Raw genomic sequence first — 115343 nt, forward strand, 5'->3', positions numbered from 1 at the left:
CTCGGTCCGGTACCGGCGGGCGATGATCCTGCTGGCCTCGGCCGGAGGAAACACCGTCCCGGTGATCGCCCGTCTGGTGGCAGCTGATGAGGACACCGTCCGCGATGTGATCCATCGGTTCAACGAGATGGGGCTGGCCTGCCTGGACCCTCGGTGGGCGGGAGGCCGTCCCCGCCTGCTCAGTGACGACGAAGAAGACTTCGTCGCCGCGACGGCCATCACCCGCCCGGCCCGGCTCGGGCAGCCCTTCACCCGCTGGTCCATCCGCAAACTCGCCATCTACCTGCGGGCTCTTCCCGGCCAGGCCATCCAGGTCGGCCGGGAGGCGTTACGCGTCCTGCTGAGGCGGCGCGGGATCACCTTCCAGCGCACCAAAACCTGGAAGGAATCCCCAGACCCCGACTTCGACGCCAAGCTGGACCGGATCGAGTACGCCCTGACCCAGCGGCCGGAGCGAACCTTCGCCTTCGACGAGTTCGGGCCGCTGGGCATCCGCCCCGCCCACGGATCGGGCTGGGCACCACAAGGACGGCCCGCACGGCTGCCGGCGACCTACCACCGCACCCACGGGATCACCTACTTCCACGGCTGCTACTCCGTCGGCGACGACACCTTGTGGGGCGTCAACCGGCGCCGCAAGGGCATCGATCACACCTGGGCCGCGTTGCGATCGATCCGCGCGGCACGCCCCGACGGGGCTCCGATCTACGTGATCCTGGACAACCTGTCGGCGCACAAGAACTGGCGCATCCGCACCTGGGCGAAGAAGAACAAGGTCGAGTTGTGTTTCACCCCGACCTACGCCTCCTGGGCCAATCCCATCGAGGCCCACTTCGGACCTCTGCGCCAGTTCACCATCGCAGGCTCCGACCACCCCAACCACACCGTCCAGACCCGGGCTCTGCATGCCTACCTGCGCTGGCGCAACGCCAACGCCCGCCACCCCGACGTCCTGGCCGCCCAACGTCGCGAACGCGCTCGCATCCGCAGTGAGAAACGCGTCCGCTGGGGTGGCCGACCCTTGCCACTCGCAATCTGATCAAGGCACCAGAACCCGGCGATCGTTTCCGGTCACAGCAATAGCAGGCGCTCCGTAGTGTTCCCCCGGTACGACGACAAGGGAGCATGAATGCAGCGCACGATCCGCCGGACCCTTATGACGCTCGCGGCCACAGTGGGCCTCGTGGCCGGGACCCTGACACCGGCCAACGCCGCGACCAGCTTGGTTTCCATGACGATGTCCGGTAAGACCATCGCCACCGTCTGGTACAACGCCGGCACTCACAACATGTCGAAGGGCCGCAATTCCTTCACCCTCAGGGCGGAGAAGGGCATCTACAACGCCCGGGTTTTCTGGGAGTTCTGGAGCACCAGCGACATCGAGGACTACGAGAACGTCTGGCCCACCAGCACCAGCGCGGCGGAGCGGAGCTTCAGCGCTTGGAACAGGGCGCAGTCGCCGGCCATGCCGATCTACTACTACCTCTGTGTGAGGCCCAAGGTGACGGACTCCGAGACTTGCACCCGATCCAATCCAAAACAGGACTGGGCCTGGTGACATGCCGCCGGCGGCTCTCCGGCCGGTTCGAGTAGTGGCGCGGAACATCCGCCAGGAGACGGGCGACCCGTGGTCGCGCCTTCGGGCGCTTCCACGGGTCTCCTTCGTTCATACAGCGGGACGACGCCCGAACCGCCGCCGCGAACGCACAAACGCCCCGCGCTCTCTGGAGAGCCTCGCTTCGCCATGAACTTCGCGTGGAGGCAGCCTGGTCTTCGGCGTATACGGGAAATGTATTGCCGGTCAATAGCCTGGCGGGCGTCCGCACTTCTCGAGAGCACGGAGATCTGCATGAAACGCACGACGCGCCTTCTGGCCGCGCTGATCATGGGCATCGGTATGGCCGTCCATGTGGTGGCACCCGCCCAGGCAGGTGTCTTCGATGGAGACGTCACCAATTGGCTTCCTTCGAATTACACCGTGAAAATCGCCACCTTCTCCGGCCCCAACCGGACGGAGAGATGCGCCGCGACGAACGGGACGACCTACAGTTGCCGCACCTTCTGGCTGCCCTACGGCAAGGCCGATGACCAGATCAACGGCCAGAACTGGGACACCGACGCGCTGATGGTGGAATCGAGCTACCGGATCTACGGCATCAACGGTTCGTACCAGACGGTGGCGGCTTTCCGCTGGTACAAGATCTCGAGCGGGGACAACCGGACGTGCGAGATGGCGGGCAGCGCACCCGCCTGCTACTACCGCTAGATCCACTTCACCAGCCGTGGACGTACGAGGCTGTGCGAGCATGACCGATATGGCGATCTTCGTGCAGGAATCCGGCCCGGCTAACGCGCCGGCGGTGGTGCTTCTCCACGGTGTGGGGACCAGCGGCTGGATGTGGGCCAGCCAGGTCGCCGCGCTGGCCACCGACATGCGGGTCCTGGTGCCCGATCTGCCGGGGCACGGGCGGAGCAACGCCCAGCCGTGGATCTCGATCGCCGACACCGCGCGCCAGGTGGCCGAGGTGATCGCCTCGCGGGTGCCGGCGGCCGAGGCTCACGTCGTGGGGCTCTCGCTGGGTGGCTATATGGGGGCCTGTCTGGCCGCGACCTCGTCCGACGTGGTGACCGGGGCGGTCGTGAGCGGGGTGAACATTCTGCCGTTCCCCAACCCGGGGCGGATGCGGCTCATGGGCGCGCTGATCGCGCCGGTCATGAAATGGGGGCCGGTGCTGCGGGCCAATGCCCGTGCGCTCAACGTTCCCGCGGACGACATGGACGGCTATCAGACCGCCGCGCGGGCCACCACGCGGCAGGCGTTCCGCGCGGTCAGCGGTGAAGCACTCGGTTTTCGGCTTCCCGCCCAGGCCGGGAGCTCTCCGTGCCCGATCCTGGCGGTGGCCGGGGAGAACGAGCACGATCTCATCAAACGCTCCCTGGCCGGCATCGCGGCCGCGTTTCCGAAGGGCGAGGCGCGTCTGGTTCCCGGGGTGGGGCACGGGTGGAACGGGGAGAAGCCGGGGCTGTTCACGGCCATGGTCCGGGCCAGGGTCACGGGAGATCGGCTGTCCGGAGAACTCGTTTCTGTCTAGATGAGTGAGTCCAAGGCGTAGCTGCGGAGATAGGGCGAGGGTGCCCACGCTCGGGTTGTGACGACCAAGTTAGACACCCTCGCAACCGCACTGTACGTGAAGGTCGATGACCTGCTGAAGGCCTCACCAGGCCTGGCACCATGGCGACCGAAGACGGGAATCGCCCCCACTCTCAGCGACGCCGAGCTGGTGACCCTGGCGGTCATGTCGGCGTTGCTGGGCTTCGTCTCCGAACGGCGCTGGTTGCGCTACGCCCACGCCGAACTCGGTGGGATGTTCCCCTACCTGCCCGGCCAGTCGGGCTACGGCAAACGCCTGCGCAAGGCATCAGGGCTGGTCCTGCACGTCATCCGGGCGCTGGCCGCCGACACCATGCTGTGGAGCGACGATGTGTGGGTGGCCGACTCCACCCCGGTGGAATGCGGTCGCTCCCGCGACACCGCCCGGCGCAGCGACCTGGCTGGATGGGCCGAGTACGGCTACTACGCCAGCCACTCGCGCTACTTCTGGGGACTGAGGCTTCATCTGGTCTGCACCCTGGGCGGGCTGCCGGTGATGTTCGCCCTGGCCGGCGCCAAGGCCGATGAACGGCAGACCTTGCTGGGCATGCTCGACGCCGCTCCCGACGTCGTGGCCGGGCGTCCCGGCCAGTCGATCATCGCCGACCGCCAGTACTACGGCCGGGACTTCGAGCGGGCGCTGACCGAACGTGAACTCCGGCTCCTGCGTCCGGCCCGCCAGGGCGAACCCGAGCGGGCCGGAGCACGGCTGTTCAAACCCCTGCGCCAGACCATCGAATCGATCAACCAGACCTTCAAGAGCCAGCTCGACCTGGAACGCCACGGCGGCCGCGCCCCCGCCGGGGTCATCATCCGCGTGCTGTCAAGGATCCTCGCGCTGACCGCGGTGATCTGGCACAACGACAAGACCGAAGAGCCGATCAAACGCTCACTGATCGCCTACGACCACTGAACGCGACCAGATCCCTTGGACTCATTCATCTAGGCGAGTGCGGGCGTGCCCGCTGGAGCCGGGCGCTTCGACCGGCTCCAGGGGCGCGTCAGGTTGTCGTCAGGAGCGGGTCCATCTCTGGTTGCCGCCGCCGTGACAGGTGTAGATGTGCAGCCTGGAGCCGTTGGCGGTGCCGGAGCCCACCACGTCCAGGCACTTGTTGGCGCCGATGGCGGTGATGGTGCCGTCGGAGTTGAGGCGCCACTTCTGGTTGTTCTGGCCGTTGCAGTCCCAGATGCTCACCGCGGTTCCGTTGGCCGTGCCGGCGCCGCTCACGTCGAGGCACTTGTTGCCGTAGACCCGCAGTTCGCTCGCGGAGGTGGTGGCCCACTGCTGGTTGGTGCGGCCGTTGCAGTCCCAGATCTGGACGACCGCGCCGTTGGACTGGGAGGCGCCGCTGATGTCCAGGCACCGGCCTGACGCCACCCCGCGCAGGGGGGCGGAGCCGGTCGAGGGCGTCGGGGAGGGCGAGGGGGAAGGCGACGGCGAGGGCGTCACCGTGGTCAGTTCCTTGATGCGGATGTTGCGGTACTGCACCACGTCGGGGGAGCCGTGGTTCTGGATGCCGATGTACCCCTGCGTGAGCGAGCGGTTCGCGTCGGTGTTGGTGAAGTCGTTGATCTTGGCGCCGTTCAGCCAGACCTGCAGCCGCTCGCCCTCCACCAGCAGTTCATAGGTGTTCCACTGGCCCGGGGGGTTCAGGGCCGCGTCGCGGGCGGTGATGTCCGCGGCCTTGAAGCCGTAGATCGCGCCCGTCGTCTTGTCGGAGCTGTCGGTCGCGTCGATCTGCACCTCGTGGCCGGTGTTGAGCGCCGTCTGCGGGTCGCTGGTGGCCGGGAAGCCGACGACGACGCCGGAGTTGGAGTCGCCGTTCAGCTTCCAGTCGAGCTTGAGTGAGTAGGACCCGAACTGCTTGGTGCTGTACCACAGCATGCCCATGCCGCCCGAGGAGGTCAGCGTGGCCGAGCTGTTCGAGAACGATCCCGGACCTGCCTGCTGCCAGCCCGTCGTCGAGCCGTTGTAGAGAGCGGTGTATCCGGTCTCGGGGCGGCAGTCGGCGTTGGCGGCCTTGGCGGCGTACTTGATTCCGCCGAGCAGCAGGGTGCGGAAGTTGGAGTCGGAGTAGGACTCCTGGGTGTGTCCCAGGCCGGTGTAGAACGAGCGGCCCGCTGACTGGGGGTGGCACCAGGTGATCGGGTGGTCGCCCATGCCGCCGCCGCTGTAGGTGCTCTCGTCCAGGTTCTGCAGGACGCGCACGTTCGCTCGGGGGTTGGTGCGGTAGCTGTACCACTCGTCGGTACGCGACCAGGTCGTCCCCAGGTGGGAGGTCGCCGGGTGGGCCCGGTCCTCGTTCCGGACGGTGGCCTGCTGGATCGCGGGATGGCTGTTGAACCAGGCGCCCACCAGTTGCCCGTAGTAGGACCAGTTGTACTCGGTGTCTGCGGCCGCGTGCACGCCCACGTAACCGCCGCCGCCGTCCACGTATGACTGGAAGGCGGACTGCTGGGTGTCGTTGAGGACGTCACCGGTCGTGCTGAGGAACACCACCGCCTTGTACTGGGACAGGTTGGAGGTGTTGAAGGCGCTGGAGTCCTCGGTCGAGTCGACGGTGAAGTCGTTGGCCGAGCCGATGTCGCGGATCGCCTGGGTGCCGACGGCGATCGAGTCGTGCCGGAAGCCGGCCGTCTTGGAGAAGACCAGCACTTTGAAGGCGGCGGCCTGGGCGGGAACGGCCGGGACCAGGGTCGTGGCGGCCGCGGTGGTCACGGCCATCGCGGTCAACGCCAGGCGCCGCAGCGCCGATGTCCTCCGGTCGCCGCCCATGCGCCCGCGTGCGGCAGAGGTCAGATGTCGCAGCATTGGGTGTGTCCTTCCGTCGTGACGCCCGGCGCGACCGCGCCGGGCGTCACCTCAATGGTTTTGTGGTGGGGCGGAGGACCTCAGACGCGGGCCCACTTCTGGTTGGTGCCGCCGTTGCAGGTCCAGATGCGCGCCTTGGAGCCGTTGGCGGTGCCGTTCACCTCAAGGCACTTGTTCGCGCCGACGGCGGTCATGGTGCCGTCGGAGTTCAGGCGCCACTTCTGGTTGTTCTGGCCGTTGCAGTCCCAGATGAGCACCGCGGTGCCGTCGGCCGTGCCCGCGCCGCTCACGTCCAGGCACTTGTTGCCGTACACCCGCAGCTCGCTGGAGCTGTTGCTGGTCCACTGCTGGTTGGCTCCGCTGTTGCAGTCCCAGACCTGGGCCAGCGCTCCGTTGGTCGTCGACGCGCCGTTGACGTCCAGGCACCGGTTCGACGCGGTGCCCCGCAACGCGCCCGTCCAGCCGGTCGAAGGTGTGCCGGTGGTGAAGGTGATGGCGTCCAGGTCGAACAGGTAGCCCGAGCCGGTCGCGCCGCGGAAGACGAGGTACAGCGTGGTGGCCCCGGACGGCGCGCCGCTGAGGTTCGCCGAGACGTTGGCGAAGGTCTCCCAGCTTCCGGTGCTGGTGACGGTCGCCGTGCCCAGCAGCGTGCCCGTCGCCGAACCCGTCCGGACCTCGATCCGGCCGCCCGCACCCGCCGAGGAGACCCGAGCGGTGAAGCTCGTGGCGTTGCTCAGGTTGTAGGGCGTGTAGGAGATCCAGTCGCCGTCGTCGACGAAGCCCACCGTCTTGCCGCCCTCGGCGGTGGTGTGGTCGGCCGTCTGCACGCCCTGCTGGGCGCCGAAGTGCTCGCCCTGCCGGTGCCGCGGCTGCAGCGTGCGGGTGCTGGTCGAGGTCAGGCTGCCGTTGTCGGTGTAGGAGGCGGAGAAGACGCCGAAGATGTTCGCCGCCGAGTCGTGCTCGCCGTCGACCGGCACCACGATGGATCCGCTGCACCCGGTCCTGGAGGTGATCTGGTGGGCGTGGCTGTCATGGCCGAGCGAGTAGGTCACGGTCACCCGGGAGCAGTCGATCGTGCCGTCCTCCGGGTCGCTGACGTTGACCTGGAACGGCACCGTGTCGCCGAAGGAGAACAACTGGCCGTCGCCGGGGCTCGAGAGCGTGACCGAGGGGGCGGTGTTGCCGACCGTCACGTTCACGCTCGCGCTGCCGGTCAGACCCTGCGGGTCGCGGACGGTGAGCGTGGCGGTGTACGCGCCGTTGGCGGAGTAGGTCTTGCTCGGGTTGGCGGAGGTGGACGTGGTGCCGTCGCCGAAGGCCCACGAGTAGGTCAGCGAGCCGCCCTCGGGGTCGGAACTGCCCGACGAGGAGAAGTTCACCGTCAGCGGGGCCGCTCCGGAGGTCTTGTCGGAGGTGGCCCGCGCGATCGGGTTGCGGTTGGCCTGGCCGATGTACTCGATCCGGAAGAGGGCCTGGTTGTTGTTGCCGGTGCCGTAGTCCAGCACGTACAGCGCCCCGTCGGGGCCGAAGGCCATGTCCATCACCTGCGTCCCCGACCAGGGGAAGGAGGAGATCTCGCCGTAGCCACCTGAGGAGGTCACCTCGATGGCCTTGATCCAGCGGCGGCCGTACTCGCCGGCGAAGAAGCGGCCGTTGAGCGTCGAGGGGAACTTGACGGCGGAGTTCAGGTTCGCGTCGTACCGGTAGACCGGACCGCCCATCGGCGACTCGGAGCCGGAGCCGAACTCCGACGGCGAGCCGGAGTCACCGGCGTACCTGATCCACGCGGGCTTGGCCGCGGGCAGCGTGGTCAGGCCGGTGTTGCGGAAGGAGTTGTTGGTCGCGCCGCCGGAGCAGTTGTACTTGTTGCCGGTGCTGTTGCTGGAGAAGTTCCACTCGTTGTAGGTCTCGGTGCTGGAGTTGCTTCCCGTGCAGTACGGCCAGCCGTAGAAGCCGGGACCGGTGACCCGGTTGAACTCCACCTGGCCGCTCGGGCCCCGGCTGGAGTTGGTCGAGCCGGAGTCCGGCCCGTAGTCGCCCAGGTAGACGACGCCGGTCGCCTTGTCGACGCTCATCCGGAAGGGGTTGCGGAAGCCCATCGCGTAGATCTCCGGGCGGGTGCCCGACGTTCCCGGCGCGAACATGTTGCCGCTGGGGATCGTGTAGGAGCCGTCCGCCTGCGGGGTGATCCGCAGCAGCTTGCCGCGCAGGTCGTTGCTGTTGGCGGCGGAGCGCTGGGCGTCGTACTGCGGGTTGCGGTTGGTGCGCTCGTCGAGCGGGGAGTAGCCGCTGGACTCGAACGGGTTGGTGTCGTCGCCGGTGGTCAGATAGAGGTTGCCCTGGGCGTCGAAGTCGATGTCGCCGCCCACGTGACAGCACTGGCCCCGGTCGTTGGCGACCCGCAGGACCACCTTCTCGCTGGACGTGTTGAGCGTCTCGTCGGAGTTGAGGGTGAACCTGGACAGGTACAGTTCACCCTTCCACGCGTCGAACTGCGACTGGGAGCCGGTCGCGGGGGCGTCGCCGCTCGAGGTGCTCAGCCGGGGCGAGTAGTACAGCCAGATGTACCGGTTCGTGGCGAAGTTCGGGTCGACCGCCACCCCCTGGAGGCCTTCCTCGTCGTGGCTGTAGACGTTGAGCCGGGCGGCCACCTTCGTGTTGCCGTTGACGTCGGTCACGCGGACCGTGCCGTCGCGGGAGGTGTGGACGACCGATCGGTTCGGCAGTACGGCCAGCGACATCGCCTCCCCCAGCTCGTTACCGCCCGACGCGAGCGAGATCTGCTGGTAGTCGGAGGCGGAGATGGTCAGCGCGTTCGCCGGAGAGGCGTTGAGCGCGACGACTGCGGGCGTGATGAGCGCCATCGTGGTCAGCATTCTGAGCCACAGACGTCGGGACATGCGTGTTCCTTCCTGACATGGGAGATCAGTCAGGGCAAGGCGCGCGCCGCCACGCTGTTGCCGGGGTCATTCTGTGTGGCCAGAGGTGTGCCGCCTCGGGAACCCGCTACCCATTACGGTCGGACCGGCCCTGATCGTCAAGACTTAAGCCCGCTTATTCCCGCGCTCGCGCGTACCGGCGTCAGGTGAGGTTGCCGTGTCCACCTGTTGAGCTGGGGTTATGTCCGCCTGTCAGGCCGGTCAGCGTCGACGATCCGAATGAATCATTCATATGTGTCCGACTGATCGTCCACCCTGATGAGTCGTACTCTTACGGCTGGGTCGGCTCGGCCGGTGGGCACTCCCCCGCAAAGTGATCGTCAGATGAACATTCTGTGGCCACGGACCGTTGGCCTGCGGTTCAGTTGAAGCTCAAACACTCTTCCGGTCGGGGAACCACCGCCTTCGGGTGTATCGCAGGAGTTATGCATGAGCCTCTCTCGTCGTCGTTTGCTCGGAAGCACCGCCGTTGGGCTGGCTGTCGGCGGAGTGCTGCCCAGCCTCGCCACGACCCCGGCCTCGGCCGCTTCCTCCACCGGAACCGCCGGACGGCCGCTGCGGCCGTTCCCGCCGCTGAAGGATGACCCGAACGGGATCCTGGCCCTTCCCGAGGGCTTCTCGTACAAGATCGTCACCCGTGAGGGCGTGACGGACATGTCGTTCGGCCAGGGCAAGACGCCCGGCCTCCACGACGGCGCCGGCGTCGTCTCCAGCAAGCACGCGGGCTTCGCGATCATCCTGAACCACGAGCTGGGCCCGGGCTCGGCGAACGGTGTCCCGCTCGTCCCCGGCACCGTCTACGACCCGGGCGCGCCGCTGGCCGGCGGCTGCACCGTCGTCAACACCGGCCCCGACGGCGGCTTCCTCAGTCAGTGGGTGGGCATCTCCGGCACGGTCCGCAACTGCGCGGGCGGCGTGACGCCGTGGGGCACCTGGCTGACCTGCGAGGAGTCGTCCAACAAGGCCGGTAGCACCTGGTCGGGCGGTGGCCAGTCCGGCACCTACCAGAAGGACCACGGTTACGTCTTCGAGGTCTACCCGACCGGTTCCGAGACCCAGCTGCCCAAGCCGATCAAGGCGTTCGGCCGCTACGACCACGAGGCCCTCGCGGTCGAGCCCAAGCAGCGCCGCGTGTACCTCTCCGAGGACGCCAGCGGCCCGAACGGGCTGTTCTACCGCTGGACCGCGAGCCAGGGCAAGCTCGAGAAGGGCTTCGCCGAGCACCTCGGCGACACCGAGGGCACCCTCGAGGCCATGCAGATCCGCGCGGACGACGGCAGCATCATCACCGACGTCTCCTACATCACCTCCGCGCAGCTGGGCCGCCCGTTCAACGTGACGTGGATCGCGGTCCCCGATCGTGACGCGAAGACCGTGCCGACGCGCCAGCAGTTCGCCGAGGGCACCGTCACCCGGGGCAAGAAGTTCGAGGGCGTGTGGAGCAACGGCGACGGCTGCTACATCGTCAACAGCTTCGCCTTCGCCACCGCCGACCTGCCCCCGGACGCCGCCAAGCACGACGGCATGGTCTGGTTCTACGACTACAAGGACGAGACCATCACCCTGGTCACGTACTTCCCGCACAACCCGTTCGCCGAGGGCGAGGGCGTGCCGCCGAAGTACACCGACATGACCTTCGACGGCCCCGACAACGTCACCGTGACGCCGTGGGGCACGCTGGTCCTGGCCGAGGACGGCGTCCGCGCCTCCCACGTGCTCAGCTCGGTCCCCGGCGGCCCGACCTACGCGATCGCGCGCAACCAGCTCCAGATCGGCACCAGCAACGGCCAGCCGACCTACTCGGAGTTCACCGGGCCGACCTTCTCCCCTGACGGCAAGGTCCTCTTCGTGAACATCCAGACGCCGGGCATCCAGCTGGCCATCACCGGCCCCTGGCAGGACTACCTGCGTTAGGCGACGTGACGGCCCCGGGGCGAAGACGCCTCGGGGCCTCTGTTCCGGCGTCGCCTGGTCAGCCGGGAGACGACGAACCAGACCACGGCCACGACGACCAGCACGATGACGGCGTTGGTCGCGACGCCGGCGTAGCCCTCGACGACGGCCCAGTTCTCGCCCAGGAAATAGCCGGCCAGCACGAAGAGTGTGTTCCACACCAGGCTGCCGAGCGTCGTGAGCAGCAGGAACACCGGAAGCGGCATGCGTTCGACGCCGGCCGGGATGGAGATCAGGCTCCGGAACAGCGGGATCATGCGCCCGAAGAACACGGTCTTGCGGCCGTGCCGGGCGAACCAGGCCTGGGTTCTCTCGATGTCGGCCGGGTTGACCAGGGGCAGCTTGGCCGCCAGCCGCGTCAACCGCTCCTGGCCGAGGAGCGCGCCGAGGCCGTACAGGGCGGCGGCGCCCACGACCGACCCGAGGGTCGTCCACACGATGACCGCCCACAGGGAGAGGTCCCCCCGAGCCGCGGCGAAGCCGGCGAGGGGCAGGATGACCTCGCTGGGCAGAGGCGGGAAGAGGTTCTCCAGAGCGATGGCGATCCCGGCGCCGGGTGCCCCCAGCGTCTCCATCAGGCCGGTTACCCACCCGGCGAGGCCGCCGAGGTCGCTGCTCATGGAAAGATCCCCCTCGGATTGGCTCCGTCCACGCTAGAGAGGCGAAGATCAGCGTCCGATGAGGTGGGCGTTAACCGTCCGCTAACCTGGCCGCGCTCAGACGTAGTCGCCGGGGGCGACCACTCCGTGGCGGGTCTGCCGGATGACCGCCGCGACCATCGCTTCGGCGGCCGCCGACGCGTCGAGGCCCGGCGCGAGCCGGGCGACGAGCCGTTCGCCGTCGGCCTCGATCCGGGCGCCGCCCTGGCCGAGGGCCTGGTCGGCGACGGCCTGGACGGCGGGAAGGTCGACCCAGCACGAACGCGCACGCACCCATCCCGGCCCCCGCTCCACCGGCGCGATGCCGAAGGCGGCCGGATCGACGTCGCCCTCCGCGGCCGCGACGATGAGCTGCTCGACCCCGCCGAGGATGGCGGCGGTCTCGTCGGCGGTGGCCAGCCGGCCGTCGATGCCGAGGCCGCAGCCGAGCTTGCCGTCCAGGCGGTAGACGTCGAACTCGACGGGTGCGTCGAACGTCCGGTCGCCCGCGCCGGGTTCCAGGCCGGAGGCCGGCAGGATCGCGCGCGAGTGGCCGGTCGTGTTGTTGACGACCACGTCACGGTGGCACGGCATGCCCCGGGCCCGTTCGGCCCCGCGCATGGCCGCGTTGAGCTTCGCCGAGTCGTACCGGCCGTATTTGTAGGCGGCCAAGGCCGCCCAGTTCGTCTGGACGACCGTCTCCAGGAACGACGGCGACGCGGTGAACGGGATCCAGGTCTCCTGGGACACCGTGCCGACGTAGTCGCGCAGTTCTGGGGAGAAGCGGTTGCTGCACAGGCAGTTGAGCATGCATCCAGGGCTGCCGGTCCAGCGCGTCAGGAGCGAGGCGAAGGCCGCCATCACGACGGCCAGCGGCCGCACGCCCGTCTTCTCGGCGACGTCCGCCAGTGCCTGGGCTGCGGTCCGGGAGCCGAGCAGCATCTGGTGGTGGCCCTCGGCGTCGGGAAACCGGTGTGGCAGACCGAGGGAGCACAACGGCCTGTCGACCGTCTGGCGAACCCAGTATTTGATCGAGCCGTCCAGTTGCCGCTGACCGGTCGGGCTGTGTTCATAGGTGGCGCGGTCGGCCGGATGGTAGACGGCGGGCGGAAGCGGACGACCCGCCAGCAGGGCGGTCAGTTCACTGCGCAGCACCGTCATCGCCGACAGGTCGGCGGCCACATGCGACACGTGCAGCACGATCAGGAACGGGACTCCCGACCGGGTGACCACCCTCACCCTGATCGGCAGGTCGACGGCGGGATCGAAGGCCCGCCCGCCGGACGGGTGCCAGTCGTGTTCGGTGCCCGTCGCCTCGACGACCTCGGCGAGAAGCGTTCCTTCCGCGTGTACGACCTGCTCACCGCCCCGCAACACCGTCCGCAGCGCCTCGTGACGGCCGATCAGCTCGCCCAGGGCCGCGCCGACCGTGTCGATCGTGCTGCCCCGGGTCGCGCGCACCACCGCCGACAGGATGTCGGCGGGCCCGGGGAGGTCCGGCCTGATCCACTCCAGCACGTTCTTCTGGCCGACCGTGAGGGGCCAACGGCCGGATCGCGGTCCCGCGAAACGGATCTTGAGGTCGTCGCACGGAACGCTGTGGCCGAACGGCTGGTTCAATCCCACTCCCACGGCACTGAAGAAATTCGTCGACCGTATTGAGAGGCTTCTCCCGATATCGGTGGGAGCAGGGTAAGGAGCACGATTAAGGGCGTCAAGACGCCGTGTAACTTTCAGGTTCTCCTTTTCCCGCCGAAGGCGGCGCGGGGCTCATTCGGCCTGCTAGGCGCGCATGCACATCCGGAGGACCAAGCGCAATGGGCGCGTTTCCGGTGTTTGCCCGGTGGAAACGCCACCATGTATTTTCGGATGGCCGTTGCCATTCTTCTCGCCAAGGTCAGGAAATTCGACAAAAACCCGTTCGATTCACGCCTGGCGGTCTTTCCGGGTCACGTGCCGAGCGGGTAGGTCTCGACGGATTCGTACCGCAGGGGCGGGCCCAGGTGGCTGACGAACAGCTGCGCCTGGCCGGCGGTCCAGAAGTCTGATTCGAAGGCGCTCAGGGCCTCGGTCAGCGGCGCCAGGTCGGCGTGGGTCCGGGTTCTGGCGACGGTGAAGTGCGCGTGGTAGGTACGCCCGTCGGTGTCCCCCGCACCGGCCCGGCGCGCTCCCGCCGCGATCGAACCGGCCAGCCGCGACAGCCTTCCCGGTTCCCGCACCGCCAGCCACAGCGCGTTCGCCCTGCTTCGTCCGGTGAACGTGCCCGCCTTCCCCAGGGCCAGCGGGAGCGGCTCGTGGTGACGCGCGGCTCGGGCCAGCCTCTCCGTCAGTTCCGGCCGGGCTTGGTCGGGCACCTCGCCGAGGAACGCCAGGGTGATGTGCCAGTTGGCGGGCTCGACCCACGTCAGGTTCGGCCAAGCCTCCCGCAGGGGCGCCACGACCCGCTCGACTTCGGCCAGGACGGCGGGCGGCGGGATCAGGGCGACGAACATCCGGCTCATCCCCGCAGTATCCCGATTCCGGCGGGGTGCGGCAGGCGCGGAGTTCCGCCCTCCGTCGCCGGCCCGCCCTGCCCATTCGCGACTCCTCTGACCAAAACTCTGCGCGTGGCTGGGTCCCACTCCCAGGTGATGGATCAGTTGGGGCCCCAGCTCATCGGGCCACCTCGCTACCAAAGTTTCACTTTTGGTCATTTTGGCCGCGGCCCCGCCGAGTGACGGTTCATCTCTTTCGGCTATCCTCGCGAATGCCTTTATGTCGCCCTAAAAGCGGACATTGCTCCCTTGGCGGTCCGTCGGCGGCGTATCCCGGGCATCCCCTCGTACGAAAGGCGATCGGTGCGTTACCGTCTTGCGCCCCTTGCGGCTGCCGCAGTTCTCTCCCTTCCCTTAATCGCTCAGTCGGTTCCGGCTCAGGCCCAGGTCAAGCCGTGCCACGGCACCGGCACCAACGCCGCGGTCCAGAGCCCGATCCAGATCGACCGGTCGAAGTCGTGCCCGGGCTCCGGCCCCGCGATCGTGATCCACTACCCGGCCTCCGTCAACGGGACGCTCCTCTTCCAGGACAAGGCTCCCCTCGGCGAGACCAGCGAGCACGACGACGTGCGGTTCCTCATCGGCACCGGTGGCACCCAGCCGTACATCACCTACGGCGGCGAGCGTTACAACCTGAACAACGTGCACTTCCACGGGCACGCCGAGCACAAGTTCGCCGGCCAGGCGACCGCTCCGCTCGAGGCGCACTTCGTGCACACCAAGGCGACCGGCACCGGCTACGTCGTTTTCGGCGTGATGATCGACGCCAAGACCTTCCTGGGCCAGACCGAGCACGACAAGCTCATCAAGTCGCCCCCGGCCCTCGGCGCGTCGAAGCCCATCACGGGCATCCACCTGAACGACATGCTGCCCGCCAACCGCGCCACCTTCCGCTACACCGGCTCGCTCACCACCCCGGACGAGGTCGGCAACTACTTCCAGCCGGTCAACTGGGTCGTCTTCGACCAGCACGCGAAGGCGCACCGCCTCAACGTCCTCGGCTACCGGGCCCTGTGGGGCGCGGAGGGCAACTTCCGCGAACTGCAGGAGAACCACCCCGCCGCGAACATCTACTCGTACCACTAATCGCAGCGATTCCGAATACACGCCGGCCGGGGCTCACCTCGGCCGGCGTGGCCGGTTCACGAGCTTCTTCCAGGCTTTCTGTACGTCTCTCCGCAAGCCACCGATGAGCCAGAAAGCCTGAGGCGATCGAGCGCGGGCGCTCACCTGGATGCGAATCGACCGCGCATCGAGGGGGCGGCGTTGTATCAGTCGGCGCCATCGGCTGCACGCTCGACCAGTTCGGCAAGCCCGCCGCGTATCGAGGGTCGGTGTAGTACCAGTCGGCGCGCCGCCGCCCATCTCGGATGAGCTCATTCGACACCTGAAGTGGTGCCGCTCACGTAAAGGATCTGATGGCTAACCTGGAGAAATGAGGGGTGAGCTAGACCTTGTCCTGGAACTGTGCGATCTGGAACGTTTTGATGAGGCTCGCAGCCGACTGGACCACCTGATAGCGGAGTATCCAGACGATCCCCTTCCCATCTTTCTCCTGGCCCACGTCCATATCTGTGAGGGCAGTCCTCGCGCCGCCCGCGAGGCGATCGACCGGGCGATGATCATCACTCCGGAACTCCGGGCCCGCGAACTCGTCCAGGCCAGTCAGCTCTTCTGCCAGCTCGGTGACATCACCCAGGCGATCTCCTACGGCCGGCGCGCGATCGAGATCGATCCCGACCACCCGATGGCCCACCAGGCGCTGGCCGACGCGTACGCCGCCGACCCCGACCTCGACCTGATGCTCGTGGCCGACCACCACGCCGCGAAGGCGGCCGAGCTGGCGCCCGAGAATTCGGACACCGAGCCGCCGCCCGACGAGCTGGTGGAGAAGCGCACCTCCTGGAGCCTGGGGTGGATCGTGGCGGCGGTCGTCGTCACGTTGACCATGAGATGGCTGGGCCACCGGATCGAGGATCTGCTGGGGATCGACCGGCCTCAGGACCAGTCTCCGCTGGTGGGAATGCTGATCGTCCTCGCAGTGGCCGTGGCGGGAGTGTGGATCCACCGGGCGGTCAGGATCCGGCGCGGCGACGACAGGATCGATCACGCCATCCAGCGCTGGCGGGCCGTGTCCCGCGAACTCCAGGTCACGCTCCCCGCCAAGCGCGCCATCTCTGCCCTGAATCTCGCGGGCTGGCTCTGCTTCGTGCCGCTCCTCGTGACGGGGTGGCTCGGCTTCGGCGTGCTGGATGAGGGGGTGACGCCCAGTCCCGGGGCGGCGGCCCGCGCGGCCGTCGCCGTCGCCGTCTTGAGCCTGCTCCTGTGGCTGGCCCTGCGCTGGTGGCTCGGCCCCGGACAACCTCGGCGGTTCCTCACCTCGAGCCTGACGCTGTGCGTCTACCTGCTCATCACCAGCGGCCTCATGGCGACCTCCATCGCCATGGCGACCGCCGAGCTGACGAACGAACGCGCCTGGCTCACCGTCACCGTCCTCCACTTCGCCTGGATCGTGGCGGCCCTTGTGCCACTGATCATGGCGAGGGTCGCATGGGGCAGAGATCGCGCCCGTTGATGCATCGGGGCGTGAGTCACGAGAGCCGCCGGGCGAGCAGGGAACGGGTTCTGGTGATCAGGGCCAGCGCGCTCGCCAGTGCCGGTAGGCCCACCACCAGGGCGATCAGGAACGCCCACGGTATGGCGATCGTGGCCGGATCTCCCGTGCCCTGCGATGACATCGGGCGGCTCAGCGCCACTCCCGTGACCGCTCCGGCGGCCAGTCCCATGGCCGCGCCGAGGCCCGCGATGAAGAGGGCCTGACCGGCCACGACCGCCCGCAGTGTCCAGGGTGAGGCGCCGATGGCGATCATCGTCGCCCGTTCCGGGCGCATGTCGGCCGCCGCCAGGCGGGTCGCGGCCAGGGTGCCGCCGATCACGAGGATGAGGGCGGCGGGGAGCCAGGTCCAGATCCACAGTGGGCCGCTGCTGTCCCGGATGCCCATTTCGCTGCTGAACGAGACCCGGTTGGACACCTTGTAGAGGTCGCGCGGAAGGGTCGAGTCGGTGGGGAGCGGCTGCATCGTGTAGAGCGCGCGTTCGGCGGTGGTGAATCCGGCCTGCTCCATCAGTGATCGCGGCAGCAGCGCGCCGCCCTGGTGGTCGTCGGCGGGGGTGGCCACGACCGCGGGGACTTCAAGGCGGCGATCGGGGTGAGACGCGACGCTGGCCCGCAGGGTCAGTTTGCCGTCGCGAACGGAGGACGGGTCGAACACCACGGCCTTTCCGCTCGCCAGAGCCGCGGCCGCCGCCGGATCGTGGCGGCCCTGCAGGAGTGTGAGCAGGTCCTGACCGCCGATGGCGGCGGTCCGCGCGGTGCGGATGCCGTTCCAGCGTGTCGTGTAGCGCATGGCGTGGCGGCGTCCTTCGGCGTCGTACGCCTGGTAGCCGCCGGCCAGCGGCTCGCGCGGGAGCAGGCGGGCCGCCTCGCTCCGCAGCTTCGCCCAGGTCGGGTCTTTCATCGTGCCGCCCCAGATCGCCAGCATGCCGACCGGGCGGGCCGAGGTGTAGGAGTCGCGGTAGTCCTGCCACTGGCTCTCGGTGCCGATGCCCACCGCGACCGCCGAGGCGGTGACGGCCATCACCGCGGCCACGGCGCTGGCGGTGCGAGACCGGTTGCGCACCGCGTCGCGGACGGCGACCCGCAGCGGGACCCGCAGGCGTGGGGCGAGCAGCCCGGTGAACCAGATCAGCCACGGGGTCAGAATCACCAGCCCGAGCACGATCGGCACCGAGGCGACGAACGGCCACGCCATGGCGCTCTGCCGCCGCGCCACCACGCTCGCGGCCACCCCGGCCAGCACCAGCACGGCCCCGATCGCGGGCCAGATCAGAGCCCGCCCGCGCCGCGCGGTGGCGGCTACGGGCGCGCGTCCGGCCAGGACCGACGCGGTGTGCTGACGGCCCGCCTGCACGGCGGGTACGAGCGCCGCCACCAGCCCGGTCGCCAGCCCGAGGGCGGCCACGTCGAGAAGGGACGCCCAGGGGATGTCCGGCGGCCCGACAGTGCCCCCGAGGCGACCGAGGACCTGCACGGCCAGCAGCCCGCCCGCGATGCCCAGCGCGGTGGCCACAAGGGTGGCGAGACCGCCGAGGACCAGGCCGTCGGCCAGCACGATCAGCCGGAGGTGCCCGGCCGAACCGCCTTGGGCGGCGATCTCGGCCAGTTCGCGGCGGCGTCTGCGGAGACCGACGGCGAAGGCCGGCCCGGCGAGCAGCACGGTCACCAGTACGACCATGATCACCATGGCGCCGACGGCGATGGCGTTGGGGATGTTCCAGTCCTGAGCGGAGGTGCCTCCCCGGCCGAAAGGCAGAGCGCGGGCCGTGACGGACAGGCCCGCCTTGTTCAGCGAGGCCACATCGGTCCAGGAGACGGCCTTGGGGGTGTCGGCGAGCCATCCGGTGCCGAATTCCCTCGCGGACCACATCTCATCCGCCGGCGTCAGCGGGACGTCCGGGCCGACGACCTGCCGGATCGTCGGCTGATGCGGATGGTCGACCACACCGACCACCCGCAGCGGCGCGGCACCGACCGGGCGGAGGAGATCGCCGGGACGCAGACCGAACGCGGGCGTCACGGCGACCTCGCCGGCGTCGGGATACCGACCCTCGCTCAGGGGCAGCATCCCGCTGGTGAGAGGGTCGCGCAGATCGGTCACCACGGCCATGACCCGGCCGGTGTCGAGCCGGAGGTCGCCGACGCCGAAGGGAACCAGGCGGGTGCCCGGCCCGAGGACCGCCATGACCTCGGCCGTGCCGGCCGGTGGGCCGATCGCCACACCGGTGTTCCAGGAAGATCCGTCGGGGCCCTGCTGGAGCGACACCCCGTCGGGCACCCGCGTAAGGAGCGCGTCGGCGGTGCCGAGCCGGCCGGCCATTCCCTCCTGGGCGTTGACGCTGCTGGTGGCGTACATGACGAGCATGCCGGTGGTCACCAGGACGGGCAGGCCGATCATCACCATGATGAGGGCGCTACGGCCCTTCGCCCGCCATGCGCTCCGCCGGGAGATCCGCAGCGCGGCCACCACGGCGCTCATCGGGCGCTCACCATCGGCACGTCGGTCGCGTCGGCGACGACGCCGTCGCGCAGGAACACCACTCGGTCGGCCCAGGCCGCGTATCGGGGCTCGTGGGTCACGAGCAGCACCGACGCGCCCGCCTCGCAACGGGCGGCCAGAAGCCGGAGGATCTCGTCGCCCCCAGGGGTGTCGAGGGCGCCGGTCGGCTCGTCGGCCAGCAGCAGACGGCGCTCACCCACCAGAGCGCGGGCGATGGCTACCTGTTGACGCTGGCCGCCGGACAGTTCGTCGGGGAAGCGGTCGGCGAAGGACTCGGCGCCGATCTCGGTGAGCACGGCCATGGCCTCTTCGCGGGCCTTCCGCGACCGCACGCCGTCGAGTTCGCGGGGCAGCATGACGTTCTCGGCCGCCGTCAGTGAGGTGATCAGGTTCAGGTCCTGGAAGACGTAGCCGACGCTGCGGCGGCGTAACGCCGCCAGGTCGCGCACGGCGGCGAGGTCGTGGCCGTCGATGTGGACGGTGCCCGACGTCGGCCGGTCGAGCCCACCCGCGACGTTGAGCAGGGTCGACTTGCCCGACCCCGACGGACCCATGACCGCGACCAGCTCCCCCTCAGCGATCTGGAGGCTCACCCCCTTGAGGGCGTGGACGGCCGTCTCACCGTCTCCATGGACTCTGGTCACCCCGGCCAGCGCTAAGACGGTCATCGTGCCTCCTTGAGAACGGCCTCGCAGTGGTCGAGCCACCGTTGCTCGGCCTCGGCCTGGAAGATCATGGAATCGAGCACGAGCAGCTGGGCCGGCCCCCCGGTGACGTCACGCTTGGCCCGGGTCAGCTGCTGGAGAGTGCGCATCGTGGCGGTGCGCTGCCGGCGGACGACCTCGGCGACGTCGACCGCTTTGGCCGCGACGGCCATGGCCAGCTTGATGACCAGCTCGTCGCGCGGCCGGTCGGACGGGACCACCGGCGTGGTGAACCACCGCTCCATCTCGGCCCGACCGGCCTCGGTAATCGCGTAGACGACCCGGCCCTGGTCGTCGGACTCCCCCGCCTCGACCAGGCCGTCACGCTCCATGCGGGCAAGCGTCGTATAGACCTGGCCGACGTTCAGCGGCCAGGTCGCCCCTGTGGACGCCTCGAACTCCACCCGCAACTGGTAGCCATGACGAGGCCCCCTGCTGAGCAGAGCGAGCAACCCGTGCCTGATCGACATAGTTACTCAGTATGCATACCGAGTATGCACTCAGCAAATCGATCAACGCGAGCGACTACTTGCGGGCGACCACGGAGCATCCGATCGTCGAGACGGTCGTCAGGAAGAGAGCAACGAGTGACCGAACGCGGCGACGCCGTTGCGCAGTTCGCGAATCCCGGCCCGCCCCCGCACCGGATGCACGTTGTTGGTAAGCAGGACAACGGTCAGTCCACGCGCGACGTCCACCACCAGAGACGTCCCCGTGAATCCCGAATGGCCATACGCGTCGGCCAAGGGCCCGACGATCGCCGGATCACCGATCCGGAAACCCAGCCCCTGCCGGAAGGACGCCCCCGGCACCCTCTGATCCCGCATCATCTCCGCGACCGATTCAGCCGAAAGCACCCCGGCGCCACCCGCGCGCAGAATCTCCGCGAACCGCATCAGATCGCCGGCCGAAGAGAACAGCCCGGCATGCCCGGCGACCCCGCCAAGCGAGTGAGCCGTCTCGTCATGCACCTCGCCCCGCACCACAACCCCGGGAAGTCCCGACGTCAACGTGGTCTCGCCCCCTACGACCGCCCCGAGCTCCGAGGTCAGCGCGGTCACGACGCGCGCCTCACCCTGCGTGCCCGCCCCGCGTTCCGAGGTCGGCCCGGTCTCAGCAAGCGCCTCACCTCGCCCGACCCTGCCGCGGTCTGAAGTCAGTGTGGTCTCACCACACGCGCGTCCCACCGTCGACGCGGTCTCGTCAGAGACCTCGCCGGGCGCTCCGCGTTCCGGCTTGAACTCGGTCGCCGCGATCCTCGGCAGGAAAGTGGCAGGCGGCCGGAAAGAGGTGTCGCCAAGCCCCAACGGCCCCGTGATGATCCGTCGCACCAGCGAGTCCAGCGTCGAACCTGAAGCGATCTCGCACTCCCGCCCCAACGTGATCATCCCGACGTCGGAGTACACATACGCCGCCCCAGGCGGCGCGGTCGACTCCGCGGACAGCACGAAATCCCAACGCCCCTCCCCCGGCGGCACCCCATGAGGCCGCCGCCCCGGCGGCAGCCCGGCTGTATGTGTCAGGAGATGCCTGACGGTGATCGAGGGCCGCGCGCCGTAATAGGAGGGCAGCCACGTCGCAACCGGCTCGTCCAGCGCCAAGAGGCCCGTTTCGACCAGCGACAACGCCACCACCGTCGTGAACAGCTTCGTCAGCGACGCCAGATCGAAAACGCTGTCCTCCCGGACAGGAGGCCGCTCGGAGGCGAGTGTCCCGGAGGCGTCCGCGTATCGAACGAGTTCTCCGGCGGAAGCCACTGCCACCGGAACCCCGTCGACGGCGATCAGCGCCACCGCCGCCGAGGCCACCTCGGGCACCGCGGCGGCCAGGAGCCGGTCAAGCATGGTTGAGTGCGGAGTCCAGGCGGTTTCCTGACGCGACGAGGATGGCGCGGGCCCGGTCGGCGGGGACGGCGTGCTCGATCATGATGACCGCCGTCTTGAGTTCCAGGCCGGCGGCCTCCAGGACCGAGCGGGCCTCGTTGAGGCCGGTGCCGGTGATGTCGCTGACGATGCGGGCGGCGCGGTCGGCGAGCTTGGAGTTGGTCGGGGACATCTCGACCATGTGGTTGCCGTAGGTCCGGCCGCTGCGGACCATCGTGATGGTCGAGATCATGTTGAGCACGAGCTTCTGCGCGGTCCCGGCCTTCAGCCGGGTCGACCCGGTGATCACCTCGGGGCCCACGATGACCTCGAGCGCGTGATCGGCCGCGACCGACAGCGGGCCGCCGGCGTTGCACGACAGCCCGACGGACAGCGCGCCCCGGCGCCGGGCCTCGGTCACCGCGCCCACCACGTAGGGGGCGCGGCCGCTGGCGGAGATGCCCACCACGGAGTCGAGCGGGCCCACGTCGCCGACGGCCGCGGCGCCCGCCGCGGCGTCGTCTTCGGCGCCCTCGACCGATCTGACCAACGCCTCCTCGCCTCCGGCGATGATGCCGCACACCTGATCAGGTGATGTCCCGAACGTCGGAGGACATTCCGAGGCGTCGAGGACGGCCAGCCGGCCCGAGGTGCCGGCGCCGATGTAGACGAGGCGTCCGCCCCGGGCCATGCGCGCGGCGATGGCGTCGATGGCGGCTGAGATCGCGGGGACCACCGCGGCCACCGCACCGGGGACGGTCGCGTCGGCCGCGTTCATGCGGCGGGCGATCTCCTCGGTGGGGAGCTCGTCGATCCGGCGGTGCCGGGGATCGCTCTGTTCGGTGACCAGGCCGCCCAGCGACTGTGTCATGAGAACTCCTTACGGTAGAGCCAGAAGACCCGCTCGACCCGGGCGCCGACGGCCTTCGCGTAGAACGGGATCGGGCCCACCCAGGCGATCTCCGCGTGAGACAGCCCGGTGGCGGCCATGTCGGCGAGGCAGCGCCGCAGCAGCGCCCGGCCGACCCCCCGGCCGCGTGCCGCCGGAGCGGTGCCCATGGGGCCGAACCAGTGAGGGCGTGTCCCCCAGGCGGCGAATCCCACGATCTCTCCATCGACCTCGGCGTGATAGCACCCGGTGGCCTGTGAGGCCTCCCAGGCCCATGCTTCATTCCAGTTTTCCCGGACGAACCCGGCAACCCCCTCCCGATCATCCGAGACCGGGAGATCGTCGGAGAAATCCTGGGAAAGGTCGACGGTCATGTTGCAGGCCGTCTGATACCGCTCGTACCCGAGACTCTCGGCCAGACACAACGCCGGCGTGTAGCGCACGTCGATGCCGGGCCAGGCGTAGCAGGGCGGATTCCCGGCGAAGCGCATCTCCTTCGCCCCTTCTGAACGGGCCCACGTCTCGGCCTCGGCGACGAGGGCACGCCCGACCCCGCGCCGCCGGGCCGCCGGATCGACGGCGATCAGGTCGATATGCCCGACCTCACCGGACATCGAGGTGAACACGAGACCGTCCTTGAAGGCGAAGGACGTCCAGCGGCGGTCCTCCGGCGGCGCGACCAGGCGGTCGGCCAGCGCGAGGGCGACGTCGGCGTCGAGATGCAGAGCCTCGCCGAGGTTCACGCGAGCGCCTCCACCGGGATCACGCTGCGGCGTTGCGGGTGGTAGCAGGCGTGCGCCTGAGCACCGTCGGACACCAGGGCGGGCACCGCCGCCTCGCACTCCGCGGTGACGAAGGGACAGCGGCGGGCGAACAGGCAGCCGCTGTCGGCGTGGGACTCGTCGAGGGCCTCGGTCGGGACGACGCGGTCGGGGCCCGGCAGTTCCACCCCGTGCAGGACGGGGATCGCGGACAGCAGCGCCTGCGTGTAGGGGTGCACCGGGCCGGAGATCACGCTCTCGGTCGGGCCGCTCTCGACGACCATGCCCCGGTAGATCACGTAGAGCTCGCCGTCGCCGCCGATGTAGCGGGCCGTGGCGATGTCGTGGGTGATGAACAGGACGCTGACGTCGAGCCGTTCGCGCAGGTCCTTGAGCAGGGACAGCACGCCGAGCCGCAGCGACACGTCGATCATCGACACCGACTCGTCGGCGACCAGCACCTCGGGATCCACGGTCAGCGCGCGGGCGATCACCACGCGCTGACGCATGCCGCCGGAGAGCTGGTGCGGGTAGCGCGGCAGCACGTATCCGGGGTCGATCCCGACGAGGGCCAGCAGCTCACGGGCCCGCTCGTCCATCCAGGCGCTGTCGCGGCCGGTCTGCTTGGCGCGCAGGGCCAGCGGCGCGGCCAGGGTCTGGTGGATGGTGCGGGTCGGGTTGAGCGCCGAATAGGGGTCCTGGTGGATGAGCTGGATCCGGCGGAAGAACGGCTGGCGGTGCCGGTGCTTCAGCGTCGACATCGGGGTGCCGTCGATGACGATGTCACCCGAGTCGTAGGTCTCCAGCCCGGCGACGATCCGGCCGAGGGTGGTCTTCCCGCAGCCCGACTCGCCGATGAACGTGACGGCGCCGCCCTTGGGGATGGTGAAGTCCACCCCGCGCAGAGCGGGCACCGCGCGGGCGCCGAGCATGTTCCCGCGCTGTTTGTACGTCTTGGTGATGCCACTCGCGGTGATCACGCATACTCCTTGGGAACGACCGGGGTGGCCAGGCGCCCGACCGCGTGGCAGGCGACGGTCCTGGCGTCCCGGGTGACCGGCACGGGGTCGACGGTGTCGCACACGGCGATCCGCATCGGGCAGCGCTCGCGGAACACGCACCCCTGAAGGGGGATGGTGCCCAGCGTGGGCGGCCGTCCGGGCAGCGCCGTGGCCCCGTCGATGTCGCCCGACAGGCGCGGGATCGCCCTGATCAGGCCCTTCGTGTACGGATGCCGGGGCGCCCCCAGCACCTCGGTGGTGGGACCGTGTTCGACGACGCGGCCTCCGTACATGACCGCGAGGCTGTCGGTCACCTCGGCGGCCACGCCCATGTCGTGGGTCACGATCAGCGTGGTCAGCCCGCGCTCGTGGTGGACCTCGCGGACGATGCGCAGGATGGCGGCCTGCGTGATCATGTCGAGGGCGGTCGTGGGTTCGTCCAGGACCACGAGATGGGCGTTGAGGACCAGGGCGAGCATGATCCCGACCCGCTGCCGCATCCCGCCGGAGAGTTCGTGCTGGTAGGAGTCCAGCACCCGGCCGCCGTCGAGACCCATCCGCCCGAGCAGCGAACGCGCGTCCTTCAGCAGGGCGGGCAGATCGTCGAAGTCGTGTGAGCGCCCGAGGTCGAGCAGCTGCTTGCCGACCGTCTTCAGCGGGTTCAGCGAGTTCTGGGCCGCCTGGAAGACGTAGCCGACCTGGCGGCCACGGGCCTTGCGCAGGTCCTCGCCCTTGAGTTCCACGATGTTGCCCAGGCCGTCGATCTCGACGGTGCCGTTCTTGATCCGGCCGGGCGACTGCACCGCGTTGAGCAGCGACAGCGCCAGAGTCGACTTGCCGGAGCCCGATTCGCCGACGATGCCGGTGATGGTGCCGGGGGCGAGTGACAGGGACACGCCCCCGAGCGCGGGGAGTTCCCCGGCGGGGGTCTTGTAGACGACGGTGAGGTCGTCGACGCGCACGCCGGGCGCGGAAGTTCTGGTCATTTTGGCCTACTCCTCACGCAGACGTGGGTTGAAGATCTCGTCCATCGCGTCGACGACCAGCACGATGCCGAGCGTCAGCAGCAGGATCGCCAGCAGCGGCGCCAGCAGGTAGGGCAGCGCCGCGGTGCTCGACAGGGCTCCGCCGCCGAAGACCGACAGGTTGAGCATCACGCCCCAGTTGTTGGCGTCGAACGGCAGCACGCCCAGGAAGAACAGGCCGACCTGCGCGTAGATCGCGCCGGTGACGGCGATGAGCATGTTCATGGCGATGTAAGGAGCCATCGAGGGCAGCAGTTCGCGTCCGATGATGTGCCGGGTCGACAGTCCGAGGCCCTTGGCCGCCTCGATGAAGCCGCGTTCCCGCAGCGAGAGCGACTGCGACCTGACCGCACGGGCGATGCCGCCCCAGCCGAGCAGGCCGAGCACGACGCCCATCTCGATCGGGCTGGTGAACTTCCACACCGTGGACAGCACCAGCAGCAGCGGCAGGCCGGGGATGGTGAGCTGGAGGTCGGTGAGCCGCATCAGCACGGTGTCCCAGCGGCCCCGGTGGAACCCGGCCAGCAGGCCGATGACGGTGCCGAGCGCGACCGTGATCACGGCCGTGGTCAGGCCCGCGAGCAGCACATATCGGGTTCCGGTGACCACCAGGGCGAGCACGTCGGTGCCCTCGAAGTCGGTGCCGAACGGGTGCGCCCAGCTCGGTGAGGCGTAGAGCGCGTTGTCGTCGCGCGGCAGCGGGTTCGGGTAGAGCAGCGGGCCGAAGATGCCCATGAACACGAACACGAGGACGATGCCGACGCCGACCATGCGGCTGGGCTTGCGCCGCATCACTCGCCCGACCCCGCGCCAGAAGTTGCGGCGCAGCGTCACCGTTGTCGGCGGCATTCCTTCAACGACGGTCATGCCGTTTCTCCCTTCCGGACTCGGGGGTCGATGACGGCGTACAGAAGGTCGGCCGCGATGTTGGCGATCACGATCGCGACGGTGAGCACCAGGAAGGTGCCGCCCATCAGCGCGTAGTCGCGGGCGCCGATGCTGTTGACGAGCAGCAGGCCCAGCCCCGGATAGTTGAAGATCGACTCGATGAAGATCGCGCCGCCGAAGAGCATGCCCAGAGACAGGGCCAGGATCGTGAACAGCGGCAGGATCGCGTTGCGGGCGATGTAGCGGAACAGGATGCCCCGGCTCATGCCGCGCAGCTCGGCGGCCATGATGAAGTCGTCGCCGAGCACGGTCGCCACGCTCGATTTCATCGCCAGGATCCAGCCGCCGTAGCTGGCCAGCGCGTAGGTCAGCACCGGCAGCGTCGCGTGCTGGATCAGCGAGGCGATGTAGGGGCCGTTGAAGCCCGGCGTGAACATGATGTCGACAGGGCCGCCCGAGGGCAGGATCGGCCACAGGGTGGAGAAGACGGCCACCACCAGCAGGGCGATGACATATTGCGGCACGCCGTGCAGCAGCGAGCCCGAGATCGACAGGGCGTCGCCGAGCTTGCCCGACCGCTTGACCGCCGCGTAGACGCCCAGGGTCACCCCGAGCAGGAAGCTCAGCAGCGTGCCGCCGAGCACCGGCAGGATGGTCCATTTGGCCGCCGACCCGATGATGGTCGCGACGCCGGTGCCCGGGGTGCTGAGCGACTGGCCCAGGTTGCCGTGGATCAGGCCGTTCAGGTAGTCGACGTACTGGCTCCACAGGCTGCCCTTCGGCAGGAAGCCGTAGAGCGCCGCCGTGGCGCGTTCCGCCGCGTCGGGCGACATGCCCTGTTCGATGAGCTTCTCGTACTGGCCTCTGACGGGGTCACCCGGGATGTTGCGGATGATCACGAAGCTGAGCGTGGTGACCACCCAGATCATGGCCAGACCCCGGGCCAGGTGGCCCGAGAGCCGCCGGACGACGGTTTTCATCGGGCCCCCTGTTGCTTGATCAGACCGAGCTGCATCCACACCCCGGCCGGCAGGCGCAGCATGTCGCTGTCGTTCGGCGGCCAGCCGGTGAAGCGGGAGTCGTTGACGAACTGGGTGTTCACGTAGTCGTACAGCTGGATCATCGGCAGGTTCTGGTTCGTCAGGGTGGCCAGGGTGCCGACGATCTGCTTCTGCTGGGCGGGCGTGGCCGCGTTCAGCTGGTTGGTGAGCGCACCGGGGTTGACGCCGTCAACGGTCTCGGGGCCGCCCATCCAGTTGCCCTGGGTGCCCGGCGCGACGTGGGTCAGGTTCCCGGCGAGCAGCTGCCAGCCGTTGGCCGAGCCGTAGATGCGCTGGTAGATGTTGTACGGCGCGGGCCCGAGAGCCATCAGCCACAGCCCGATGTCATACTTCCCGGCCGCCAGCTCGTCGAGGTAGAGCGTGTAGTCGGCCGAGGTCAGGACCGACGCCTGGATGCCGTGGTCGTTGAGCTGGCTGGTGATCGCCTTGGCGGCGGCGACCCAGTCGGAGAACGAGGCCGGCACGTGGAGCTCCACGACCCACGGCGAACCGTCGGGCATGGTCCATTTGCCGTTGACCTGCTTCATCCCGGCGGCCTTCAGCTCCTGCGCGGCCTTGGCCGGGTCGAGCTTGTACTGGTCGAGGCCGTTCTCCGAGTTGCCCAGCCACGACTTGGCCGACTCGGAGTGGATGCCCGTCGTGGTGGGGGACGGGGTTCCGCCCTCGGGCGAGGCGACCTTGGTGACCTGCGAGCGGTCGATCAGGTAGGCCAGCGCCTTACGGACGTGCACGTTGTCGTAGGGCGCCTTGGTCTGGTTGAACGCCATCGACACCGCGACCGGGGAGAAGCCCTTGACGACCTCGTTGCCGTCGGTCTGCCGGATGCGGTTCAGCACCCCGGAAGGAGTGGCGGTGAAAGGCGCGCTGTCGAGGCGACCGGCGATCAGGTAGTTCCAGATCTGCTGGTTGCCCGTGTAGTTGAGCACCTTCACCATCTTGGGCGCGATCTTGTCGCTGGCCCAGAAGTGCTTGTTCTTCACCAGCAGCGCCTCGCCCGGATTCACCCGCTCCAGCACGAAGGGCCCGGCCGAGACGTCCTTGGCCGGGGCGAAGGTGATGACCTTCTGCGCCAGCCCGGTGATCGTGGCCTTGGCCTTCTCGGCGGCGGGCCCGGTGCCCCTGGCCAGCTTGAGCTGGGTCCAGAAGTCGGCGGGCAGCAGCGAGCCGAACACGTGGGCCGGGACGACCACCGTGGACAGCACGTTCCGCAGGAAGGTGTTGCTCTTGTTGGCGCCCTGGGTGACCTTGAGCGTGTGGGCGTCGACGACGATCACGTCGGCCGCCGCTCCGGCCGCCTTCGGGTCGACGGCGTAGGCGGTGCCGCCCTGGGTGTAGGCCAGGCCGATCGAGGTCTTCACGTCTTCGCTGGTCACGGGCTTGCCGTCAGACCATTTGGCGTTCGGCTGGAGGTGCACAACGACCTGGCTCTGGTCGGGCGTGGTCGTCCAGCTCTGGGCGATCCCCGGATAGAACAGGTTGGGGTCGACCGGATCGTTCTTGGGCCATGCCAGTGACATGGCGTCGTAGCCGAGGAACGTGTTGCCCTGCGGGTTGAACGGGTTGATCGGCGCGGTGGCGTCGATCTGCTTGGCTCCGTCGATCGTGGTGTAGACGCCCGCTTCGCCGGACCCCCCCACGCCGCTGCACGCGGTGCCCGTGACGGTTGCGATCACCGCCACGGCTGCGATCGCCGCGAGTCGTCTCATGAACTTCTCCTGGTTGCCGGTTTCCCTGGACGATACGGGCGGCTTCCGGAGAGGTCAATTTTTTTCACCCGTGGCGACGGGTGTGGAGTAAATTTTTACCAATCGGCATCTAGCTGCGAAGACGTCGTGAACCGTAGGTGTCCAATGCGTCTTTGGTGACCCGGAGAGCGGCGTCGGAGACGCTGAAAGTCCGCTGGGCGACGCCCACGAAGATGCAGTCGACGATGAGCAGCTGACTGATCCGGCTGGCGAGCGCGCCGGGCCGGAACTCGGTCTCCCGGCCCGCCGAGACGAGAACGTGGTGCCCCAACTTGGCCAGAGTCGAGCGGGGGTTGTTGGTGATCGCCACGACGACCGCGCCGGCCTCCCGGGCGGTTCTGACCGGCTCGACCACGTCGGCCGTCTCGCCGGTGCAGCTCACCGCCACCCAGACGTCGTCGGCGGAGGCCAGCGCCGCCGCCGTCAGCGCGAGGTGGACGTCGGTGAACGGGTGCCCGGCCAGGCCGATGCGCATCAGCTTCTGCGCCATGTCGGCCGCGACCAGCCCGGAGGCCCCCACGCCGAGCATGCTGACCCTGCGGGCGGTGGTCAGGACGTCCACGACCTTCCCGAGCCGCTCCGGCTCGAGCTGGGCGGCGGTGTCGGCGATGGCGTCGGACTCGGCGCGGGTGACCTTGGCGATCAGGTCGGCGAGCGGGTCGGTGGGGCCCAGGTCGCCCGGCACCAGCCGGTCGGCCCCTCGCTGCGACTGGGACTGCGCCGAGGCCGCCGCGAGCGCCAGGCGCAGCTCGGAGTAGCCCGAGAAGCCCAGCGCGCGGGCGGTCCGCACGATCGTGGCCTGGCTGGCGCCGGAGGTGGCGCTGAGCTCGGTGATCGTGCTGCGGGCGACCATCGCGGGATCGTCGAGGATCAGCCGCGCGATCGATCGCACCGAGGGGGTGAGCGAGGGCAGCACGGCCCGCACGCTCGCCACCAGGTTCGCGGCCGTCGGTCCGCTCATGGGGGGCTCTCTTTCTCCGGTACGGGGGGTCGGTGGGCCAGCCGGCGCGCGGCGGCCCTGGCCGAGGCGAGGGAGTTGCCGTGCGTGGCGACGTAGCCGGCGCCGGAGGGCGGCCCGGGGAGGCCGGTCTCCACCACGATCGCGTCAGGCCGGGATTCCAGGGCGCGGCCGAGGATCTCCCTTATCCAGCCGTGCCGGCGGGCGTCCTGGACGACGATCACCAGGGGCCGGTCGCCGTCGAGATCGGGCAGGGGGTCGCCGACGGTGACGGTGATCGCCTCGGTGCCGGGGAGGAGTTCGGCCAGCGCCCGCGCCACGCCGGGCGGGGTGCCGCTGTCGGCGGCCTGGTGGGGGCGGGCGACGATCTCCACGACCAGCGGCGCCTCTTCGAGCCGGGGTTCGCCGACCACATGGAGGGCCGCGGCGGCGGCCGTCAGGCCGAGGTCGTCGTCGGGTTCGGCGGCGGCCAGCGCCCTGGCGGGGGCCTGCCGGGCGTGCCAGTCCACGAGATCCTGAACACGCTGCGAGGCTTCGGCCAGGCGTTCTTCGGGGAGCCGGCCGTCGTGGACGGCGGCCACGATGGCGTCGCGGAGGGCGTACACGGAGGAACCGTCGTGGGAGGAGATCCCCGCGCAGACCGCGTCGGCCCCGACGGACAGGGCGCGGACGGCGATCTCCTCAGGGGCCCAGTGGGCCGCGACGGCGCGCATCTCGATGGCGTCGGTGACGATCAGACCCTGGAACCCCAGGATTCCCCTGAGCAGGCCGGTCATGACGGTGTGGCTCAGCGTCGCGGGCACGTCGTCGAGCGCCGGCACGAGCAGGTGCCCGCACATGATCGCCCGCACGTCGGCGTCGATCGCGGCCCGGAAGGGCCGGATGTCCCGCTCGGTGAGGATCTCGGGCGACACGTGGACGGTGGGGAGCTCCACGTGAGAGTCGGCCACCGTGTCGCCGTGCCCGGGGAAGTGCTTGGCGCAGGCCGCCACCCCGGAACTCTGCAGCCCGTCGACCCAGGCCGCGGTGTGCCGCGCCACGAGTTCGGGGTCGGCGCCGAACGAGCGGACGCCGATGACGGGGTTGTCGGGGTTGGCGTTGACGTCGGCGACGGGGGCGTAGTCGAGGCTGATCCCGGTCGTGCCGAGCAGCCTGCCGATCCGCCGGGCGACGTGTTCGGTGAGGGCGATGTCGTCGGCGATGCCGAGGGCGTGGTTGCCCGGCCACGAACTGCCGGTCCGGGCCTCCAGCCGGGTGACCGAACCGCCCTCCTCGTCGACCGCCACGATGACGTCGGGGCTCTCCGCGCGGATCGAGGCGACCAGATCGGCCGCTTTCCGCTGGTCGGGGAGGTTGCGGGCGAACAGGACGACCCCGCCGAGGCCGTCGCCGAGGGCCCGGCGCAGCCAGTCGGGCGGCTCGGTGCCGTCGAACCCCGGCTGGAGCACGCTCATCGCCATCCGCTCAAGCCGCATGCGCGTCCCCGATCACCCGGCGGTGCGCGTCGGCCGACGGGAAGGCGGCCCGCAGCCCGAGCGCGGCGGCTCCGGCCGCGTTGTCTCTCGCCGGGATGGCCTCACCGACTTCCTGGCGGACCAGACGGGCCAGTTCGGTGGGCTGGGTGAGCAGAGATCCCGCGAGGACCAGCGGGCCCTTGAGCTGCCCGAGCGCGCGGGCCGACCTCGTCAGGCGGCGGGCGGCGTCGACGATGATCATGCGGGCCACCTCGTCGCCCTCGCGGGCGGCCTGGTCGGTGATGGGCGCGAACCGGCCGAGAGAAGCGGGGCCGTGGTCGGCTATCTGGGCGTACACGTGGGAGACGATCTCCGGTTCCGAGGTGCCGAGGTCGAGCCGGTCGACCAGATCCGTGCGGACTCCCCGGCCGTCGAGGGCCTGCAGCGCCGCCTTCACGGCCTGGCGGCCGATCCAGACGCCGGAGCCCTCGTCGCCGACGAGCCAGCCGTGGCCGTCGACGACCTTCGCGACCTCCCACCCCGAGATCCGGGCCGCGACCGCGCCCGTCCCCGCGAGCAGGACCGTGCCGTCGGGCTCGGCCGTCGCCCCCGCGAAGGCCACGAGCACATCCGCCACGACGCTCGGGCGCCCGGGTAGCCCGGCCGAGTGCCAGGCCTCCCCCGCGAGTTTCCCGGCGCGGCCGGCCCCCGATCCGGCCAGGCCGAACACGCCGCCGACGACCCGGGAAGGGTCGAGCCCGCGCATGGCGTCGCGGAGCGCGGCGAGCAGATTGGCGGCCGGATCGGCGGCCGAGAGCACGTTCGCGCCCTCGGCCAGGCCGCGTCCGGCGACCTCGCCCGACTCGCTGACGACGACGCACCGGGTGCTGGTGCCCCCGCCGTCGACTCCGATGATCAAAGCTGTCACAGCTCATCCCCCTGGAAATACCTTCCAAGAAGGTACAAGAGGATGAAGATTTCCTACAACGACCGCGCTGTTAGCCTCGTCACTTCTCGGTTATCGACGGCAGGCCGGGTATGGGGTCGAAATGGGACACCTGCCCAGGCCACGCGGCCCTATTTCCGAGGGGATCATCTCGGCGCTCAGCGGTGGCGCACTGCCATCGGCGGGCGTCACCGACCCGTTCGGGGAAGATCTCCAACTGTCCCTGTACGTCTGCTACGAGCTCCACTACCAGGGCTTCTCCGGCGTGGATTCCGGCTGGGAGTGGGACCCCGACCTGCTGAGACTGCGGCTGGACCTCGAACGGGTCTTCCTGGGGGCGCTGCGCGACGGCGTCCCGGGCGGCGACGACGTCGAGGCGGCCATCGACGAGCTGATGACGGACGCCCCCGGCGGCGTCTCCCACTTCCTGGAGGACAAGGGCGAACTCTGGCACCTGCGGGAGTACGTCGCCCACCGCTCGATCTACCACCAGAAGGAGGCCGACCCGCACGCCTGGGTCATCCCCCGGCTGACCGGCCAGGCCAAGGCCTCGGTGGTCGCCGTGGAATTCGACGAATACGGCGGCGGCCAGGGCTCGGCCATGCACTCGGCACTGTTCTGCGACCTGATGCGCGGCCTCGACCTCGACGACTCCTACCTGGCCTGGCTCGACGACGTGCCCGCGCCGATGCTGGCCGTGGTGAACCTGATGTCGATGTTCGGCCTGCACCGGTCGCTGCGCGGGGCCCTGGTGGGCCACTTCGCGGCGGCCGAGATCACGAGCTCGCCGAGCGCGGCCAGGATGACGCGGGCACTCGACCGGCTGGGGGTCGAGGAGACGGTGTTCTTCACCGAACACGTGGAGGCGGACGCCGTCCACGAACAGGTGATGCGCCGCGACGTCATCGGCGACCTGCTCCGCCGCGAACCCGAGCTCACCGCGGACGTGGTCTTCGGCCTCCAGGCGACCGACCTGGTGGAAGGCCGCTTCGCCGCCCACCTGCTGGGCGCGTGGGACGCCGGCCGGACCTCACTGCGGGAGGCCGCGGATGCCCGATGAGCGGCGGATCACGATGGTGACCGGCGGGCCGATCCTGGTGGAGGGCCCGGTGGAGATCACCCTGGACGACGGGCAGGTGGTGCGGTCGGACCGGTTCGTGGTCGCGCTGTGCGCCTGCCGTCGCAGCAAGACCTATCCGTTCTGCGACACCAGCCACCGCCCGAAGCACCGACGTGGAGAGACATGAACATCGATCTGACCGGCAGGACCGCGCTCGTCACCGGCTCGACGCAGGGCATCGGCCTGGCCATCGCGACCGGCCTGGCCCGCGCCGGGGCCAGAGTCGGGGTGAACGGCCGCAACGCCGAGCGGGTGGAGAAGGCCGCGGCCGAGGTGGGCGGATTCCCGGTCGTCGCCGACGTGGTGGCAGGCGCCGACGAGGCGCTGCCGGACGTCGACATCCTGATCAACAACTTCGGGATCTTCGAGTCGCGCCCCGCCCTGGAGATCACCGACGAGGAGTGGCGGCGCTACTTCGACGCCAACGTCCTGTCGGCGGTCCGGCTGACCCGCGCCTACCTGCCCGGGATGATGACGCGCGGGTGGGGCCGGGTGCAGTACATCGCGAGCGACTCGGCGGTGACGACGCCCAGCGAGATGATCCATTACGGCATGTCGAAGACGGCGCTGCTGGCCGTCTCCCGTGGCTTCGCGAAGGAGGCGGCCGGGACCGGCGTCACCGTCAACAGCGTCATCGCCGGGCCGACCCACACGGGTGGGGTCGAGGAGTTCGTCCACAGCCTGGTGGGCCGTGACCTGCCATGGGAGGAGGCGCAGCGCGAGTTCATGCGGCTGCACCGGCCCCACTCGCTGATCCAGCGGCTGATCGAACCGGAGGAGATCGCCAACATGGTGACCTACCTGGCCTCACCGCTGGCGTCGGCGACGACGGGCGGCGCGCTGCGGGTCGACGGCGGTTATGTGGACGCGATCCTGCCCTAGCCCTCGCAGGTGAGAACGGGCTCGGCGTCGTAGACCGTGTGGAATTTCTGGCGGCGTACTTCCTTGCCGTCCTTCTTGAACACACGGGTCACGTCGATCGAGAAACCCTGGGCGCCGCCCATGGGAAGGCAGTCAGGCCCCGAGTCAGTGATGGGTGCGGCGGTCCTGGTGTCATACGCGCCGGAACTCTCGGCCTCGACGTCCCAGCGTTTGGTGCTCCAGAACGTCACGGTCACCGACGTCGAGGTGTACGAGGTCGTCACCAGCACCCCGTACTTGGAGTCGTTCTTCCACCGGAAGTCGGGCTGCGGGAACGACACCGTCGACTCGCGCCCGGCCGGGTAGCGGGAGATGTAGTACTGGTGCGCCATGTGCTGGACGTCCTCGAAGCCGCCGAAGAACACCGCGTTGAACATGGTCGTGACGAACTGGGAGATGCCGCCGCCGACGTCGTTGACGAACCGGCCGGCGGAGATCATCGGCGCCGAGACGAAGCCGCGCGCGGTGTCGCGCTTGCCGACCGTCCCGTTCAGGGAGAACGTCTCCCCCGGCATGACCAGGTGGTTGTCGAGGATGTCGGCGATGGTGTGGATGTTGGTGACGCGCGGCGCGCAGCACGGGTGCTGCGTGGTGAACGTCGAGACCTTCTCCTTGATCCCCAGCGCCTCGGCCTTCGCCGTCGTCAGCGCGGGCTCGCTCGTGGTGAAGGACACCTCGACGGTACGGTTCCCGCCGCCGGCGACGGTCTCCTCGACCGACGTCTTGAGCGCCTCCGCGTCGACTCCCTGACCGGTCTCCGACGGCACGACCACGGGCTTGCCCTTGACGATTTCGAAGGACGCGTCCTTGGGCGCCTTGGCCGCGTCGACCAGCCGGTCCTCGACTCCCACGAGGGCCTTGCGCGCGTTGAACTGCGCCCGCAACTTTCCCGTCCCGTCGGGGAGGAAGCGCAGGTTGGCCGCGACGACCTCGGTGGACAGCTCGGCCGACCGGTCGCCGTTGGTCAGCGTGATCGGCTCGATCGCCCCGGCGGCCGTGGCGTCGGCGAAGCGCCGCATCTCGTCGGCCGTGACGCGCGGCTGGACGGTCCCGAGTTCGACGGTGACCGCCTCGGCGCCCTCGAGATAGGCCTGCCGCAACCGCGTCGCGGTGACGTTCCGGTCGATGACCCGTCCGTCGGCCGGGGCGGCGACCCGGGGAGTGGTCCCCTGGTAGAGGATGCCGCCCTGTTTCGCCGGGCGGTCGACGCCTTCGGCGATCCCGGCGACGGCGGTCGTCAGCAGGGCCTCGTCGACGGTGAGCCGCAGCGGGATGTCCCGCCGCCCGAACAGCGAGCCCAGCGAGGTGACCACGCCGCCGTGCGCGTCGGCCACGGTGGCGGGGACGTCGAAGGCGAGGCCGGCCTGCTGCGGCGTCACCGGCACGGTCTTCTCGCCGGTCGTGACGGCGATCGGCCGCACGGCCCGGTCGGCCAGCGCGGTGGTCAGCTTGGCGCGCGCGTCGGCCGGGTCGAGACCGCCGATGTCGATCCCCGCGACGTAGGTGTTGCGCGGTAACTCACCCGCCATGGCCACGGCCGGGCCGCCGACCGCCGCGACCAGGGCGACGACGACCACGGCGGCGATGACCAGGGGCGTCCGGGAGCGTCGCCGGGGAACGACGGGCGGGTGCGGCCCACTCTTCACGTACGTCACAGCCGCCTCCCGCTCATTTTTCCGGGCATTTTATGGCGAGACGGACATTTATGCCGAGTCAATCACGGGGTCAAATGCGCTTTTATCTCTGCGATGAGCCCGGGGGCGGCGGCCTCGATCTCGACGCGGGTCCGCTCGAAACCGGCGCGGTCGCCGTAATAGGGGTCGTCCACGTCTGGGGAGTCGGCGGCCGGGTCGAACTCGCGGAGCAGGCGGACCTTGGCCCGGTCGGCGTCGGTCGGCGCCATCGAGCGGAGGTCACGGAGATGTCCGCCGTCGAGTGCGATGATCAGGTCGTACCGATCGAACCAGAGGGCGCGGAACTGGCGCGCGCTGTGAGCACTGGTGTATCCGGCGCGGCGCAGGGCGGCGACCGTGCGCTGGTCGGCGGGCTTGCCGGTGTGCCATCCGTGGATGCCCGAGCTGTCGACCTCGACGTCGAGGGCCTCGTCTTGGAGCCTGCGACGGAGGATGTGCTCGGCCATGGGAGAGCGGCAAATGTTACCCGTGCAGACGAAAGTCACCCGAAAGACCACGGAGCGACCCTAACACCCTGGGCGTTTTGTCGCTTTGTGTCCGAATAGACCATTTAGTTATCGAAACTTCCTAAATCGGTTGTTTCGATACCTTGACGGTGATCATCTCATGGGCGAAGACTTCAAAAACACTCGCGTGCCCTCTCCCGCCCGGTAGAACCTCGCCTGGCAGGCACGCACACCTGGAGGAACTTCAGTGAGGATCGTTCCCCGAAGGAGGAGCCGCCAACTGGCGGTCGGCCTCGCCATCCCACTCGCCCTGGTGCTCAGCCCCCTGCCGAGCCTCGCCGACCCGGTGCCACCGGTCAGCGTGGTCACCCCTGACCGGCAGCCTTCCGGCACCCAAGACGGTGTCGCGCTGATTCGCATCGTCGTTCCTGACCAGGCGGCCGTCGACCGCCTGAACGACATGGGCGTGGACCTCGCCGAGTACAAGAAGCCCGTCGACGACGGTCTTGAGATCCACGCGGTGCTGAGCCCGGAGGAGGCCCAGGCGCTCCGCGACCAGGGCTACGACCTGCGCGGCACCATCTCCGACCAGAGCGACTTCGCCGAGAACACGGCGCAGCGTCGCCAGGCGCTCGCGCGGATCGCCGCGGCCGAGGCCGCCGACAGCGACAAGCTGACCGTGCTGCGCTCCGAGTGGTTCACCAACACCGGCGGCCAGCGCTTCCTGTCGGTCGAAGTGAAGTCGAGCGCCGTGGACGCCGAGACCGTGCTCAGCGTGAGCTGGGACAACGGCCCGGGTACCGAGCCCGGTTCGGGCGGCACCGCCACGATGAGCCGCTTCACCGACGCCGGTCAGTACATGTACCACCGGTTCAACTCGCCGCTGCCGATCAACACCGCTCCCTCGAAGGTGACGATCACCAGCAACCGCGGCGGCACCGTCACCGTGGACGTCAAGCAGTGGCTCGGCGCGCCGCAGAAAGCGCCCAGCCCCCACTACGTGTCGGACTTCATCGACCACTACATGGACCCGACGGAGCTGACCGACCGCATCGTCGGTCTCGCCGCCGAGTTCCCGAAGATCGCCGAGATCGTCGACATGCCCAACCTGACCAACGGCTACCGCCGCCTGGCACAGGCGCAGTTCGGCGGCACCGGCGCGTCGTCGTTCTACGTGAGCTCGAAGGCCTACGGCTCGGAGGGCGGCAACGGCATCACCACGGCGCTGACCAACCCTGGTAGCGCTAACAGCCCGCTTTCCGTCGCGGTGAACGCCAAGGCCATCACCGTCAGCCTCGGCACCAACGAGGCCGGCGCGGTCAACAGCACGTCGAAGCAGGTCGTGGACGCGATCAACGCCAGCGCGCCCGCCGCGGCCCTGGTGAAGGCGAGCCTCTACCGCACCAACACCGGCACCGCGGTCGCGCCCGCCGCCGCGGCGGCGACGCTGACCGACGGTCTCCAGGCCCCCGCGAACATCTCGCGCGACCCCTGGCAGACCAAGGTGCTGCGCATCGGCAAGAACCGCGACGGTTCCAAGACGGGTGTCTTCCTGTACTGCCAGGAGCACGCCCGCGAGTGGGTGACCCCCATCACCTGCATGGAGACCGCCGAGCGGCTGCTGCGCAACTACGCCACGGACCGGGACACCAAGGACCTCGTCGACGACCTCGACATCTTCATCCTGCCGGTGACCAACCCCGACGGCGCGCACTACAGCTTCTACGACTTCAACTCGATGCGCCGCAACATGACCAACCACTGCCCCGAGAACAACGGCGACCCCGGTCGCCGCAACTCGTGGGGTGTGGACCTCAACCGCAACTTCTCCGTCGGCTCCCTCTCCGACGGTTACAGCGGCGCCTCGGCCACCTGCACCAGCGACACCTACGCCGGTCCGGCGGAGCTGTCGGAGCCGGAGGCCAAGAACGAGGTCTGGCTGACCAACGAGTTCCCGAACATCAAGTTCGCGATGAACACCCACTCGTACGGCGGCTACTTCATGTGGCCTCCCGGCGCCTACAAGTCGGCCGGCCGTGAGCTGCTCCCGCGCGTCGACTTCGGCACCGAGAACTACTTCTGGGACGCCTCGTCCGAGATCCTGTCGGCCGTCCAGTCCTGGCGTGGCACGGGCATCTGGCCGGGCCGCACCGGTCCGGTCCCGGACGTCCTGTACTCGGCCGCCGGCAACAGCGCCGACGAGCACTGGTTCAACCGCGGCATCATCGGCTGGGACTTCGAGGTCGGCGCCGACCTCTGGAACCCGACCACCAAGCGCTTCGAGGCCGTCGGCTTCCAGCCGCCGTTCGCCGAAGGTCACCAGGAGGCCATGGAGTTCGCCAACGGCCAGATCGCCATCCTGAAGGTCGCCAGCGAGTTCGCCGACGACAGCAAGCGGCCCACCTCCAGCCTGGTCAAGGTGTCGAGCGGCGAAGGCACCGCGACCTTCACCTTCTCGGTGAACGAGGCGGCCAACGTCTACTACACCCTCGACGGCGGCAAGCCGACGCTCCAGAGCACCAAGCTGGAGCAGGCGGGCATGCGTGAAGGCGCCGCGCAGATCACGGTTGACAAGAACACCACCGTCAACTGGTTCTCGATCGACATCGCCGGCAACGTCGAGCGCAACTACGACCCGGCCACCGGCACGGGCAACTACAGCACCAAGACGGTGAAGGTCGGCTAACCGATCTCACCCAAGTGGCCGCCGGGTCCCTACCCGGCGGCCACTTCTGTTCCCAATTTGGACCGACTTCCGGACCACTTGATGAGAATTTCCCGACAGCTGGCGTGAAATGATCAGATCCGGTACGTTCCAGCACGGCAGGCCGCATTCCGGCCTCCCCTGCCCTCACCAGAAGCCAAGGATCAATGCTGTCCACTACCAGGCGAGGATTCCTCGCGGGCTCCGGCGGAGTTCTCGCCGCCGGGCTGGCGTCCGCGGGAACCGCCCAGACGGCGGAGGCACGCGCTCGCGCTCCGCGCAACATCGTCCTCATCCTCGCCGACGATCTGGGCGTGTGTGAGATCGGCCCGTACGGCCAGCGCATCATCGCCACGCCGGTCCTCGACCGCATGGCGGCCCAGGGTGTGAAGTTCACCAACGCCTTCGCCGGCTCGTCGCTCTGCGCCCCTTCGCGTTGCGCCCTGCTGACCGGCGTGCACACCGGTCACGGGACCGTCCGCGAGAACCCCGAAGGCGGCACCCAGCACTCGCTGAACTCGAGCGACCTGACGTTCGCCGAGATCGCGCGGCTGGCCGGATACCGCACCGCGCTCATCGGCAAGTGGGGCTTCGGGCCCGAGCAGCCCGACCAGGACTCCCACCCGAACGTGCGCGGTTACGACGAGTTCTACGGCTACATCACCCACGCGCACGCGCACCAGTACTGGCCGACGTACCTGTGGCACAACAGGGAGATGGTGGCGTTCGACGGGGCGACCTACTCCCCCGACTTCCTGCGCGACCGCGCGGTGAAGTTCATCAAGGAGTCGGCCAAGGACGGCAAGCCGTTCCTGCTCCAGTTCGCCACGATCCTGCCCCACTCGCCGAGCGAGATCCCGGGCGACGCGGGCCGTTATCAGGACGAGCCGTGGACGAAGGCCAACCGCCGCCACGCCGCCCAGGTGACCCGGCTCGACGCCCACGTCGGCGACATCCTCGACGCCCTGCGCGAGGCGGGCGTGGCCGACGAGACGGTGGTCGTGTTCGCCGCCGACAACGGCCCCCACCACGAAAAGGGCGTCGACCCGAACATCTTCAACTCCAACGGCCCCTACCGCGGAGTCAAGCGCCAGCTCTACGACGGCGGCATCCGCATCCCCCTGATCGCCTGGAACCCCGCCTTCACCCCGAAGGTCGTCGACGAGCACGTGGCGCTGTGGGACATCCTGCCGACCGTGGCCGACATCGCGGGCGTGCCGCGGCCGGCCGGCATCGACGGCCGCTCGATCCGCGGCCTGCTGACCGGCGACACCTACGCGGGCCACCCGTTCCTCATCTGGAACCGCCCCCGCAAGATGCAGGCGATCCGGCGCGGCCACTGGAAGCTCATCCGCTTCAACCCGAACATCGCCGGCGCCGGCGCCGAGGGCCGCATCGAGCTCTACGACCTGCGCGGCGACCGGGGCGAACGCCACAACGTGGCCCAGCGCTACCCCGACCTGGTCGACAAACTCATCGAGCTGCTGGACCGATCGATCGGCTCCGACCCACGCGTTCCCTACGGCCTGACGGCCCGTGCCGAGGGAGGCGACGTGGTGGTGTCCCTGGCGAACGGCTCGACCGGCCCCTGGAGCAAGGTCCGGCTGTACCTCGACAAGGACGACGACAAGAGCGTCGGCCAGGACCGCCTGGCCAAGGGCGAGTCCTTCGTGGTGACCTTCCCGGAGAAGGGGAAGGTGGCCCACGCCCGCTTCAAGGTGGACGGCGAAGAGGTCCACTTCAGGATCAAGGTCCGCCCGACTCCCGCCTGACCCCGTCGGTACGCTGACGCGCATGCAGATCATCGAAGGCGCCGGCGTGTGGACGAACGCCGACGGCGACTGGACCGAACACCTCCGCACCCCCGACATGTCCGTGGGGACGTACTGCATCCCGGCAGGCGGAGTCGACGACCAGAGCCCCCACACCGAAGACGAGATCTACGTCGTGACCACGGGCCGGGCCAGGATCGTGACGCCGGGCGGTGAGGCGGAGGTCGGGCCGGGGGCGGTCATCTTCGTACCGGCGGGCGAGGAGCACCGCTTCGTGGACGTGACCGAGGATCTGACCCTCCTGGTGGTCTTCGGCCCGGCCTACGGCTCGCGCGGTGTGGAATAAAAAGTAAACTTTCCTATTGACAGTCCATATGACAGGGGTGTTACATCCTCTTAATTTAAGCCGTAAAGCGCGACCGGAGGATCCCCATGCGCCGACCCCGGCTGCTCCTAGCCCTGTTAACCGCGGCCGCCACGCTTGTCAGCGGGCTGGTGGCCATACCTCAGGCTCAGGCCGCCATCGGTCCTGTGACCTGGTCAGATGAGTTCAACGCCGCAGCCGGCACGTCGATCGACGGGTCGAAGTGGAAGTTCGACATCGGCGGCGGAGGCTGGGGCAACAACGAACAGCAGTACTACACGAACTCGACGCGCAACGTCTCCCACGACGGCGCGGGCAACCTCGCGATCACCGCGCGGCGGGAGAACCCGTCCAACCTGCAGTGCCACTACGGCACCTGCCAGTACACCTCGGGCCGCATCCTGACGGCCGACAAGTTCACCCAGGCGTACGGCCGGTTCGAGTCGCGGATCAAGATCCCGAGGGGCCAGGGCATCTGGCCGGCCTTCTGGATGCTGGGCGGCGGCACCTGGCCCAACGGCGGTGAGATCGACATCCTGGAGAACGTCGGCAAGGAGCCGAACACGGTCTACGGCACCGTCCACGGGCCCGGCTACTTCGGCGGCACCGCGATCGGCGGCAACCGCAACATCGGCGTCCCGCTCGCCGACGCCTTCCACACCTACCGCGTCGACTGGTCGCCCAACCTGATCATCTGGTACCTCGACGGCTCGGAGTACTTCCGGGTCACCCCGTCGAACCTGCGCGGCAACGCCTGGGTCTTCGACCACCCGTTCTTCATGATCCTCAACGTGGCGGTCGGCGGCTACTGGCCCGGCTACCCCGACGGCACCACCCAGTTCCCGCAGACCATGCTGATCGACTACGTGCGCGTCTCGGCCTGGCAGCAGGACGGCGGCGGCACCGGCAGCAACCTGCGGTCGGCGCTGAACAGCAAGTGCGTCGACATCCCGGCGGCCAACCCGGTCGACGCGGCCCGTCTCCAGATGTACGACTGCAACGGCACCACCGCCCAGCAGTGGTCGATCAACGCCGACGGCACGGTCCGCGCGATGGGCAAGTGCATGGACGCGGCGGCGGCCGGGACGGCCAACGGCACCCCGATCCAGCTCTACACCTGCAACGGCACCGCGGCGCAACGCTTCACGCTGTCGGGAGCCGGTGACCTGGTGAACGTCGCGGCGAACCGATGCGTCGACATCGTGGGCCGCAACACCGCGAACGGTGCACAGCTCCACCTGTGGGACTGCACGGGCGCCTCCAACCAGAAGTGGAGCCGCTCCTAGCACCCGTCACCAAGGGAGGACGCCCGCGATCCGGGTGTCCTCCTTTTCGTTTTCTCGACGTGTGCCGGATCGGTTCGGGCCTGATTTATGCCTGTTTCAGGCGTAATTCAGTCGTGATGAGCCATAAGACCCGATGAGTATTGACGGTTCTCGGCACCCGGCTGATACTCGGTTCACTTCGAGAGAGCGTTCTCTGTGAGGGGGTGGGCCATGTCCCAGCGGTCCGCCAACCGCACCCGCGTCATCCGCGCCTTACGCGAACGCGGGCCGCTGTCGCGCCGGGAACTGGCCGACCTCGGGCTCTCCCGTTCGACCGTCACCGTGGTCGTCGACGAACTCATCGGCGCGGGGGTGGTCATCGAGGTGGAAGGGCCGGTCCGGGGTGCCGGGCGGCCCGCTCAGCTGCTGTCCCTCAATCCCCGGCTCGGGGTCGCGGTGGGGGTGGAGATCGCCAACGGGGTGGTGCGCGCCGCGGTCTGCGACGTCTCCCGGCGGCTTCTCTCGCAGGGGGAGATCGCGGTCGATGAGCGTACAGACCCGAAGAAGACCCTGGTCGTGGTGGGGGAACTCATCGAGCGGCTGCTCGACGGGCGGCCACGGGAGAGCGTTCTCGGGGTCGGGGTCGCGATCCCCGGGCCGATCCAGCGGGGCACCGGGCGCAGCGGCCGGGCCACCACGCTCAAGCCGTGGGTGGACGTCAACCCCTACGCCGCCGCCGAGGCGCTGCGGCTGCCGCTCGCCGTCGACAACGACGCCAACCTGGCCGCCGTCGCGGAGGCCACGTGGGGTGTGGCACGCGGGCTGCGGGACGTCGCCTATGTCTATTCCGCCGCCGGCATCGGCGTCGGCTTCATCCTCAACGGATCCCTGTACGCCGGGGCGAACGGCACCGCCGGGGAACTCGGCCACACCACGATCGACGAGAACGGCGAGATCTGCGAGTGCGGCGGCCGGGGCTGTCTCAACACGCTGGCCAACGCCTTCTCGATCACCCAGAACCTGCGGCGGAGCCACGGACGCGAACTGTCCATCGCCGAGGTCATCACGCTCGCCCACGACGGGGATCTCGGTTGCCGCCGGGTCATCGCCGACGCGGGCCGGCACATCGGGCTGGCCGCGGCCAACCTCTACAACCTGCTCGACCCCGAACTGATCGTCCTGGGCGGGAACCTCGCGCCCGCCGGGGAGATCCTGCTGGGGCCGCTGCGGGAGTCCATGGCCCGCCGGGCCATCCACGCAGGGGAGGTACTGCCGCCCTTCATCGTCGGCGAGCTCGATCAGGACGTGGTGGTCGTCCTGGGCGCCGCCGCGGTGGTGCTGCGGGACGACGAGAGGTTTCCGCTGCCCGTCAGGAAGTGACGGCCCGGCTCACGGTTGCCGCCGGGAGCCGGGCCATTTACGCCACGGGGTGGGCCCGTGGCGGCGATACAAATGTGGAGCAATCATGAATCTACCCCGCCTCGGCATGCTCTTCATGCTGGTGGTGGCGACGGCCTGCGGGACGGCTACCGAGCCGCCCGCCACCGCGCCCGAGGGAAAACTGAAGATCGCCCTGTCCAACTCGTTCATCGGGAACCAGTGGCGGGTCGAGATGGAGAACGTCTTCAAAGCGGCCTGCGCGATGCCGCCCTACGCCACCGCCGTCGAGTGCTCGGTCTTCAACGCCGGCAACGACGTGTCGACGCAGTCACGCCAGATCTCCAACCTGGTCTCGCAGGGCGTCGACGGCATCGTGATCAACGCGGCCTCGACGAGCGGGCTCAACGGGGTCGTCCAGCAGGCCTGTGACCGGGGCATCGTCGTGGTGTCGTTCGACAACACGGTCGATCATCCGTGTGGCCTCACGGTGAACACCGACCAGGTGAAGTTCGGGCAGCAGCTCGCCCAGTTCGTCGTCGACCAGCTCGGCGGCAAGGGGAACGTGGTCATGGTCACCGGTGTGGCCGGGACCGGCGCCGACAGCGACCGCAACAAGGGCGCCAAGGAGGTCTTCGCCGCCAGTCCCGGCATCAAGGTCGTGGCGGAATACAGCGGGATGTGGGACTCGGCGACCGCCCAGCGCGTCACGGCGGCGCAGCTCCCGAGCCTGCCGAAGGTCGACGGGGTGTGGGTGTCCGGCGGGACCGACGGCGTCATCAAGGCCTTCGCCGACGCCGACCGGGACATGCCGGTGTTCGGCGGCGAGGCCGAGAACGGCTTCCGCAAGTACATGGCCGGGACCCTCACCCCGCAGGTGACCGGGATGTCGATCGGCCAGCCTCCCTACCTGTCGGTGGTGGCGCTGGAACTGGCGCGGGCGGTCATCAAGAAGGAGCGCGAGAAGGGGAACCTGACGATCCCGTTCCCGGTCGTCACCGGCTCCGCACTCACACCGGGCGAGACGGTCTTCCCCGACCTGCCCGACAGCTTCTTCGCCGACTTCACCGACTCCGGCCCGGACGCGATCCTGATCCTCTGCCAGGAGGCGGCCACCGACGGCACCCCGTGCCCCGGCAAGACCCTCGACGTCAAGCTCGGCGCCCCATGACGGTCGAGGCCACCGGGATACACCGCGCGTTCGGCGGTGTCCTGGCCCTCCGGGACGCGTCCTTCACGGCGCGTCCCGGAGAGATCCACGCTCTGGCCGGAGAGAACGGGGCCGGCAAGAGCACCCTCATCAAGGTGCTGTGCGGCGTGCTCCGGGCCGACGCCGGAACCGTGACGGTCTCCGGGCGGGTCGCGACGGCCTTCCAGGAACTGTCCCTGCTGCCCGACCTGACCGTGGCCGAGAACCTGCTGCTCACCGCGCCGCCCCGGGGGCGGCTCGGCCTCGTCCGCCGTAGCCACCTCGCCGCCGAGGCTTCCCGCCTCCTGTCTCTGTACGGGGTCAGCGAGATCGACCCCCGCTCCCCCGCGCGTGACCTGGCGGTTTCGCAGAAACAGGTGGTGGAGCTGGTCCGGGTCCTGGCCCTGGAACCCGACGTGGTCTTCCTCGACGAGCCGACGGCGGCGCTGGCGCAACGGGAGGTCGACTGGCTCGCCGGGCACATGCGGCGGCTGCGCGACGGCGGGGCCTGTGTCGTCTTCACCTCGCACCGCTGGCGGGAGATCGAGCGCCTGGCCGACCGGGTAACCGTCTTCCGCAACGGGACGCACGTCGCGACCCGGGAGCGGCTGACCGAAGACGAGGCGATCACCCTGATGACGGGACGGACCCTCGACGCCACCTATCCGGATGTCTCGGCGATCGAGGTCGGCGAGAACGCGCTCACGGTGACCGGCTTGACGAGCGGTCGCCTCCGCGACGTGTCCTTCGACCTGCGCAAGGGCGAGATCCTCGGCGTGGGGGGACTGGCGGGCCAGGGCCAGCGCGACCTCTTCCTGACGCTGTTCGGCGCCCGGAAGCCCGTGGCGGGCCAGTTGTCCGTCGGGCGGAGTCGGATCTCCGCTCGTCGACAGCCGCCCGACGACGGGAGGGTGGTCGCGAGAAGGGCTTTCGGCGCGGTGGCCCGGAGGTTCGGCGTACACAGGACAGGAGAAAGGTGGTCGTTGCGGGGGCCCAAGGATGCCATCCGGGCGGGGATCGCCTATGTCCCCGAAGACCGGAAGGCCGAAGGGCTGCTGCTGCCGCTGTCGATCCGCGACAACATCGCGCTCACCACGCTGACCCGGCGCTCCCGCGCCGGATTCATCCGTCACCAGGCGGAGAACGCCGCGATTTCCGACGTGACGGGAAAGCTGGCCATCGGCGCCGGTCGCGCGACCTCCCGAGCGGCCGGTGAGCTGTCGGGCGGCAACCAGCAGAAGACCGTAATGGCCCGCTGGCTGCTGACCGACGCCGACGTGTTCCTGCTCTACGACGTCACCCGCGGCGTGGACGCGGCCACCAAGCACGACATCTACCACCTCATCGCCGACCTGGCCCGGAACGGCAAGGCGATCCTCTTCTACTCCAGCGAGACCGAGGAGATCGCCCACCTCTGCCACCGCGTCCTGGTCCTGCGCGAGGGTCGTATCGCAGCCGAACTCGCCGGCCCGGTCGGCGACGCGGAGGAGATCGTCGCCGCCTCGATCAGGGAGACGGCCGATGCGTGATCTGCAGGATCGGCTCGGCTATCTCGTGCTGATCGCGACCGCCGTCGCCTACTTCGCCGTCTATACGACCAGCCTGGGCAGGCCTCCGGGCTCGTTCGACTATCTGGCCATTCTCAACACGACGATGCCGCTCGCGCTCGTCGCCATCGGGCAGAGTCTGGTCGTTCTCACCGGCGGCATCGACCTGTCCGTGGGCGGTGTGGTGAGCGTCTGCGTCGCCGTCACCGCCGCGACCGGTGGGGCCCCCGGGTGGATCCTCGTCGTGCTGCTTCTGGGCGCGGCGGCCGGGCTGGTCAACGGGCTGATCGTGGCGTTCGGGCGGATCGCGCCGATCCTCACCACACTGGCCACACTCTCGATCTACACCGGGGCGGCTCTCTGGGTGCTGCCCGTTCCGGGCGGGTCGATCATGCCCGAGGTCAGGGCGGTCCTGTCCAACCCGAACATCCCGACGGCGCTGGGATGGCTGGCGCTCGCGGTGGCGGGCTGGTGGGTGCTCCGGCGGACCCGGTTCGGCATGCGCGTCTACGCCGTCGGCAGCGACGAGACGTCCGCCCGCGCTGTCGGCATCCCGGTCGAGCGGGTCAAAACGGCCGTCTACGCGCTCTCCGGCCTGTGCTCGGCGCTCGCCGGGGTGTTCTACGTGTCCACCACCACAGCGGGCGACGCCAACGCGGGCGCGCCGTTCATCCTCACGTCCATCGCCTCGGTGGTCGTGGGCGGGGTCGCGTTCACCGGCGGAAGAGGCAGCGCCATGGGCGCCGTCGCCGGGGCGGTCGCGCTCACACTGGTGATCGACGTGCTGTTCTTCGCGGGCATCGACCCGCTCTACCAGTCGCTCTTCCAGGGCCTGTTCCTCGTCGTCGCGGTCCTCCTCGGCACCGCCGCCGCCCTGCTCGCCCGCCGGAGGACGACATGATCGCGCCGCCGGAGAATCGCGGGATCCACCGCCGGAGGGCCACATGAACCGCCGCGCTCTCTACGCCGCCGCCATCGCGGTCGCGGTCCTGGTCATCGGGGCCGTCCTCACCCCCGGGCTGGCGTCCTGGCCGGGGCTGCGGGCCGTGCTGGTCGTCGCGAGCTTCACCGGGTTCGTCGCGGCCGGGCAGATGCTGGTCGTGCTGGTGGGCGGGATCGATCTGTCGATCCCGTGGGTGCTGAACGCGGCGGCGATCGTGCTCACCACCACCAGCCTCGGCATGTCGCAGCGCCTCCCCGTCGCGCTCGCGCTGGCGATCGGCGCGGGACTGGCCGCCGGGCTCGTCAACGGGCTCGGGGTCGCCTGGCTCGGAGTGCCGGCCGTCGTCATGACGCTCGGGATGAACGGTGTCCTCCAAGGTCTCACGCTAGGGCTCTCCCAGGGCCTGACCTGCGATGACTGCGGCCACTACGCCCCGTCGCCGCTCCGGGACCTGTTCGCGGGCACCGTCCCGGCCGCGTTGCTGGTCTGGCTGGGCATCGCCCTGCTGGTGACGGTCCTGCTGCGGCTGACCGTCTTCGGGCGGCGGGTGTACGCGACCGGCGTGAACCCCAGGGCCGCCTTCCTGTCCGGGGTCGGGGTCAAGGGGGTCACGGTCGCCCTCTACACCCTCTCGGGCGGGTTCGCCGCGCTGGCCGGGATCATGCTGGTCGGCTACGGCGGGCAGGCGTCCCTGGGACTCGGGGACCCCTACCTGTTCGAGTCGATCGCCGCGGTCGTGGTGGGCGGCGTGTCCATCCTCGGCGGCCGCGGCGACTACGTCGGCGTCGTGGCGGGGTCGCTCACGCTGGTGGCCGTCACGACGGTGCTGCGGGCGCAGCAGGTGCCCGAACACGGCCGGCTCATGATCTACGGCCTGGTCATCCTCGCCATCCTGTTCGCCTACGGCCGGGAGAGAGCCCATGATTGACGTCTTCAGCGACATCCCCTGCCGCCTGGGCGAAAGCGCCCTGTGGGACGGCGTCCGCCTCTACTGGGTCGACATCCTCGGCCACCGGATCTACGCCAAACCCTGGGCCGGCGGCGACACCCTCACCCTCGAAACCCCCGGCCCGGTCGGCGCCGTGGCCCTGAGACGACACGGCCTCGTGGCCACACTCCGCCACACGATCGCCTTCGCCGACATCGACGCGGGGACGATCCAACCGATCGTCGAGGTCGAAAGCGCCGAGGAGAACCGTCTCAACGACGGCGCCGTCGACGCCGAGGGCAGGTTCTGGTTCGGTTCGATGAACCTGGCCGAGAAGGACCCCACCGGCTCCTTCTACCGCCTGAACCCCGACCTCACCGTGGAGAAGATCTTCGGCGGGGTCATCTGCTCCAACGGCCCGGCCTTCAGCCCGGACGGCAGAACCGTCTACCACGTCGACTCCACGAGCAGGCGGATCACCGCGTACACGCAAGAAGGAGAGAGCCGGATCTTCGCGACCGACGACGACTGCTTCCCCGACGGCCTGGCCGTCGACGCCGAAGGCGGCGTCTGGAACTGCAAGTGGAACGGCTCAAGAATCGTCCGGTACGCCCCCGACGGCACGATCGACCGCATCCTCAAGGTCCCCGTCGAGCGGCCGACCCGATGCGCCTTCGCCGGACCGGATCTCGACGTTCTCGCCATCACCACGGCGGCGGGCGACCATCCGCTGTCCGGTCAGACGTTGCTGGCCGACCCCGGCGTGAGGGGGCTGGCGGCTCATTCGTTCCTGGGCTGACCGCGCGGTCCTGCGACGGGAAGCCGAGCGATGTGGGCCGGTCGGCCCGGCCACACGCACGCGGGATTTCAAAGCAGGTCAGACGCTCTAGGTTCGTCGCGAAGGCGTGCCGCAATATGCGGGCTGACAAGGCGACCATGCCCGCTTGGTCGAGGATGCGCCGTTCCTCCGCAAAAAACCCAACCACGGGCCGCCCTCGTCTCGCGCACCCAAGGTTGGGGCTCCCGCATATTCCTGAGGAATCAGGACGCAAATCGCTTTATCGACGATTCGCATTAGGAAATCCAAGTATTGTGCCCAGCGATCAGTTGCGATGACGAGGGACATAGCGGATGGGCAGCAAGAAACGCGGCAAATCAGGATCGATGCGGCCGCGAGGCGGAAAGCGGAACAAGACCGACCGGCCAGACCGCCCACTACGGCGTGACCTTTTTGTCGCCCTCATCGCCCTCGTGGGCGCGAGCATCGCGACCTGGTTCGTCAGCCCCTCCTGGAGATCCGCAACGAGGAGGCCGTGCTGGCCAGCAAAGAAGAGCTGCTCAAACAGCAGCCCGCACTGCTCCACGAGGCTCGATACGACTTCGACTCCACCTCGAGCGACATCTACGCGTTCGTGAAGCCCTTGGACGAAGCCGGGAAGAACCGGGTGCGAAACATTCGAGGGTTCATCCCACCCATGGAAGAACTCCTCAAGGAATACGACCCGATCCAGATCGACCCCGGCAAATCCCTTTCGAAAATTCGCATCAAATTATGGGGGAACCGGATGAAAGCCGTGACCGTCGATAGCATCGTTCCTCGGATCACCAAGCGCCTGTCGCCGTGGAACGGAAGCCTGGTGGTCGCTTGGCCCCAAGGGCAGGAGGAGACAGTCCGGCTGGGATTCGATCTCGACAAGCCGGGGGAAGCCGTCACGATAGACAAAAGGGACGTGTGGCGGGAGAAGCGTTACATCGACGCCCATACCATCTCCCTGGAAACCGGTGAGCCGATCGTCCTCATCGCGGACGCCGTCACCGAGACCTGCTACTGCGAATGGGAGATCGTCCTCACCACGAAATCCGACCAGGTGGAAGAGGAAGTGGTGATCAACAACGACGGGAAACCCTTCCGCACGACGGCCCTCGCTCCCCCATACGGGTCGGAGTTCGAGTTCAACGCCTGGACCAAGCGCTACGACGAACTCGCCCCCGGGGAAAGCCCACGATGGGCGCGCTGAGGACCGTGGCGTTCGCCGCGGTGGGTCTGGGCGTCGGAATAATGCTGGCGACCACGCTCTCGTCGGCCGGGCTGCACCCCGATCCGGAACCGTCGCCGCTTACTCCAGTCCGCGTCACGGCGTCGGAACCCGACCTCCTCGACGATGCCGGGTGGGCCGTGGCCATCCGTCGGCCCCGCGATGGCCGATCTCATCCTCGGCGCCCTCGATGGGGACGACACCGCAGCCCAGAGGGACGGACACGCCCCGCTGCCCACAGGGCCCGGACGTAACGACGCGCTCGCCGCCGTCGCCCGAGTCCGCGCCTTTGCCGAGAGCTGGGCCGCCAAGCCCGATGAGGACTGGGCGAACGAGATGACCGGCGCCGACGCCGGGCGACGCGTGCTCGCTGCCCTCGAAGGGCGGGAGCCGTGGCCCTCGCCGAACTCATCGCCGCCTCCGGCCTGGCCGCCGACACGCTCGTAACGTCGCTGCCCGGCCTCACCTGGCACACGACCCGGCCGTTCACGTCCCAGGGCATCGCGACCGTGGGCCAGCTCTCCGAGCGCACCGACGACGACTCACCCTTCACGGGGTCGGCATCCGCCGGCTGGACGCGCTCCGGGCCGCGATCGAAGGGACCCGGCCATGAGCCCCGAGTCCGCGCACACCGACCCGGAGATCCAGGCCGCCTGGAAAGAAGCCCGTGAGGGCCTGGCCCTGATGCTCCGCCCGTACGTCCAGGCGGCGTTCGTCCAGGACCTGGCGAGTCGTTACGTCGAGGGTCTGAAGCTGCGCGGGTGGCGGCCTCCGCTCCCTGGCCAGCCGCTCCGGCCGACGCCGCCGCCGGCCGATCCGGCCGCGACCTCCCAGCGCGGGGCCCAGCGGGCACGCGAGGAGTTGGAGGCCGCCCTCGGACTCGACCACGACCAGGAGGGCCGTTGACCGCCACGAGAATCAACGCCCCGGGGCCGTGGGATCTCGCCGTACTCGCCGATGCGATGTTGATGCTGGTCCCGTTCTGGATGGCGGAGATGGTGGACCGTACTCCGGAGCAGCTGACGGCTATCGCGTCCCGTGCGGCTGCTGAGTTCGGGACGCGTGGAGACCAGATCCTCTTCGCCGGCCAGACGACCGGACAGAAGCTGAGCCCGGCGGCCTAAGGCATCAACGCCATGGCCGAGGGTCTGGCAGCGATGGAGCTCCCAGCCCGGGTCGGCCACCGAACTGCTGGCGAAGCTCCGAAGCGACGAGGGGCCATGACTCCCGCTGTGTCGGACCTGATTCCGCTCTGGCCCGAGCCCAAGCCGCCAGCCCCGCTCCCGGCGAACGTCGTCCCATTCCCGAGGCGACTCCGCCGATAGCCCACCCCCCACGCCCCTCACATCCACCAGGGGCCCCGTACGCCCCCTGTCGACACGGAGGGGCGCCGACCACATGCAGAGCGCCACAGACTCACAGGAAGGGATCATGAAAGAGACCATCGAGATCAACGAAGACGAGATCTCCATCACGATCGAAGCCAGAGCGACGAGGAAGCGCGTGAGCTGAAGGAGCTCGCCCTCGACATCGCCCATGGCCGCTTCGAGGACGGCATCACGCTCGACGAATGGCGGGCCCGCCGTGGCTGACAACCTCCGACAGGGTGCCGCCCTCGACCATGAGGCCGAGATGCACGGCGGCTACCGGCCGCCCACCTGCGAGGTCATCGACACGCCGAGCGGCCCCATCAAGGTTCAGGGTCCGGGGCCGGTCACGCCCGAGCTCGCCGAGGCGTTCGGGGAGATCGCGGGGGCGGTGCGTGCACGTCACGCCGCCGACCGGGAGGCCGACACCCATGGCTGACCGTCCCGTCCTGGCCGTCATCCCACTCCCGGCCCGTCTGGACGTTGCCGCCGCCGTCATCGGGGCCGTGAGCGAGGTCTGGCTGCGGGAGCACGGCCAGACCCTCACCACGGCCGACATGCGGACCGAGTCCACTCCGTGGGGGACAACGACGGTCATCCGCAAGCCGGAGCCCGCGCGGGTCGAGCGGCCGGAGGTGGACGGTGGCTGACCGCGCCCTGCTCGCGGCCGCCCCTCACGTCAGGCCGGCCGCCCCCACGCTGACCGGTCTGGCGGCCACCTTGCCGCTGGCCCAGCTCCAGGTGCGCGACTGGGACGTCGTCCTCGATGGCGACGTCCCGCCGGAGGTCCGCGAGCGCGCCCTGTCCCGCCTGGCTGCCACCTCGCAAGGCGGCCCAGTCCCGCCGTGGGAGGAGACGGACCGTCCTTATGTCGCCCGCCACGTCACGTACGCCTGCGCCGCCCACGACGAGGTGGTGTTCCCTCCCGCCTGGACTCACATGTCCGACGGACAGCCCTGCCACCCACCTGGAGTCGACCATGACTGACCCCCCAACCGGCCGTCCCGACCCGGATGGCCGCCCTCCCGATCGACAAGCACGGCCGGGTCGTCCCCTGGTTCGTCGCGTGGATCGCGGCCAGCCCGACCACCGGATCGTCGGCCCGGGGAAGCTCCAGGACGCGATCCGGTTCGGCTGCTGCTGGCTGTGTGGCGGCCCGCTGGGCTCCTATCGGGCGTTCGTGATCGGCCCCATGTGCGCGGTCAACCGGGTCACGTCTGAGCCGCCGTCGCACCGCGACTGTGCCCTGTACGCGGTTCGAGCGTGCCCGTTCCTGACGACGCCGCACATGACCCGCCGCGAGGTCGAGGATGGCGTCGACCCGGCCGGGGTCATGCTCCGCCGCAATCCGGGTGCCGCTGTCGTCTGGGTCACCCGGTCCTTCGAGCGGCACCGCATCGAGAACGGCCTGCTGTTCCAGATCGGCAACCCGACCGAGACCCGCTGGTTCACCGAAGGCCGCCCGGCCGGTCGTAACGAAGCCCTCGCCGCGATCGACTCGGGGCCGCCGATCCTGCGGGCCGAGGCCGAGCGGGAGGGCGAGGCCTCCGTGCGGGAGCTGGAGCTGATGCACGCGGCCGCCCTGGACCACCTGCCGGAGGCGAGCGATGGCTGACCACAGCACGTGCGCCGACGTGCTCCGAACCCTCATGGCCGACATGGGGGTCGAGGTCACCGTCTCGACCGAACCGCCCCTCGTGGACGGCTCGTACACCGATGACCCGCACACCTGCCCGCACGGGACGACGTACTGGATCGAGCCGACCGGCGAGCAGATCGCCCAGTGGGTCCGGGACGGAGTCCGGTGAGCGCCCGGACTCCGCTGCCGGCCACGCCAGCGGGAGGGAACTCCTACCCGCTGGCGCACTTCAGCGCATCAATCTTCGACGTACCAGAGCCAGTAGTCCGCGTCCTCTCCCCCTTGCCAGGTGTACGTGCACCAGGACTGGTACCAGTCCCACTGGGTGCTCAGCACCGCCTTGTTGATGAGGCACTCGAACTGGGTGGCGTACCCCCTGTAGATGCGCGGGTAGTCGTGAGGCGGGCCCGCCTGAGCGGGGGCCGCAACTCCCAGGCCGATTCCCGAGATGCTGGCCGCCATCACGGCAGCGATGACTGCCCTTCTTGTCCTCAACTTCACGTCTTCTCCTGTCTCGAAGCTTGCGCTCTCCAGCACGATGCGCTGGATGCTGCGAAAGCGACTTGGGGTGACCGTCGCGGGCGGAGGTATAGGGCCGGTATAGGCGCAGGTAGAAGGCCTTGCCATCCCCCCAGGCCATCACCGGCCCCCGGCGCCTGCACGACGCCCACGTGTGGCTGGCCGATCGGGCCTGCCGGTGGACGTGTTCGTGCACCTGCCACACCGGCCGGCCGCGAGCCGTCGAGCGGCCTGGCCGTGCCCGAGCTCCTGACCCTGTTCTGACTTATCCCGACCCCTGGAGCCGCCCCGTGACCCTCGCCGCCCGTGCCGCCGCCGACCTCCGCTGGGTATCCGCCTACTGGCCCGACCTCGCCGAGTCCCGCATGCACGACACCCCCGCCCCGTTCCGCCGACCGCAGATGACCGCCGAGCAGCGCGACGACCGCGACTGGGAGGCCCAGATGGAGCGCTGGGAACGTACCGCGGACGCGATCGGCGCGAGCCCGGCACCGGTCCGGGTGCCGGTGCTGGACGTCCTGACCGGGCTGCTGGCCGAGGCCGTGCTCCTGGCCGACGAGCTCGCCCACGCCGCCCGCTGCCCCGAGCTGCCGCCGCCGAGCTCGGACATGGCCGACGCGCGGCCGTACCTGCGGTTCGCCGGCCGCCGCATCGCCGAACTCGACCGCGCCGGAGAGTTCGACCCGATCGCCAACGCGCACCGGCAGACCCGGGTCATGGTCGCCACGGTCGCCCGCGGGCTCGGCCTGGTCTACGACGGCCATGCGCTGGAGGTCGTCTGCCCGTGGTGCAAGGGGGTGACGCCGGAGTCGCCGGCGGGCGGGGCGCACACGTGGAGGGTGCGGGACCTGCTCGGCCACCGGGCGTGTGCTCATGGGCAGCCGGACCGTCGGTTCTGTGACCGGTGCGACCAGTAGATCGTCATCGTCTGCGAGAACGAGTGCGAGCCGCCGAGCAAGGACGTGGGGACGTGGTGGCGGGGGTGGCCGTGCTGGAAGGTCTACGAGTGGGACTGGCTGGCTGAACGGGCGGCGCGGCTCACTCCTGCGTAGGCGGTGGGTCGTCTTCGCGGTGATGGACCAGCCACGGGTACTCCGTCTTCGCCTTCTGCCAGTTGTCGATCATCTTCGTATCCGGTTTCCAGGCGCTTGGCTTGGCCATCCAGAAAGTGGTGTTCTCGATGAGGGACGCCAATTTCGCATCCAAGTTGCCGACGGCATCGATTCGCTTCCGTGTCCGGACGACGATGCCTTCCTTTTCGGCGTCGGTCCCATACTTGTGAACGACGTCTTCGGCTGTAAGGGCCAGAAGCTCACTTCGCACTTCCGTGACCCGCTCATTCAGCCAGCGGCAATAGCGCGGATGGGTGGTCTCGAACATTCCGCGAATCTTAGCGACTGCGGCATAGGTTCGCTGAGCAGGGACGCGCACCTCATCGAGGCCGACAACCAAGCTGGTACGCAGATCGTCGATCGCGTCGATCAATTGCGTACAGATATCGAGTCGTCGATCGTTCAGCCGCGCAACCCGGTCTCGGCGTACGACGTAGATAGCGACGCCCACGGCCGCTATCGCACCTAGAAAAGCGCCACCAAAATCACCGAAAATCAGGTCCTGCCAGATGCTCTAGTCGTCGCTACTGTCAGGCGGCGGGCCGCTCGGCGGAGGAATCAGCACGATTGGATGCTATCGGCCAATTCGTTCATGGGCCGGCACGACGCATCGGACGATCTTCGCGACTCCAGGCTAAAGCAGGCCAGAACATCTCTAACCTGGTCGTCCATGGAACCGACCCTGGAAATAGCCACTTGGACCGAGGCTATGTGGCTCACCGAAGTGAACCGGTGGGTCAGTGTCGTGGCTGGCGTAGCAGGCGTCATCGTCGTCGCTCCCAAGGCGATGTCCCTGCTCATAGGAAGAGTTCGGGACTGGAGAGACTCCGCCCTAGCGATGCTGGGGCGTCGCAGAACTGGAGTGATCTTTGGGTCGGGCGGTGGTGGCATCAATTTCGCAGGGAGCGCCACAGTCAAGACGGGCATGGGTGATTGGCCTGAAGGGGCCACCGTCGAAGCTCAACTCGAACACATCCGGCGCGTCACGGGTCATTTGATGAACCGGGCAAATACCCTCAGCGGCGAAATCACGAAGGAGCGCGTCGCCCGCCGGGCCGACGTCAGGGAGCTCCGCGCACAGGCAACCGCAGGCTTCGCAGCGGTCGACAAAAAGCTGGCTGCAAGCGACGCACAGTCCGCAAGGTTCGACGCCCGTGGCACCCCTCTGATCATCGCGGGCATCGTTCTAAACGGAGTACCTGACCGGATCGCGCAGCTTCCGTTTCACCTTGGCTGGATCTTCCCCGCAGCGACCTACGTCGGTCTTCTCGTCACGATCGAGATCGTCAGCCGGTCACGCCAGCAAGCCAAGGAGAGCTGAGGATACCGTCGCGCCATCTATTTCGACTAGGTAATATAAGGACATGGAGGAGCTGCAGAGGATCACGCAGCCCACCCTCGACGTGCTCGAAGTCCTGCTGGAAGCAACCCAGCAAGGTGCGACCGTCCACGGGTGGGCGATCATGAAGACCATCAAGCGCAGCGGTCCGACCGTCTACAAGGTCCTCGACCGCCTCGAGGACGCCGGCTGGATCGTCGGCGAATGGGAGGAGCTCGGCCCCGATCAGGCCGGGCCGCGCCGCCGGTTCTACAGACTCACCGGCGAGGGTGCCCTCGCAGCACAAAATCATCTCGCCCAACGTCGACCGCAGACGTTCCGGTTGAAGCCGACGACAGGATTCGCATCGCTCATCCACCTCCGACGAATGCTGTTCGGGAGTGCTCAATGAGTGGGTGGGAAATATTCATTGGCCTAGTGCTCGGGCTAGCCGCCAATGAGATGTTCGAGGTATGTCCCTGGCTGGCGGTGAAGATCATTCGACGGTCTGTCTCGTGGCAGTATGGCGACGCAGTTAGATCTCATATCCGATCCGAAGAGCTGATTGCAGTAATCGAGGATCGGCCCGGTAAATTACTCAAGCTATTTACGGCGCTCGGCTTTGCTGCCAGTGCAATCGCGGCCGTCGTATCGCGGAAATCAACGAGGATTGCAAGGTGGGCAGCCTCTTGGTCTCTGCCTGAGAATTTTATGGATTACTATTTGGCGGGAGAATTTGGGGCGCTCTTCGGGATGGTTGGAGCGATAGTTTACTTTCCTGTTACTGGTATCAAGAAACACGAGATTGCGTTTTGGCCGAGTCTGTTTATCTTGGCAATTCCGACCGTCATCGCAATTTATCTATATCATCTATTCTTGAGGTATCGGGCTCGAAGCAATCCCCCAAGAGCTTGACGGGGCGGGTTATCCACAGGGAGCTCTTTTCATCCTGAGTAGCGAGTGGTTTCGATGGTCTCCAGGGTGAGGACTGCCTGCACGATCGCGGTGGCGCGGTGTGGGCAGCAGCGGAGTTTGGTCAGGACTTTCCAGGTCTTCAACGTTGCGACCGCGCGTTCGCCCATGGCCCGGATGCGGGCGTGCGAGCGGTTGACGGCCTCCTGGCCAGAGGACAGCCGCGGCCGATACCGGTGCCGCTTGAACGGGGTGCGGATGGCACCGCCCGCGCCTTGGTAACCCTTGTCGGCGAGGATCTGGACGCCGGCGCTGGTCAGAGCGTCGATGAGGCCGATGGTGCGGGCGGCGGTCAGGTCATGCACGGCGCCGGGCAGAGCGGGTGAGGCCCAGACCAGCCGGCCGATGGGGTCGGCGAGAACCTGGACGTTCAGGCCGTGACGCCGGTGTTTGCCGGAGTAGTAGGGCTTTTGATCGGCGAGTCGGTCGATGGGGATGAGGGTGCCGTCCAGGATGGCGTAGGCCAGGCGGCCGGCTCGTGCGACGGCGGCGTGGAGGTCGTCGGCCAGGGCGGCCAGCAGGTCGACGCTCTCTCGCACGTAGCGCCAGGCGGTGGTGGTGCCGATGGAGAACCCCGAGGCCAGGCGGGTGTAGGTGTCGCCGTTGCGCAGGTGGGCGAGTACCAGCAGGGCTTGCCGTCCGGCGCTCAGGCGCCGCCATCGGCAGCGGCGTTCGGCACGGCGGGCGCGGATCAGGTCGGCCAGGCGGGCCAGGGTGCGGTTCGACAGCGGAATCGCGGCACGGTAAGACAGCAACGAGGCTCCCGGTTGGGGCATCGGATCTTGGTCGACTGCTGTCTTACCGGGAGTCTCATCTCGACCTCAACCCCGGTTCCTGCGCCTCCCGTGACCAGCACCGTCACGATGGAAAAGGCTCAGGGATCATGCCCTCAGCCGATGACGTATGCCCAGGCCCGCCCCGTGCGGGCCTGAGTCGTCTCCGGGACGCAATCAGGGTGGATGTCCATGGAGTGGCCGTCCCGGCTCCTTTGTCCGCCCGCCCCTTGTGAGCACCACCGGTTATCCACAGAACGTGGCTCGGCCGCTCGGGAGGCCGGCCGGGCCCGGCACCGGCAAAGCGCTCACGGGCACGATCCTGATCCACCCAGACCACACGACCGAAGCCGCCGCCGCCATCCGAGAAGAAGACACCGCTCTGGCCGTCTGGCTGGAGGTTCACAAGATTCCCATCAGGAGGATCGCTCAGGGATCGGGATGTCCGGCCCCCGCGCAAGCGGCTGTGCCGGCGAGCGCCCGCAGCTCGGAAGCGGGTCCCTGATCCTCCGAACCTCATCGCTTGGCGTCGGGTCTCATCTGGCGGCCAGGCCACCGGCCCGGCACCTTCACCTTCGCGGGGTGCCGGGCCCACACGCTCCCGGTGCAGGACACCGTCCCTGCGCTGGGCTCCACTCCGGCGCCTACCTCCCCGTGGGCGCTGGTCGGGCACGTGGCGCGGACGTGTCCCGAGGACGGCAGTGGCCCCCGCTGTCGTCCTCTCATAGCTCTCGGATGGGGATCCGATGGGTCGATGGGTGCAGGGAGAGCACGGCAACTGGGTCTGCGGTCCTCGGCCCCTCCACTACCGACCTTCCGATGGGGGTCGGAAGGTCGGTAGATCAGGTGAGGGGCCCGTGCGTCGGCGGATCGCACGGGCCCTGCTGATCGGGCTAGCTCCCGTCGCGAACCGTGGCAGCAGCCGCGACCGACCCGATCCGCTTTACGGCGTCGGCCAGCTCCTGAAGGCGCACGTTGTCGTGATCGTGGGTCGCAGCCGGGATCCCGTGCCGCTCGCGCCACCCGGCCCCCAGTGCCCGCATCGCCACCCCGGTGCGCTGGATCGCCTCCTCGTCCCGGCTACCCGGAATGATCGTGACGACGGCCTGCCCCATGCTCCCGCCGTGGCGGTCGCACGTGAAGATGACCGTCTCGGCGGACCATCCTTCAACCCGGATTCCAGGCTCGCCCGCTGTCGGCGGGATCCACCCCTCGCGCCAGTGACCCGGCACGACGTCGACCGCCCAGATGCGCGGGCCGCACTCGCCCATGTAGCACCCGAGTGGATTACCGCTGAGGCTCACCGTCATGTGAGCTGCTCCTCTCTGCGAACGCCTCGGCGGGCGCCGAGGTGGGGCAGACCTAACCACATTTGCGAACTAACGTCCTGCTGACGTCTGACCTGCGGATACGCCTTGGGACGACCTGCGATCAGATCGATCGCCTACGTCCTGGCCCCGGTCTTCGGGTGGGTCAAGAAGAACCGCGCCGGCGAATGGGTGCGGGTCGTCCGCCAGCTGTACGTCGACATCCCGCGCAAGAACGGCAAGTCGACGCTGTGCGGCGGCATCGCGATGTACCTCACGGCGGCCGACGGCGAGCCCGGCGCCCAGGTCCTCGCCGCGGCGACGACGAGGGAACAGGCCGGGTTCGTCTTCGACCCAATCAAGCAGCTCGCCGAGCACGCCCCCGCCCTCAAGGGGCACGTCAAGCCACTCGCCGCAAAGATCATTCACCCGGCGAGCGGCAGCTACTTCAAGGTCATCGCCTCAGCCGCCGACGCCCAGCACGGTGGCAACATCCACGGCGGCGTGGTCGACGAGCTGCACCTGCACAAGACCGGGCTCCTGGTCGAGGCGATCGAAACCGGCACCGGTTCCCGGCGCCAGCCCTCCTCACCACGATGCCGCCGCCGGATGTTACCGGTTGCGACGAGGCCCTCGAATGGCTTCGACGCCAAGGCCTCGAACCGGTCCGGATCATGTCCCGGCCGATGGTCGTCAACGTCCGCGCGATGCGCCCCGTGAGGCTGGGCGACATACGGGTGACGACGCGAGTCGTGAAAGATCGGGAACTCCCTCCTGCGCCCCCGATCACCGTCGAGTGCGAGTCTGACGGCGCGCGTGCGGACATCCAGGAACTGATCCTGAGTTGGTCGGGCGAGACCACGACCTTCGAACGTGACGACTCCCGGCCCCTGCCACCAGGCGAGTCCGATTCCTTCATGGTCAAGGTGAGCATCTCGCACGCGTCCGGGTCAGCGTTCTACGTGCTGGACGTCGGCTACACCGTGGACGGGGTGGCGCCCTCGCAAGTGATCGACGACAACGGTCGCCCCTTCTACCTCACCTGGGGCATGAGCAGCATGAACTACGGGCCGCCGACCTATACCTTCGTCCCGGGGCCGCGACCCCGGTTCACCCACCGCCCCGCGATCTGCTCCCTGGCACCGGGAGAACATGAGATCTGCCCTTTCGCAACCAACCTTCTAGAACAGCGCGACGCCTCCAAGGTCGTAATCGGCAGCAGACCACACCCGAGTAGCGGTCGGAAGGTGGACACAGTCCACCCCTCGCCATCACATGACAGTAGATCGCCGCCAAGTCTTCGTCGCGGAAGCCCGGGGAATCGGGCGGTCGAAAGGGGTCGGGTGGCCGGCCAGGCGGAGCCGTAACGGAAGAAGGACTTTGACGAGCGAAGCGAGGGCGGTCCGAGCGGAGCGAGGCCTTGCCAGGGAGCGGCAGCGACCCCCGAAGCGGCAGCGACGGCCGGGACCGCGAAGCGGGCCGGGGGGAGCGTGAGGGGGCGGAGCCCCCTGACAGCGGGGGGTTCGGGGGGTCGTCCCTCCGTATACATCCCTGACCTGGGTATATGTTCAAATCATGTATGACGACGGTCTGGTGGCCTGTACGGACGCCGAGCTGATCATCAAGCGTTATTACCTCTGGGGTGGCGACAAGCGCATCTCCCTGAGGGCGATCCGGGCGGTCAACGCGGTCCCGCTGCCCAACGGGTCGTGGCGGCTGTGGGGTACTGGAGACTTCGTGCACTGGTACAACCTCGACCGCGACCGGCCCTCGCGCCGGGTGGCGCTGTGGGTGGACGTCGGGGCCCGGATCGTCCCGGCGGTCACTCCGCGTGACCCCCGGCGGTTGATCACGGAGTTGGCCTCACGAGGGATCCGGACGAATCGGGCTGGGGTTGTGCAGCGTGGCCAGAACTGGATGCGGCTGGCCTGACCCGCCAGCCTTTGGTGAGGTCGACCACGGTGCCGTGGGTGCTGGTGGCGGCGTGGGCGGCGGCGTACAGGATCAGGACGTTCATGAGCTTCAGGAACAGCAGCATGCCGACCGCGCCGGCCACCACCGTGTAGGCCGGGTTCGACGAGCTCAGGTTGAAGTAGATCTGCCCGGCCGTCTTCAGCACCTCCAGCCCCACCGTGATGATCAGTGCGGGGCCGATCACCCGCCGCGGCGACAGGCGCAGCCTGGGCGCCAGTGTCAGCAGGGCCGCCGACAGCAGCAGGTTGACCAGGAAACCCAGGGCGAACGCGACGACCTGGAGCGCGAATCTGGCCGACGGCGCGTCGGGGCCGACCGTGTGGCCGGTCACCCACAGCAGTGCCGACTGCGCGCCGAACGACAGCGCCAGCGACGCCGCGAGCAGCACGCCGAGCGCCGTCAGCACGCCCAGGTCGATGAGCCAGCGAAGGAGGAACCGGCCCGGATATTCGTTGAGGCCCCACACGGCGCGGCTGCACGAGCGCATCGAGTCGACCCAGAACAGGCCGGTCAACGGAAGGCCGAACATGGCGATCCACCCCGCCGTGTCGCGGGCGTCGCGCAGCGCCGCGACGTCGAGGCGGGGGAAGGTGTCGGCCAGGTAGCCCGCGACCTGAGCCAGCGCGCCGGGGGTGTCGAAGACGTGGCCCATGACCACGAAGGCGAGCAGGCCCAGCGCGAAGATCGCGAAGAAGGCGTAGTAGGTCATGCCCGCCGACAGGCGGCCACCGTCGGCCTGGTCGAACCGCACGACCGCGCGGACATGGTGGTCGATCCAGGGATGGCGAAGGCGGAATCCGCTCCATCCGCTCACCCGCATGGCCCCTTATTACCCGAGAAACGCCGATCCAGACAGCGGTTTCAAACGGTGCCGCCGCTGCGCCAGTAGACGCCGTCCTCCCTGGACAGCAAGTCATTATCGATCAGGTAGCGGCGCAGCGCGGCATAGTCGTCGAAGAACCCGGCGAGGATCTGGTTGACCTCCTTCTCCGGGTAGCGCACACCGATCTCGAACGACTGGGAGACGCGGTCGAGGACCGCCAGGCGCACCGCGTGTTTCGCGGGCATCTGCACCAGGCGGCCCCCGACCAGGAACCTCTCTATGACTTCTGGGGTGATCTCGGCACTCATGCCTCGATCGTAGGACGGCTCCCGGCTACCACATGAACTGCGGGGGGATGCGGAACCGCCGGGGCGGGGTCGTCACCGTCCGGACCACGGCCGGGACGAAGACCTCCCGCTCGTGGCAGATGCGGTAGCCCTTGCAGACCTCGTTGTAGCCGTTCTCGACGTTCATCGCGGTGCCCCAGGTATCCCACGCGCGGTCCCGGGCGCGGGCCCGTGCCTGTGCGGCCAGTGCGCGTTCCCGGTCCTTCTGGGCCTGGATCATCTTGAGGCGGTTCTGGTAGAGCCGCTCGGCTTCGACATCGATGTTCATGCCGGGTTTGGCGTGCCCCATGACGGCCTCGTCGATCGTGATGTCCTGTCTCCTGGCCTGGATCTTGGCGTCGGCCTCTCTGATCGCCTTCTTCGCCGCGTTCTTGGCCGGGCCGTTGGCCAGCACCTTGCCGAAGGGCACGAGCCCGGCCGCGCCCACGGCGCAGTCGACCTTCTTCCCCTCCCTGCACGACTTCACCGTGTCGATGACGCCGGTCACCGTGGAGACCGCGCCGAGCACCACCGCGAACGGCTGGCCGCCGGGGATCATCGCGGCGGCCATCGCCGCGTATCCGGTGACCGCGGAGATCTTGCCGGAGTGTTCCACGACGAAACTGCCGGCGCTCTTGATCGTCCTGATCTGGTGGGTGACCGCGGTGACGGCGACCGCCTTGGCGACGTTGGTGACCTTGTCCATCCACTTCGGCTTGCTGATACCGAACAGCAGGCCGTCGGGGTCGGTGAAGGTCAGCGGGTTGCCGTTGGAGTAGCTGTAGCCGTGCATCTGCTGCGGGTCGAGGGGATCGATGACCGGGTCGACGCTGATGAAGGCGCCGAGCAGCGGATCGTAGTCACGGGCCCCGATGTTGACCAGGCCCGTGGGATCGTTCGTGCCGCCGACGAAGCCCTTCTCCCCCGACCAGAAAGCCGGATTGGCGCCGCGCTGGGCACCGAAGGGGAGGCTGCGCTTGCGGGTGGCCGACAGGTCCGCGGCCTTGATCATGGCCTCGGCGGTGTTGTGGTGGTCCTGGGCCAGCCAGGCCAGCCCGGTGAGGCCGGTCCCGGTCCGCACCGCGACGGTGTCGTCGCCCTGCGTGTAGTAGCGGATGCCGGTCACCGTGGTGCCGACCGCTTTCACCTCCTGACCGTGGGGCAGGTAGGCGGTGATGGCGCCGGGTTCCTTGCGGATCAGGCGGGCGCCCTCGGAGTCGTACAGGTAGGAGGTGGTCTGGCCGTTCTGGACGGTGCTGGCCAGGTCGCCCTCGGGGTCCCAGGTGAGGGTGGTGGCGGCGCCGTTGACGGTCCGGCTGTTCATGTTGCCGGCCTGGTCGTAGGCGTAGGTGTCGGAACCGCCGGTGGACTTGTCGATCCGGGTGACGGTGTGCGGTTTGGTGCCCGCGGCGCCGCCCTGGGCGGGCTGGACGAAGTCGCGGATGGTCGTGGTGGTGGCGGTGCGCCAGGTCTCGGTGTCCCGGCTGCCGGTGGTCGTGTAGGCGTAGCTGTGCCAGTAGGGCGCCGGGCCGCCGAGTCCGGCGGCCGAGCGGGTGGCCGGGTTGCAGTCGCCGTTGGCTGGGGTCCAGGCCTCGGTCATCCGGCGCAGGTGGTCGTTGGTGAAGCACTGGTGGTCGGCCGCCTGGCCGCCGTTGGGCCGGTCACTGACCTTGGTTACCGAGCCCATCTGGTCGTACTCGTAGTTGAAGTTGACCGTCTGGTTCTTCAGCTCCGGAGTCGTCGAGCTGGTCACCAGGCGGCCGGTCGACTCGTCGTAGGTGTCGGTCTGCCAGACGCGCTTGTCGTCCTGACCGAGGATGCGCTGGATGCGCCCGCCGATCTGGTTGTAGACGGTGTCGTTGACGTAGATCTGCGAACCGCTCTTGACGTACGACGGCTTGCCGACCGCGTTGTAGCCGTACTCGAGCTTCTCCTCGGGCAGGTTCCCCGCGGCGGGGAGGGTCAGCGTCGCGAGCTGGCCGTCCTGCTTGAAGGTGGTCTTGTACTCGTAGGTCTTGGCCAGCGCGCCGGTCTCGGCGGGCAGGGTGACCGTCATGCCGGTGGCGTAGCCGCCCGCGTCGTAGCCGGTGACCAGAGTCGGATACTGGGCGGTGCCGTTGTGCCTGATCGAACCGGTGGGCTTGCCGAGGCCGCCGGGGGCGGTGTCGTAGAGCCACTCCGCGCGCAACGGCCCGGTGGTGGAGCCCTCGCGCAGGCCGGTCTTGCGGCCCAGCGGATCGTAGGTGTACGCGAGGACGGCGCCCCGCGCGTCCTTGACGCTGGTGAGCTGCCCGGTCAGGTCGAAGGTCTGCTCGCTGACGCCCTTGTCGGGGTCCTCCAGCCTGACCTTGTTGCCGCGCACGTCGTAAATGTTGCGCCAGACGTTCCCGGCCTGGTCGGTGATGGTCGCCAGGTCGCCCTTGTCGGTGTAGGTGTAGAGGGTCCGGTCGAAGGTGGCCGCCGTGAACGAGTGGAACTGGCGCAGTTCGACGGTCCGGCCCCTGCCGTCCTGGACGGTCTCCGTCTTGGTCCCGCCGATCGGCGGCGTGACGACCGTGCCGGTCCCGGTGTAGGCCGTCGTGGTCGCCCACTTGGTCACGCCGTAGGCCTTGAACTCGGCCTTCGTGATCCGGCCCGCCCCGTCGTAGGTGTTCTGGGTGACCGAGGGGATCGCCTTGGTCGGCACCGCGATGGCCTCACCCGGCCCGGCGGTGTCGTGGTAGTAGGGCTCCGACGACCAGGCGGCCAGGCCGCGCGAGTCGTAGACGGTGTCGGCGATGACCCTGCCCCCGCCGACGGCCTGGCTCTGCGCCTGGCGCTGGCGCAGCAACGCGTCGAACAGCACGGTGGAGGTCTGGTAGCGGCCAGTGCCGTCCGGGAGCAGCTTCTTCGTCGTGGTCACGGAGGGCGCGTTGTTGCGCACCTTGTAGTCGTAGAGGATGTTGGCGGCCGCGCTCTTGGGCCGGCCCGGCAGCCAGATCTTCGTGAGTCGGCCAGCGCCGTCATACTCCAGCTCGGTCTTGCGCCCGGCCGCGTCGGTGATGGTCGTCGGCACCGGCCAGGCCGCCTCCATGAGCTGGGAGGCCGTGTGGTTGAGCGCGTTGGTCGTCTTCACCTCGGTGACCGGGCCGGCCTTGTCCGGGACGTACGTGGTCTTGGTCGTCCGGTTCAGCGCGTCGGTGGCCGAGGTGGCCCGGCCGTTGGCGTCGTAGGTCGTGGAGGTGACGGCGAACCACTGGGGCGTGGTGCCGCTCCAGCCCTTGAGCTCCTCCTCCTTGACCACCAGGCCGCGGGTCGGCGCGGTGCCGAGCGCCTTGGCCGGGTCGTCGTAGTAGTTGCGCTCCATCATGATCACGTCGCCGGGGACGGCGGGGGTGACCGAGCAGGCGACGCCGTACTGGTCGGTCTGCAGCACCTTGTCCTTGATCCACAGCCCGCCGTTGTGCACGTAGGACGTCTTCGTGCACAGGTCGTCGGTGGCCGTGGTCTCGTCGCCGAGGTCGCTGACCTCGGTCGGCAGGTTCTCGGCGTTGACCTTGGTCAGCACCTTGGTCCACTGGGTCCGGCCGTCGGCGAGCCGAGTGCGGGTGAGCTGCACCGGCGTGTGCACCATGTACGCCTTGAGCGACCCCGACGCGCCGGTCTGGGTGAAGCCGGGCTCGGTGAGCTTCCCGGTGATCCACTGGCCGCCGACGCCGTCGAAGGTAGTCTGCTCGCGGAGCTGGCCCTGGTAGGCGTCGTGGTCCTCGATGCGCTTGGAGTGGGCGTCACCGGTACCGTCGAGGCTGTCCTTCACCCAGACGTCGCGGACCTTGTCGTCGGGCTGTTTGTCGCCGTCCATGCCCCGGAAGTAGCGGTACTCGGACACCGTCTGCGGCCCGGTCTCCAGGCCGTTCCTGACCCGGACGTGGCCGTAGCCGCGCCACTGGCCCCAGGTGCGCTTCTTCTCCTCGACGAGCTCGCTGTCGTCGTACTTCCACATCGGGGCGTCGATGTAGTCGTAATTGGTCTGCTCGTGGGTGAAGCCGCCGCCGTTGTCGTACAGGTCGATGCGCTTGACCACGTACTTGTTGAACCAGTCGAGGGTCGGATCGGTGCCGTCCTGCGTCGCCCACTGCGGGAAGCAGCGCTTGCCGTTGGAGTGGACCTGCGGCAGGGAGCTGCGGGTGCAGTCGCTCGCCAGGTAGGTGACGCCGATCTGGGCGCCGGTCTCGGTGGTGATCGACACGATGCGGAAGCGGTTGAGCGCGGTCCGGCCGTCGTCGCCGCCGTCGACCCGGTTGGGGAACGGGTCCGCGCCGGGCGAGAACGTCACCGCCGGGTCGGTGATCGTCGTGCCGCCCTTGATGCCCGACCCGGAGTGGGTGATCGAGTCGAGCCACATCGGCACGCCCTCGTTCTGGCTGACCCCCGCGTTCAGCCACGAGTGCCGCAGCGTCCACGACTCGACGGTGCGGAAGCCGCTGCCGTCGCGCACCTGGGCGCGCACCACGGCCAGTCGCTTCTGGGTCCAGAAGGTGGGCGACATCTGCTCGGTGCACTTGTCGCGGCAGTACTGGTCCCATGGCACGTCCGGCCACGACGCCGCGACCGCCTTGCCGCCCGAGTCGAAGCAGGTCGACCCCGGCAGGCAGCGGTCGGCGACCTCGAACGCGATCCGCGTGGAGGCGGTCGACTGGTCGGTGCGGGTGCCGTAGTCGATCGTGGTCAGGTAGCCGCCGCGGTCGTAGGTCTGACGCTTGTCGGCGTCGAACTCGCGGCCGTAGGCGCCGGTCTCCTTGCCGTAGTTCAGCGTCATCGTGTTGCCGTGGGTGTCGACGACGTAGTCGAGGTTCCAGCGCCAGGCCTGGGTCTCGCGGCTGCCGGCGAAGTCACCGGACTCGTAGCCGGGGTCGCTGGGGTGGTTGCCGTACACCTGGGTGGTCCAGGCCGAGTCGGTGCGGCGCCCGAAGAAGTACTGGGTGCCGTCGATCGTGGTGACCTTCCAGTGCTCGCCGTTGTAGACGCCGTTGGAGGCGTCCGGGAGCAGTTCGACGCGGGAGCCGTCGTCGCCGGTGCCCTTCCACTTGCCGCCGCCCAGGTCGATCAGCTCGGTCGAGCTGCCGTTCAGGCTCATGGTGGCGTTGGGCTTCCACCAGCACTGGTCGCCGGTCTTCTTGTCCTTGTTGTTGGGGTCCTTGCCGCCGACGGCCTTGGTGTCGTCGAGACAGCTCTTGTACGTCCGCTCGATGAAGCCGGTCCACATGTCCCAGCCGTCGCCGATCCAGGATCCCTGCCCGTTCTGGCCCGAGGTCTTGCCGTCGACCGCCTGCGACGAGTAGGCGAAGGCCAGCGAGGGGGCCGGGCCGCCGACGGCGGGCGGGCTCTTGATCGGGTACTTCCACGAGAAGGCGCCGGTCTGCTGCGACACCTGCCACGTCGAGGCCGGGGTCAGCGACGTCGCCTTGTAGTCGCCGTTCGGCCCCGCCGGGGCGGCCGCGGCCGCCAGGAGCGCGGGCGCCCCGGCCGCCGGGAGGGCGACATCGGCCGTCAGGGTCTGCGTCGTGGAGCTGTTCTTCGAGACCACGGGCACGGCGGCGTCGAGGCCGCAGCCCGTCACGCCGGGGGTGGTCAGGGCGCACGCCGGCAGTTGGACGAGCCGCAGGCGGCTGGCCCAGTCACCGCCGAAGGCGCCGGCGAACGCGGAGTAGTCGAGGCTGACGCCGACCGTGCCGGTCGACTTCTGGCCGTCGCTGCGGGTCACCGCCATCATGACGCCGCTGATCCCAGCGGTCTCGGCGGCGGCGCGGCCGTACACGCGGACCCCGACCTTCCCCACCGAGGCCGCCGCCGCGACCGTGACCGGCTGGCCGGCGATCGCGCGGGCGCCGGGGGTGATCTGGGCGGCGGTGTCGGCCGGCCAGGCGATCGTGGACGGGCTCTTGATCCGGGGCGGCTGGGCGGTGGCGACGACCGTGCGTCGGGTGTTGTCCTCGACCGGGACCGGCGTGACGTCGACGGGGACCGGGGCCTCCCAGTCGGCGAGGGCGTTGGCGGTCCCCCCGCTGACGATTCCGGCCCCCGACAGGACGAGGGCGATCAGTAACGCGGCCGGCTTCCTCATCCCTTGGCTCCGTCCGTGACGATCTCACTCTGGGTCAGTGCCTTCTGGTACGCCGCCACCCGGTCGACCGCGCCGTTCCAGTACTGCGTGAGCACGCCGCCGGCCTTGGCCCGGCCGACCGACCAGCCCTGGGTCGCCGACCACGTGGAGGTGAAGGGCACCTGGTCGGTGTCCTCCCAGTTCAGGCCGTTGACGTACAGGCGCAGGCGGGTGCCGTCGTAGACGCCGGCCAGGTGGGTCCAGCCGGTGCCGACGGCCTCGGTGGAGCAGGCCTTGGTCTCGGCGCCGTCGTCGGCGGCGTACATCGAGAAGCACCAGCCCTCGGCGCGGTGGCCGAGCCGGAAGCCCGAGCCGCTGGGCCCGTGGGCGGAGACGGCGGTGGCCGGGCCGCTCGCGGTGGCGGAGTCCAGCTTCACCAGGGCGGTCACCGTGAAGGGGATCTTGGTGTCGACGACCGGCTGGAGGGAGGCCCAGGCCGAGGCGCCGTCCAGGACGACCGCGCTCCCGCCGTTCTTGCCGGCGGTACGGACGATCGAGCCGACCTTGTGGTCGAGATTGATCCCGGCGGGGTCGGAGGCGGCGGTGTTGCCGCTCGTCTCGTTGAAGCCCCATCCGATGGCCTTGGCGGGGACGGGGCGGACCAGGAACTCATACGTGAACGGGCTGCCGGCGACGTTGCCGGCCGCGTCGGCGGCGCGGGCGGTGAGCAGGTTGACGCCGTCGCGGTCGGGCGTCATCGGCCCGGTCCAGACGTCGCCGGTCGTGTTGACCCAGCCCTTGTTGACGCCGTTGAGGGTCAGCTCGAAGCGGTTCGCGCCGGAGGCGCCGATCGCGAACGTGCCGGCCTGACCGGCGGCGCCGTTCCAGGTGCCCTCGGTGGCGGCGGGATAGTCCGCCGAGGTCACGCTCACGTTGGTGGGCGCGGTGGTGTCGACGGTGAAGTCGAACCAGCCACCCCAGCCGCCGCAGACGTAGGCGTCACACCCCCGGACCCGCCAGGAGTAGGCCCCTTCTGCCAGCGTGGGCGTCACCTTCCACGGTGCGGCCTGGCCCGAGGCGCGGTTGGAGACCGCCGTGCCGGACGCGGCCTTGCGGGTGGTGCGGGCGCGGTCGTACACCTCGAACTCGACCCGGGCGAGGGTGCCACCGTTGGGGTCGGCGGCGACGGCCCGCAGCGTGGGCGTGCCCGAGCGCACCCAGGCGCACGAGATGCCGCAGTCGGTGGTGATGGTCAGCGCGGTCGGCACCGACGGGGTGTGGTTGTACGTGATGATCAGCGCCACCGAGCCCGGGATGAAGTTGCTCCACCCCATGTCGTCGCCCTCGTTCGCGGAGATGAGCGCGAACGTGGTCTGCGACGCGCGGGCGGTGGCCTGGCTCTGCATCCGGCCTTCCAGCACCCGGGCGGTGCCGTCGTCGTACACCTTCTTCTGGTCGCCCGAGGGGCAGCTCGACTCGTTGGCGTCGAACTTCTCGGTGCCGATGGTCTGCACGTTGCCGCTGCTGGTGCTGTTCCAGGTCGCGGTGTTCATCGCGGAGATGTTGTTGCGGAACAGCAGGTTGGTGCTGGCGCCCGCGCAGTTGGCGACGTGGTCGGCGGTCACCGCGAATTCGGCGGCCTGGATCGTCGCGCCGGCCAGCTGGGCGGTGTCGAAGCGCATGTAGGCCCGCCACTTGCACGAGGTGTTCCACTGGCGGCCGACCCGGAGCTCGGACCGGTAGCTGGTGTAGAAGCTCGTGCCGGGTGAGCAGCTGTTCGTGTGGGTCCAGTTGCCGCCCATGCTGGGCTTGCTGAACGCCGGGTCGATGTAGATCGGGAAGGTCGCGTCGGACGCGGTCAGCAGGGCCTGGTCGGGCACCACGACCAGTTCGTGCGCGGCCACCTCGACGTCCATCTCGGCGGTACGGCCGGGCGCGGTGTCGGCGCCCTCGTCACCGGCGCCGTCGGCGTCCCACATGAGCGCCGAGCCCGACTCGAACAGGACGTTCCCGGCGGCGTCGACGACCTCCAGGGCCGACTCGTTCTCGCGGATCGACGCCCCGCCGGACGCCTCCAGGGGGAACGCGATCCGCTTGAGTTCGGACAGGGCGGCGGCGGCCGGGGTGTTCACCACGAGGAACTGCGAGAAGCCGTCGGGTTCGGCCCGCAACCGCAGGTCGACGTCGGGCAGCACGTCGGCGTAGGTCGCCGTGTCGCCGCTCAGGGTGGGCGTGGGCAGGGTCCAGGGCGACTTGATCCTCACCACGGCGGAACCCTCGGTGAGGGTCACCATCGGGTCGGCACCGCCGGTGGAGAAGCGCACGTTGGCCGAGGTCGCCACCGGGGTCACGCCGCCGGACAGGCGAAGGTCCGTGTCGACGTCGGTCCAGACGCCGTTCTTGACGACCTGGGTGGGGAAGAGCGAGGTGACGGACTCCAGCGAGCCGTCGGGCTGGGCGAAGACCTGGCTGGTCTCGGTGCGCTCCGAGAGCACCTCGACGGGGTTGCCGCACTGAGCGGCCAGGCCGGCCGCGCCGAACTGGTCGTCGACGGCCGCCACGCATTGCGGACCGCCCGGAATCGGGACGGGAACGGCGGTCGCCGGAGCGGGCAGCGCCACGACGGTCGTGAGGGAGATTAGGACGGCTAACGAGGCCGCCCGGGAACGGGACACCACGATGTCTCCTCAGGTAAGGCTGGGGCTGAGGCACACCATGAGGCACCGGCGTATTTTTGCCGTATAACGCGATATACGGTGATCCGTTAATGGATAGGGCACATAGCACGATCGCCCGGTAGGGTGCTTGTCACTCCCGAAGATCACCCCCGAAGGTGGCGATGAGGCTTCGCGTTCTCGGTCCGCTCGAAATCACGGTCGACGGCGCGTCCGTGCCGCTGCGGTCGGAGAAGCAGCGGCTCCTGCTGGCCCTGCTGATCGGCAACGCCAACGCCCCCACGGCGGGCTCACGCCTGATCGGCGCGCTGTGGGAGGAACCGCCCGCGTCCGCGCACGAGAACCTCCGGCTGTACGTCTACCATCTGCGCAAGGCCCTGGGAGACCGGGACCGGGTGGTCCGGCATCCGTCCGGTTACGCCCTCTCCGTCGGCGCCGGCGAGCTCGACGCGGCCGACTTCGAGGCGCTCACGGCCGAAGGCGCCCGCGCGATGAACGGCGGCGACCCGACCACCGGACGCCGGCTGCTGGCCAGGGCGCTGGAACTGTGGCGGGGCCCGGCGTACGGCAACCTCGCCGACCACCCCGCCATCTGGCCCGCCGCGACCCGTCTCGAAGAGGCCCGCTTGCGCGCGGCCGAGTTACGGATCACCGCCGACCTGACGCTGGGCCGCCACGAGGATCTCATCGGCGAGCTCACCGGCCTGGTCGCCGAACACCCGACCCGCGAACGGCTGCGGGCCCATCTCATGCTGGCGCTGCACCGCGCCGGACGGCGGGCCGAGGCCCTGGAGACCTTCCGCGAGGGGCGGCGCGTCCTCATCGGCGAACTCGGGCTGGAGCCCGGCGCCGAACTGCGCGCCCTGCACGAGGAGATCCTGCGCGGCGACTCCGGGGTGCCCGCGCCGCGCCCGGCCGAGCCGAAGACCAGCCCGAACCTGTTCCCCACCCCGGCGCAGCTCCCCCACGACGTCGCCGACTTCGTCGGCCGGGCCGACGAGCTCACCGAACTCGACCGGCTCCTGGACCTGCGCCGCCGTCAGGGGGTCCCGGCCTTCCTCGGGCTCACCGGGATGGGCGGCGTCGGCAAGACCGGGCTCGCGGTCCACTGGGCCCACCGCGTGGCCGGCCGGTTCACCGACGGTCAGCTCTACGTCGACCTGCGCGGCTACGCCGAGGACGCCGAACCGCTGGCGCCCCGGCAGGTGGTCGACCGGTTCCTGCGGGCGCTCGGCGTGCCGGGCAGCCGGATCCCCGACGACGTCGACGAGCGCGCCGGGCTGCTGCGCAGCGTGCTGTCGCGGCGGCGGGTCCTGCTCGTGCTCGACAACGCGCGCGACGCCGGGCAGGTCCGGCCGCTGCTGCCCGGCAGCCCCGGGTGCGCGGTCATGGTGACCAGCCGCGACGGCCTCGACGGGCTGGTCGCCCAGGAGCGCGCCGACATCCTGCGCGTCGACACCCTCGGCGACCGGGAGGGGGTGGCCGTGCTGGCCGGGCTCGCTGGTGGCGCGGTCGACCCGGCCGACCCCGAGCTGGCCCGGCTGAGCGAGCTGTGCGGCGGGCTGCCGCTGGCGCTGCGCATCGCGGGCGCGCGGCTGGCCGGGCGCAGCCGCCTGACCGCCGGCGTCCTGGCCGGTCACCTGACCGACGAGCGGAACCGGCTCAGCGAGCTCAGCCACGGCGGGGTGCGGGTGCGGGCCAACTTCGGGCTCAGCTACCGCGACCTCGACCCGGCGGCGGCGACCCTGTTCCGGCGGCTCAGCCTGCTCGGCGTGCCCGACTTCGGCGAATGGGCTGGCGGACCGCTGCTCGGCATCGCCCGCGAGCCGCTCGGCGAGCTGTTCGAGCAGCTCGTCGCCGCCCAGCTCCTCGAAGTCGTGGCGCAGGAGCACGCCGGCGGGGTGCGCTACCGCTTCCACGACCTGGTCCGGCTGTTCGCCCGCGAACGCGCGCTGGAGGAGGACGACGAGAGCGCCCGCGCCGAGGCGATGGCCCGGTCGCTCGGCACCTGGCTGGCGCTGGCGCAGGAGGCCCACCGCCGCGAATACGGCGGCGACTTCGCCGTGTTGCGCGGCGGCACGCCTCGCCGCCTGCCCGATCCCGCGCTGGCCGACGCGCTGCTGGGCGAGCCGATCGAGTGGCTGGCCGCCGAGCGGGCCGGTCTCGTGTCGGCCGTCTCGCAGGCCGCCGACCTGGGGCTGGCGTCGCTGGCCTGGGAGCTGGCGATGACGTGCGTGACGCTGTTCGAGGCCCGCAGCCTGTTCGACGACTGGCGCTCCACCCACGAGATCGCGCTCGCCGCCGCCCACGCCGCGGGCGACCGGCTCGGCGAGGCCGCGATGGTGTACGGACTGGGCAGCCTGGCCCTCTTCCGGCAGGAGTACGCCTCGGCGGCCGAACAGCTCGAAGACGCCTCGGCCCGCTTCGAGGCGATCGATTCGGACCACGGCGTGGGGCTGACGCTGCGCAACCTCGCCCTGCTCGACCGCATCACGGGCACGCCGGAACGCGCCCACCACCGCTACAAGGAGGCCGCCGACCTGCTCGGAGAGGCCGGCGACCGGGCCGCCCAGGCCCACGCGGGCATCGGGCTCGCCCAGATCAAACTGGAGGAGGGCGTGTTCGCCGAGGCCGAGGCGCTGCTGCGCGACTCGCTGCGCACCTTCGAGGACATCGGCAACCGGCGCGGCCAGGCGCAGGCGCTGTTCCGGCTCGGCGACGCCTACGTCCGGCAGGAGCAACCGGCCCCCGCCCGTGACTCCTTCGCCGCCGCGCTGCCGCTGGTGCGCGCCATCGGCGACCTCGTCGGCGAGGCCTACCTGCTACGCGGCCTCGGTCAGGCCCAGCTCGCCGCCGGGGAGCGCACCGACGCCGAGACGTCGATGAAGGCCGCCGTCGCCGCCGCGCAACGGGTCGGCGACCAGTTCGCCGAGGCCAGCGCCTCACTCGGACTCGGCCGCCTGTACGAGTCCGGCGACGACCTCGGCGCCGCGGTGCCCCATCTCGAACGTTCGGTGACATTGTTCGCCGAGATGGACAACACCACCTGGCGGGCCCGCGCAATGGACGCCCTCGCCATCACCCTCCGCAGAGTGGGTGACGACGAGGCCGCGCGGGCCCTGTGGGAGCGGGCCTGCTCCCTGCTCGACGGCCTCGACTCCCCCGAGGCCGCGAGACAGGCGGCGGAACTCAGGTCCCGCCTCGAGTAGACCCCTCACATCCATCGGCCGCAGGTGGTCACCCCATCGGCTTGTTGCCCCAGTGCATGTTCTCTCCGGGCCGCTCCTTGACGTGGTCGAGCGGCACGCACCACTCGTACCGGTCGCAACCGGCCGGCGGCGGCAGACCCGCTGCCGCCGGCGCGCTCAGGCCCACGAGCGCACCGGCGGTCAGCGCGAAGGCGGCGAGAACTGCTTTCGTGCTCTTCCTCATGGTCACTCCCCCGTGCGAGACGCGCCCCAGAATCACACGGCTCCGTATATCGGGCGTATAGCGAAGGCGCGAGACGCGGATGGCCGAGCGACTCCGCCCCGAGTGATCACTCGACGCACTCTCCGTTGCCCCAGTGCATGTTCTCGGGGCACGTGTTGAAGTGCCACGGCGCCGCCGAGGCCGGTGCGCCTGCTGTCGTCAGCGCGCCGATGGTCAGCGTGAAGGCGATCAGGGCAGCTTTCAGGCTCTTGTTCATCGTGGTTCCCTGGTCACTTTCAGCCGGTGGGGTGGTTGCCCCAGTGCATGTTCTCGTCGGGCGCGTCGACGCAGGTATCGGTGTACTCCTCACAGGTGGGCGGAACGGGCACCTTCGGCAGCGCGAACGCGGGCGAGGCGGCGCCCCCGAGCGCGCCCACAGTCAGCGCCGCGACGACCAGCGCCTTCGTGCGCCGCTTCACCTTCACTCGTCGCCCCCGTCCGCATCGCCGTCGATGTCGTTGCCGCATTCGGGGTTGCCCCAGTGCATGTTGTCCCCGCACACAATGGGGTTTGTCGGGTATTTGGTGGGATCGTCGAAGCGGATGCCGATGATGGTGCCGTCGGACGGTCCGAGGGCCGCAGCGGGCGCGCTGAGTGCCCCCAGAGCACCGACCGTCAACGCGAAGATGGTCAGGCCCGCTTTTGCTCTTTCCTTCATGGTGGTCCCCCGTCAGAGGTGAGAGGCCAGAGTGGCACGACGGCGTATAACCGGCGTATATCCACTCGTCAGTCCACCGCGATGTGGCCGGCCAGAACCCCGTTCACATCCTCCGGAGCGGCGGCCCAGCCGCCGACTCCCGCCACGAGGGCCAGAGCGATTGAGGCGATGATCGCCTTTGTACGACTCCGCATACCAACCTCCGGGTTGATGGTGGAAAAGCAGAGTCGCACACCCACGTATAAGCGACGTATACGCGGAGGTCAGATCAGGTGGGGCCAATCCACCCAGCGGTCTGCACCTTGGTCGGCCCCATCCACCCGGCCGTCTGCGCCTTCGTCGGGCCGATCCACGCGGCGGGCTGAACCTTCGTCGGGCCGACCCAGGCGGGCTTCGCGGCGCTGCCCGGACCAACCCAGGCAGACTTCGTGACGCTACCCGGGCCCACCCAGGCCGCGAGCTTCGCGCTCCCCGGCCCCACCCAGGCCGCGAGCTTGGCGCTGCCCGGACCGACCCAGGCCTGGATCTTGCCGATCGACCAGTGCATGTCGGCGGTCGCCGCGGTGGCGCCCAGGCCCCCGATGACCAGAGCGGCAGCGGCGACGAGGTTCTTGGTATGGTTTCGCATGTTTACTCCCCGTTTGCGTTCTTCGGTGTGACCTCAGAATTACACTCGGGCGTATACTCTGCGTATATTGCCTGATTACGGGCGGTGTACGGAAATTTCGACATCCACCCCGAGCGAGCCGAGCTCCCGTGCGGCCTCCGCGAGCGACAGCCGGACCAGGGGGAAGATCCGTTCCGGCGGCACCGGTGTGGCCGTGAGCAGTGCGAACACCATAGACGACGGCCGGAACCTGGTGCCGACCTTCCGGCGGCCGAGGCTCGCCGACTCGACCTGACCGGCGAACCGGGCCCGCGTCTCCCGCGAGGTCGCCAGGGAACGGGCCGACGCCAGCGCCCCCCGCACGGTGAAGCCGAGGTCGGCGACCGTGGTGACGTGGACCAGGTCGCCCGTCTCGGTGAGCAGGTCGCCGAACTCGCCGCCGAGAGGGAGCAGGCCGGGGTGGAGGTTCCCGGCGTTGCCCGCGTAGGAGGCGGGCGAGTCGCCGGGCAGCCAGGCGGGCAGGTCGGGCCGGGTCCCGAAGAGAGGGCGGATCTCGTCGAGGGCGGCGGCCAGCGCGGCGGGGTCGAGTTCACGCCAGTCGCCGTCGACCAGCGCCCAGCGGTCGTCCACGACCGCCTGGAGCCAGGCCGGCACCCGCGCTCCCCCGATGTCCTTCGGGCCGGCGTACATGCGGATGATCCCCGACCGGAGCGCGGCCACCCGCCGGCCCTCGGGCTGGAGGAGGGCGCGCTCCAGCAGGTAGGCGACGTCGACGGTGTCGCGGAAGCCCGCCACGCTGCCCACCTTGACGCGGAAGCGGTCTGCCCGGGGCAGGGCGGCACGGCAGGCCGGCGGCACGACGACCTGCCAGGACACGTCGGTCACTCCCATGGATGTGTCGAGGCGGGCGTCGAGTTCGGCCCGGGGTAAGGGCGGCTGGCAGCGGCTCATGGGTTCTCTCTCTTCTCGCGGGTCACAGCCGTGAACATAATGCTGGAATTTACTGGAAGCAACTGGAATAGCTTGGCTTTCCGTGGGGGCGCTGTTAAGGTGCGGAAACGTGGATCTGGACGGGCTGGAAGCACAGATGGGGAAACTGAGGACGGCCATCCGGCAAGCCACGGCGGCCGGTCGGCACGCCGAGGCGCGGGCGCTACGGGCCCGGTTGCGGGAGGCCGAACGTCAGTGGGACACCGGGGTCGAGCAACCCTCGGCCCAGCCCCCGCTGGTTCCGGTCCGCGAACAGGTCCACCGGGCGCTGACCCTGCTCGGCGCCCCGACCGCCGCGAAGATGATCGTCGCGGTCGACGAGTCGTTCTTCGGCGGCCAGATGGCCAACACCCAGCTCACCAGCCTCCGGCGGGACGAGGAGAAGTCCTACCGATCGGCGCCCGGCGCCCGGCCCTACTACCTGTGCGCGGCGCTGACCTCCGAACTTCTGTCACCGGCACGCGGTTTACTGGCGCTCAGCACATGGGAGCTGCCGCAGCGGATCATCGGGCCGCTGAGCCCCCGCACCGACTTCCTCACCTCGGCCATCCGGCTCGCCGAACACCTGATGCGGCTCGAGAGCGCCTCGACGGGGGCGTTCCGGCTGCTGGGGCAGCTGGCGCAGAACATCCCGGGGGGCGGCGACGGCTTCGGGCCGGCCGATCCGGCCAAGGTGATCGCCGCGGCGGGGGCGGAGCTGGCCGTACACCAGGAGAGGGATCAGATGGACAGGCGCGAGGCGGCCGCGCGGGCGGCCGACCGGCTCAAGCCGGTCGAGCGGCTCTTCGGTACCGGGCTGAAGTCGGTGAGGTCGGCGTGAACCGCCTCGACGGGATCCGGGGCGGGACCCCGGGCCAGGACCACAACGCGCGCAGCATCGCGGCGCTGGCGGCGAACCCGGCGTGCGACCGGCGGGCGATCCTCGACGCGGCGGCGATCGACAAGCCGCTGCTGATGAAGCGGCTGCGGTTCGACGACCGGTGGGGTCAGTCGCCCTTCGCGATCCAGCGCAACCAGCAGTTCACCGACCTGGTGAAGGCCAACGGCGCGGCCCACCTGCTGCGGCTGCTGCGTGAACTGCTCGACCTGCCGATCGAGGAGGCCGGTTACGTCAACCTCGAAGACGTCGGCGGCCACGAGGGCCACCTCGCGCGCCACGGGCACACCCGCCGGGTCATCAAGCAGACCGCCGAGGGCCTGGGCCGGGCGACGATCCTCGACCGGCCGCTGCTGCGGCTCGACGTCGCGGGCGCGCAGGTCTATCTGGAGCCCGACGTCATCGCGTTCCAGCTCGGCGGGATGTTCCACATCGTGGCGATCAAGTCGTTCGCGATCCTCGACGACCAGGCCGACACCCCGAAGGTGTCGGCGGCGGCACGCGAGGCGGCGGTCTACGTCCACGCCCTGCGCGACGTGGTCGGCCGCGACCTCGTCTCCCACGACGTGATCCTGGTCTGCCCGAAAGACTTCACCAACGCGCCGACGGCGACCACGGTCGACGTGCGCCACCAGCTCGTCACGCTGGCCCGCCAGCTCTCGCGGCTGACGCGGATCGACGCGCTCCTCGACCGGCTGCCCGAGGGGTTCAGCCTCGACCTCGAGACCCTGTCGTCAGGCGAGATCGAGGCGGCGGTCGCCGCCATCCCGGCCCGCTACGCGCCGCAGTGCCTGTCGGCCTGCGAGCTGTCGCATCTGTGCCGCAAAGAGGCACACCTCAACGAGCAGGTCGACGCGCTGGGCCGGATCGTCCGCGACGACCTGGGCGGCATCGAGTCGGTGACGACCGCGCTGCGGGTCGCGACGCCCGGTGAGCCGGTGGCCGACGACCAGGCGGAGATCGCCGAGCGGCTCCGCCACGTCGCGCGCATCTACGACGAGGCGGTCGCGTGAGCCTGCTCCACTCCTACGTGAAGGTGCGGGCGCGGGAACGGGGCCGGGCGCTGCCGCGCGCGACCGTGCGGCACATCCATCTGGCCGAGGCGCCGATGGTGTTCGTGCCGCTCCGGCTGGCCGGTGAGGCCGCCGCGCCGCTGGCGGCGATGGTCGGCACCGACCCGCTCCACCCCACGCTGCTCGTGGTGCCGCAGCCGCGCAACCGCGACCTGCGGTTCCAGTTCCTCGCCGACCTGGGGGCGGTGCTGCTGCCGTACATCGACCGGATTTCCCGGCAGGTCGAGACGGTCGAGGCGAAGACCCCGTTCGACCGGTGCCTCGACGCGCCGCAGATCGTGGTGCCGAGCGCGGGCGGGGTGGAGTTCACCGCCAAACTGGGGCGTTCCTCCCGGTTCCGGCGCACGACCGGCCCTTACGCGGTCGAGCCCGCGGTGCCGATGCTGGGCCGGTGGCTGACGTTCCTGGCCGAGCAGAGCGAGTTCGCCGGGTCGTCGCTGATGGTGGCGATGACCGACCTGCTGACCGCCCACTGGGTGACCGGCCAGAGCGCGCCCGAAGACGGCGACCTGGCCGCGCTGCTCGGCTGGATCGACCCGCCCGACGGCATGACCGGGCCCGAGGCGGCGGCGCTGGCCGACGATCCGCTGACCCCGCCCGCCGGGCCCGACACGCACCCGGAGTTCGACCGGCAGGAGCTCCAGAAGGCGATCGAGCACTACGACGTGACCGGTTCGACCGACCAGGTCGAGCAGGCGCTGCACGGACAGCTCCGCCCGACCTGGGACCGCATGTGGCAGGCGATCGGCCTGCTCGCGGCGCTCAAGGAGTCGCCCGGCGCGACCGCCCGCTGGGAGCGCGACCGCGTCCACGTCGCGATGCACCGCGCCTGGATCGACGGCGGCGGCCTCCCGCAGGGCAAGCGCGACAGCGCGGTCGCGGCGGCCAAGCGGCTGGCCAGGCTGGAGGCGGCGCAGCAGTCGTTCGAGGCGACGCGCGCCTTCGACGACCCCCTCGTCATGGCCGAATACCGGGCCGACGGGGTGGCCTTCGCGGGCGAGGTGGTGGCGGTCGACCTGACCCGCCGCATCGTGCCCCCCGGCGGGAAGCGCGAGGTCCCGCGTCCCCTGGTGACCATCGAAACTTCCGATCCGGTACGTCTTGGGCGCGGCAAGAAGGTCAGGTCGCCCTCGCGTCCACGCCAGTCGGCGACGATCACCGCGATTTCCGAGAAGATCATCACGGTCCAGATCGACGACGGCATGGGCCGGGGCGCTCAGCCCGCCGAAGGCAGCGTGCCGGGCGTCGGGACCGTGATCTGCTACACCGAACTCGACCCCGGCGAATCGCGCCGCGCGCCGCTGCCGCCGCGCGAGGAGACGCCGTGGACCCACGGCGGCCCGCCGCCGGAATACGTCCCGACCGACGACGACGCGATGGAGCCCTGGTCGTGAATCCCGCCGAGGCCGCCAGGGCGGCCACCGACACGATCCTGGCCGACTACACCAGTGCCTCCACACCCGGCCTGGTCGTCGACTCCCCGCCAGGCGCGGGCAAGACCACGCTGGTCGTCGAGACGACCGCCGCCATCGCCGCCAAGGGCGAGCGGCTGATGATCGTGGCCCAGACCAACGAGCAGGTCGACGACCTGGTCGACCGCCTCGCCCGGCGGTCACCCGAGCTGACGATCGGACGCCTGCACGCCGAGGGCTTCGACCCGCCGCAGCGGGTCCGCCGCCACGCCGCCGTGACCACCGGCAGCAAGATCGCCCAGGTGGACGCCTGCCAGGTCGTCACCGCCACCGCCGACAAGTGGGCCTACGTGGCCGACCGGAGCTGGCGGTGGGCGATCGTCGACGAGGCCTACCAGATGCGCTCGGACAAGCTCCTCGGGGTGGCCCGGCTGTTCGCCGACGGCCACGCCCTGTTCGTCGGCGATCCGGGCCAGCTCGACCCGTTCAGCGTGGTCGACAGCGAACGGTGGATGGGCCTGAAGTGGGACCCGCTGCAGAGCGCGGTCGCGGTGACGCAGCGCCTCAACGGACTGCGGACGCACCGGCTGCCGGTGTCGTGGCGGCTGCCCGCCAGCGCGGCCCCGATGGTGTCGGAGGCGTTCTACCCGGCGGGCGGCTTCACCGCAGGAACCGAGGCGGGCACCCGGGAGCTGGAACTGACCGTGCCGGGCATGCGCTCCGCCTGGGACCGGACGGTCGAGATCGCCGCCGCCACCGGATGGGCGCTGCACGAACTGCCCAACCGGCACACGGTCCGCACCGACCCCGAGGCCGCGCACGCCTGCGCGGAGATCGCCCGCCGGCTGGTCCAGCGCGGCGCGGTCGCCCACGACGAGCACGGCTCCCACCCGGTGACGCCCGACCGCATCGCGATCGGCTGCGCCCACAACGACCAGGTGGCCGCCGTCCGGCTGGCCGGGCCGCCCGAAGGCGTCACCGTCGACACGGCCAACCGGCTCCAGGGCCGCGAATACGACGTCACCATCGTGCTGCACCCGCTGTCGGGCCGGCGCGACGCGACGGCCTTCCACCTGGAGTCGGGGCGGCTGTGCGTGCTGACGTCACGGCACCGGCACGCGTGCGTCGTGGTGGCGCGGGCCGGGATCGCCGACCTGCTCGACCACCATCCGATGAGCCCCCGGGTGCAGCTCAACGTGCCGATCAAGTTCCCGGACGGCTGGGCCGCCAACCACGCGGTCCTGGCCCACCTGGAGAACTACAGGGCCTGAGTGAGGACGTCCCTGATCAGGGTCTCCGCCAACGGGATCTTGTAGGCGGTCTCCGGGAAGGCGGCGGTCCAGTCGAGACTCCGGGTGAAGAGCTCCTCCGACGGCGGTTGGCCGGTGAGCGCCTGTTCGACGCCTGCGAGCCGGAGCGGGACCGCCGCCACTCCCCCGACGGCCACCCCGGCCCGGATGATGACGCCGTCTCTGACGGTCAGATGAGCGACCGCCTCGGCCAGCGGCCATTCGGCCGAGGCGCGGCTGATCGCGCGCTTGTACCCGGCGCGTTCGCCTTCCACCGGGGGCGGGAGGGTGATCGCGGTGAGGAGCTCTCCGTCTTCGAGCAGGTGGTCGCGGGCGCCGTCGGAGTAGAGGTCGGCCACTCTGCGGCTGGGGCTTCGATCGACCTCGGCCACCGCGTCGTAGATCAGCATCGCCAGGGCCACCGACGACGGATGCGGCGCCACGCACGGGCCGACGTCGAGCACGACGGCGCGTTCGCCCGGGTTGTCGCGGGCGGGGCAGCCGGTGCCGCCGGTCTTCAGGCACTCGTAGTGCTCGTTGCGGTAGTAGCGGCAGCGGGTCTTCTGGAGCAGCACCCCGCCGACCGTGGCGGCCCGTCTGATCTGCGGGGTCGCGAGAGAGCCGGCCGTTTTCGACAGCGCCGGGTATGCCTTCGCCAGGACCGGATCGGTGGCGAGGGTGTCCACGGTGACCATCGCGCCGATGCGGAACCCGCCGTCGGGCGTGGGCTCGATCGACCGGAGGCCCTGGTCGTACAGATCAATGATGTGGCCTGTTGAGCGGCCTGACGCGCGGCGCTCCATCAGGTCGGTTCCGCCTGCGCGGTATTCGGCGGTCATCGGGGCATCCCTTCGAGCAGCCGGTCAGGGCGGATGGGCAGGTCGAGCGGGCGGAACCCGGTCGCGTTGAAGACCGCGTTGGCGACCGAGGCGGCGACGGAGATGGTGCAGACCTCGCCGAGGCCGATTCCGCCGCCGGGGACGTGGTCCCAGCCGTCTTCGTGGAAGTGGATGGTCATCTCGGGGGTGTCCTTGATGCCCGGGAGGCGGTAGTCCTCCAGGTTCGCCGACAGGACCACGCCGGTGCGCGGGTCGGTGATCCGCTCCTCGTAGAGGGCGTAGCCGATGCCCTGCACGATGCCCCCTTCGCACTGGTTCCGGGCGGTCTGCCGTGAGTAGACGGTGCCGACGGCGATGCCGCCCCAGACCTTGAGGACCCGCGTGTGCCCGAGCAGCGTGTCGACCTCGACTTCCGTCATATGGACGGCCCCAGCCAGCCCCCGGCCGATGCGCATATGGTCCATGGACACCGGCACCGCCGACCCGCCCTTGTCCTTGGGCCGCTGACCGACGACGGTGACGCCTTCGGCCTCGCTGACCGGCTTGCCGTCGAGGTGGTCGGCGAGCTTCCTGGCCGCGTCCCTGGCCGCCGGGCCCACCGAGGCGGTCGACCGGCTGCCACCTGCGACGGGACCGTGCGGCGCTCCCGAGTGGCCGAGTTCGACGACGATCTCGGCGTCGTCGAAGACGTCGCGGATCGCGTTGCGGATGACGGTCCTGACGCCGGTGCCGATGTCCTGGGTGGCGGTCCTGGCGACGATCCGGCCGTCGCGGACGGTGATCTCGATCTTGGTGTCGACGTCGGCGGTGTAGATCCAGTTGGCGGCGGCGACCCCGACGCCCCGCCGGAAGCGCCCGGTCTGGGCCCCGATCGGCCGCTCGCGCCACAGCGGCAGCTCTTCGGCGATCTCGTAGAGGGCGCGGCGGCGCAGGTTGCCGTCCCAGGTGCGGCGGAGTTTCAGCGGGTCGGCGCCGAGCCGGTGGGCGATCTCGTCGACGCCCTGCTCGACCGCCCACGCGAACGGCGGGCCGCCGGGGCCGCGGAACGGGCTGGCCGGAGGGGCGTTGCCGATGATGTCGCGGTCGCGGAAGTGGCGCGGGCCCCGGCCGTACATCATCAGGCCGAGGGTGGCGACCATCGAACCGGTGGAGACGCCGCCGTGCCCGGCGACGTCGAGCGAGATCGCGGCCAGGCCTCCGGTGGGGGTGCCGAGCATCCGCAGTTCGGTGCGGGTGCCGGGGCGGTAGCCGGTGTCGGTCAGTTCTTCAGCGCGGGACATCTCCACCTTCACCGGGTGGCCGGTCTTCCTGGACAGCTCGATGGCGGCCACGGCGTCGGTGCCGAGGGAGAGTTTGGCCCCGAACCCGCCGCCGACATGGCGGGCGATGACCTCGACCTTCGGCGGGCTCCAGCGTTTCGCCACGGCGGCCTTGATGTGCCCGAGCCCCTGGGTGGACGTGTAGAGCGTCAGCCCGTCGGCCCGCCAGTCGGCGACGGAGGCGTGCGGTTCGAGCGCGGTGTGCGACTGACCGGCGGTGGTGAACGTGGCGGCGAAGTAGCCGGGGGCGTTCCGTTCCCGCGCGGCGTCGAGCCGTTTCCTGGCGGTACGTCCGCGCCAGGCCGACGGATAGCCCGACCTGACGTTGCCCTTCCAGCGCGCCGGGAACCCCGCGCCTTCGGCGCTGGACGGGGCGTTCTTCCGCTCGTTCTGGTCGAAGATCACGGGGGCGTCAGGGCGCCGGGCCTCGTCAGGGTCGACGACCGAGGGCAGCGGCTCGTAGGAGATCTTCAGCGCATGAGCGATCTTCCGGGCTTCTTCGAGGGTGCCGGCCGCCACCGCCGCGATCGGCTGGCCGGTGTATCTGACGATGTCGCCTTCGAGGAGACGTACAGAATCTTCGGGCAGTTCGAAGGTGACCCGGGCGTGCGGCTGCGACGAGCGGACGATCGCCCCGTGCAGCATGTTCTCCAGCGTCACGTCGACCGTGTATTCGGCCGCGCCGGTGACCTTGTCGGGCGCCTCGACCCGGGCGGGGATCGGCTCCCGGTCGTCGAACGCGCCGGCGCACGCCTTCTGGACGGCGGTGAGGATGTTCTCGTAGGCCCCGCACCTGCACAGATGCCCGCTCAGCGCGTCGGCGACCTCCTCACGTGAGGGCACGCCCTCGCGGTCTTCGCGCCAGCGGTCGTGGAAGGCGGTGGCCTCCGTCACGAACCCGGGGGTGCAGAAGCCGCACTGGAGCGCGTCGAGTTCGACGAACGCCCGCTGCACGGGATGGTCGCCGCCGATCCCCTCGACCGTGGTGACCGAGGTTCCGTCGAGATGGGCGGCCGGCAGGAGACACGACACCTTCGGCTCGCCGTCGACGAGGATCGTGCAGGCCCCGCAGACCCCGGCGCCGCAGGAGACCTTGGTGCCGGTGGCGCCGAACGCCGTCCTGATCACCTCGGCCGCGGTGTCGTCGGGCGCGGGGTCGTGCTCGCGCGAACCGCCGTTGAACGTCAGGCGCATCTTCTCTCCTTTGACGGAGTGAATGTTCACTCCGCAGGGCGTGGCCTGTCAAGTAGCGCCCAGCAACCCGCCAATGCCACCGCCAGATCGTCGTCGCCGAGGCGCAGCCCCGCCCGGCGGGCCTTCACCAGCCCGACCATCGCGCCGTAGACGAGCGCGAGCAGCATGTGCGGGTCGCCGGCCCGGATCTCCCCCGCCTTCTGCCCGCTTCTGACGAATTCCACCGCCAGTTCGTCGACGGATGCCGAGACGTCCCGGCTGTCGACGTCGATGTAGCTCTCGTGCTGCTGGAGCTCGAGGAACGCGAACGCCTCCGGATGGTCGGCCGCGAACCCGATGAAGGTCCGGAACATCGCCGCGAAGATGTTCTCCGACGACGCGTCGGCGACGTGCTCGGCCGCCAGCCGCTCGACCAGCGTCTGCTTCCAGAGCCGGTAGACGGCGTTCCCCAGCGCCTCCTTGCTGGGAAAATACCGATAGAGGGTGCCGACGGACACCCCCGCCCGATCGGCCACCATGGCCACCGGCGTGTCGCCATAGGTACGCTCGTTGAACACGGCGAGGGCTGCTTCGAGCAGCGCCGCACGCGTACCTCCCGCTCGTGTCATTCCGGCAGTCTACGGTGGGCCCTTGTGGGGATGACCTGGGACGAACCGGCCACCGTCGACGAAGCCACGGCGATCCAGACGCGGCTGCGCCCGCTGGCCGATCTGGTGTCCGACGGACCTTCGCGGGTGGAACTGACGGCCGGGCTCGACGTGGGCTACGGGCCCGGCGACACGGTGACCGGGGCCGTCGTGGTGCTCGACTCCTCCCTGCGGGTGGTCGACCAGGCGGTGGCACGGGAGAAGGCCCGGTTCCCCTATGTGCCGGGGCTGTTCGCGTTCCGCGAGATCCCGCCGCTGCTGACCGCGCTCTCCCGGCTGTCGGTGACACCCGACCTGCTGGTCTGCGATGGCTACGGGGTGGCGCACCCCCGCCGCTTCGGACTGGCGTGCCATCTGGGCGTGGTCACGGGGCTGCCGGCGATCGGGGTGGCGAAGACGGCGTTCGTGGGGACGTACACGCAACCCGCCGCCGACCGCGGCTCGTGGACGCCCATCACCCTCGACGGCGACACGGTGGGACGCGTCCTGCGGACGCGCGACGGGGTGAAACCGGTGTACGTGTCGCAGGGGCACCGGATGAGCCTGGACAACGCGTGCGCCCAGGTGCTGCGGCTGGCGCCGGAGTTCCGGCTGCCCGAGCCGATCAGGCTGGCGGATCGGCTCTCTCGTGCCTGAGCCCGGCGGCGCTGAGTAGGCCCCTACTCTCCCCTGGACCGTTCCTGGGCGACATGGTGGACTTCCGACATCCCACCTGAAGGCCACCAGGAGGCCGATATGGATGTAAAGGCCGTCTTATCCGCCGCCGCTGCGGAACCCCAGCCCGAAGCCGCCGCCCCGCAGCCCGTCTGGACGATCGTCCCGGGCACGCTGGCCGACTTCCTGGCCACCGCCGGCACGCTCACGCTCGACCAGCGGCGGCTCATCGTGCGGCAGGCGCTGATCGTCTTCGAGCAGAACTTCGCGCATCTGCCGCTCAAGGTCGCCATGCACGGCGTCAACCCGGTCCAGCGGCTGCGGCTGCTGCAGGCGCGGCTGAGCCGGCAGGAGACGCCCGATCCCGAGTGGGCGTTCCACTTCGAGCTGCAGTCGATCTTCCATTCGGTCCGCGACCTGCACACCGGCTACCAGCTGCCGAAGCCGTTCGCCGACGCGGCGGCGTTCCTGCCGTTCCAGATCGAGCGGGCCACCGACGCCTACGTCGTCACCCGGGTCAACGCCGGTCTGCTGCCGGTCGGGGCGGACCTGAAGGTGGGCGTCACCGTCACCCACTGGAACGGGGTCCCGATCGCCAGGGCCGCCGACGTCAACGGCGAGCGGTACGCCGGGAGCAACCTGGCCGCCCGGCACGCGCGTGGCCTCGACTCGCTGACCCAGCGGGCGCTGGCCGGGCATCTGCCCCCCGACGAGGAGTGGGTGGTCCTCTCGTACATCGACCTCGACGGCAAGCCCCAGGAGCTGCGGATGCCCTGGCTGGTGCTGCGGCGGACCGTCCCGGCCGCACCGGTCGGCGGGGACGCGCCACGCGGGGTCGACATCGAGGGTGAGCACCTGGCCTCCATCCGGGGTTTCCTGTTCACCGGCGCCGGCCCGTCGAACTACACCCAGTCGGGGATCTTCCTGTTCCGGCCGGTCGAGACGGCCTCGGGTACGTTCGGCCACGTCAGGATCACCGGCTTCAGCCTGGGCGAGTTCACCTCGCAGGCGCAGTGGGTCGCGGCGCTCCAGGCGCACGTCGAGACGTTCGCGTCGATCATCACGTCGATGCCCGAGGACGGGCTGATCATCGACATCCGCGGCAACCCCGGCGGGCACATCCTGGCCGGGGAGATCCTGCTGCAGTTCCTCACCCACCGGCGCATCCAGCCCGAACCGGCCCAGATGGTGAGCTCGCCGCTGAACCTGCAACTGGCCGCGCACACCCGCGACTACGCCCAGTGGCGCAGGTCGCTGGAGCTGTCGGTGCGGACGGGCGCGGTCTACTCCGACGCGTTCCCGCTCAGCCCCGAGGAGCTGGTCAACGCGTTCGGGCAGTTCTACCACGGGCCCGTCGTCCTGATCACCGACGCGCGCTGCTACTCCACCTCGGACATCTTCGCCGCCGGGTTCGCCGACCACGGCATCGGCACGATCATCGGCACCGACGACAACACCGGCGCGGGTGGCGCCAACGTGGTCGGCCAGGCCGACCTGCTCGACGATCTGCGCGACGTCCCCGGCACCCCCTACGAGCCGCTCCCGGCCGGGGCCGCGATCAGCGTCGCGATCAGGCGCACCCTGCGCGTCGGCGAGTCGGCCGGCACGCCGCTCGAAGACCTCGGCGTCGTGCCGGCGGTACGCCACCGGCTCACCGTCGCCGACCTCCTCGAAGGCAACCCCGACCTCATGGAGACGGCCGGGCGTGAGCTGGTGAAACTGCCCAGACGGCGGCTCAAGCTCAGCCGCGACCCGGCCGAGGTCCGTTTCGACACTCTCGGACTCGACCGGGTCGACGTCTACGTCGACGGACGCCCCCGTGGGTCGGTCGACGTCACCGACGGGCCCGGCGGTCTCCCGCTGCCGGGTGGCGGTGAACAGATCAGGGTCGAAGGGTTCGTCGACGGCGCCCTCGTGGCCGTCGCCTCCGTCTAGATCAAACCGCTTAGATCGACCGTCTGGGTCAGCGGTGGGCCGCGGCGGCCCGGCGGACCTTCTTGTCGAGCCAGGTCGGGCCGTTGGAGCGGATCGTGACCGGGGCCCCGAGTTCCTGGGCGACGAGCCCGCCCCACGATTCCGGTGCTTCGGAGAGGATCGGGCGGGCGGTGAGCAGGCGCTCCGACACCGTGGCACGGTGGTCGAGGCCGCCGCCGGGCACCAGGGTCAGGCCGTCGGCGTATTCGCGGCAGACCTTGAGCTCGGGGTGCTCCTCGGCCACGTCGAGATGGGTGAGGGCGATCTCGTCGACGCCGCCGCAGACGAGGGCGGCGTAGCGGAGGGCGACGAGGTCGAGGTGGCCGGTGCGGAACGGGCCCTGCCACTCGCCGGTCACGTTGTGGCGCTCGGGCAGGTGGAGGGTCGGGTCCTCGGTCACGAAAGGGCCGTTGCCGTGTCGGGTCATGTACGTCCGCACGACGCCCAGCCGCTTCGCGTCGTCCATGCCGACATCGCCGAGCAGCTCGAACGCGTTGGTGAACGTGGTGGTCGACCAGGTCGTGTACGGGTGGAAGCCGTGCCACTCGTCGAGGAGCACCCCTTGGGCGCCCTCGAAGATGAGCGGGCCGCCCGACGGCAGCCGGCCGGTGTGGACGGTCGCGGCGAACTGGCGGTAGGCGTCGGCCACGTCGTCGACCGCCGGGAACCTGATCGGCTCGCCGATCTCGGCGGAGGCCCAGTCGCGCAGCCGGCGGAGCAGGGGCCGCAGCGCCCAGGGGTTGCCGCAGTCGGCGACCCGGATCGCGGCGTCGGGGTTGTCGAGCGCGTAGGACGCCGTCTCGCCGACGCCCATGCCGCACGAACCGTGGCGGCGCTCGCCCCGGGAGCTCTCCCGGAACCGGTTGACCATCTTGTGGTAGGGCGTGGTCACCAGGGCGTCGGGGTCGACGGTCAGCAGGCCGATCGGGTCGGGCACGTTGAGCCGCAGCAGGTGCTTGGCCTCGCTGGCGAGCCTGATCGGGTCGACCATCATGAACCGCGACAGGAACGTCGGCACGTTCCAGAACGTGCCGGCGCCGAACTGGGAGAAGGTGTGGTGGTTGCCGTCGGGGGTGACGACGTTGTGGCCGGCCTGGCCACCGCCGTTGAACCGGACGACGGCCCGGTAGGGCGCGCGGGAGCACAGCCAGTCGACGATGGTGCCCTTGCCCGCGTCGCCGTATCCGAGGTCGGTGACGATGATGTGATCTTCCATGGCGGCGTCCACTCTCGCTAGTGGGCCTTCTGGGACATGACACGGTCGACCACGGTGAGCGCGATCGTGTCGCAGATCGACGAGATGTCGTCGAGCTCGATCACGCGGTCGCCGAGAAGCGCGCGCCACAGGCCGCTGACCTGCTGGTCGCCCGCGTGGGAGGTGCCGCCGGGGATGATCACGTTGAGGTCCCAGGTGCGGGAGGCCTCTTTGACGATGTCCTCGATGCGGACGTTCTTGGGCATGGACTCGCCGAACAGCCCGGCGACCTGGTCACCGGCCACGGACAAGTAGGGCTTCTCGTCGCCGATGATGAAGGCGACGCCCTTCACCCCGCGCTTCTCGTGGCAGTCGAGCACGGTGTGCCGGGCCAGGAAGTAGAGGGCCAGCTCGTAGCTCTCCTCCATGCCGCCGCCACCGCCGCCCTCCAGGAGGATGCGGCGCAGGTCCTCGTCCATGCGGTTGTCCGACTCGAACTGGCCGAGCTGGAGCGGCGCGCGGTCGCAGGTGGCGTCGCCGACGGCGCCGAAGAGGATCTGGGCGTCGGGGACCAGCGCGGTGACGGTGGAGAGCAGGCTCGGCAGGCGTTCCTGCAGCTCTCTGGGGATGCGCTGCATCGAGCCCGTGACGTCGAAGAAGACCGCGACGGCGAGGCTCTCGGGGTGCTCCTGCGAGTCGCGCGCCTCGCGGAACTTCAGGTTGTACGGGTCGAGCGCCTGATGCACCCGCCAGGCGTGGCGTGGCCGGTTGCGCATCGACTCGTTGTGGCCGAAGGCGGCGAGACCGCGCTGCTCGCGGTAGATGTGCGCGGCCTCGTATTCATCGTCGGACCAGTGGCCCCATCCCATGCGGTGACTCCTGTTCGGTGGCTTCGAGCGTCATTCAGCGGTCGGGCGCAGTAACGCCGGGTGGAGCTGGGTGGCGTCGCCCCGCCGGTAGAGGCGGGCGCGGGGGCCCCCACGTTCTCCCCCGCGCTCGGTGGTGCGGCCGGTCTCCTCGACGAAGTGGCGCACCGACAGCACCTTCCGGTGGAAGTTGGCGGCGTGGAGCTGCTCTCCCCACACGGCCTCGTAGACCGTGCGCAGTTCGGAGATCGTGAACTCCGGGCCGACGAACTTCGTCGCGAGCGGGCTGTATTCCAGCTTGTCGCGGGCCCTCTCGACCCCGGCGGAGAGGATCTCCTCGTGGTCGAAGGCCAGCTTCATCTCCCCGGTGGCAGCCAGGGGGATCCATGCGGCGTTCTTGGCGTCGGTGTCGGCGACCGGTTCGGGTAGCCGGGGGGCGAAGGCCAGGTAGGCCACGGAGTAGACCCGCAGGGGTCGCGGGTCGCGGCCGGGCTTTCCGAAGGTCTGCAGTTGCTCCAGGTGGACACGGTCGAGGTCGCTCTGGGTCAGGCCCGTCTCCTCCTGGAGCTCCCGCGCGGCGGCGTCGTGCAAGTCCTCGTTCTCCTGGACGAATCCGCCGGGGAGCGCCCACTCGCCCTCGAACGGCGGCTGGCCGCGCTCGATCAGCAGGACGTGGAGCTCCTTGTCACGGATGGTCAGGATGACGAGGTCGACCGTCACGCCCACCGCTGGGTAATCACGCGGCTCATAGGACTTCAGCCATTGCGCCTCTTCCATTCCACCGTCTTTCTCAAACTGAGTACTTCTATGAATGAGCATAACTCCCCGCCTAAGCCCGCACAAGCCGCGATCCTGAACGTTTCACCACCCTTCGTACGCAGTCCCACGTCGGCTCACCCAGCGTCGTCACGTTCCCGAAACACCCTGTACGCGGCGCGGAAACGCGCCCACATTGAGATCCGCCCACCCCCTGCCCCGGAGATGACCTGCTTATGAGACCCCCACCCAGACTTCGGCTGCGGTCATGGCGGTTCCGCGTCATGGCGGTGTTCACCGCTTTGGTGGCGTCCGTCGCGCTCGCCACAATCCCCACCCTTCCCGCCAACGCCGCCATCGCGTGCCAGGTGACCTACTCCAAGCAGTGGGACAACGGCAGCGGCTTCGGCGCCAACATCTCGATCCAGAACCTCGGCGACGCGGTCAGCCCGTGGCGGCTCACCTACACCTGGCCGGGCAACCAGACCGTCCAGCAGGGCTGGAACGCCACCTGGTCGCAGTCGGGCGCGAACGTCACGGTCGTCGCACCGTCGTGGGCGCAGAACCTGGCCACCGGCGCGAGCGTCGGGATCGGCTTCAACGGCGGGTACAGCGGCACCAACACCAACCCCACCTCGTTCTCGCTGAACGGAACGGTCTGCAACGGGCCGAACCCGTCGCCGTCCCCCTCCCCCTCGCCCACCCCGCAGGCACTGGTCGTGACCCCGACCACCGTGAGCGTGCCCGAGGGCGGCACGGCCACCTACTCGGTCCGGCTCCAGGCACAGCCCACGTCGAACGTCACGGTGACCTCGACGGCCGGTTCGGGTGACACGAACCTGACCGTGAGCTCGGGGGCCAGCCTGACGTTCACCACGTCGAACTGGGCCACCGCGCAGAACGTGACCCTGGCCGCCGCGCAGGACTCCGACAGCGTCAACGGCTCCCGGACGATCGCGGTCGCCTCCAGCGGCCTGGCCGGAATCAGCGTCACCGCGAACGAGGCCGACGACGACTCGGGCACCACCCAGTCGCTCGTCGTCTCGCCGACCGCGCTGACGGTCCCCGAGGGCAACACCGCGATCTTCGGTGTACGGCTGGCGATCGCCCCCACGTCGAACGTCACCGTCACCACCACAGCCGCGTCCAGCGGCGACACGAACCTGACCGTCACCGGCGGCGCGTCGCTGACGTTCACCCCGGCGAACTACGCGACCACGCAGAACGTGACCCTGAGCGCCGCGCAGGACTCCGACAGCACCAACGGCACCCGCACGTTCAACGTGGCATCCACCGGCCTGACCTCGGTGGCGGTCACGGCGACCGAAGCGGACGACGAGAGCACCGCCAACGCGTACATCACCGAGTTCCAGACCCAGTACAACAAGCTCAAGGCCTCGGCCTCGGGCTACCTGTCACCGGAGGGCATCCCCTACCACTCGGTGGAGACGCTGCTGGTGGAGGCGCCCGACCACGGGCACGAGACCACCTCCGAGGCGTTCTCCTACCTGATCTGGCTGGAGGCGCAGTACGGCCGCATCACCGGTAACTGGGCGCCGTTCAACGCGTCGTGGACGCTGATGGAGACGTACATCATCCCGTCGGCGGCCGGCCAGCCCGGCGGTCAGACCGCGTACAACCCCAGTGACCCGGCCGACTACGCGCCCGAGTTCAACCAGCCGAACCAGTACCCGTCGCCGCTCTCCACGAGTGTCGTCGCGGGCGCCGACCCGTTGGCGGCCGAACTCCAGTCGACCTACGGCAACCGCAACATGTACGCCATGCACTGGCTGATCGACGTCGACGACGTCTACGGCTTCGGCACCGGCCGCGGCAGCAGCCTGAGCGAGTGCGGCGACAACACCAAGCGGGTCACCTACATCAACACCTACCAGCGCGGCCCGCAGGAGTCGGTCTGGGAGACCATCCCGCACCCCTCGTGCGAGACCCAGCGGTACGGCCAGACCGGCGGCGGCTTCCAGCCGCTGTTCATCCAGGGCACCGCGGCCCCGCAGTGGCGCTACACCAACGCCCCTGACGCCGACGCCCGCGCCGTCCAGGCCGCCTACTGGGCGCTCCAGTGGGCGACCGCGCAGGGCAACCAGTCGCAGATCTCGGCCACCATCACCAAGGCCGCCAAGCTCGGCGACTACCTGCGCTACGCGATGTACGACAAGTACTTCAAGAACCCCGGCTGCGCGTCGCCGACGTGCGCCGCAGGTTCCGGCAAGAGCAGCTCGGCCTACCTGCTGAGCTGGTACTTCGCCTGGGGCGGCGCCATGGACGGCACGTGGGCGTGGCGGATCGGCTCCAGCCACAACCACGGCGGCTACCAGAACCCGCTCGCGGCCTGGGTGCTCAGCCCGTCGGGCCCGACGGCGCTGCGCCCGCAGTCGCCGACGGCGGCGAGCGACTGGAACACCTCGCTCACCCGCCAGGTGCAGTTCTACAAGTGGCTCCAGTCGGCTGAAGGCGGCATCGCCGGTGGCGCGACCAACTCGTGGGACGGCGCCTACGCCGCCCGGCCGAGCGGCGTGCCGCAGTTCTTCGGCCAGACCTACGACGTCGACCCCGTCTACCACGACCCGCCCTCCAACCAGTGGTTCGGCTTCCAGGCCTGGGGCATGCAGCGCCTGGCGGAGCTCTACTACGTGACCGGCGACACCACGGCCAAGTCGGTGCTCGACAAGTGGGTCCCGTGGGCCGTCGCCAACACGACCCTGGGCAGCGGCGCGACCTTCGCCATCCCGAACGAGATGGACTGGTCGGGCACCCCGTCGGCCAGCTTCTCCAGCTCGACCGGCGTGCCGGCCGACAACCCCGGGCTGCACGTGACGATCCGCAACACCGGCACCGACGTCGGTGTGGCCGCCTCCCTGGCCCGTACGCTGATCTGGTACGCCGCCAAGGAGAACGGCTCGACCACCGGCAACGCGGCCAAGGCCACGGCCAAGGGCCTGATCGACCGCATGCTGCTGTCGAAGACCAGCAAGGGCATCGCACTGCCGGAGCCGCGCGCCGACTACAACCGCTTCGACGACGTGTACTCGTCGTCGACCCAGCAGGGGGTCTACATCCCCTCGGGCTTCAGCGGCGTCATGCCCAACGGCGACACCGTCGTCCCGGGCAAGTCGTTCCTCGGCCTCCGTTCCTTCTACACCAGCGACCCCGAGTGGCCGAAGGTGCAGACCTACCTGAACGGCGGCGCGGTGCCGACGTTCACCTACCACCGGTTCTGGGCCCAGGCGGACATCGCCATGGCCCTGGCCGACTACGGCACGCTGTTCCCGGCGGGCTGACGATCTGAGGTGAGTCCCCGGTGCGTGCCCTCGGCACGCACCGGGGCTTTGGAGTACTCCGTGAGAGCAGAATTCGCCGGGGCCAGAGAAGGGCGGGCCCGCCTGGCCTGGGGACAGCGCGCCATCTGGGACGCGATCCAGCAGGCCGGACCGGCCAACGCCCATTTCTTCAACATCGGGCGGCTGATCGCCTTCGCCCGGGGGCGGGGCCCCTTCCCGCTGGAGGACGTGCTCGCGGCGGTGGCCGCGCTGGTCCTGCGGCACGAGGCGCTCAGAGCCAGAACCCACGTCGACCAGGACGGCGAGCCCTATCAGGTGGTGCACGGCGAGGGCGCGCTGCCGATCAGGCTGGCCGAGTGCGGCGACGACGAGGCCGACGAGGTCGCCGACGTCCTGCTGGCCGAGCTGGCCCGGACCTCGTTCGAGCCCGGCGACGAGTGGCCGGCCAGGTTCGGCCTGGTCGTCGTGGAGGGCAAGGTCCGGCACGTCGTGTTCGTGCTGTGCCATCTGGCCGCCGACGACTACGCCGCCGACCTGGTGGCCCGCGAACTGCGGAACCTGCTGCTGCGCGGCGGGTTCCCCGTGCAGCCCTCGCAGCAGTTGCTCGACCTGGTGGCCGAGGAGGAGTCGGGCGTCGGCCGCTACCGCTCGGAGGCCGCGCTGGCCCACTGGGAGAACGGCTACCGCCGCATCCCGCCCACGATGTTCCCCGAGGTGGTGGGACCACCGGCGGAGCCGCGCTGGAGCCGGGCCGTGCTGGAGTCCCGCGCGCTGGAGGACGCCGTCGCGGTCGTGGCCGCCCGCCATCACGTCAGCACCGCGACGGTCCTGATGACGGCGGTGGCCGTGCTGCTCGGCACGCAGATGGAGCACGACGTCTCCGCGATCACCCCGATCGTGCACAACCGCTACCGGCCCACGACCCGCAACCTGGTGGCCACCCTCACCCAGCTCGGCCTGTTCACCATGCGCAGCGACCCGCGCGCGCCCCTGGCCAAGACGCTGGAGCAGTCCCACTCGGACGCGATGCGCTCCTACCGCCACGCCCAGTACGACCAGCGCGCCTGGGACGCCATGGTCGACAAGGTCAGCACCGACAGGGGCGTGCGCGTCTACCCGTCGTGCTGCTTCAACGACGTGCGGCCGATCGAGCAGCGGACGACCACCCAGGTCGCGGCCGAGGGACCGTGCCCGACCGAGGTCCAGTGGCTGCCCGGGGTGGAGCACTTCAACTGCGACTTCTGCTTCGTGATCACCCGGCAGGCCGGCACGCTCGCGATCGGGCTGACGGCCGACACCTGCCGCTTCCCGCGCGAGCGGATGGTGACGCTCATGCGCGGCGTCGAGGAGCTCGTCGTCGAGTCGTCGTTCCGGGACACCCGGCCGGTCGATCTGCACGTGTTGCGCTGACATTTCGGCCTGCGGGCGGCGGCCAGGTGGCCGGGCGGTGAACTGGGGTTTTTCCCGAACGTGTCCTGAGCGCGTTCACACGAAGACACGTGGCCCTGGTAGTCAAAGCCTGATATTTCAGGATTTTGTCAGCGATGTGAGAGTCCTTCTTGACAAGGTTCACAATCCCTCAAGGAGCTCCCGTGCGGCGTGCCCTGTCCTTAGGCCTGGCCTCCATCGCCACCCTCGCCCTGCTCGCCACCCCCGCCTCCGCAGCCGTCCCCGGCATCCCCTCCTACGCCACCGCCGTCAGCCAGCTCAACGCGCTGACCGTGGCCAACGAGGCCAACTCCGGCTCCTACAACCGGGACCTGTTCCCGCACTGGAGCACCGTCTCCGGGGCGTGCAACACCCGGGAGCAGGTGCTCAAGCGCGACGGCACCGGTGTCGTCGTCAACTCCTCCTGCGCCGCGACCTCCGGCAGCTGGTACTCGCCCTACGACGGCGCCACCTGGACCAACGCGGCCGACGTCGACATCGACCACATGGTCCCGCTGTCGGAGGCCTGGAAGTCGGGCGCGAACGCCTGGACCACCGCCCGCCGTGAGCAGTTCGCCAACGACCTGTCCGCGCCGCAGCTCTGGGCCGTGACCGACAACGTGAACCAGTCGAAGGGCGACAAGGACCCGGCGGCGTGGAAGCCGTCCAGGACCGCCATCTACTGCAACTACGCCAAGTCCTGGATCACCGTGAAGTACAAGTACTCCCTGAAGCTCCAGGCGTCGGAGAAGACGGCCCTGAACTCGATGCTCGGCTACTGCTAGGACCTGACCGCGAGGGGGCCGGTCCGACCGGCTCCCTTCAGCATCTCCTGGCCGATCAGGTCGTCCGGGAGCGCGTCGGGGACCTGGTCGTCGAAGTACCACAGGCCCTTGATGAACCGGGCCACCAGGACCGCCGAGGCCATGACGAGCGCGAACAGCACGTACATCAGCGCGATCCCGCGACCCTCGCCGGTGCCGATGACGAGCCCGATCGAACCGGCCAGCAGCCCGCCCTCCGCCATCAGCGGCTCGAAGAGGGCGGTGCCGTAGGGCGCGACCAGGCCGTAGCCGATGGGCAGGGTGGAGAACGCGATCAGCTGGTTCAGCGCGAAGACCCGGCCGTGGAACCGCTGCGGGACCTTGACCTGGATGATCGTGTTGTAGATCCCGTTGAGCACGGTCAGCGAGAAGAACATCCCGAACACCCCGGCGGCGATCACGACGAGGCTCTCGTGCGCCCCCACCACGACGGCGCCCGCCGACAGCGACACGGTGGCCCAGAGCTGACCCCGCAGCCGCAGACGGCGCGGCCCTCCCCAGATGGTCATGAGCAGACCGCCGAGGAAGATGCCCAGGCCGCCCGCGAAGGTGACCCGGCCGACGTCCGGCAGCTCCGCGAAGCTCAGCACGAGCGGCGAGATGAGCAGGAACAGCGGCGACATGAACAGGTTCACCACGGCGAAGAAGAGCAGCATGCGGCGGATGCCGTGGTTGCCCCAGGTGTACCTGAAGCCCTGGACCATCTCGGTGAGCAGCGGCTCGCGGCGGCGCCAGGCCATCGTCTTCGGGAACTTGACCAGCAGCACCGTCGTGATCGCGACGCCGTAGCTGACGACGTCGATGACGAGGATGCCCTCAAGACCGATCAGGGCCATCAGGCCCGCCGCCGCGAGCGGGACGATGAGATGCGCGACACCGTTGACCAGGCCCATCATCCCGTTGGCATGACCCAGGAAGCGTTTCGGCACGATCTGCGGGATCGCCGCCGCGTAGGCGATCCGCTGGAAGGTCAGCGCCACCGAGAGCGTGACGAGCAGCGGATAGACGTGCCAGATCTCCAGGCCGCCGGTCCAGGCCAGCACCCCGAGCACGAGCTGGGAGCCGCCGGCCGCGACGTCGCCGAACAGGATGACCTTGCGGCGGTCGAAGCGGTCGGTGATGGTGCCCGCGAGCGGGGCGACGATCATGCCGGGCACGAGGGCCAGCACCGAGAACAGCGCGAAGTTGGCCAGTGAGCCGGTGGTCATGTAGATCCACAGCGGCAGGGCGAACTCGGTCAGCGCCGAACCGATGATGGAGACGAGCTGGCCCGCCGACAGCGCGGCGAACCGCTTCATGCTCGGCTCGGGCCCGGCCTTGACCGGCTTGCCGTCGTGGGAGACGTCCTGGAGCCACCACGACTCGTCGCCGGTGCGGCGTTCCAGGGTTTCGGCCACGCCGTTTTCGATCGCGGCGTGGGTGCGGGTGACGATGGTCGCCAGTTCGTCCGCGCGGTACTTCACGAAGTAGTGCGCGGCCTCGTCGAGGACCACGCAGGCCGTCGTCTCGGCCACGACGTGCCATTCGCGGAACCGCTCCTGGTAGAACTCCATCGCCGGGTCGCGCTCGCCGACGACCGCGATGACCGGGGCCTTCATGGGCGGCGGGGCCTGTTCGAAGACCTCGGTGAAATATTGCTCGGCGTCGCGGGTGCCGCTTCTGCGGTTGGCGACGATGAGCTTCAGTTCCTCCTGGTCGAACTCGGCGACGTCGAGTCCGGCGGCGGAGAGTGCGTTGATGCGGCCCTGGTCGCCGCCGGCCTCGTCCAGCCAGGTGCCGACCTTCGACAGGACGCCCTTGGGCCTGGCGAAGGGGAACACGCCGCCCAGGTAGACGGCCTCGGGGGCGCGTCCGGCCGCTTCGAGATGGCGGGCGGCCTGAATGGAGATCGTGGCGCCGAGGCCGCAGTGGCCGTACAGCACGATCGGGCCGGTGACCTTGGCGAGGATCTCCTCGGCGTAGTCGCGGGCGACCTCGTCCAGGGGGCGCGGCTCTTCGCCGAGTTCGTTGCCCGGTACGGCCAGCGAGAACAGGGCCCAGTCGTCCGGCAGGGCGTCGGCGAGGGGTTTGTAGATGACGGCGCTGCCACCGCCGTAGGGGGCGCAGACCACCGAGGCTCTGACCTTGCGCGTTGGGGTGAGGCGGTGGAGCAGTCCTCCGGATGTCTTCTCCGTCGACGGGTCGATGAGTCTGGCCAGGTCACGGACTGTGGGGTGCTTGAAGAGGTCGAGCAGGGTCGCCACGTGGCCCGCTTTGCGCAGCCGTGCCACGACCTGCATCGCCAGCAGCGAGTGGCCGCCGAGGTCGAAGAAGTCGTCGGTGACACTGACTCGTTCCAGACCCAGAACAGCGGCCCAGATTCCCGCTACCAGCTCTTCCAGCTCCGTCGCCGGGTCGGTGAACTCGGCTGTCGGTTCCAGCACGGTCGCCGGGTCGGGGAGGGCGCTTCTGTCGACCTTGCCGTGGGATTTCAGCGGGAGGCGGTCGAGCCAGACGTACCGAGCGGGAACCATGTAGTCGGGCAGGCGGTCCTTGAGCCAACTCCGCAGCTCGGCGGTGTCCCCCGCGCCGACCAGATAGGCCACGAGACGCTGGTCCTTGAGTTCGACCACCGCCTGGGCGATGCCCTCGTAGGTGCCGAGGAGGGTTTCGATCTCGCCCAGTTCGACGCGGTAGCCCCGGACCTTGACCTGGAGGTCGCGGCGGCCGAGGAACTGGAGTTCGCCCGACTCCAGCCATCGTCCCAGGTCACCGGTTCGGTAGAGGCGGGCTCCCGGAGGGCCGTACCGATCGGGGACGAACTTCTCGGCGGTCAGCGCGGGGCGCCCGAGGTAGCCGCGGGCCAGGCGCGCGCCGCCGAGGTGGATCTCCCCCGGCATGCCGATCGGGACCGGGGTGCCGTCGGCGTCGAGCAGGCGGACCGTCGCGCCGGGGAGCGGCCGGCCGATGGGCAGCAGGCCGCGTTCCGTGCCGACCTCGTGGGTGGTGACGCCGACGGTGGCCTCGGTGGGGCCGTAGTGGTTGACGACCCGGACGCGCGTGGCCAGGTCCGAAGCCCACTCCGCCGGGGCGGCCTCGCCGCCGAGGATGAGGAGCTTGCGGGGCAGCAGTTCGGCGGGGTCGGCCTCGGCCAGCAGCGCGGCCAGGTGGGAGGGGGTGATCTTGAGGTAGTCCGCCGGATAGATCCGGAAATATGCCGTCAGGTCGGGTGCGGCGGTCTTCGGGGGCAGCAGGTGCAGGCAGCCTCCCGTCATCAGCGACAGGTAGAAGACGGTGATGCCGAAGTCGAAGGCCAGCGACTGGAGCAGCGCGAACTCCGAGTCGGGCTCGACCGCGAACCGCTCGTGCACCCCGGCCAGGTAGACCAGCACCTCCCGGTGCTGCACCGCGACGCCCTTCGGGCGGCCGGTCGTCCCGGACGTGTAGATGACATAGGCCAGGTCATCGGGGGTGACATCGGTCTGCGGGGCGGTGTCCTGAACGCCGCCGTCGAGATAGACACCGGTGACCCGGTCGGGCTTCAGCTCGGGGGTGGTCACCGCGAGGGCGATCCCGGCATCCTCGATCATGTACGCCATCCGCGCCGCCGGCAGCTCCGGATCCACCGGCACATAGGCGGCCCCCGACTTCAGCACCCCCAGGATCGCCACCGCCAGGTCGACCGACTGCTCCAGGCAGACGGCGACCCGGTCACCGGGCCGCACGCCGTGCTCGATGAGCCGCCGGGCCAGGTGGTTGGCCTGCTGGTCGAGCTCCCGGTAGGTGAGGGTGTCGTCCCCGAACACCACGGCGGCGGCGTCGGAGACCCTGACGACCTCGTGCAGCAGCGTGGCCGTCATCGGCTGCGGCGTCGTCGACTCCCCGAAGGCCAGCACCTTCGCGGCCTCGCCGGCGGGCAGCAGGCCGAGCGTGGAGATGGGCGCCGACGGGTCGGCCACGATCGAGCGCAGCAGCGTCTGGAACGACGCCGCCAGCCTCTCGATCGTGGACGGCTCGAACAGGTCGGTGCAGTAGATGAACGACGCGCCCATCCCGTCGGGACCCTCGAAGAGGTAGAGCGCCAGGTCGAACCTGACCGCGGTCACGTCGGCCACGAATCCGGTGACCTTGATGACGTCGGCCCCGGCCGGGCCGGTCTGGTAGTTCTGCAGCGCGAACAGCACCTGGAAGATGGGCGTCCTGCTGACGTCGCGTTCGACGTTGAGCTCGTTGACGAGCTGGTCGAACGGCAGCTCCTGGTGCGAGAAGGCGTCGAGGGCGCCGTCCTTCACCCGGTCGAGCAGGTCGGTGAACGAGGGATCTCCGCCGAGGTCGGCCCGCATCGGGAGGGTGTTGACGAACATCCCCACCAGCCCGTCGAGCTCGGGCTGCCCGCGCCCGCTGACGGGGGTGCCGACGGCGAAGTCGTCCTGCCCCGACCAGCGGCCCAGCAGCACCTCGAGAGCCGCCAGGAAGATCATGTACGGCGTCGCCCCGCGCGCGTTCCCCAATTCGGTCAGCGCGGCCACGAGTTCCCCGTCGAGCTGGAAACCGTGCCCGGACCCGTTGGCGCTCTGCTCCGACGGCCTGGGCAGGTCGGTGGGCAGATCGAGCGGCGGCACGTCGGCGAGCCGGTCGCGCCAGTAGTCGACGTCGGCCTGGAAGACCCGGCCGCGCTGCCAGAGGGCGTAGTCGCCGTACTGGACCGGCAGCGGCGCGAGTTCCCGTCCGGCGACCCGGCTGAGGATGTCGCCGAGCAGCACGTCGCCCGACCATCCATCGGTGACGGCGTGGTGGGCGGCGAGCTGGAGCACGTGCTGGTCCGGGGCGAGCCTGACGAGCGTGGCCCGCAGCAGCGGCCCGGTGGCCAGGTCGAACGGCCGGGCCAGCTCGGCCGAGATCAGCCGCCGGGCCTCCTGCGGGCTGTCCGCCTCGCGCACGGTCAGGTCGATCGAGGGCTCGTCGTCGATGACGAGTTCCGGCAGCCCGTCGTCAGTGGTGGTGAAGCGGGTGCGCAGGGTCTCGTGCCGGACGGTGACCTCGCGCAGGGCGTCGCCGATCTGGCCGGCGGTGAGGTCGCCCTCCAGCCAGACCGCGAACGGGACCGTGTAGGCGGTGGTCCCGGGCCGGTACTGCTCCAGGAACCACAGGCGTTCCTGCGCGTGCGACAGCGGCGGGACGACCCCCGGTTCGCGCGGGGTGATGACGGCCTTGGCGGTGCGGCGGCGCAGCCGCTGCTGGATGAGGGCCCGCTTGGCTGCGGAGAGGTCCTGGGTCATGACTCCTCCATCAGGGCCAGCGCCTCGTCGTCGGACAGTTCGTCGAACTCGGCCAGCAGCAACTCCTCGACCGCCTGGCCCAGCGCCTCGACGGTGGAGTGGGTGAACAGGGTTCTGATCGGCACCACGACGCCGATCGTGGCGTCCAGCCGCGCCGCGACCCGGACCGCCAGCAGCGAGTGACCGCCGAGCTCGAAGAAGTCGTCGAACACCCCGATCCCCTCGATCCCCAGCACCTCACTCCACACGTCGGCGACCAGCGCCTCCGCGTCGGACCTCGGCGCGACGAAGCTCTCCTGCCGCTGCGGTTCGGGTTCGGGCAGCGCGAGCCGGTCGAGCTTGCCGTTGGGGGTGAGCGGCAGCGCGTCCATCGAGACGTACACACTCGGCACGAAACTGGCCGGAAGCAGCGCGATCAGCTCTTCCCTGAGGGCGTTCGTCCTTCCCACCGTGTACGCGACCAGCACGTCCCCCTTGACCGCGACGGCCGCCCTGGTGACGCCGTCGAGGCTTTCCAGGACCGATTCGATCTCGCCGAGCTCGATCCGGTGACCGCGCAGCTTGACCTGGCCGTCGCCCCGGCCGAGGAACTCGAGCGTGCCGTCCCACGTCCAGCGGACCAGGTCACCGGTCCGGTAGACCCCGTCGACGAACCGTTCGGCCGTCAGCTCGGGACGGTGCAGGTAGCCGTCGGCCAGCCCGAGCCCGCCGATGACGAGTTCGCCGGGGGCGCGGGGCGGGACGGGGTTGAGCCGGGCGTCGACGACCGCGACGGTCGTGTTGCCGATGGGCCGGCCGATCGATATCTCCCCCGGATCATCGGGGACCTCCCAGGCGGTCGACCAGATGGTGGTCTCGGTCGGGCCGTAGACGTTCACCAGCCTCCCGGTTCGCGCCCTGAGCTCCTTGGCCAGTCCGGGTGGCAGCGCCTCACCGCCGACCAGTGCGGTGACCCGCGGAATGTCGCCCTCGAGCAGGACCCGCCAGCCTGACGGGGTGGCCTGGACGTGGGTGACCCCTGCGGAGGCGATCCGCTGCGCGAGCGCCTGTCCGTCGAGGGCGATGTCGGGATCGGCGATGACGACCCGGCCACCGGTGACGAGGGGCAGGTAGAGCTCAAGTCCCGAAATATCGAAGGAAAGCGACGTCAGCGCGAGCCAGACGTCGTCCGGGGTCGAGCCGAGCAGCTCGCGCATCGAGACGAGGAAGTTGAGCAGCGCCCGATGCGGAACGACAACGCCCTTCGGCTTGCCGGTGGAACCCGAGGTGTAGAGGACGTAGGCCGGATCGCCGGGCGCGGGTCCGCCCGTGATGGGCGCGCGCACGTCCGAGGAGGCGGCAGGGGCGTCGAGGCGGATGACGGGAAGGTCCCCGTTCCCCCACGGCTCCCGGTCGGCCAGCAGGACTTTGGGCCGCGCGTCCGCCAGCACGAAGGCGATGCGCGCCTCCGGGTAGGCGGGGTCGAGGGGCAGGTAGGCAGCCCCCGCCTTCATCACCGCGAGCATCCCCGTCAGCGCCTGGGTGGAGCGTTCGGCGAGGATCGCGACGACGTCGCCGCGCCCGACTCCCAGCGCGGCGAGTCTCCCGGCCAGTGCGTCGGCCGACGACAGCAGGTCCCGGTAGGTGAGGTCGTCCACCGCGATCCGGTCGCCGGGGGTGATCAGGTCGAGCAGGGTGCCTTCCGGGAGCGGGAGTTCCGGGCCGGAACCCCACTCGGACAGCGCCGCGTCGTCCTCGGGAGTGCGCATCGTGAGGGCCGACAGGGGGGCGGTGGGGTCGGCGGCGATCTCGTCCAGGCAGGAGACCAGGCGGGCGGCGAAGCGTTCGACGGTGGAGGTGTCGAAGAGGGCCAGGTCGTAGTCGAAGACGAGGTTCAGGCCCTCGGCGACCGGCCAGACCGTGAGGGTCAGGTCGAAGGCCGTCTTGATGGCTCCGGCGTCGTAGGGCTCGTACGACAGGTCGCCGAAGGTCTCCGGCAGGTTCCCCCCGGCGGTGTGGCTGTGCAGGATCAGCATGGTCTGGAAGAGCGCCGACTGGCCCAGGTCCCGCCGGACGCCCAAAACCGACTTGAGGCGTTCGACCGGGACGTCCTGGTGGGCCAGCGCGTCGACGAGCGTCGCCCAGGTGCGGCGCAACAGTTCGTCGAAGCCGGGGTCGCCGTGCAGGTCGGCGCGCAGGACCAGGGTGTGGGCCAGGTAGCCGATCACCGACTCCAGTTCGACGCGTTCCCGCGCCGCCGTGGGCGAGCCGACCGCGAAGTCGTGCTGGCCGGTGTGCCGGGACAGCACGGTCTGGTAGGCGGCCAGCAGCACCATGAACAGGGTCGTCCCGCTGTCGCGGCCGATGGATTCCAGCCGGGCGACCAGGTCGGCGGGCACCTGCACGCTGAGTTCGGCCCCGACCCGGGCGGCGTCGAGGGGCCGCGGGCGGTCGAGAGGGAGCTCCAGGGCGGGGACCCCGGACAGTTTCTCCTTCCAGTGCGCCAGCGCCGCCGCGCCCTCGTCGAGGGCCTCCCGGCGGAGCTGCCAGAGGGAGACGTCGCCGGCCTGCACCGGGAGCGGCGGGAGTTCTGCGCCCTCGTACAGGGCCGCGAGCTCGGTGATCATCACGTTGACCGAGTAGCCGTCGGCGACGATGTGGTGCATCGCGACGCAGATCACGTGGTCGTCGGGGCTGATCTGGATCAGGGTCGCCCGCACGGGAGGGGCCGCCGCCAGGTCGAACGGGGTGTTGACCAGTTCGGCGCAGAAGTCGCGGACGGCGTCCTCGGGCAGCGGCACCCACTCGATCACCCCGCCGCCGGGCGGGTCGATGACCAGCCGGGGCTGTCCGTCGTCGGCCGGGAAGCGGGTGCGCAGCGACTCGTGCCGGTCGACCAGGGCGCGGTAGGCGGCGGCGAACCGGGCCGGGTCGAGGGGGCCGTGGAGGCGGCGGGCCAGGTACATGTTGCTGGAGGCGTCGCCGGGGTCGAAGTGGTCCATGAACCACAGGCGTTCCTGCGCCGCCGAGAGCGGCACCGGGGTGCCGGGTTCGCGGGGTTCCAGCGGCACCACGCCGGGGTCGGCCCCGATGGCGGCGGCCAGCCCGGCGACGGTCGGGTGGGCGAACAGGGTCCTGACCGGGACCGGCACGCCGAACGCCTTCGTGAGCAGCGCCGCCGCGCGCGGGGCGAGCAGCGACCGGCCGCCGAGGGCGAAGAAGTCGTCGTCGGCGCCGACGTCGTCCACCCCGACGACCTGGCCGAAGACCCGGGCGATGCGGCGTTCGGCGGGGGTCTCGGGGGCCCGGTGCGTACGGGTCACCGGGACGGCCTCCACCCTCGTCGAGGCGGTGAGACCTTCGGCGCGCCAGGCCGCGCCGCCGAGGGTCACCCCGGGGAACAGCAGGTCGGAGAGGGGCCGGTCGGGGGCGTCGGCCACGGTGGCCAGCAGGCCGGTGAGGCGGGCGGCCAGCGCCTCGACGCGGGCGGCGTCGAACAGGGTCGCGTCGTAGGTGAGGTCGAGGGTCAGGCCGTCGCCGGAGCGCCAGGCGTCGACCGTGAGGTCGTGGCGGGCCGGGACGTGGTCGAGGGGGAAGACGCCGGCCGGCCGGTCGTCCAGGGTGAGCACGGTCTGGTAGAGCGGGGTCTGGCCGAGGTCGCGGCCGAGGTCGAGTTCGGTGAGCAGGCGTTCGACCGGCACCTCCTCGTCGGCCATCGCGGCCAGCACGGTCGTCCGGGCCCTGGCCAGCAGGCCGGCGAACGTGGGGTCGCCCGACAGGTCGGCGCGGAGCACCAGGACGTTGCCGAGACGGCCGAACACCGGTTCCAGCTCGACGCGGCCCCGGCCCGCGGTGGGCGCGCCCACGGCGAAGTCGTGCAGGCCCGTCTCGGCCGACAGCACGGCCTGGTAGGCGGCCAGGAGCACGGTGAACAGGGTCGTGCCCTGGCTCTGGGCGAGGGTTTCGAGCGGGGGGATCGGGAGCTCGGCGCGTACGACAGCGCCTCTCCTGGACGCGACGGCGGGGCGGGGGCGGTCGGCGGGCAGGTTGAGCACCGGCAGGCCGGCGAGCCGGTCGCGCCAGCGGGTGAGCGCGTCGGCGCCGAGACCGGCGGCCTCCCGGCCGCGCTGCCACGCCACCACGTCGCCGGGCTGAACCGTCAGGGGTTCCCGGTCGGCGGCGAGGTCCTCGGCGAGGACGTCGAGCGACCACTCGTCCCCGGCGATGCCGTGGAAGACCACGCAGAGCACGTGCTCGTCGGCCACCTTCACCAGCGCGGCCCGCACGGGCGCCGCGGCGGCCAGGTCGAAGGGGGCGTTGACCCGCGCCGACAGCAGCGCCCTGGCCTCATCCTCGTCGCGCGCGGTCAGGCGCTCCAGCGGGAGCGGGAAGCGCTCCTCGACGACCGCGACCGGACGGCCGTCGGCGTCGGGGAAACGGGTGCGCAGCGCCTCGTGCCGGTCGACCACCCTCTGCAGGGCGCGTTCCAGCGCCTCGGCGTCGAGACGGCCGGGCAGGCGGCGGGTCAGGTGCAGGTTCCAGGAGGCGTCGCCGGGGTCGAAGCGGTGCAGGAACCAGAGCCGCTCCTGCGCGGGCGACAGCAGCACCGGCGACCCGGCCGGGCGGAGCTCCAGCGGCACCGAGACCGTGTCCAGGCCGTCGAGGACCGCCGCCAGCGCCTCGACCGTGGGCGCGCCGAACAGCTCGCGGACGGGGATCTCCACCCCGAGCCGCCGGGTCAGCCGCGCGGTGACCTTGGTCGCCAGCAGGGAGTGCCCGCCGACGGCGAAGAAGTCGGCCTCCGCGCCGACCCTGTCGAGCCCGAGCACCTCGGCGAACGCCTCCGCGACGACGCGTTCGGTCGCGGTACGTGGTGCGATCTCCCCCGCCGTCTGGGCGGGCGCCGGGAGGGCCAGGCGGTCGACCTTGCCGTTGGGGGTGAGCGGCAGCGCGTCGAGGGGGATGACGATCGAGGGCACCATGTACGCGGGCAAACGCTCTCTCAGAGCGGCCAGAAGATCGCCGTGGTCACTCGTCGTGCCGACCACGTAGGCCACCAGGACCTCGCCGTGGACCGCCACGACCGCCTGGCGGACGCCGTCGAGCTCCTCCAGCACGCTTTCGATCTCGCCCAGCTCGATGCGGTGTCCCCGCAGTTTGACCTGGGTGTCGGCGCGGCCGAGAAAGTCGAGCCCGCCGTCGGCGCGGCGGCGCACCAGGTCGCCGGTCCGGTAGAGGCGGTCGCCGTCGCCCGTGGGGACGAACCGTTCGGCGGTCAGCTCGGGCCGGTTGAGGTAGCCGTCGGCGACGCCGAGACCGCCGATGTAGAGCTCGCCCTCGCCGACCGGCCGCATGTCGTCGTCGAGGACGTGGATGGTCGTGTTGGCGATCGGGGTGCCGATGCTGACATACGACGGATTCTTCGGGACTTCCCAGGCGGTCGACCAGATGGTCGTCTCGGTCGGGCCGTAGACGTTGATCAGCCGGGCGCAGCGGGCGGCGAGCCTGCGGGCCAGCGCGACCGGCAGGGCCTCGCCGCCGACCAGCCCGGTGACCTTTCCGGCGAACCCGGCGTCGAGGAGGACCCGCCAGCCCGATGGGGTCGCCTGGACGTGGGTCACGCCCTCCCGCTCGACGAGGTCGCGCAGGAGCGCGCCGTCGCGGGCGGTCTCGGCGTCGGCGACCACGATGCGTCCGCCGGTCACGAGGGGCAGGTAGAGCTCAAGCCCGGAGATGTCGAAGGAAAGCGAGGTGAGCGCGAGCCACACGTCGTCCTTGCCGGCCCCGAGGAGCTCCCGCATGGCCTGCAGGAAGTTGAGCAGGGCCCGATGCGAGATCACGACGCCCTTGGGCCGGCCGGTCGAGCCGGAGGTGTAGAGCACGTAGGCGCGGGCGCTCCGGCGGCCGAGCGCGTGGCCCGCGTCTTCGGCCGCGCCGTCGACGTCGACGATCGGCCCGGTGAAACCCGGGAGGCTGTCGCGGAGATGCGGCCTGGTCAAGGCGGCCGCAGCTCCCGAGTCCTCCAGAACCATGGCGATCCGGGCGGCGGGGTAGCCCGGATCGATGGGTAAGTAGGCCGCCCCGGCCTTGAGCGTGCCGAGTAAGGCGACGACCATCTCCGCCGATCTGTCGACGTAGAGGGCGACCAGGTCGCCGGGCGTCACCCCGGCGTCGGCGAGGCGGCGGGCCACGCCTCGGGCGGCGGCGTCGAGGTCGCCGTAGGTCAGCGTGCGGTCCCCGCACACCACCGCGACCCGGCCGGGCGAGGTTTCCGCGTGGGCCTCGAAGAGGTCCAGGAAGGCCGGGACGTCCGTCAGGGTGGTATCGATCATGCAGCCATCTCCCAGGGATGAAACAGGACTTCTCCGCGATCATGGACGTAAGCCACAATCGCGGGATGACAGTGCCCGAACAGGCCGACAAGCGCCGCGCCCTCGTGGCCAAGCTGCTGGCGCGCAAGGCCGCCCCGCAGGGGGTCACCCCGGTTCCGCGGGACGGCGGCCCGCTCCCGTGCTCCCACGAGCAGCGCCGCATCTGGCTGGCCCAGCAGTCCGACCCGGCCGCCGCGCCCAATGTGACGCTCGGCGTGGCCCTCTCGGGCCATCTCGATCTCGTCCGGCTGGCCGACGCGTTCACCGCGCTGATCAGACGGCACGAGGTGTTCCGGACGACGTACACCACCGAGCCGTCGCAGGTGGTCCACGAGGTGCTGCCCGCCCCGCTGGAGTACCTGGACCTCACCGGCCTGCCCGAACAGGCGGCCCTGGACCTGGCGCTGGCGAAGAGCGGCGAGCGCTTCCCGGTGGGAGACGGGCCGCTGCTGCGGCTGACCGTGTTCCGGGTGGCCCGTGAGGAGTACCGGCTGTTCCTGGTGTGTCACCACATCGCCGCCGACGGCGGCTCGCTGGGCATCGTCGCCGACGATCTCGCCGCGCTCTACTCGGGTCTCGACCGGCCCGAACTGCCGATCCAGTACGCCGACTACGCCGTCTGGTCGGTGCGCCGCGCCGAGTCGAGGATCGCCGAACGGCTCCCCTACTGGACCGACCTCCTGAGCGGCGCGCCCGGCCCGCTCTTCGAGGGCGCCGTCTCCGAGAAGGCCTCCAGGGCCGGGGCCACCGCGGCCGTCAGGGTCGGCCGGGAGACGGTCGACCGGCTGCGGCGGCTGGGCGACGGGGCCACGACGCCCTTCGTGGCGCTCTGCGCGGCCTATTTGACGCTGTTGCAGCGGATGACCGGACGCAGGGACCTGGTCACCGGCATCGTGGCGGCCTCGCGCACCCGCCGGGAGCTGGAATCGGTCGTCGGCACGTTCGTCAACATGCTGCCGCTGCGCGTCGCGCTGCCCGCAGGGCAGGGGTTCCCCGCACTGCTCACCAAGGTCAGAGAGGCCGCGGCGGGGGCGCTGGCCAACGAGATCCCTTTCGACACCCTGGTCTCGCGCGCGGGGGTGGCCCGGATCCCGGGCGTGCATCCGGTGTTCCAGACGTCGTTCATCCACCGGGACGACCCGAAGCCGCCCGCGACTTGGGATGGCCTGACGGCACGTGTCTGGGACCACGAGGTCGACGACGCCGCGCTCGACCTGATGCTGACCGCGACCCCGCGAGGCGGCGATTACGAGCTCGCCTTCACCGGCAAGCTTGACCGATTCTCCGCAGGTCAGGTCAAGGAGCTGCCGGTCGTCTTCCGCGACTTGCTCGACGAACTTCGGTAGCGGGCCCGGCACCCGCGCATTGGATCACGCCGGAACGGGCCTGCGGTACCCGCGTCTCACTTACCGGTCCAGTCTTCAAAGCCTGAATGGCACAAATAGACAAGACGGGCGTGTGGGGGTCAATGGGTTCTGGCGGGTGGGGGCCGATGTGGAATGGTTCATCGGCCCCCACGCCGGAACCCCGGATCGCGGTGAGACGTGAGCGCGCGCCGCCTGTGTCTCACCCCGCGATCCGGGACGTGGGGCCGGGGGCCGGTGGTCAGGTCACCGGAACCCCGGACGGTCCCCTACGACTCCTGGATCTCCGACCGGTCGCCGCTCCAGTCGGTGTGGTACACCCCTTCGCGGTCGACGCGGTTGTAGGTGTGCGCACCGAAGAAGTCGCGCAGGCCCTGGATCAGGGCCGCCGGCAGGCGGTCGCGGCGCAGGCCGTCGTAGTAGGCCAGCGCCGAGGAGAACCCGGGCGTCGGGACGCCGATCGAGGCGGCCGTCGAGACGACCCGGCGCCAGGCGCCCTGCGCCTCGGCCAGGGCCTCCGCGAAGGACGGCGAGGCCAGCAGCGTCGGCAGCGCCGGGTCCTTGGCGTAGGCGTCACGGATGCGATCGAGGAAGCGGGCCCGGATGATGCAGCCGCCCCGCCAGATCGTGGCCATGTCGCCGAGCTTGAGGTCCCAGCCGAACTCCTTGGAGGCGGCGGCCATCTGGTCGAAGCCCTGGGCGTACGCCACGATCTTCGAGGCGAGCAGGGCCTGCCGGACGTCGTCCACCAGCGAGTAGTTCGGCGCCGAGCCGATCGGGCCTTCGAGGTCCTTGGCGGCCTGGCGGCGGGTGACGTCACCCGACAGACCGCGAGCGAACACCGCCTCGGCGATGCCGGTGACCGGCACGCCGAGTTCGAGGGCGTTCTGGACGGTCCAGCGACCGGTGCCCTTCTGCTCGGCCCGGTCGGCCACGACGTCCACGAACGGACGGCCCGTCTTGGCGTCGACGTGACCGAGCACCTCGGCGGTGATCTCGATCAGGTAGGACTCCAGGTCGCCCCGGTTCCACTCGGTGAAGATCTCCGCCAGCTCGCCCGGGGTGCGGCCCAGGGCCTGCCGGAGCAGGTCGTAGGCCTCCGCGATGAGCTGCATGTCGGAGTATTCGATGCCGTTGTGGACCATCTTCACGAAGTGGCCCGCGCCGTCGGCGCCGACGTGGACGCAGCAGGGCACCCCGTCGACCTTCGCCGAGATGTCCTCCAGGATGGGGCCGAGCGACCGATAGGCCTCCGGCGACCCGCCCGGCATGATGCTGGGCCCGTTGAGCGCGCCCTCCTCACCGCCGGAGATGCCGGTGCCGACGAACAGCAGCCCGCGCTCCTTCAGCGCCGCCTCGCGGCGCCTGGTGTCGGAGAAAAGGGCGTTACCGCCGTCGACGATCATGTCGCCGGGCTCCATGTGGGCCGCCAGGTCCTCGATCACGGCGTCGGTGGCCGGACCGGCCTTCACCATGATGATCGCCTTACGGGGTTTCGTGAGCGACGCCACGAACTCCGCCGTCGTGCCCGTCGCGATGAACGCGCCTTCCCCGGCGTGATTCTCGACGAGCTCCTGCGTCTTGCTCTCGGTGCGGTTGTGCACCGCGACGACGTATCCGTGGTGGGCCAGGTTCCTCGCGAGGTTCCGGCCCATGACCGCCAGGCCCGTCACTCCGATGTCGGCTGTGCCCAAAACGTTCTTGTCCATGCGCCGCTCCTATCCTTCCGGGCAGCTCAGTAGCTGTAGTTGCCGCCCGCAGACGACGTCGGCGTAGTGCTCGCCGACGGTTTGGGCGTCGCCGACGCCGCCGGCGGAGCCGACGGCGACCCGGCACCGGGCAACGGCCCGGCGTCCGACGGCCTCAGCACGCCCAGGAGGCCGTGCTGGGCCTTGTCGATGCCCGCCGCGAACCATACAGAGTTCGTGCCGCCGTTCGCTTCGGTGCCCGGCTCCAGATCCCACAGACCTTCGAGCACGATCGGCTGGCCGTTGGTCTGCCGCAGCGCGCCGAGGTATCGACCCGAACGGGCGTTGAAGGCGTTGACCTGCCCATCTCCGAAATTACCCACCAGAACGGCGCCGGCCAAGGCCCCGAATCCGCGCGGCGCCTGAATCATCGCCCACGGCGCGTTCAGCGCGCCCCGCTGGGCGAAGCGGCCGAGGTAGCGTCCGTTGGCGGAGAAGCGGGAGACGAACCCGAGTCCCCGGCCGGGGACGGCCTTGCCGGTGACGGCGTCGCGCTTGGCGTACGCGACCATGACCACGTTGCCGACGACCTCGACGTTGAAGGGGGCGTAGTCCCTGGGCATGCGCGGGTCGCGGAACTGCGAGCGGGACAGCCTGACCCGGTCGAACTCCTCGTCGTAGACGTGGATGGCCCGGTGGGAGAACGAGGGGGCGAGCAGGAAGCCGCCCTTGTTGGTGTTCATCACCGCCAGGCCCTTGTAGTCGGCGCCCTTGGTGAACGCCGCGATGACCGCGTTCTTGGGGTTGACCTCGGCGTTCCACGCGGTGATCGCGCCCGAGGGGCTGGCGAAGATGAAGGTCGCGGGCTTGTCCTTGATGAGGAACTCGTCCTGCGACATGTTGACGACCTGGCCGGTCGGCGTGCCGCCCGGGATCGCCACCTCGGTCTGTTCCTTCTTGGCGTTGCCGGAGTAGACGGTGGCGACACCGGTGCCCGCGCCGGACACCCACAGTGTCTTGCCCATGGCCAGACCCCAGGGGTTGACCAGCTTGGGGTCGGTGACGGCAGCCTTGCCGGGCACGTCGGACACCAGGTTAACCTGGGAGTAGCGGTTCGTCGCCGACTTGGCCGCGGGCTTCGCGGCGGGCTTGGCGACGGTGGCTGGCTTGGCCTGCGGGGCTGCCTGAGCGCTGGCGGGAATACTCAGCGGGGTGCTCAGAACGAGCGTCCCGGCGGTGAGCACGGCGACGCGTGAACGCATCTGGTGGTCTCCTTCGAGGGCCTTCTCGGTGCATGACCTAAGGTGCGGAGGTTCGCGAAGCTCCCTTACGGGCGGAGATACGCGGGTGCGCCGAGGAGGGTTCAGGGAAATATCACCGACTTATAAACCTATTAAAAGGGTAGGGTTTGTCGAGTTAACGACCTGGCAAAACCTCTCTGACCCCACGACCTGGCTGTCTATGGTCGTCGTGTGATCCTTGGAGACTCCGGAATGTTCCTCCCTCAGCCCCAGCGTTCCGTCGTGGCGATTCCCCCGCCAGGAGACGGCCCCGGTTTCTGGGCCGGCGCGCCGAGCGCCGTCGTCACGCCCGACGGGACGATCTACCTGGCCTACCGGCTACGCCGCCCGATCGGCGAGGGTCGCGGCTACGCGATCCAGATCGCCCGCTCGGACGACGGCGAGCGCTTCGAACCGGTACTGACGATCACCAAAGACCAGATGCGGACCGAGTCGCTGGAGCGCCCCACGCTCGTGCTGACCCCGTCGGGCACCTGGCGGCTCTATTTGAGCTGCGCCACCTACGGAACCAAACACTGGCGGGTGGAACTCCTGGAGGCCTCCCGCCCCGAGGACCTCGACCCCGCGACCGCACACGTGGTCCTCCCCGGCGACCTCAAAACGGGCGTCAAGGACCCGGTGATCGTCCACCACGGCGGCCAGTGGCACCTGTGGGCCTCCTGCCACCCGCTGGAGATCGCCGAAGAGGCCGACCAGATGGTCACCGACTACGCCACCAGCCCCGACGGCCGCGACTGGACCTGGCACGGCACCGCCCTCGACCGCCGCCCCGGCGCCTGGGACTCACGCGGCGTCCGCGTCTCGGCGGTCCGCTTCACCGACGACGGCGTGCTGGCCTACTACGACGGCCGGGCCAGCGCGGCCGAGAACTACGAGGAGCGCACGGGCGTCGCCACCGGCCCCGACCCGTCGACGCTGACGGCGGTGGGCGTCCACCCGCACGCCCAGTCCCCTCATGGGGGCCTCAGGTACCTCGACATCATCGACCTGCCCGGCGGCGGCCGGCGCATCTACTACGAGTGGACCCGCCCCGACGGCGCCCACGACCTGCGCACGGAACTCGTCTAGGAGACGAGGGGCCGGCCTGGCGGCCGATCGCGGCACCTGCCGACGATCTGGCACGACGACAGCCGGAGGGCCGCGCGGCGACTCGCCCGCGCGGCCCTCCGTTCAGCCCTGAGAAGCGATACCTACCTGGGCCGCCCGTTCCTGGCCTGGCCCTGGCCCTCCGGCCGGTGGCCGACCTGGCCGCCCGAGCGGTCCCTCGGCCTGACCCAGTCGGCGAAGTCCTCCCCCGTCACCTCTTCGAGCAGCTTGATGTCGTCGGTGAAGTAGGGGATCAGGTCCTGGCGCTGCTCCCACGTCAGGGGCCGCCGGGCCCGGCCGTCACGCTGGAGCACCCGGGCGAGCGGGGCGGTCAGCGCCTGGCCGCCGAGGCGGTCGCCGACCCGGACCACCTGCGACAGCACCTGGTGCAGCACCGTCTCGTGAGGGTGCACGGTCACGTTCTCGCGGGGGACCTCGGAGATCAGTCCGGTACGCACCCCCAGATGCCCGCAGATACGGTCGAGCGTCTCCTGGGGGCGGTCGAGCAGGTCGCGGTAGCGGAAGACGAGCACCTGCTCCTCGGTGAACAGGTCGTAGAGGTCACGGAGCTGCTCGCCGTACTTGCCCAGACCCACGTAGTGCCAGAACGGCGCCCATCCGGCCGCGATCCGCTCCGACTCGCGCGCGCACGCCTCGACGAAGTCGCCGACCGGCTCCAGCCCGGCCGACCACAGGTGCGTCCAGTTGGAATGGGCCCGCTCGATCGGATCCCGCAGCACCACGATCAGCCGGACCTCCGGGATCAGGTCCTTGATGCGCCGCTGGGCGTCCCGGTCGTACAGGTAGAACGGGGTCGACTCACCGTTCAGGTATCCCGGCCGGAACAGGGCCTCGTAGTCGGAGCGGCGCCAGACGTGCTCGCGGTAGGTCTCCGCGTCGCCGGGCCCGCCCTTCTCCGGCGGCGGACCGTCGGACAGGAAGAACTTGGGCTCCTTCACCGCCGACAGGTACAGGTCGGGGTGGGCGCTGAGCGCGGCGTGCAGGGCGGTCGTGGCGGCCTTCGGGGCCCCGACGACCAGGAAGCCGGGCAGAGTCACGATAATCCTCCACTTTTCCTACAAACTTAGTATGGAATCGATCCTCCTTCAACGTCCCGGCCCTTCCCACGGTACGGACCCCCCACCGCGGGTTGGCAACCAGATCTGCTTCAAGCTATTCACAATAAGTAATCATGCGATTACTATGAGTAGTAACAGCAGGTCAAAAGCCTGCCTGGTACGTAAGGAGTGAGATCATGGATCTCGTCAAGCCCGCCGCCCTCGTCGCCGCGAC

Annotated in this window: 97 protein-coding genes and 1 pseudogene (1 of these 98 running past the window's edge); 50 read left to right on the top strand and 48 right to left on the bottom strand. The window is 69.8% G+C overall.

Features of this window, described 5'->3' with window-relative positions:
• The 5 genes from AW272_RS34575 to AW272_RS34595 form a co-directional block, all read left to right on the top strand.
• On the top strand, positions 1–1039 hold a 1039-nt coding region (locus AW272_RS34575), incomplete at its 5' end, for an IS630 family transposase (protein WP_066374060.1).
• A 90-nt stretch (positions 1040–1129) separates the two neighbouring features.
• On the top strand, positions 1130–1558 hold the full coding sequence (locus tag AW272_RS34580; RefSeq protein WP_066374062.1) for a hypothetical protein: 429 nt from the start codon (positions 1130–1132) through the stop codon (positions 1556–1558).
• A 291-nt stretch (positions 1559–1849) separates the two neighbouring features.
• The gene (locus tag AW272_RS34585; RefSeq protein ID WP_066374066.1) at positions 1850–2266 is read left to right on the top strand and encodes a hypothetical protein; all 417 of its coding nucleotides are present in this window, start codon (positions 1850–1852) and stop codon (positions 2264–2266) included.
• A 49-nt stretch (positions 2267–2315) separates the two neighbouring features.
• A complete protein-coding gene (locus AW272_RS34590) occupies positions 2316–3092 on the top strand; it encodes an alpha/beta fold hydrolase (protein ID WP_169807685.1) in 777 nt (258 codons plus the stop codon).
• Between the two features lie 57 nt (positions 3093–3149).
• Complete coding sequence (locus AW272_RS34595) at positions 3150–4064, top strand: IS982 family transposase (RefSeq protein WP_066374071.1); 915 nt, start codon at positions 3150–3152, stop codon at positions 4062–4064.
• A gap of 99 nt (positions 4065–4163) precedes the next feature.
• Here the strand turns inward: AW272_RS34595 and AW272_RS34600 are convergent, their stop codons facing one another.
• Positions 4164–5963 carry a ThuA domain-containing protein gene (locus AW272_RS34600; protein ID WP_218011161.1) on the bottom strand — a complete coding sequence of 600 codons (1800 nt, stop codon included), beginning with the start codon at positions 5961–5963 and terminating at the stop codon, positions 4164–4166.
• Positions 5964–6043: 80 nt separating this feature from the next.
• The gene (locus tag AW272_RS34605; protein ID WP_066374073.1) at positions 6044–8863 is read right to left on the bottom strand and encodes a PQQ-dependent sugar dehydrogenase; all 2820 of its coding nucleotides are present in this window, start codon (positions 8861–8863) and stop codon (positions 6044–6046) included.
• Positions 8864–9331: 468 nt separating this feature from the next.
• Between AW272_RS34605 and AW272_RS34610 the strand changes: the two genes are divergently transcribed.
• The gene (locus AW272_RS34610; RefSeq protein ID WP_066374075.1) at positions 9332–10816 is read left to right on the top strand and encodes an alkaline phosphatase PhoX; all 1485 of its coding nucleotides are present in this window, start codon (positions 9332–9334) and stop codon (positions 10814–10816) included.
• Here AW272_RS34610 and AW272_RS34615 read toward each other — a convergent pair.
• The 3 genes from AW272_RS34615 to thpR form a co-directional block, all read right to left on the bottom strand.
• On the bottom strand, positions 10813–11475 hold the full coding sequence (locus AW272_RS34615; RefSeq protein WP_066374079.1) for a DedA family protein: 663 nt from the start codon (positions 11473–11475) through the stop codon (positions 10813–10815). The two genes, AW272_RS34610 and AW272_RS34615, sit on opposite strands and share 4 nt — an antisense overlap.
• Positions 11476–11571: 96 nt before the next feature.
• The gene (locus tag AW272_RS34620) at positions 11572–13113 is read right to left on the bottom strand and encodes a condensation domain-containing protein (RefSeq protein ID WP_066374080.1); all 1542 of its coding nucleotides are present in this window, start codon (positions 13111–13113) and stop codon (positions 11572–11574) included.
• A gap of 329 nt (positions 13114–13442) precedes the next feature.
• Complete coding sequence (gene thpR / locus AW272_RS34625; protein ID WP_066374081.1) at positions 13443–13994, bottom strand: RNA 2',3'-cyclic phosphodiesterase; 552 nt, start codon at positions 13992–13994, stop codon at positions 13443–13445.
• 336 nt (positions 13995–14330) lie between these two features.
• On the opposite strand from thpR, the gene AW272_RS34630 reads away from it, so the two are divergent.
• Together AW272_RS34630 and AW272_RS34635 are read left to right on the top strand one after the other, a co-directional pair.
• Complete coding sequence (locus AW272_RS34630; RefSeq protein ID WP_169807686.1) at positions 14331–15113, top strand: carbonic anhydrase family protein; 783 nt, start codon at positions 14331–14333, stop codon at positions 15111–15113.
• Positions 15114–15462: 349 nt separating this feature from the next.
• Complete coding sequence (locus AW272_RS34635) at positions 15463–16602, top strand: tetratricopeptide repeat protein (protein ID WP_157519055.1); 1140 nt, start codon at positions 15463–15465, stop codon at positions 16600–16602.
• A gap of 16 nt (positions 16603–16618) precedes the next feature.
• Here the strand turns inward: AW272_RS34635 and AW272_RS34640 are convergent, their stop codons facing one another.
• The 15 genes and pseudogenes from AW272_RS34640 to AW272_RS34705 form a co-directional block, all read right to left on the bottom strand.
• On the bottom strand, positions 16619–19123 hold the full coding sequence (locus tag AW272_RS34640) for an FtsX-like permease family protein (RefSeq protein WP_066374086.1): 2505 nt from the start codon (positions 19121–19123) through the stop codon (positions 16619–16621).
• On the bottom strand, positions 19120–19812 hold the full coding sequence (locus tag AW272_RS34645) for an ABC transporter ATP-binding protein (protein WP_066374088.1): 693 nt from the start codon (positions 19810–19812) through the stop codon (positions 19120–19122). The genes AW272_RS34640 and AW272_RS34645 overlap by 4 nt, the downstream gene beginning before the upstream one ends.
• Positions 19809–20318: a helix-turn-helix transcriptional regulator gene (locus AW272_RS34650; protein WP_066374090.1), complete on the bottom strand. Its 510-nt coding sequence runs from the start codon at positions 20316–20318 to the stop codon at positions 19809–19811. Before AW272_RS34650 ends, AW272_RS34645 begins: the two co-directional genes overlap by 4 nt.
• A 99-nt stretch (positions 20319–20417) precedes the next feature.
• Positions 20418–21692, bottom strand: coding sequence for a serine hydrolase domain-containing protein (locus AW272_RS41320; RefSeq protein ID WP_083959015.1), 1275 nt, complete (start codon positions 21690–21692; stop codon positions 20418–20420).
• A complete protein-coding gene (gene murQ / locus AW272_RS34660) occupies positions 21685–22581 on the bottom strand; it encodes an N-acetylmuramic acid 6-phosphate etherase (protein WP_066374094.1) in 897 nt (298 codons plus the stop codon). Before murQ ends, AW272_RS41320 begins: the two co-directional genes overlap by 8 nt.
• Positions 22578–23090 carry a GNAT family N-acetyltransferase gene (locus tag AW272_RS34665; RefSeq protein ID WP_439649179.1) on the bottom strand — a complete coding sequence of 171 codons (513 nt, stop codon included), beginning with the start codon at positions 23088–23090 and terminating at the stop codon, positions 22578–22580. Before AW272_RS34665 ends, murQ begins: the two co-directional genes overlap by 4 nt.
• A 3-nt stretch (positions 23091–23093) precedes the next feature.
• Positions 23094–23213, bottom strand: a pseudogene (locus AW272_RS46335) (GNAT family N-acetyltransferase); the annotation flags it as partial.
• 125 nt (positions 23214–23338) lie between these two features.
• Positions 23339–24340, bottom strand: coding sequence for an ABC transporter ATP-binding protein (locus AW272_RS34670; protein ID WP_066374099.1), 1002 nt, complete (start codon positions 24338–24340; stop codon positions 23339–23341).
• Entirely contained in the window at positions 24337–25347 is a 1011-nt protein-coding gene (locus AW272_RS34675; protein ID WP_066374100.1) for an ABC transporter ATP-binding protein, read from the bottom strand. Before AW272_RS34675 ends, AW272_RS34670 begins: the two co-directional genes overlap by 4 nt.
• 6 nt (positions 25348–25353) lie before the next feature.
• The gene (locus AW272_RS34680; RefSeq protein ID WP_066374101.1) at positions 25354–26253 is read right to left on the bottom strand and encodes an ABC transporter permease; all 900 of its coding nucleotides are present in this window, start codon (positions 26251–26253) and stop codon (positions 25354–25356) included.
• A complete protein-coding gene (locus AW272_RS34685; protein ID WP_066374102.1) occupies positions 26250–27254 on the bottom strand; it encodes an ABC transporter permease in 1005 nt (334 codons plus the stop codon). The genes AW272_RS34680 and AW272_RS34685 overlap by 4 nt, the downstream gene beginning before the upstream one ends.
• The gene (locus AW272_RS34690; RefSeq protein WP_066374104.1) at positions 27251–29041 is read right to left on the bottom strand and encodes an ABC transporter substrate-binding protein; all 1791 of its coding nucleotides are present in this window, start codon (positions 29039–29041) and stop codon (positions 27251–27253) included. Before AW272_RS34690 ends, AW272_RS34685 begins: the two co-directional genes overlap by 4 nt.
• Positions 29042–29150: 109 nt before the next feature.
• Complete coding sequence (locus AW272_RS34695; protein WP_066374106.1) at positions 29151–30041, bottom strand: MurR/RpiR family transcriptional regulator; 891 nt, start codon at positions 30039–30041, stop codon at positions 29151–29153.
• A complete protein-coding gene (locus tag AW272_RS34700) occupies positions 30038–31513 on the bottom strand; it encodes a glycoside hydrolase family 3 protein (RefSeq protein WP_066374108.1) in 1476 nt (491 codons plus the stop codon). The genes AW272_RS34695 and AW272_RS34700 overlap by 4 nt, the downstream gene beginning before the upstream one ends.
• A complete protein-coding gene (locus AW272_RS34705; protein WP_083959016.1) occupies positions 31503–32420 on the bottom strand; it encodes an N-acetylglucosamine kinase in 918 nt (305 codons plus the stop codon). The genes AW272_RS34700 and AW272_RS34705 overlap by 11 nt, the downstream gene beginning before the upstream one ends.
• 121 nt (positions 32421–32541) lie before the next feature.
• On the opposite strand from AW272_RS34705, the gene AW272_RS34710 reads away from it, so the two are divergent.
• From AW272_RS34710 to AW272_RS34720, 3 genes are read left to right on the top strand one after another with little or no spacing between them, the layout of a single operon-like run.
• Positions 32542–33498, top strand: coding sequence for an iron-containing redox enzyme family protein (locus AW272_RS34710; protein ID WP_066374114.1), 957 nt, complete (start codon positions 32542–32544; stop codon positions 33496–33498).
• Positions 33488–33685 carry a CDGSH iron-sulfur domain-containing protein gene (locus tag AW272_RS34715; RefSeq protein ID WP_066374117.1) on the top strand — a complete coding sequence of 66 codons (198 nt, stop codon included), beginning with the start codon at positions 33488–33490 and terminating at the stop codon, positions 33683–33685. Before AW272_RS34710 ends, AW272_RS34715 begins: the two co-directional genes overlap by 11 nt.
• Entirely contained in the window at positions 33682–34440 is a 759-nt protein-coding gene (locus AW272_RS34720) for an SDR family NAD(P)-dependent oxidoreductase (protein ID WP_066374118.1), read from the top strand. Before AW272_RS34715 ends, AW272_RS34720 begins: the two co-directional genes overlap by 4 nt.
• On the opposite strand, the gene AW272_RS34725 is transcribed toward AW272_RS34720, so the two are convergent.
• Together AW272_RS34725 and AW272_RS34730 are read right to left on the bottom strand one after the other, a co-directional pair.
• On the bottom strand, positions 34437–36134 hold the full coding sequence (locus AW272_RS34725; RefSeq protein WP_066374120.1) for a VanW family protein: 1698 nt from the start codon (positions 36132–36134) through the stop codon (positions 34437–34439). The genes AW272_RS34720 and AW272_RS34725 overlap by 4 nt on opposite strands.
• 62 nt (positions 36135–36196) lie before the next feature.
• Positions 36197–36670, bottom strand: a complete 474-nt coding sequence (locus tag AW272_RS34730; RefSeq protein WP_066374121.1) for a low molecular weight protein-tyrosine-phosphatase — start codon at positions 36668–36670, stop codon at positions 36197–36199.
• A 196-nt stretch (positions 36671–36866) separates the two neighbouring features.
• On the opposite strand from AW272_RS34730, the gene AW272_RS34735 reads away from it, so the two are divergent.
• The 19 genes from AW272_RS34735 (at position 36867) to AW272_RS34825 (ending at position 53919) form a co-directional block, all read left to right on the top strand.
• Positions 36867–39305, top strand: coding sequence for a M14 family zinc carboxypeptidase (locus tag AW272_RS34735; RefSeq protein ID WP_083959017.1), 2439 nt, complete (start codon positions 36867–36869; stop codon positions 39303–39305).
• A 185-nt stretch (positions 39306–39490) separates the two neighbouring features.
• On the top strand, positions 39491–41095 hold the full coding sequence (locus AW272_RS34740; protein WP_066374123.1) for an arylsulfatase: 1605 nt from the start codon (positions 39491–39493) through the stop codon (positions 41093–41095).
• Positions 41096–41117: 22 nt separating this feature from the next.
• On the top strand, positions 41118–41441 hold the full coding sequence (locus AW272_RS34745) for a cupin domain-containing protein (RefSeq protein WP_066374124.1): 324 nt from the start codon (positions 41118–41120) through the stop codon (positions 41439–41441).
• A gap of 185 nt (positions 41442–41626) precedes the next feature.
• Positions 41627–42745 (top strand): glycoside hydrolase family 16 protein, encoded by a 1119-nt coding sequence (locus AW272_RS34750; protein ID WP_245657878.1) that lies wholly within the window; start codon positions 41627–41629, stop codon positions 42743–42745.
• Between the two features lie 210 nt (positions 42746–42955).
• Positions 42956–44104: an ROK family transcriptional regulator gene (locus AW272_RS34755; protein WP_066374128.1), complete on the top strand. Its 1149-nt coding sequence runs from the start codon at positions 42956–42958 to the stop codon at positions 44102–44104.
• Positions 44105–44189: 85 nt separating this feature from the next.
• Positions 44190–45272, top strand: a complete 1083-nt coding sequence (locus AW272_RS34760; RefSeq protein WP_083959018.1) for a sugar ABC transporter substrate-binding protein — start codon at positions 44190–44192, stop codon at positions 45270–45272.
• Entirely contained in the window at positions 45269–46819 is a 1551-nt protein-coding gene (locus AW272_RS34765; RefSeq protein WP_066374132.1) for a sugar ABC transporter ATP-binding protein, read from the top strand. The genes AW272_RS34760 and AW272_RS34765 overlap by 4 nt, the downstream gene beginning before the upstream one ends.
• Positions 46812–47738, top strand: a complete 927-nt coding sequence (locus tag AW272_RS34770; RefSeq protein WP_066374134.1) for an ABC transporter permease — start codon at positions 46812–46814, stop codon at positions 47736–47738. The genes AW272_RS34765 and AW272_RS34770 overlap by 8 nt, the downstream gene beginning before the upstream one ends.
• A gap of 43 nt (positions 47739–47781) precedes the next feature.
• On the top strand, positions 47782–48708 hold the full coding sequence (locus AW272_RS34775) for an ABC transporter permease (RefSeq protein WP_066374135.1): 927 nt from the start codon (positions 47782–47784) through the stop codon (positions 48706–48708).
• The gene (locus AW272_RS34780) at positions 48701–49507 is read left to right on the top strand and encodes an SMP-30/gluconolactonase/LRE family protein (RefSeq protein ID WP_066374140.1); all 807 of its coding nucleotides are present in this window, start codon (positions 48701–48703) and stop codon (positions 49505–49507) included. Before AW272_RS34775 ends, AW272_RS34780 begins: the two co-directional genes overlap by 8 nt.
• Positions 49508–50021: 514 nt before the next feature.
• Complete coding sequence (locus tag AW272_RS34785) at positions 50022–50726, top strand: hypothetical protein (RefSeq protein ID WP_066374141.1); 705 nt, start codon at positions 50022–50024, stop codon at positions 50724–50726.
• Between the two features lie 180 nt (positions 50727–50906).
• The gene (locus tag AW272_RS34790) at positions 50907–51191 is read left to right on the top strand and encodes a hypothetical protein (protein WP_066374143.1); all 285 of its coding nucleotides are present in this window, start codon (positions 50907–50909) and stop codon (positions 51189–51191) included.
• 162 nt (positions 51192–51353) lie between these two features.
• Positions 51354–51650 carry a hypothetical protein gene (locus AW272_RS34795; RefSeq protein WP_066374145.1) on the top strand — a complete coding sequence of 99 codons (297 nt, stop codon included), beginning with the start codon at positions 51354–51356 and terminating at the stop codon, positions 51648–51650.
• Entirely contained in the window at positions 51647–51868 is a 222-nt protein-coding gene (locus AW272_RS34800; protein WP_066374147.1) for a hypothetical protein, read from the top strand. The genes AW272_RS34795 and AW272_RS34800 overlap by 4 nt, the downstream gene beginning before the upstream one ends.
• Positions 51869–52328: 460 nt before the next feature.
• Entirely contained in the window at positions 52329–52550 is a 222-nt protein-coding gene (locus AW272_RS34805; protein WP_066374149.1) for a hypothetical protein, read from the top strand.
• Positions 52543–52761 carry a hypothetical protein gene (locus AW272_RS34810; protein WP_066374151.1) on the top strand — a complete coding sequence of 73 codons (219 nt, stop codon included), beginning with the start codon at positions 52543–52545 and terminating at the stop codon, positions 52759–52761. Before AW272_RS34805 ends, AW272_RS34810 begins: the two co-directional genes overlap by 8 nt.
• A complete protein-coding gene (locus AW272_RS34815) occupies positions 52754–53098 on the top strand; it encodes a hypothetical protein (RefSeq protein WP_066374153.1) in 345 nt (114 codons plus the stop codon). Before AW272_RS34810 ends, AW272_RS34815 begins: the two co-directional genes overlap by 8 nt.
• Before the next feature lie 79 nt (positions 53099–53177).
• Positions 53178–53726, top strand: a complete 549-nt coding sequence (locus AW272_RS34820) for a hypothetical protein (RefSeq protein WP_083959019.1) — start codon at positions 53178–53180, stop codon at positions 53724–53726.
• Complete coding sequence (locus tag AW272_RS34825; RefSeq protein ID WP_066374157.1) at positions 53719–53919, top strand: hypothetical protein; 201 nt, start codon at positions 53719–53721, stop codon at positions 53917–53919. Before AW272_RS34820 ends, AW272_RS34825 begins: the two co-directional genes overlap by 8 nt.
• A 68-nt stretch (positions 53920–53987) precedes the next feature.
• Here the strand turns inward: AW272_RS34825 and AW272_RS34830 are convergent, their stop codons facing one another.
• Positions 53988–54251 carry a hypothetical protein gene (locus AW272_RS34830; RefSeq protein WP_066374159.1) on the bottom strand — a complete coding sequence of 88 codons (264 nt, stop codon included), beginning with the start codon at positions 54249–54251 and terminating at the stop codon, positions 53988–53990.
• Positions 54252–54559: 308 nt separating this feature from the next.
• Between AW272_RS34830 and AW272_RS34835 the strand changes: the two genes are divergently transcribed.
• Positions 54560–55186, top strand: a complete 627-nt coding sequence (locus AW272_RS34835; RefSeq protein WP_066374160.1) for a hypothetical protein — start codon at positions 54560–54562, stop codon at positions 55184–55186.
• Between the two features lie 121 nt (positions 55187–55307).
• Here AW272_RS34835 and AW272_RS34840 read toward each other — a convergent pair whose 3' ends face one another.
• Complete coding sequence (locus AW272_RS34840) at positions 55308–55832, bottom strand: hypothetical protein (RefSeq protein WP_157519057.1); 525 nt, start codon at positions 55830–55832, stop codon at positions 55308–55310.
• Between the two features lie 219 nt (positions 55833–56051).
• On the opposite strand from AW272_RS34840, the gene AW272_RS34845 reads away from it, so the two are divergent.
• The 3 genes from AW272_RS34845 to AW272_RS42745 are packed head-to-tail and all read left to right on the top strand — an operon-like array spanning position 56052 to position 57614.
• Positions 56052–56702 carry a hypothetical protein gene (locus tag AW272_RS34845; RefSeq protein WP_066374167.1) on the top strand — a complete coding sequence of 217 codons (651 nt, stop codon included), beginning with the start codon at positions 56052–56054 and terminating at the stop codon, positions 56700–56702.
• 43 nt (positions 56703–56745) lie between these two features.
• Complete coding sequence (locus tag AW272_RS34850; RefSeq protein WP_066374168.1) at positions 56746–57111, top strand: PadR family transcriptional regulator; 366 nt, start codon at positions 56746–56748, stop codon at positions 57109–57111.
• A complete protein-coding gene (locus AW272_RS42745) occupies positions 57108–57614 on the top strand; it encodes a hypothetical protein (RefSeq protein ID WP_157519059.1) in 507 nt (168 codons plus the stop codon). The genes AW272_RS34850 and AW272_RS42745 overlap by 4 nt, the downstream gene beginning before the upstream one ends.
• Before the next feature lie 29 nt (positions 57615–57643).
• Here AW272_RS42745 and AW272_RS34855 read toward each other — a convergent pair whose 3' ends face one another.
• Complete coding sequence (locus AW272_RS34855) at positions 57644–58426, bottom strand: transposase family protein (protein WP_066374171.1); 783 nt, start codon at positions 58424–58426, stop codon at positions 57644–57646.
• Positions 58427–59337: 911 nt separating this feature from the next.
• Positions 59338–59754, bottom strand: coding sequence for a hypothetical protein (locus AW272_RS34860; RefSeq protein ID WP_157519061.1), 417 nt, complete (start codon positions 59752–59754; stop codon positions 59338–59340).
• Positions 59755–59859: 105 nt separating this feature from the next.
• Between AW272_RS34860 and AW272_RS34865 the strand changes: the two genes are divergently transcribed.
• The 3 genes from AW272_RS34865 (at position 59860) to AW272_RS34875 (ending at position 61683) form a co-directional block, all read left to right on the top strand.
• Positions 59860–60471 (top strand): terminase large subunit domain-containing protein, encoded by a 612-nt coding sequence (locus AW272_RS34865; RefSeq protein WP_066374175.1) that lies wholly within the window; start codon positions 59860–59862, stop codon positions 60469–60471.
• A complete protein-coding gene (locus AW272_RS34870) occupies positions 60438–61118 on the top strand; it encodes a hypothetical protein (protein WP_066374176.1) in 681 nt (226 codons plus the stop codon). Before AW272_RS34865 ends, AW272_RS34870 begins: the two co-directional genes overlap by 34 nt.
• 208 nt (positions 61119–61326) lie before the next feature.
• Positions 61327–61683 carry a hypothetical protein gene (locus tag AW272_RS34875; RefSeq protein WP_066374178.1) on the top strand — a complete coding sequence of 119 codons (357 nt, stop codon included), beginning with the start codon at positions 61327–61329 and terminating at the stop codon, positions 61681–61683.
• Here the strand turns inward: AW272_RS34875 and AW272_RS34880 are convergent.
• The 4 genes from AW272_RS34880 to AW272_RS45795 are packed head-to-tail and all read right to left on the bottom strand — an operon-like array spanning position 61601 to position 71634.
• Positions 61601–62539 (bottom strand): YihY/virulence factor BrkB family protein, encoded by a 939-nt coding sequence (locus tag AW272_RS34880; RefSeq protein WP_245657879.1) that lies wholly within the window; start codon positions 62537–62539, stop codon positions 61601–61603. The two genes, AW272_RS34875 and AW272_RS34880, sit on opposite strands and share 83 nt — an antisense overlap.
• 47 nt (positions 62540–62586) lie before the next feature.
• The gene (locus AW272_RS34885; RefSeq protein WP_066374186.1) at positions 62587–62856 is read right to left on the bottom strand and encodes a DUF2087 domain-containing protein; all 270 of its coding nucleotides are present in this window, start codon (positions 62854–62856) and stop codon (positions 62587–62589) included.
• A 25-nt stretch (positions 62857–62881) separates the two neighbouring features.
• Positions 62882–68977 carry an RHS repeat-associated core domain-containing protein gene (locus AW272_RS34890; RefSeq protein WP_066374188.1) on the bottom strand — a complete coding sequence of 2032 codons (6096 nt, stop codon included), beginning with the start codon at positions 68975–68977 and terminating at the stop codon, positions 62882–62884.
• Complete coding sequence (locus AW272_RS45795) at positions 68974–71634, bottom strand: LamG domain-containing protein (protein WP_066374193.1); 2661 nt, start codon at positions 71632–71634, stop codon at positions 68974–68976. Before AW272_RS45795 ends, AW272_RS34890 begins: the two co-directional genes overlap by 4 nt.
• A 161-nt stretch (positions 71635–71795) precedes the next feature.
• Between AW272_RS45795 and AW272_RS34900 the strand changes: the two genes are divergently transcribed.
• Positions 71796–74840, top strand: coding sequence for an AfsR/SARP family transcriptional regulator (locus AW272_RS34900; RefSeq protein ID WP_066374194.1), 3045 nt, complete (start codon positions 71796–71798; stop codon positions 74838–74840).
• 28 nt (positions 74841–74868) lie between these two features.
• Here the strand turns inward: AW272_RS34900 and AW272_RS34905 are convergent, their stop codons facing one another.
• From AW272_RS34905 to AW272_RS34925, 7 genes are all read right to left on the bottom strand, one after another.
• On the bottom strand, positions 74869–75063 hold the full coding sequence (locus AW272_RS34905; RefSeq protein ID WP_066374199.1) for a hypothetical protein: 195 nt from the start codon (positions 75061–75063) through the stop codon (positions 74869–74871).
• A gap of 106 nt (positions 75064–75169) precedes the next feature.
• The gene (locus AW272_RS42750; RefSeq protein ID WP_157519063.1) at positions 75170–75319 is read right to left on the bottom strand and encodes a hypothetical protein; all 150 of its coding nucleotides are present in this window, start codon (positions 75317–75319) and stop codon (positions 75170–75172) included.
• 19 nt (positions 75320–75338) lie between these two features.
• Positions 75339–75521 carry a hypothetical protein gene (locus AW272_RS34910; RefSeq protein WP_157519065.1) on the bottom strand — a complete coding sequence of 61 codons (183 nt, stop codon included), beginning with the start codon at positions 75519–75521 and terminating at the stop codon, positions 75339–75341.
• Between the two features lie 2 nt (positions 75522–75523).
• Positions 75524–75760 carry a hypothetical protein gene (locus tag AW272_RS34915; RefSeq protein WP_157519067.1) on the bottom strand — a complete coding sequence of 79 codons (237 nt, stop codon included), beginning with the start codon at positions 75758–75760 and terminating at the stop codon, positions 75524–75526.
• A 68-nt stretch (positions 75761–75828) separates the two neighbouring features.
• On the bottom strand, positions 75829–75954 hold the full coding sequence (locus AW272_RS45800; protein WP_275527339.1) for a hypothetical protein: 126 nt from the start codon (positions 75952–75954) through the stop codon (positions 75829–75831).
• A 74-nt stretch (positions 75955–76028) separates the two neighbouring features.
• Positions 76029–76388, bottom strand: coding sequence for a hypothetical protein (locus AW272_RS34920; protein WP_066374204.1), 360 nt, complete (start codon positions 76386–76388; stop codon positions 76029–76031).
• Between the two features lie 75 nt (positions 76389–76463).
• Complete coding sequence (locus tag AW272_RS34925) at positions 76464–77318, bottom strand: DUF6119 family protein (RefSeq protein WP_066374206.1); 855 nt, start codon at positions 77316–77318, stop codon at positions 76464–76466.
• Between the two features lie 109 nt (positions 77319–77427).
• Between AW272_RS34925 and AW272_RS34930 the strand changes: the two genes are divergently transcribed.
• Genes AW272_RS34930 through AW272_RS34945 form a run of 4 tightly spaced genes read left to right on the top strand, consistent with a single transcriptional unit; the run spans position 77428 to position 81990 of the window.
• A complete protein-coding gene (locus AW272_RS34930) occupies positions 77428–78177 on the top strand; it encodes a hypothetical protein (protein WP_245657888.1) in 750 nt (249 codons plus the stop codon).
• Positions 78174–79247, top strand: a complete 1074-nt coding sequence (locus tag AW272_RS34935; protein ID WP_066374207.1) for a hypothetical protein — start codon at positions 78174–78176, stop codon at positions 79245–79247. The genes AW272_RS34930 and AW272_RS34935 overlap by 4 nt, the downstream gene beginning before the upstream one ends.
• The gene (locus AW272_RS34940) at positions 79244–80701 is read left to right on the top strand and encodes a hypothetical protein (protein ID WP_066374208.1); all 1458 of its coding nucleotides are present in this window, start codon (positions 79244–79246) and stop codon (positions 80699–80701) included. Before AW272_RS34935 ends, AW272_RS34940 begins: the two co-directional genes overlap by 4 nt.
• Positions 80698–81990 carry an AAA domain-containing protein gene (locus tag AW272_RS34945; RefSeq protein WP_245657880.1) on the top strand — a complete coding sequence of 431 codons (1293 nt, stop codon included), beginning with the start codon at positions 80698–80700 and terminating at the stop codon, positions 81988–81990. Before AW272_RS34940 ends, AW272_RS34945 begins: the two co-directional genes overlap by 4 nt.
• Here the strand turns inward: AW272_RS34945 and AW272_RS34950 are convergent.
• Genes AW272_RS34950 through AW272_RS34960 form a run of 3 tightly spaced genes read right to left on the bottom strand, consistent with a single transcriptional unit; the run spans position 81978 to position 85968 of the window.
• On the bottom strand, positions 81978–82847 hold the full coding sequence (locus tag AW272_RS34950; protein ID WP_066374210.1) for an FAD binding domain-containing protein: 870 nt from the start codon (positions 82845–82847) through the stop codon (positions 81978–81980). The two genes, AW272_RS34945 and AW272_RS34950, sit on opposite strands and share 13 nt — an antisense overlap.
• Positions 82844–85360 carry a molybdopterin-dependent oxidoreductase gene (locus AW272_RS34955; protein WP_066374212.1) on the bottom strand — a complete coding sequence of 839 codons (2517 nt, stop codon included), beginning with the start codon at positions 85358–85360 and terminating at the stop codon, positions 82844–82846. The genes AW272_RS34950 and AW272_RS34955 overlap by 4 nt, the downstream gene beginning before the upstream one ends.
• A gap of 26 nt (positions 85361–85386) precedes the next feature.
• Entirely contained in the window at positions 85387–85968 is a 582-nt protein-coding gene (locus AW272_RS34960) for a TetR/AcrR family transcriptional regulator (RefSeq protein ID WP_066374214.1), read from the bottom strand.
• Between the two features lie 30 nt (positions 85969–85998).
• Here AW272_RS34960 and AW272_RS34965 point away from each other — a divergent pair, with 30 nt between their 5' ends.
• Together AW272_RS34965 and AW272_RS34970 are read left to right on the top strand one after the other, a co-directional pair.
• Positions 85999–86643: an endonuclease V gene (locus tag AW272_RS34965; protein ID WP_066374216.1), complete on the top strand. Its 645-nt coding sequence runs from the start codon at positions 85999–86001 to the stop codon at positions 86641–86643.
• A 99-nt stretch (positions 86644–86742) separates the two neighbouring features.
• Positions 86743–88596, top strand: coding sequence for a S41 family peptidase (locus AW272_RS34970; RefSeq protein ID WP_066374218.1), 1854 nt, complete (start codon positions 86743–86745; stop codon positions 88594–88596).
• Between the two features lie 28 nt (positions 88597–88624).
• Here AW272_RS34970 and AW272_RS34975 read toward each other — a convergent pair whose 3' ends face one another.
• From AW272_RS34975 to AW272_RS34985, 3 genes are read right to left on the bottom strand one after another with little or no spacing between them, the layout of a single operon-like run.
• On the bottom strand, positions 88625–89851 hold the full coding sequence (locus tag AW272_RS34975; RefSeq protein WP_066374360.1) for an adenylosuccinate synthetase: 1227 nt from the start codon (positions 89849–89851) through the stop codon (positions 88625–88627).
• A 17-nt stretch (positions 89852–89868) separates the two neighbouring features.
• Positions 89869–90699 carry a hypothetical protein gene (locus AW272_RS34980; RefSeq protein ID WP_066374220.1) on the bottom strand — a complete coding sequence of 277 codons (831 nt, stop codon included), beginning with the start codon at positions 90697–90699 and terminating at the stop codon, positions 89869–89871.
• Positions 90700–90729: 30 nt separating this feature from the next.
• A complete protein-coding gene (locus AW272_RS34985; protein WP_066374222.1) occupies positions 90730–91473 on the bottom strand; it encodes an NUDIX hydrolase in 744 nt (247 codons plus the stop codon).
• A gap of 215 nt (positions 91474–91688) precedes the next feature.
• Between AW272_RS34985 and AW272_RS34990 the strand changes: the two genes are divergently transcribed.
• From AW272_RS34990 to AW272_RS35000, 3 genes are all read left to right on the top strand, one after another.
• Positions 91689–94751, top strand: coding sequence for a glycoside hydrolase family 48 protein (locus tag AW272_RS34990; protein ID WP_066374224.1), 3063 nt, complete (start codon positions 91689–91691; stop codon positions 94749–94751).
• Between the two features lie 60 nt (positions 94752–94811).
• Positions 94812–96161 carry a condensation domain-containing protein gene (locus AW272_RS34995; RefSeq protein WP_169807687.1) on the top strand — a complete coding sequence of 450 codons (1350 nt, stop codon included), beginning with the start codon at positions 94812–94814 and terminating at the stop codon, positions 96159–96161.
• A 182-nt stretch (positions 96162–96343) separates the two neighbouring features.
• Positions 96344–96964, top strand: coding sequence for an HNH endonuclease family protein (locus AW272_RS35000; protein WP_174551883.1), 621 nt, complete (start codon positions 96344–96346; stop codon positions 96962–96964).
• Here the strand turns inward: AW272_RS35000 and AW272_RS35005 are convergent.
• Together AW272_RS35005 and AW272_RS35010 are read right to left on the bottom strand one after the other, a co-directional pair.
• Positions 96961–102261 carry a non-ribosomal peptide synthetase/MFS transporter gene (locus AW272_RS35005; RefSeq protein ID WP_066374227.1) on the bottom strand — a complete coding sequence of 1767 codons (5301 nt, stop codon included), beginning with the start codon at positions 102259–102261 and terminating at the stop codon, positions 96961–96963. The two genes, AW272_RS35000 and AW272_RS35005, sit on opposite strands and share 4 nt — an antisense overlap.
• Positions 102258–108572 carry a non-ribosomal peptide synthetase gene (locus AW272_RS35010; RefSeq protein WP_066374229.1) on the bottom strand — a complete coding sequence of 2105 codons (6315 nt, stop codon included), beginning with the start codon at positions 108570–108572 and terminating at the stop codon, positions 102258–102260. The genes AW272_RS35005 and AW272_RS35010 overlap by 4 nt, the downstream gene beginning before the upstream one ends.
• Positions 108573–108637: 65 nt before the next feature.
• Between AW272_RS35010 and AW272_RS35015 the strand changes: the two genes are divergently transcribed.
• Positions 108638–109957 carry a condensation domain-containing protein gene (locus tag AW272_RS35015; RefSeq protein ID WP_169807688.1) on the top strand — a complete coding sequence of 440 codons (1320 nt, stop codon included), beginning with the start codon at positions 108638–108640 and terminating at the stop codon, positions 109955–109957.
• Positions 109958–110244: 287 nt separating this feature from the next.
• Here the strand turns inward: AW272_RS35015 and gnd are convergent, their stop codons facing one another.
• The gene (gnd, locus tag AW272_RS35020) at positions 110245–111684 is read right to left on the bottom strand and encodes an NADP-dependent phosphogluconate dehydrogenase (protein ID WP_066374232.1); all 1440 of its coding nucleotides are present in this window, start codon (positions 111682–111684) and stop codon (positions 110245–110247) included.
• A 26-nt stretch (positions 111685–111710) separates the two neighbouring features.
• Positions 111711–112925 (bottom strand): TIGR03118 family protein, encoded by a 1215-nt coding sequence (locus AW272_RS35025; RefSeq protein WP_066374234.1) that lies wholly within the window; start codon positions 112923–112925, stop codon positions 111711–111713.
• Between the two features lie 261 nt (positions 112926–113186).
• On the opposite strand from AW272_RS35025, the gene AW272_RS35030 reads away from it, so the two are divergent.
• The gene (locus tag AW272_RS35030) at positions 113187–114032 is read left to right on the top strand and encodes a glycoside hydrolase family protein (RefSeq protein WP_245657881.1); all 846 of its coding nucleotides are present in this window, start codon (positions 113187–113189) and stop codon (positions 114030–114032) included.
• 122 nt (positions 114033–114154) lie between these two features.
• Here the strand turns inward: AW272_RS35030 and AW272_RS35035 are convergent, their stop codons facing one another.
• Positions 114155–115108, bottom strand: a complete 954-nt coding sequence (locus tag AW272_RS35035) for a sulfotransferase (RefSeq protein ID WP_066374237.1) — start codon at positions 115106–115108, stop codon at positions 114155–114157.
• Between the two features lie 197 nt (positions 115109–115305).
• Here AW272_RS35035 and AW272_RS35040 point away from each other — a divergent pair, with 197 nt between their 5' ends.
• Positions 115306–115343 carry the 5' end (the start) of an SH3 domain-containing protein gene (locus tag AW272_RS35040; RefSeq protein WP_066374241.1) on the top strand. It continues 529 nt past the right edge of the window, so only the first 38 of its 567 coding nucleotides appear in the window; it begins with the start codon at positions 115306–115308; the stop codon falls past the right edge of the window.

Origin of the sequence: Herbidospora mongoliensis, assembly GCF_001570545.1 — a bacterium.
Lineage (GTDB): Bacteria > Actinomycetota > Actinomycetes > Streptosporangiales > Streptosporangiaceae > Herbidospora > Herbidospora mongoliensis.

What these genes read in the sequence shown, in the direction of transcription:
- AW272_RS34650 (WP_066374090.1), bottom strand. Translation starts at nt 20,318, where the DNA reads ATGTCGATCAGGCACGGGTTGCTCGCTCTGCTCAGCAGGGGGCCTCGT.
- AW272_RS34765 (WP_066374132.1), top strand. Translation starts at nt 45,269, where the DNA reads ATGACGGTCGAGGCCACCGGGATACACCGCGCGTTCGGCGGTGTCCTG.
- AW272_RS34900 (WP_066374194.1), top strand. Translation starts at nt 71,796, where the DNA reads ATGAGGCTTCGCGTTCTCGGTCCGCTCGAAATCACGGTCGACGGCGCG.
- AW272_RS34740 (WP_066374123.1), top strand. Translation starts at nt 39,491, where the DNA reads ATGCTGTCCACTACCAGGCGAGGATTCCTCGCGGGCTCCGGCGGAGTT.
- AW272_RS34680 (WP_066374101.1), bottom strand. Translation starts at nt 26,253, where the DNA reads ATGACCGTCGTTGAAGGAATGCCGCCGACAACGGTGACGCTGCGCCGC.
- AW272_RS35015 (WP_169807688.1), top strand. Translation starts at nt 108,638, where the DNA reads ATGACAGTGCCCGAACAGGCCGACAAGCGCCGCGCCCTCGTGGCCAAG.
- AW272_RS34635 (WP_157519055.1), top strand. Translation starts at nt 15,463, where the DNA reads ATGAGGGGTGAGCTAGACCTTGTCCTGGAACTGTGCGATCTGGAACGT.
- AW272_RS34890 (WP_066374188.1), bottom strand. Translation starts at nt 68,977, where the DNA reads ATGAGGAAGCCGGCCGCGTTACTGATCGCCCTCGTCCTGTCGGGGGCC.
- AW272_RS42750 (WP_157519063.1), bottom strand. Translation starts at nt 75,319, where the DNA reads ATGAACAAGAGCCTGAAAGCTGCCCTGATCGCCTTCACGCTGACCATC.
- AW272_RS34915 (WP_157519067.1), bottom strand. Translation starts at nt 75,760, where the DNA reads ATGAAGGAAAGAGCAAAAGCGGGCCTGACCATCTTCGCGTTGACGGTC.
- AW272_RS34860 (WP_157519061.1), bottom strand. Translation starts at nt 59,754, where the DNA reads ATGACGGTGAGCCTCAGCGGTAATCCACTCGGGTGCTACATGGGCGAG.
- AW272_RS34610 (WP_066374075.1), top strand. Translation starts at nt 9,332, where the DNA reads ATGAGCCTCTCTCGTCGTCGTTTGCTCGGAAGCACCGCCGTTGGGCTG.
- AW272_RS34600 (WP_218011161.1), bottom strand. Translation starts at nt 5,963, where the DNA reads ATGCTGCGACATCTGACCTCTGCCGCACGCGGGCGCATGGGCGGCGAC.
- thpR (WP_066374081.1), bottom strand. Translation starts at nt 13,994, where the DNA reads ATGAGCCGGATGTTCGTCGCCCTGATCCCGCCGCCCGCCGTCCTGGCC.
- gnd (WP_066374232.1), bottom strand. Translation starts at nt 111,684, where the DNA reads ATGGACAAGAACGTTTTGGGCACAGCCGACATCGGAGTGACGGGCCTG.
- AW272_RS34920 (WP_066374204.1), bottom strand. Translation starts at nt 76,388, where the DNA reads ATGCGAAACCATACCAAGAACCTCGTCGCCGCTGCCGCTCTGGTCATC.
- AW272_RS34970 (WP_066374218.1), top strand. Translation starts at nt 86,743, where the DNA reads ATGGATGTAAAGGCCGTCTTATCCGCCGCCGCTGCGGAACCCCAGCCC.
- AW272_RS34810 (WP_066374151.1), top strand. Translation starts at nt 52,543, where the DNA reads ATGGCTGACCGTCCCGTCCTGGCCGTCATCCCACTCCCGGCCCGTCTG.
- AW272_RS34825 (WP_066374157.1), top strand. Translation starts at nt 53,719, where the DNA reads ATGGCTGACCACAGCACGTGCGCCGACGTGCTCCGAACCCTCATGGCC.
- AW272_RS34955 (WP_066374212.1), bottom strand. Translation starts at nt 85,360, where the DNA reads ATGCGCCTGACGTTCAACGGCGGTTCGCGCGAGCACGACCCCGCGCCC.
- AW272_RS34615 (WP_066374079.1), bottom strand. Translation starts at nt 11,475, where the DNA reads ATGAGCAGCGACCTCGGCGGCCTCGCCGGGTGGGTAACCGGCCTGATG.
- AW272_RS35025 (WP_066374234.1), bottom strand. Translation starts at nt 112,925, where the DNA reads ATGCGTTCACGCGTCGCCGTGCTCACCGCCGGGACGCTCGTTCTGAGC.
- AW272_RS34870 (WP_066374176.1), top strand. Translation starts at nt 60,438, where the DNA reads ATGGTCGTCAACGTCCGCGCGATGCGCCCCGTGAGGCTGGGCGACATA.
- AW272_RS34695 (WP_066374106.1), bottom strand. Translation starts at nt 30,041, where the DNA reads ATGAGCGGACCGACGGCCGCGAACCTGGTGGCGAGCGTGCGGGCCGTG.
- AW272_RS34845 (WP_066374167.1), top strand. Translation starts at nt 56,052, where the DNA reads ATGGAACCGACCCTGGAAATAGCCACTTGGACCGAGGCTATGTGGCTC.
- AW272_RS34790 (WP_066374143.1), top strand. Translation starts at nt 50,907, where the DNA reads ATGGCCGATCTCATCCTCGGCGCCCTCGATGGGGACGACACCGCAGCC.
- AW272_RS34775 (WP_066374135.1), top strand. Translation starts at nt 47,782, where the DNA reads ATGAACCGCCGCGCTCTCTACGCCGCCGCCATCGCGGTCGCGGTCCTG.
- AW272_RS34950 (WP_066374210.1), bottom strand. Translation starts at nt 82,847, where the DNA reads ATGACCGCCGAATACCGCGCAGGCGGAACCGACCTGATGGAGCGCCGC.
- AW272_RS42745 (WP_157519059.1), top strand. Translation starts at nt 57,108, where the DNA reads ATGAGTGGGTGGGAAATATTCATTGGCCTAGTGCTCGGGCTAGCCGCC.
- AW272_RS41320 (WP_083959015.1), bottom strand. Translation starts at nt 21,692, where the DNA reads ATGCTTGACCGGCTCCTGGCCGCCGCGGTGCCCGAGGTGGCCTCGGCG.
- AW272_RS34925 (WP_066374206.1), bottom strand. Translation starts at nt 77,318, where the DNA reads ATGAGCCGCTGCCAGCCGCCCTTACCCCGGGCCGAACTCGACGCCCGC.
- murQ (WP_066374094.1), bottom strand. Translation starts at nt 22,581, where the DNA reads ATGACACAGTCGCTGGGCGGCCTGGTCACCGAACAGAGCGATCCCCGG.
- AW272_RS34795 (WP_066374145.1), top strand. Translation starts at nt 51,354, where the DNA reads ATGAGCCCCGAGTCCGCGCACACCGACCCGGAGATCCAGGCCGCCTGG.
- AW272_RS34700 (WP_066374108.1), bottom strand. Translation starts at nt 31,513, where the DNA reads ATGCGGCTTGAGCGGATGGCGATGAGCGTGCTCCAGCCGGGGTTCGAC.
- AW272_RS34980 (WP_066374220.1), bottom strand. Translation starts at nt 90,699, where the DNA reads ATGGGATGGGGCCACTGGTCCGACGATGAATACGAGGCCGCGCACATC.
- AW272_RS34685 (WP_066374102.1), bottom strand. Translation starts at nt 27,254, where the DNA reads ATGAAAACCGTCGTCCGGCGGCTCTCGGGCCACCTGGCCCGGGGTCTG.
- AW272_RS34720 (WP_066374118.1), top strand. Translation starts at nt 33,682, where the DNA reads ATGAACATCGATCTGACCGGCAGGACCGCGCTCGTCACCGGCTCGACG.
- AW272_RS34760 (WP_083959018.1), top strand. Translation starts at nt 44,190, where the DNA reads ATGAATCTACCCCGCCTCGGCATGCTCTTCATGCTGGTGGTGGCGACG.
- AW272_RS34965 (WP_066374216.1), top strand. Translation starts at nt 85,999, where the DNA reads ATGACCTGGGACGAACCGGCCACCGTCGACGAAGCCACGGCGATCCAG.
- AW272_RS34850 (WP_066374168.1), top strand. Translation starts at nt 56,746, where the DNA reads ATGGAGGAGCTGCAGAGGATCACGCAGCCCACCCTCGACGTGCTCGAA.
- AW272_RS34975 (WP_066374360.1), bottom strand. Translation starts at nt 89,851, where the DNA reads ATGGAAGATCACATCATCGTCACCGACCTCGGATACGGCGACGCGGGC.
- AW272_RS34640 (WP_066374086.1), bottom strand. Translation starts at nt 19,123, where the DNA reads ATGAGCGCCGTGGTGGCCGCGCTGCGGATCTCCCGGCGGAGCGCATGG.
- AW272_RS34755 (WP_066374128.1), top strand. Translation starts at nt 42,956, where the DNA reads ATGTCCCAGCGGTCCGCCAACCGCACCCGCGTCATCCGCGCCTTACGC.
- AW272_RS34645 (WP_066374088.1), bottom strand. Translation starts at nt 19,812, where the DNA reads ATGACCGTCTTAGCGCTGGCCGGGGTGACCAGAGTCCATGGAGACGGT.
- AW272_RS34590 (WP_169807685.1), top strand. Translation starts at nt 2,316, where the DNA reads ATGGCGATCTTCGTGCAGGAATCCGGCCCGGCTAACGCGCCGGCGGTG.
- AW272_RS35010 (WP_066374229.1), bottom strand. Translation starts at nt 108,572, where the DNA reads ATGATCGATACCACCCTGACGGACGTCCCGGCCTTCCTGGACCTCTTC.
- AW272_RS34770 (WP_066374134.1), top strand. Translation starts at nt 46,812, where the DNA reads ATGCGTGATCTGCAGGATCGGCTCGGCTATCTCGTGCTGATCGCGACC.
- AW272_RS34605 (WP_066374073.1), bottom strand. Translation starts at nt 8,863, where the DNA reads ATGTCCCGACGTCTGTGGCTCAGAATGCTGACCACGATGGCGCTCATC.
- AW272_RS34710 (WP_066374114.1), top strand. Translation starts at nt 32,542, where the DNA reads ATGGGACACCTGCCCAGGCCACGCGGCCCTATTTCCGAGGGGATCATC.
- AW272_RS34580 (WP_066374062.1), top strand. Translation starts at nt 1,130, where the DNA reads ATGCAGCGCACGATCCGCCGGACCCTTATGACGCTCGCGGCCACAGTG.
- AW272_RS34960 (WP_066374214.1), bottom strand. Translation starts at nt 85,968, where the DNA reads ATGACACGAGCGGGAGGTACGCGTGCGGCGCTGCTCGAAGCAGCCCTC.
- AW272_RS35005 (WP_066374227.1), bottom strand. Translation starts at nt 102,261, where the DNA reads ATGACCCAGGACCTCTCCGCAGCCAAGCGGGCCCTCATCCAGCAGCGG.
- AW272_RS34780 (WP_066374140.1), top strand. Translation starts at nt 48,701, where the DNA reads ATGATTGACGTCTTCAGCGACATCCCCTGCCGCCTGGGCGAAAGCGCC.
- AW272_RS34585 (WP_066374066.1), top strand. Translation starts at nt 1,850, where the DNA reads ATGAAACGCACGACGCGCCTTCTGGCCGCGCTGATCATGGGCATCGGT.
- AW272_RS34745 (WP_066374124.1), top strand. Translation starts at nt 41,118, where the DNA reads ATGCAGATCATCGAAGGCGCCGGCGTGTGGACGAACGCCGACGGCGAC.
- AW272_RS34905 (WP_066374199.1), bottom strand. Translation starts at nt 75,063, where the DNA reads ATGAGGAAGAGCACGAAAGCAGTTCTCGCCGCCTTCGCGCTGACCGCC.
- AW272_RS34990 (WP_066374224.1), top strand. Translation starts at nt 91,689, where the DNA reads ATGAGACCCCCACCCAGACTTCGGCTGCGGTCATGGCGGTTCCGCGTC.
- AW272_RS34875 (WP_066374178.1), top strand. Translation starts at nt 61,327, where the DNA reads ATGTATGACGACGGTCTGGTGGCCTGTACGGACGCCGAGCTGATCATC.
- AW272_RS34675 (WP_066374100.1), bottom strand. Translation starts at nt 25,347, where the DNA reads ATGACCAGAACTTCCGCGCCCGGCGTGCGCGTCGACGACCTCACCGTC.
- AW272_RS34985 (WP_066374222.1), bottom strand. Translation starts at nt 91,473, where the DNA reads ATGGAAGAGGCGCAATGGCTGAAGTCCTATGAGCCGCGTGATTACCCA.
- AW272_RS34665 (WP_439649179.1), bottom strand. Translation starts at nt 23,090, where the DNA reads ATGCGCTTCGCCGGGAATCCGCCCTGCTACGCCTGGCCCGGCATCGAC.
- AW272_RS34690 (WP_066374104.1), bottom strand. Translation starts at nt 29,041, where the DNA reads ATGAGACGACTCGCGGCGATCGCAGCCGTGGCGGTGATCGCAACCGTC.
- AW272_RS45800 (WP_275527339.1), bottom strand. Translation starts at nt 75,954, where the DNA reads ATGCGGAGTCGTACAAAGGCGATCATCGCCTCAATCGCTCTGGCCCTC.
- AW272_RS34885 (WP_066374186.1), bottom strand. Translation starts at nt 62,856, where the DNA reads ATGAGTGCCGAGATCACCCCAGAAGTCATAGAGAGGTTCCTGGTCGGG.
- AW272_RS34715 (WP_066374117.1), top strand. Translation starts at nt 33,488, where the DNA reads ATGCCCGATGAGCGGCGGATCACGATGGTGACCGGCGGGCCGATCCTG.